98 protein-coding genes and 1 tRNA gene (1 of these 99 running past the window's edge) are annotated in these 113,192 nt (G+C 68.1%); 52 read left to right on the top strand and 47 right to left on the bottom strand.

Going from position 1 to position 113,192, the window contains the following annotated elements; translation table 11 throughout:
- Both E8D38_RS08005 and E8D38_RS08000 read right to left on the bottom strand, forming a co-directional pair.
- Positions 1 to 753 carry the beginning of an alpha-glucosidase gene (locus tag E8D38_RS08005; RefSeq protein WP_140627652.1) on the bottom strand. The gene continues 930 nt to the left of window position 1, outside the view, so the window shows 753 of its 1,683 coding nt (coding positions 1-753); it begins with the start codon at positions 751 to 753; its stop codon lies beyond the left edge, outside the window.
- 207 nt (positions 754 to 960) lie between these two features.
- The gene (locus tag E8D38_RS08000) at positions 961 to 2,226 is read right to left on the bottom strand and encodes a maltoporin (RefSeq protein WP_140627650.1); all 1,266 of its coding nucleotides are present in this window, start codon (positions 2,224 to 2,226) and stop codon (positions 961 to 963) included.
- A gap of 306 nt (positions 2,227 to 2,532) precedes the next feature.
- Between E8D38_RS08000 and E8D38_RS07995 the strand changes: the two genes are divergently transcribed.
- Together E8D38_RS07995 and E8D38_RS28220 are read left to right on the top strand one after the other, a co-directional pair.
- Complete coding sequence (locus E8D38_RS07995) at positions 2,533 to 3,507, top strand: glucokinase (RefSeq protein WP_140627648.1); 975 nt, start codon at positions 2,533 to 2,535, stop codon at positions 3,505 to 3,507.
- A gap of 41 nt (positions 3,508 to 3,548) precedes the next feature.
- Positions 3,549 to 4,403, top strand: coding sequence for an SHOCT domain-containing protein (locus E8D38_RS28220; RefSeq protein WP_219851681.1), 855 nt, complete (start codon positions 3,549 to 3,551; stop codon positions 4,401 to 4,403).
- Positions 4,404 to 4,462: 59 nt separating this feature from the next.
- Here E8D38_RS28220 and fabI read toward each other — a convergent pair whose 3' ends face one another.
- On the bottom strand, positions 4,463 to 5,254 hold the full coding sequence (gene fabI / locus E8D38_RS07985; protein ID WP_140627647.1) for an enoyl-ACP reductase FabI: 792 nt from the start codon (positions 5,252 to 5,254) through the stop codon (positions 4,463 to 4,465).
- A 229-nt stretch (positions 5,255 to 5,483) separates the two neighbouring features.
- Between fabI and rimP the strand changes: the two genes are divergently transcribed.
- From rimP to dusA, 11 genes are all read left to right on the top strand, one after another.
- A complete protein-coding gene (rimP, locus tag E8D38_RS07980) occupies positions 5,484 to 6,032 on the top strand; it encodes a ribosome maturation factor RimP (RefSeq protein WP_140627646.1) in 549 nt (182 codons plus the stop codon).
- Complete coding sequence (nusA, locus tag E8D38_RS07975) at positions 6,029 to 7,507, top strand: transcription termination factor NusA (RefSeq protein ID WP_140627644.1); 1,479 nt, start codon at positions 6,029 to 6,031, stop codon at positions 7,505 to 7,507. Before rimP ends, nusA begins: the two co-directional genes overlap by 4 nt.
- Positions 7,508 to 7,565: 58 nt before the next feature.
- Positions 7,566 to 10,460 (top strand): translation initiation factor IF-2, encoded by a 2,895-nt coding sequence (gene infB, locus E8D38_RS07970; RefSeq protein WP_140627642.1) that lies wholly within the window; start codon positions 7,566 to 7,568, stop codon positions 10,458 to 10,460.
- A 74-nt stretch (positions 10,461 to 10,534) separates the two neighbouring features.
- Positions 10,535 to 10,900 carry a 30S ribosome-binding factor RbfA gene (gene rbfA / locus E8D38_RS07965; RefSeq protein ID WP_140627640.1) on the top strand — a complete coding sequence of 122 codons (366 nt, stop codon included), beginning with the start codon at positions 10,535 to 10,537 and terminating at the stop codon, positions 10,898 to 10,900.
- 6 nt (positions 10,901 to 10,906) lie between these two features.
- Positions 10,907 to 11,863: a tRNA pseudouridine(55) synthase TruB gene (gene truB / locus E8D38_RS07960; protein ID WP_246099398.1), complete on the top strand. Its 957-nt coding sequence runs from the start codon at positions 10,907 to 10,909 to the stop codon at positions 11,861 to 11,863.
- The gene (gene typA, locus E8D38_RS07955; RefSeq protein ID WP_140627639.1) at positions 11,860 to 13,692 is read left to right on the top strand and encodes a translational GTPase TypA; all 1,833 of its coding nucleotides are present in this window, start codon (positions 11,860 to 11,862) and stop codon (positions 13,690 to 13,692) included. Before truB ends, typA begins: the two co-directional genes overlap by 4 nt.
- A 123-nt stretch (positions 13,693 to 13,815) precedes the next feature.
- The gene (locus E8D38_RS07950; RefSeq protein ID WP_181178984.1) at positions 13,816 to 14,724 is read left to right on the top strand and encodes a DMT family transporter; all 909 of its coding nucleotides are present in this window, start codon (positions 13,816 to 13,818) and stop codon (positions 14,722 to 14,724) included.
- Positions 14,725 to 14,763: 39 nt separating this feature from the next.
- A complete protein-coding gene (locus E8D38_RS07945) occupies positions 14,764 to 15,879 on the top strand; it encodes an enoyl-CoA hydratase/isomerase family protein (protein WP_140627638.1) in 1,116 nt (371 codons plus the stop codon).
- A 67-nt stretch (positions 15,880 to 15,946) separates the two neighbouring features.
- Entirely contained in the window at positions 15,947 to 16,186 is a 240-nt protein-coding gene (locus E8D38_RS07940; RefSeq protein ID WP_140627637.1) for a hypothetical protein, read from the top strand.
- Between the two features lie 122 nt (positions 16,187 to 16,308).
- The gene (locus tag E8D38_RS07935) at positions 16,309 to 17,157 is read left to right on the top strand and encodes an esterase/lipase family protein (RefSeq protein WP_181178983.1); all 849 of its coding nucleotides are present in this window, start codon (positions 16,309 to 16,311) and stop codon (positions 17,155 to 17,157) included.
- Positions 17,158 to 17,178: 21 nt separating this feature from the next.
- Complete coding sequence (dusA, locus tag E8D38_RS07930; RefSeq protein ID WP_140627636.1) at positions 17,179 to 18,180, top strand: tRNA dihydrouridine(20/20a) synthase DusA; 1,002 nt, start codon at positions 17,179 to 17,181, stop codon at positions 18,178 to 18,180.
- Between the two features lie 27 nt (positions 18,181 to 18,207).
- Here dusA and E8D38_RS07925 read toward each other — a convergent pair whose 3' ends face one another.
- The gene (locus E8D38_RS07925) at positions 18,208 to 19,104 is read right to left on the bottom strand and encodes a LysR family transcriptional regulator (RefSeq protein WP_181178982.1); all 897 of its coding nucleotides are present in this window, start codon (positions 19,102 to 19,104) and stop codon (positions 18,208 to 18,210) included.
- 134 nt (positions 19,105 to 19,238) lie between these two features.
- Here E8D38_RS07925 and E8D38_RS07920 point away from each other — a divergent pair, with 134 nt between their 5' ends.
- Positions 19,239 to 20,342, top strand: coding sequence for a type II asparaginase (locus E8D38_RS07920; protein WP_140627634.1), 1,104 nt, complete (start codon positions 19,239 to 19,241; stop codon positions 20,340 to 20,342).
- A gap of 207 nt (positions 20,343 to 20,549) precedes the next feature.
- Here E8D38_RS07920 and E8D38_RS07915 read toward each other — a convergent pair whose 3' ends face one another.
- Complete coding sequence (locus tag E8D38_RS07915; protein ID WP_140627633.1) at positions 20,550 to 21,503, bottom strand: DMT family transporter; 954 nt, start codon at positions 21,501 to 21,503, stop codon at positions 20,550 to 20,552.
- Between the two features lie 290 nt (positions 21,504 to 21,793).
- Between E8D38_RS07915 and E8D38_RS07910 the strand changes: the two genes are divergently transcribed.
- Positions 21,794 to 22,468 carry an N-acyl amino acid synthase FeeM domain-containing protein gene (locus tag E8D38_RS07910; RefSeq protein WP_140627632.1) on the top strand — a complete coding sequence of 225 codons (675 nt, stop codon included), beginning with the start codon at positions 21,794 to 21,796 and terminating at the stop codon, positions 22,466 to 22,468.
- A 3-nt stretch (positions 22,469 to 22,471) separates the two neighbouring features.
- Here E8D38_RS07910 and E8D38_RS07905 read toward each other — a convergent pair whose 3' ends face one another.
- The 12 genes from E8D38_RS07905 to aptA all read right to left on the bottom strand — a co-directional run bounded on the left by E8D38_RS07905 (position 22,472) and on the right by aptA (position 38,067).
- Positions 22,472 to 24,322, bottom strand: coding sequence for an ATP-binding protein (locus tag E8D38_RS07905; RefSeq protein WP_140627630.1), 1,851 nt, complete (start codon positions 24,320 to 24,322; stop codon positions 22,472 to 22,474).
- 124 nt (positions 24,323 to 24,446) lie between these two features.
- Entirely contained in the window at positions 24,447 to 25,946 is a 1,500-nt protein-coding gene (locus E8D38_RS07900; RefSeq protein ID WP_140627628.1) for an aldehyde dehydrogenase, read from the bottom strand.
- A 27-nt stretch (positions 25,947 to 25,973) separates the two neighbouring features.
- The gene (locus tag E8D38_RS07895) at positions 25,974 to 27,419 is read right to left on the bottom strand and encodes a DUF3138 family protein (RefSeq protein WP_140627626.1); all 1,446 of its coding nucleotides are present in this window, start codon (positions 27,417 to 27,419) and stop codon (positions 25,974 to 25,976) included.
- A 55-nt stretch (positions 27,420 to 27,474) separates the two neighbouring features.
- Entirely contained in the window at positions 27,475 to 28,326 is an 852-nt protein-coding gene (locus E8D38_RS07890; protein WP_140627624.1) for an ABC transporter permease, read from the bottom strand.
- Positions 28,323 to 29,258: an ABC transporter permease gene (locus E8D38_RS07885; RefSeq protein WP_181178981.1), complete on the bottom strand. Its 936-nt coding sequence runs from the start codon at positions 29,256 to 29,258 to the stop codon at positions 28,323 to 28,325. Before E8D38_RS07885 ends, E8D38_RS07890 begins: the two co-directional genes overlap by 4 nt.
- Positions 29,255 to 30,364: an ABC transporter ATP-binding protein gene (locus E8D38_RS07880; RefSeq protein ID WP_140627622.1), complete on the bottom strand. Its 1,110-nt coding sequence runs from the start codon at positions 30,362 to 30,364 to the stop codon at positions 29,255 to 29,257. Before E8D38_RS07880 ends, E8D38_RS07885 begins: the two co-directional genes overlap by 4 nt.
- 30 nt (positions 30,365 to 30,394) lie before the next feature.
- Entirely contained in the window at positions 30,395 to 31,519 is a 1,125-nt protein-coding gene (locus E8D38_RS07875) for a polyamine ABC transporter substrate-binding protein (RefSeq protein ID WP_140627620.1), read from the bottom strand.
- Positions 31,520 to 31,640: 121 nt separating this feature from the next.
- Entirely contained in the window at positions 31,641 to 33,014 is a 1,374-nt protein-coding gene (locus E8D38_RS07870) for an aspartate aminotransferase family protein (RefSeq protein ID WP_140627618.1), read from the bottom strand.
- A gap of 14 nt (positions 33,015 to 33,028) precedes the next feature.
- Positions 33,029 to 34,396: a glutamine synthetase family protein gene (locus E8D38_RS07865; protein WP_140627616.1), complete on the bottom strand. Its 1,368-nt coding sequence runs from the start codon at positions 34,394 to 34,396 to the stop codon at positions 33,029 to 33,031.
- 72 nt (positions 34,397 to 34,468) lie between these two features.
- Complete coding sequence (locus E8D38_RS07860) at positions 34,469 to 35,248, bottom strand: gamma-glutamyl-gamma-aminobutyrate hydrolase family protein (protein WP_140627614.1); 780 nt, start codon at positions 35,246 to 35,248, stop codon at positions 34,469 to 34,471.
- Between the two features lie 133 nt (positions 35,249 to 35,381).
- On the bottom strand, positions 35,382 to 36,704 hold the full coding sequence (locus E8D38_RS07855; protein WP_140627613.1) for an NAD(P)/FAD-dependent oxidoreductase: 1,323 nt from the start codon (positions 36,702 to 36,704) through the stop codon (positions 35,382 to 35,384).
- 43 nt (positions 36,705 to 36,747) lie between these two features.
- Positions 36,748 to 38,067 (bottom strand): omega-aminotransferase AptA, encoded by a 1,320-nt coding sequence (aptA, locus tag E8D38_RS07850; RefSeq protein WP_140627611.1) that lies wholly within the window; start codon positions 38,065 to 38,067, stop codon positions 36,748 to 36,750.
- A 184-nt stretch (positions 38,068 to 38,251) separates the two neighbouring features.
- Here aptA and E8D38_RS07845 point away from each other — a divergent pair, with 184 nt between their 5' ends.
- Genes E8D38_RS07845 through E8D38_RS07835 form a run of 3 tightly spaced genes read left to right on the top strand, consistent with a single transcriptional unit; the run spans position 38,252 to position 40,180 of the window.
- Positions 38,252 to 38,710, top strand: a complete 459-nt coding sequence (locus E8D38_RS07845; protein WP_342779519.1) for an Lrp/AsnC family transcriptional regulator — start codon at positions 38,252 to 38,254, stop codon at positions 38,708 to 38,710.
- Positions 38,711 to 38,767: 57 nt separating this feature from the next.
- Positions 38,768 to 39,037, top strand: coding sequence for a MoaD/ThiS family protein (locus E8D38_RS07840; RefSeq protein WP_140627608.1), 270 nt, complete (start codon positions 38,768 to 38,770; stop codon positions 39,035 to 39,037).
- A gap of 42 nt (positions 39,038 to 39,079) precedes the next feature.
- Positions 39,080 to 40,180, top strand: a complete 1,101-nt coding sequence (locus E8D38_RS07835) for a WD40/YVTN/BNR-like repeat-containing protein (protein ID WP_140627605.1) — start codon at positions 39,080 to 39,082, stop codon at positions 40,178 to 40,180.
- 9 nt (positions 40,181 to 40,189) lie between these two features.
- Here E8D38_RS07835 and speB read toward each other — a convergent pair whose 3' ends face one another.
- Positions 40,190 to 41,116: an agmatinase gene (speB, locus tag E8D38_RS07830; RefSeq protein WP_140627603.1), complete on the bottom strand. Its 927-nt coding sequence runs from the start codon at positions 41,114 to 41,116 to the stop codon at positions 40,190 to 40,192.
- Between the two features lie 287 nt (positions 41,117 to 41,403).
- Here speB and aceA point away from each other — a divergent pair, with 287 nt between their 5' ends.
- Positions 41,404 to 42,702, top strand: a complete 1,299-nt coding sequence (aceA, locus tag E8D38_RS07825; protein WP_140627601.1) for an isocitrate lyase — start codon at positions 41,404 to 41,406, stop codon at positions 42,700 to 42,702.
- A gap of 75 nt (positions 42,703 to 42,777) precedes the next feature.
- Here aceA and E8D38_RS07820 read toward each other — a convergent pair whose 3' ends face one another.
- Positions 42,778 to 43,974 (bottom strand): LVIVD repeat-containing protein, encoded by a 1,197-nt coding sequence (locus E8D38_RS07820; protein WP_140627599.1) that lies wholly within the window; start codon positions 43,972 to 43,974, stop codon positions 42,778 to 42,780.
- A gap of 222 nt (positions 43,975 to 44,196) precedes the next feature.
- Here E8D38_RS07820 and thrS point away from each other — a divergent pair, with 222 nt between their 5' ends.
- The 10 genes from thrS (at position 44,197) to E8D38_RS07770 (ending at position 52,917) form a co-directional block, all read left to right on the top strand.
- Positions 44,197 to 46,116, top strand: a complete 1,920-nt coding sequence (gene thrS / locus E8D38_RS07815; RefSeq protein WP_140627597.1) for a threonine--tRNA ligase — start codon at positions 44,197 to 44,199, stop codon at positions 46,114 to 46,116.
- 85 nt (positions 46,117 to 46,201) lie between these two features.
- On the top strand, positions 46,202 to 46,759 hold the full coding sequence (gene infC / locus E8D38_RS07810) for a translation initiation factor IF-3 (protein ID WP_140627594.1): 558 nt from the start codon (positions 46,202 to 46,204) through the stop codon (positions 46,757 to 46,759).
- Positions 46,760 to 46,878: 119 nt separating this feature from the next.
- Positions 46,879 to 47,082 carry a 50S ribosomal protein L35 gene (gene rpmI / locus E8D38_RS07805; RefSeq protein WP_140627592.1) on the top strand — a complete coding sequence of 68 codons (204 nt, stop codon included), beginning with the start codon at positions 46,879 to 46,881 and terminating at the stop codon, positions 47,080 to 47,082.
- 35 nt (positions 47,083 to 47,117) lie between these two features.
- Positions 47,118 to 47,474, top strand: a complete 357-nt coding sequence (gene rplT / locus E8D38_RS07800; protein WP_140627590.1) for a 50S ribosomal protein L20 — start codon at positions 47,118 to 47,120, stop codon at positions 47,472 to 47,474.
- 150 nt (positions 47,475 to 47,624) lie between these two features.
- Positions 47,625 to 48,680, top strand: a complete 1,056-nt coding sequence (pheS, locus tag E8D38_RS07795) for a phenylalanine--tRNA ligase subunit alpha (RefSeq protein WP_140627588.1) — start codon at positions 47,625 to 47,627, stop codon at positions 48,678 to 48,680.
- A gap of 24 nt (positions 48,681 to 48,704) precedes the next feature.
- Entirely contained in the window at positions 48,705 to 51,122 is a 2,418-nt protein-coding gene (gene pheT / locus E8D38_RS07790) for a phenylalanine--tRNA ligase subunit beta (RefSeq protein ID WP_140627586.1), read from the top strand.
- 44 nt (positions 51,123 to 51,166) lie between these two features.
- Positions 51,167 to 51,508: an integration host factor subunit alpha gene (locus E8D38_RS07785; protein ID WP_140627584.1), complete on the top strand. Its 342-nt coding sequence runs from the start codon at positions 51,167 to 51,169 to the stop codon at positions 51,506 to 51,508.
- Positions 51,509 to 51,542: 34 nt separating this feature from the next.
- Positions 51,543 to 52,022, top strand: a complete 480-nt coding sequence (locus E8D38_RS07780) for a MerR family transcriptional regulator (protein WP_140627582.1) — start codon at positions 51,543 to 51,545, stop codon at positions 52,020 to 52,022.
- 31 nt (positions 52,023 to 52,053) lie between these two features.
- Positions 52,054 to 52,130 (top strand) — tRNA-Pro (locus tag E8D38_RS07775).
- Positions 52,131 to 52,404: 274 nt separating this feature from the next.
- Positions 52,405 to 52,917 carry a DUF1269 domain-containing protein gene (locus E8D38_RS07770; RefSeq protein ID WP_181178980.1) on the top strand — a complete coding sequence of 171 codons (513 nt, stop codon included), beginning with the start codon at positions 52,405 to 52,407 and terminating at the stop codon, positions 52,915 to 52,917.
- Here E8D38_RS07770 and E8D38_RS07765 read toward each other — a convergent pair whose 3' ends face one another.
- The 7 genes from E8D38_RS07765 to E8D38_RS07735 all read right to left on the bottom strand — a co-directional run bounded on the left by E8D38_RS07765 (position 52,918) and on the right by E8D38_RS07735 (position 63,944).
- On the bottom strand, positions 52,918 to 56,088 hold the full coding sequence (locus E8D38_RS07765; RefSeq protein ID WP_140627578.1) for an error-prone DNA polymerase: 3,171 nt from the start codon (positions 56,086 to 56,088) through the stop codon (positions 52,918 to 52,920).
- Complete coding sequence (locus E8D38_RS07760; RefSeq protein ID WP_140627576.1) at positions 56,085 to 57,584, bottom strand: Y-family DNA polymerase; 1,500 nt, start codon at positions 57,582 to 57,584, stop codon at positions 56,085 to 56,087. Before E8D38_RS07760 ends, E8D38_RS07765 begins: the two co-directional genes overlap by 4 nt.
- Positions 57,544 to 58,290 (bottom strand): translesion DNA synthesis-associated protein ImuA, encoded by a 747-nt coding sequence (gene imuA, locus E8D38_RS07755; RefSeq protein WP_181178979.1) that lies wholly within the window; start codon positions 58,288 to 58,290, stop codon positions 57,544 to 57,546. The genes E8D38_RS07760 and imuA overlap by 41 nt, the downstream gene beginning before the upstream one ends.
- A 246-nt stretch (positions 58,291 to 58,536) precedes the next feature.
- Entirely contained in the window at positions 58,537 to 58,938 is a 402-nt protein-coding gene (locus E8D38_RS07750; protein WP_140627572.1) for a GtrA family protein, read from the bottom strand.
- 2 nt (positions 58,939 to 58,940) lie between these two features.
- A complete protein-coding gene (locus E8D38_RS07745) occupies positions 58,941 to 59,942 on the bottom strand; it encodes a glycosyltransferase family 2 protein (protein WP_140627571.1) in 1,002 nt (333 codons plus the stop codon).
- A 19-nt stretch (positions 59,943 to 59,961) separates the two neighbouring features.
- Entirely contained in the window at positions 59,962 to 61,974 is a 2,013-nt protein-coding gene (locus E8D38_RS07740) for a DUF2298 domain-containing protein (RefSeq protein WP_140627569.1), read from the bottom strand.
- Positions 61,971 to 63,944 carry a DUF2298 domain-containing protein gene (locus tag E8D38_RS07735; protein WP_181178978.1) on the bottom strand — a complete coding sequence of 658 codons (1,974 nt, stop codon included), beginning with the start codon at positions 63,942 to 63,944 and terminating at the stop codon, positions 61,971 to 61,973. Before E8D38_RS07735 ends, E8D38_RS07740 begins: the two co-directional genes overlap by 4 nt.
- Before the next feature lie 172 nt (positions 63,945 to 64,116).
- Between E8D38_RS07735 and ppk2 the strand changes: the two genes are divergently transcribed.
- A complete protein-coding gene (gene ppk2, locus E8D38_RS07730; RefSeq protein WP_140627564.1) occupies positions 64,117 to 64,932 on the top strand; it encodes a polyphosphate kinase 2 in 816 nt (271 codons plus the stop codon).
- 28 nt (positions 64,933 to 64,960) lie between these two features.
- On the opposite strand, the gene E8D38_RS07725 is transcribed toward ppk2, so the two are convergent.
- The 3 genes from E8D38_RS07725 to E8D38_RS07715 all read right to left on the bottom strand — a co-directional run bounded on the left by E8D38_RS07725 (position 64,961) and on the right by E8D38_RS07715 (position 67,751).
- Positions 64,961 to 66,637, bottom strand: a complete 1,677-nt coding sequence (locus E8D38_RS07725) for a PhoH family protein (protein WP_140627562.1) — start codon at positions 66,635 to 66,637, stop codon at positions 64,961 to 64,963.
- A gap of 140 nt (positions 66,638 to 66,777) precedes the next feature.
- Complete coding sequence (locus E8D38_RS07720; RefSeq protein ID WP_140627560.1) at positions 66,778 to 67,254, bottom strand: peroxiredoxin; 477 nt, start codon at positions 67,252 to 67,254, stop codon at positions 66,778 to 66,780.
- Between the two features lie 119 nt (positions 67,255 to 67,373).
- On the bottom strand, positions 67,374 to 67,751 hold the full coding sequence (locus tag E8D38_RS07715; RefSeq protein WP_140627559.1) for an Mth938-like domain-containing protein: 378 nt from the start codon (positions 67,749 to 67,751) through the stop codon (positions 67,374 to 67,376).
- A gap of 120 nt (positions 67,752 to 67,871) precedes the next feature.
- Here E8D38_RS07715 and E8D38_RS07710 point away from each other — a divergent pair, with 120 nt between their 5' ends.
- Genes E8D38_RS07710 through E8D38_RS07685 form a run of 6 tightly spaced genes read left to right on the top strand, consistent with a single transcriptional unit; the run spans position 67,872 to position 73,857 of the window.
- Complete coding sequence (locus E8D38_RS07710; protein ID WP_140627557.1) at positions 67,872 to 69,098, top strand: pyridoxal phosphate-dependent aminotransferase; 1,227 nt, start codon at positions 67,872 to 67,874, stop codon at positions 69,096 to 69,098.
- An 18-nt stretch (positions 69,099 to 69,116) separates the two neighbouring features.
- A complete protein-coding gene (locus tag E8D38_RS07705) occupies positions 69,117 to 70,439 on the top strand; it encodes a homoserine dehydrogenase (RefSeq protein WP_140627555.1) in 1,323 nt (440 codons plus the stop codon).
- Positions 70,439 to 71,845 (top strand): threonine synthase, encoded by a 1,407-nt coding sequence (gene thrC / locus E8D38_RS07700; protein ID WP_140627554.1) that lies wholly within the window; start codon positions 70,439 to 70,441, stop codon positions 71,843 to 71,845. The genes E8D38_RS07705 and thrC overlap by 1 nt, the downstream gene beginning before the upstream one ends.
- A gap of 20 nt (positions 71,846 to 71,865) precedes the next feature.
- On the top strand, positions 71,866 to 72,393 hold the full coding sequence (gene mobB / locus E8D38_RS07695) for a molybdopterin-guanine dinucleotide biosynthesis protein B (RefSeq protein ID WP_140627552.1): 528 nt from the start codon (positions 71,866 to 71,868) through the stop codon (positions 72,391 to 72,393).
- Positions 72,368 to 73,603: a molybdopterin molybdotransferase MoeA gene (locus E8D38_RS07690; protein ID WP_140627550.1), complete on the top strand. Its 1,236-nt coding sequence runs from the start codon at positions 72,368 to 72,370 to the stop codon at positions 73,601 to 73,603. Before mobB ends, E8D38_RS07690 begins: the two co-directional genes overlap by 26 nt.
- On the top strand, positions 73,600 to 73,857 hold the full coding sequence (locus tag E8D38_RS07685) for a MoaD/ThiS family protein (protein ID WP_140627548.1): 258 nt from the start codon (positions 73,600 to 73,602) through the stop codon (positions 73,855 to 73,857). The genes E8D38_RS07690 and E8D38_RS07685 overlap by 4 nt, the downstream gene beginning before the upstream one ends.
- Before the next feature lie 7 nt (positions 73,858 to 73,864).
- Here E8D38_RS07685 and dapA read toward each other — a convergent pair whose 3' ends face one another.
- Positions 73,865 to 74,731, bottom strand: a complete 867-nt coding sequence (gene dapA, locus E8D38_RS07680) for a 4-hydroxy-tetrahydrodipicolinate synthase (protein WP_140627546.1) — start codon at positions 74,729 to 74,731, stop codon at positions 73,865 to 73,867.
- 269 nt (positions 74,732 to 75,000) lie between these two features.
- Between dapA and E8D38_RS07675 the strand changes: the two genes are divergently transcribed.
- Entirely contained in the window at positions 75,001 to 75,483 is a 483-nt protein-coding gene (locus tag E8D38_RS07675) for a molybdenum cofactor biosynthesis protein MoaE (RefSeq protein ID WP_140627544.1), read from the top strand.
- Between the two features lie 93 nt (positions 75,484 to 75,576).
- Positions 75,577 to 78,177, top strand: coding sequence for an ATP-dependent chaperone ClpB (gene clpB, locus E8D38_RS07670; protein ID WP_140627542.1), 2,601 nt, complete (start codon positions 75,577 to 75,579; stop codon positions 78,175 to 78,177).
- A 51-nt stretch (positions 78,178 to 78,228) separates the two neighbouring features.
- Here the strand turns inward: clpB and E8D38_RS07665 are convergent, their stop codons facing one another.
- Positions 78,229 to 79,518 (bottom strand): hypothetical protein, encoded by a 1,290-nt coding sequence (locus E8D38_RS07665; RefSeq protein ID WP_140627540.1) that lies wholly within the window; start codon positions 79,516 to 79,518, stop codon positions 78,229 to 78,231.
- Between the two features lie 281 nt (positions 79,519 to 79,799).
- On the opposite strand from E8D38_RS07665, the gene nadB reads away from it, so the two are divergent.
- Positions 79,800 to 81,470, top strand: a complete 1,671-nt coding sequence (nadB, locus tag E8D38_RS07660) for an L-aspartate oxidase (RefSeq protein WP_140627537.1) — start codon at positions 79,800 to 79,802, stop codon at positions 81,468 to 81,470.
- A 27-nt stretch (positions 81,471 to 81,497) separates the two neighbouring features.
- Here the strand turns inward: nadB and E8D38_RS07655 are convergent, their stop codons facing one another.
- The 5 genes from E8D38_RS07655 to E8D38_RS07635 form a co-directional block, all read right to left on the bottom strand.
- On the bottom strand, positions 81,498 to 81,782 hold the full coding sequence (locus E8D38_RS07655; RefSeq protein WP_140627535.1) for a late competence development ComFB family protein: 285 nt from the start codon (positions 81,780 to 81,782) through the stop codon (positions 81,498 to 81,500).
- 64 nt (positions 81,783 to 81,846) lie between these two features.
- The gene (nadC, locus tag E8D38_RS07650; RefSeq protein WP_140627533.1) at positions 81,847 to 82,713 is read right to left on the bottom strand and encodes a carboxylating nicotinate-nucleotide diphosphorylase; all 867 of its coding nucleotides are present in this window, start codon (positions 82,711 to 82,713) and stop codon (positions 81,847 to 81,849) included.
- 62 nt (positions 82,714 to 82,775) lie between these two features.
- On the bottom strand, positions 82,776 to 83,891 hold the full coding sequence (nadA, locus tag E8D38_RS07645; RefSeq protein WP_140627531.1) for a quinolinate synthase NadA: 1,116 nt from the start codon (positions 83,889 to 83,891) through the stop codon (positions 82,776 to 82,778).
- Positions 83,892 to 83,978: 87 nt separating this feature from the next.
- A complete protein-coding gene (locus E8D38_RS07640; RefSeq protein ID WP_140627529.1) occupies positions 83,979 to 85,256 on the bottom strand; it encodes a hypothetical protein in 1,278 nt (425 codons plus the stop codon).
- A 157-nt stretch (positions 85,257 to 85,413) separates the two neighbouring features.
- Positions 85,414 to 86,325 (bottom strand): AraC family transcriptional regulator, encoded by a 912-nt coding sequence (locus E8D38_RS07635; protein ID WP_140627526.1) that lies wholly within the window; start codon positions 86,323 to 86,325, stop codon positions 85,414 to 85,416.
- Positions 86,326 to 86,390: 65 nt separating this feature from the next.
- On the opposite strand from E8D38_RS07635, the gene E8D38_RS07630 reads away from it, so the two are divergent.
- Positions 86,391 to 87,641, top strand: coding sequence for an MFS transporter (locus tag E8D38_RS07630; protein WP_140627524.1), 1,251 nt, complete (start codon positions 86,391 to 86,393; stop codon positions 87,639 to 87,641).
- Positions 87,642 to 87,651: 10 nt separating this feature from the next.
- Here the strand turns inward: E8D38_RS07630 and E8D38_RS07625 are convergent, their stop codons facing one another.
- From E8D38_RS07625 to E8D38_RS07605, 5 genes are all read right to left on the bottom strand, one after another.
- The gene (locus tag E8D38_RS07625; RefSeq protein WP_140627522.1) at positions 87,652 to 88,512 is read right to left on the bottom strand and encodes a sugar phosphate isomerase/epimerase family protein; all 861 of its coding nucleotides are present in this window, start codon (positions 88,510 to 88,512) and stop codon (positions 87,652 to 87,654) included.
- A gap of 6 nt (positions 88,513 to 88,518) precedes the next feature.
- Positions 88,519 to 89,712 carry a dihydrodipicolinate synthase family protein gene (locus tag E8D38_RS07620; protein ID WP_140627520.1) on the bottom strand — a complete coding sequence of 398 codons (1,194 nt, stop codon included), beginning with the start codon at positions 89,710 to 89,712 and terminating at the stop codon, positions 88,519 to 88,521.
- 11 nt (positions 89,713 to 89,723) lie between these two features.
- A complete protein-coding gene (locus E8D38_RS07615; RefSeq protein WP_140627518.1) occupies positions 89,724 to 90,887 on the bottom strand; it encodes a Gfo/Idh/MocA family protein in 1,164 nt (387 codons plus the stop codon).
- 41 nt (positions 90,888 to 90,928) lie between these two features.
- Complete coding sequence (locus tag E8D38_RS07610; RefSeq protein WP_140627516.1) at positions 90,929 to 91,912, bottom strand: tripartite tricarboxylate transporter substrate binding protein; 984 nt, start codon at positions 91,910 to 91,912, stop codon at positions 90,929 to 90,931.
- Between the two features lie 165 nt (positions 91,913 to 92,077).
- Positions 92,078 to 92,731 (bottom strand): TetR/AcrR family transcriptional regulator, encoded by a 654-nt coding sequence (locus tag E8D38_RS07605; RefSeq protein ID WP_140627514.1) that lies wholly within the window; start codon positions 92,729 to 92,731, stop codon positions 92,078 to 92,080.
- A 117-nt stretch (positions 92,732 to 92,848) separates the two neighbouring features.
- Here E8D38_RS07605 and E8D38_RS07600 point away from each other — a divergent pair, with 117 nt between their 5' ends.
- From E8D38_RS07600 to E8D38_RS07580, 5 genes are read left to right on the top strand one after another with little or no spacing between them, the layout of a single operon-like run.
- Positions 92,849 to 94,546, top strand: coding sequence for a thiamine pyrophosphate-binding protein (locus E8D38_RS07600; protein ID WP_140627512.1), 1,698 nt, complete (start codon positions 92,849 to 92,851; stop codon positions 94,544 to 94,546).
- 41 nt (positions 94,547 to 94,587) lie between these two features.
- A complete protein-coding gene (rlmB, locus tag E8D38_RS07595; protein ID WP_140627510.1) occupies positions 94,588 to 95,325 on the top strand; it encodes a 23S rRNA (guanosine(2251)-2'-O)-methyltransferase RlmB in 738 nt (245 codons plus the stop codon).
- Positions 95,326 to 95,343: 18 nt separating this feature from the next.
- Positions 95,344 to 96,111: an SIR2 family NAD-dependent protein deacylase gene (locus tag E8D38_RS07590; RefSeq protein WP_140627508.1), complete on the top strand. Its 768-nt coding sequence runs from the start codon at positions 95,344 to 95,346 to the stop codon at positions 96,109 to 96,111.
- 38 nt (positions 96,112 to 96,149) lie between these two features.
- Positions 96,150 to 96,776: a uracil phosphoribosyltransferase gene (gene upp, locus E8D38_RS07585; protein ID WP_140627505.1), complete on the top strand. Its 627-nt coding sequence runs from the start codon at positions 96,150 to 96,152 to the stop codon at positions 96,774 to 96,776.
- A 32-nt stretch (positions 96,777 to 96,808) separates the two neighbouring features.
- A complete protein-coding gene (locus tag E8D38_RS07580; RefSeq protein WP_140627503.1) occupies positions 96,809 to 97,141 on the top strand; it encodes a hypothetical protein in 333 nt (110 codons plus the stop codon).
- Positions 97,142 to 97,148: 7 nt separating this feature from the next.
- On the opposite strand, the gene E8D38_RS07575 is transcribed toward E8D38_RS07580, so the two are convergent.
- Positions 97,149 to 98,351, bottom strand: a complete 1,203-nt coding sequence (locus E8D38_RS07575) for an MFS transporter (protein ID WP_140627500.1) — start codon at positions 98,349 to 98,351, stop codon at positions 97,149 to 97,151.
- A 3-nt stretch (positions 98,352 to 98,354) separates the two neighbouring features.
- On the bottom strand, positions 98,355 to 99,365 hold the full coding sequence (locus tag E8D38_RS07570; protein WP_140627498.1) for a D-2-hydroxyacid dehydrogenase family protein: 1,011 nt from the start codon (positions 99,363 to 99,365) through the stop codon (positions 98,355 to 98,357).
- A 93-nt stretch (positions 99,366 to 99,458) separates the two neighbouring features.
- Here E8D38_RS07570 and E8D38_RS07565 point away from each other — a divergent pair, with 93 nt between their 5' ends.
- Positions 99,459 to 99,971, top strand: coding sequence for a DUF1993 domain-containing protein (locus tag E8D38_RS07565; RefSeq protein WP_140627496.1), 513 nt, complete (start codon positions 99,459 to 99,461; stop codon positions 99,969 to 99,971).
- A gap of 41 nt (positions 99,972 to 100,012) precedes the next feature.
- The gene (locus tag E8D38_RS07560; protein WP_181178977.1) at positions 100,013 to 100,669 is read left to right on the top strand and encodes a LysE family translocator; all 657 of its coding nucleotides are present in this window, start codon (positions 100,013 to 100,015) and stop codon (positions 100,667 to 100,669) included.
- Positions 100,670 to 100,679: 10 nt separating this feature from the next.
- Here E8D38_RS07560 and crcB read toward each other — a convergent pair whose 3' ends face one another.
- Together crcB and E8D38_RS07550 are read right to left on the bottom strand one after the other, a co-directional pair.
- Entirely contained in the window at positions 100,680 to 101,069 is a 390-nt protein-coding gene (crcB, locus tag E8D38_RS07555; protein WP_140627494.1) for a fluoride efflux transporter CrcB, read from the bottom strand.
- A 68-nt stretch (positions 101,070 to 101,137) separates the two neighbouring features.
- Positions 101,138 to 101,590, bottom strand: coding sequence for a hypothetical protein (locus E8D38_RS07550; RefSeq protein WP_140627492.1), 453 nt, complete (start codon positions 101,588 to 101,590; stop codon positions 101,138 to 101,140).
- Between the two features lie 149 nt (positions 101,591 to 101,739).
- Between E8D38_RS07550 and E8D38_RS07545 the strand changes: the two genes are divergently transcribed.
- Entirely contained in the window at positions 101,740 to 104,154 is a 2,415-nt protein-coding gene (locus E8D38_RS07545; protein WP_140627490.1) for a penicillin acylase family protein, read from the top strand.
- Positions 104,155 to 104,536: 382 nt separating this feature from the next.
- On the opposite strand, the gene E8D38_RS07540 is transcribed toward E8D38_RS07545, so the two are convergent.
- Both E8D38_RS07540 and E8D38_RS07535 read right to left on the bottom strand, forming a co-directional pair.
- Positions 104,537 to 105,592, bottom strand: a complete 1,056-nt coding sequence (locus E8D38_RS07540; RefSeq protein ID WP_246099397.1) for a DUF72 domain-containing protein — start codon at positions 105,590 to 105,592, stop codon at positions 104,537 to 104,539.
- Positions 105,582 to 106,247, bottom strand: a complete 666-nt coding sequence (locus tag E8D38_RS07535; RefSeq protein WP_140627488.1) for a TetR family transcriptional regulator — start codon at positions 106,245 to 106,247, stop codon at positions 105,582 to 105,584. The genes E8D38_RS07540 and E8D38_RS07535 overlap by 11 nt, the downstream gene beginning before the upstream one ends.
- 306 nt (positions 106,248 to 106,553) lie before the next feature.
- On the opposite strand from E8D38_RS07535, the gene E8D38_RS07530 reads away from it, so the two are divergent.
- The 4 genes from E8D38_RS07530 (at position 106,554) to E8D38_RS07515 (ending at position 113,073) form a co-directional block, all read left to right on the top strand.
- Positions 106,554 to 107,714, top strand: coding sequence for an efflux RND transporter periplasmic adaptor subunit (locus E8D38_RS07530; RefSeq protein ID WP_219851679.1), 1,161 nt, complete (start codon positions 106,554 to 106,556; stop codon positions 107,712 to 107,714).
- A 15-nt stretch (positions 107,715 to 107,729) separates the two neighbouring features.
- Positions 107,730 to 110,921: an efflux RND transporter permease subunit gene (locus E8D38_RS07525; protein ID WP_140627484.1), complete on the top strand. Its 3,192-nt coding sequence runs from the start codon at positions 107,730 to 107,732 to the stop codon at positions 110,919 to 110,921.
- Positions 110,918 to 112,372: an efflux transporter outer membrane subunit gene (locus E8D38_RS07520; RefSeq protein ID WP_140627482.1), complete on the top strand. Its 1,455-nt coding sequence runs from the start codon at positions 110,918 to 110,920 to the stop codon at positions 112,370 to 112,372. Before E8D38_RS07525 ends, E8D38_RS07520 begins: the two co-directional genes overlap by 4 nt.
- Positions 112,373 to 112,509: 137 nt before the next feature.
- Positions 112,510 to 113,073: a transglutaminase-like cysteine peptidase gene (locus E8D38_RS07515; protein WP_181178976.1), complete on the top strand. Its 564-nt coding sequence runs from the start codon at positions 112,510 to 112,512 to the stop codon at positions 113,071 to 113,073.
- Positions 113,074 to 113,192 lie beyond the last annotated feature (119 nt).

Here is a 113,192-nt window from a genome sequence, read left to right as displayed (position 1 = left end):
CTGGGTCTTGTCGTACAGGTGGCGCTGGAACCCGTAGGGGTTGCTGGCCTGCACGCTCTTGGTGTCGCGGGTGGCGGCCGGCGGGTTGTCGCGCAGCTGCCGGTCGTGGAAGTGGAAGTTGCAGGCGTCGAAGCGGAAGCCGTCCACGCCGCGGTCGAGCCAGAACTGCACGTCGTCCAGGATCTGCTGCTGCACCGCCTCGCAGTGGAAATTGAGGTCGGGCTGGCTGGTGAGGAAGTTGTGCAGGTAGTACTGGCGGCGGCGCGAGTCCCATTGCCAGGAGGAGCCGCCGAACACGCTCAGCCAGTTGGTGGGCGGCGTGCCGTCGGGCCTGGCGTCGGCCCACACGTACCAGTCGGCCTTCGGGTTGTCGCGGCTGGAGCGGCTTTCCTTGAACCACTCGTGCTGGTCGGAGGTGTGCGACAGCACCTGGTCGATCATCACCTTCAGGCCGTGCTGGTGCGCCACCGCGACGAGCCGGTCGAAGTCGGCCAGCGTGCCGAACAGCGGGTCGATGTCGCGGTAGTCCGAGATGTCGTAGCCGAAGTCCTTCATCGGCGACTTGAAGAACGGCGAGATCCACACGGCATCGACGCCCAGGCTGGCCACGTAGGGCAGCTTGTCGATGATGCCCGGCAGGTCGCCCACGCCGTCGCCGTTGCTGTCGGCAAAGCTGCGCGGGTAGATCTGGTAGATCACGCCGCCACGCCACCAGTGCGGATCGTGCGGAGTCGTCGAGAGAGCTTGCGTCATGCGAGTCGTCGTGTTGGTTTCAGGCAATGCAGCGAAAGGTAGTGAGACAAGACCCGGAGCGCAATGTCGTTCGTCCTGAGGCAACGCGAGGCAGGCCCCCAGGCCTGCCAACGCACCCCCGATGGACGCCGCGGATCCGGCTCCGCCGGTCCGCAGGCGTCGCCCCCTTGAGGGGGAGCGCCGAAGGCGCTACGGGGGTGGGGCCCATCACCACCAGGCTTCGACCTGCACCCCGTAGTTCATGCCGTTGGTCTTGGTGCCGAACACGCCGTTCGTGCCCACGTCGCCGGCCGCGCTGTTCCACTTGGCATAGGTGGCGAAGGCGCGGAACACCGGGCGTGCCCAGAAGCCGCGTGACAGGGCCACCTGCGGCGCCACCGTCAGCTTGGCCAGCTTGGCGTCCGGTTCGTTCGGACGGCTGACCTGGTCGTAACCGGCTTCGACGGCGAGGCTGAAGTTGTCGTTGAAGTTGTACTGCGGGCGCACGCCGAGGCTGACCCACTCGCGCTTGCCGGGGTTGCTGCCCCACACGCCGCCGAAGGAGCAGCACTCGAGCTTGGCGTAGACGAAGGTGGCCATGCCCGACCAGTTGGTGCCCTTCAGGTCGACGTACAGCTGGTCGACGATGCGGAACTGGTCGCCGGGGGTCTCGTCCGTCTTGGCGCCGCCGTTGTAGGTGGGGGCCCAAGGCACGCCGCCCAGCTTGTCGCCCCAGATGAAGGCCAGCTTGTTGAAGCCGCCCAGCATCGACTGGGTGTGCTCGAGCATGAGCATCGTGCCCTTGCCGGTGGCGTCGGGGCCGGCGGTGTCGCCCTTCAGGAAGACGATTTCGCCTTCCAGCTTGCCGCCCGGGTTGACTTCGATGTCATACAGGCGCGCGGCATATCGCTTGGGGGCGATGGCATTGGCCGCCTGGGAGTTGCCGCCGTTCTGGTGGAACGAGAAGGCGAACTTGCCGAAGCCGCCCAGCTTCACGTCGTCCAGGCCGAAGCCCTGGCCGCTGTTGTTCCAGTAGTAGTAGTCGTTGATGTGAACGTCGTGGCGGTTGTAGTAGCGCTTGCCCACCCAGATGGAGGCGTCTTCGAGCGCGCCGGCCGGGAAGAAGCCGCCGGCCTGGAAGAAGTTCTGGCGGTTGGCAATGTTGAAGGAACCGTCCTTCACGTCGGAGAAGTCGCTTTCGGTGCCTTCCTGCAGCGCGAGCATCAGGTTGTAGTTGGCCCAGGCGCCGTCCGACTTGCCGAACGGCACCTTCAGCGCGGCTTCACCATAGGTGTCGCACTCGTTGCCGAGGCGGTACTTCACGTCGGCCGGGCCGCCGAGCTTGAAGCACTGCTGGTTGCCGCCTTCGCTGGTGGTGCCGGTTCCGGTGCGCAGGTAGCCGTGGAATTCCACGCCCTCGGCATGGACTGCCGGCACGCCGAACGCGCCGGCGACCGCCGCAGCGGCTGCCAGAAGTTTGAACTTCGCTTTCATCGCAACTCACTCCTCGTTGGTTTTTGCTGAGATTGCCGACCCGGGCTGCAGACCAGCCTTGCCGGCGGTTGGGGAACCCTCTTTCCGCGGGACAACCTTCGCGTAGCAACACTACACGCTTACGTGTAGTTTTGAGACATCGCGACTCTAGTAGCCAAACTACGTGGATTGAACGAGGGTTTACCCAGGTAAGCTTCGCGACCTCTGTGGCCCTGTACGGTCAATCGCAAGGGCGGCTATGGACACTCCGTAGGGGCTGTACTACGATCGCGAAGTAGTTTTCCTACATCGAGGTAGACAGGGTTCATGCAGCAACAGGGCACCTATCCCCGGCTGGTCGGGGACATTGGCGGAACGAACGCGCGGTTCGGCTGGATCGAGCGGCAGGGCGGCGAACTGGAGGGGGTGGTGGCCTATCCGGCGGCCGATTTCCCGACCTTGCAGGACGCGATGCAGCGGTATCTCGACGACCACCAACGCAAGCCGCCGCGCTGGTGTGCGATCGGCATTGCGAATCCGGTGGTGGGCGACCAGGTGAAGATGACGAACCACCACTGGTCGTTCTCGATCAGCGGGGTGCAGCGCAATCTCGGCATGGACCGCTTCCTGGTCATCAACGACTTCACCGCCCTGGCGCTGTCGCTGCCGGCCCTTCGGGCGGACGACCTGCGGCAGGTCGGTGGCGGGCGCGCCGTGGCGGGGGCTCCGCTGGGCCTCCTGGGTGCCGGGACCGGGCTGGGTGTTTCGGGTCTGCTGCCTGCGATGGCCGGCCACGGCGCGATTCCCGTCAACGGTGAGGGCGGGCATCAGACGCTGGCCGCCATGGACGATGCGGAGGAGGCCGTGATCCGCGCGCTGCGCGAGCGGTTCGGTCACGTCTCCGCGGAGCGGGCGTTGTCCGGGCCGGGGCTGGTCAATCTCTATGAGGCAGTCTGCAAGGTCCGCGGCGCGCCGGTGCAACCCTTGAAGGCCGCCGACGTCAGCCGCAGAGCGGTCGACGGCAGTGATCCGCAGTGTGTCGAGGCGCTGGAGCTGTTCTGCAGCTTTCTCGGCAACGTGGCGGGCAATATCGCGCTGACGCTCGGTGCGCTCGGCGGCATGTACATTGGCGGCGGCATCGTTCCCCGCCTCGGCCCCTGGTTCGACCGCTCGCGTTTCCGTGAGCGCTTCGAGAGCAAGGGGCGCTTTCGCGGCTACCTGGCGGGCATTCCCACCTATGTCGTGCAGGCGTCGGTGTCGCCGGCCCTGATCGGTGCGGCCCGGGCGCTCGACGACCTGTAGGGCCCAGCCGGGCCCATCTCAGACGAAGGAGACATCCAACAATGCGCAAGACTGGACGCGGCCGGCAAGGCCTGGGGTTGGCCGTGCTGTACATGAGCCTGGTCGCGGGCTTCGCCGCCTCGCCGCTGGCGGCGACCTCCGCCGAGCCGGCTGCCAAGAAGGCGGCAAAGGCCCGCTCGTGGGAGATCGGCGAATTCACCACGGTGCGCCTTGCTCCGAAGGAATCGGGTGCGCCCGACAACGATCACCCGGTGGCGCTCAATGCGGAGGGGTTGCGCGCCCAGCTCGCCGCGGTGCAGGTCGTCGTGAGGGACAAGCCGGAGGCGCTGTTCGGGCCGGATGAGCTGCAGGAGCTCTTGCGCCCGCTCACCGAGGCCCTGGCTGCGGCCGGGCCGGGCGAAGACGTGCTGCTGCTCAGCACCTCGCGACGCGACGCGGGCTTTCTCGGGACTCCCTATGGCATCACCGCGCGCCTGTTCGTGCAGGGCCAGTCGCTGCAATTCATCGTGCATGACGCCCGGCTCGACTTCTTCAATGCCTACCGGGGCACGAAGGTGCTGCCGACCTTCGTCTACGGCTCACGCGCCACCGCGGGGGCGGACACGATTCGCAGCGCCTCGGCGACGTCGCGCCGCCCAGATTGGCTGGCATTCCTGCTGAATGCGCCCGTGCCGACGCTGGTGCCGGTGGCGCCCGCAACGCTGCTGCCGGCGCCAGCGCCCGCGGCTCGTGCCGTTCCGCCGCCCGCCGCCGCGACGCCTGCGCCCGCGCCGAACCCCGGCTTCTACGACGCCCAGGCGGAACGTCTGCGCGGCCTCAAGCGCCTGCGCGACCAGGGGCTGATCACCGAAGAGGAATACCAGCAGAAGCGTCGCGAGATCCTGCAGACGCTCTGAGCACTGGCTGGGGATGGTTGCGCAGGGGCCCCGTGCAGCACGCACGGCCCCTTGTGCATTCAGGCGGCGTCGTCTTCCGACACGCCCATCATGTGGCTGTAGCCGGCGTCCACGTAGGTGATCTCGGCCGTCACGCCGGCGGCGAGGTCCGACAGCAGGAAGGCGGCCACGTTGCCGACGTCGTCGATGGTGACGTTGCGCTTGAGCGGGGAAGTCTGCTCGACCTCGTGCAGCATCTTGCTGAACCCCTTGATGCCCGAGGCGGCGAGCGTCTTGATGGGGCCGGCCGAAATGCCGTTGACCCGCACGCCCTTGGGGCCCAGGCTGGCGGCGAGGTATCGCACGCTGGCTTCCAGGGCCGCCTTGGCCAGTCCCATGGTGTTGTAGCTCGGCACGGCGCGCACTGCGCCGAGGTAGCTCAGGGTAAGCAGGGCGGCATTGGGCGACAGCATCGGCGCCGCGGCCTTGGCCATGGCCGGGAAGCTGTAGGCCGAGATCTCGTGCGCAATGCGGAAGTTTTCCCGCGTGAGGCCCTCGAGAAAGTCTCCGGCAATGGCCTCGCGCGGCGCAAAGCCGATCGAGTGCACGAAGCCGTCGAGCTGCGGCCATGCCTTGCCGAGGTCGGCGAAGAGGCGGGCGATCTGGGCGTCGTCGCCGACGTCGCAGTCGAACACGAGGTTCGAGTCGAACTCGGCGGCGAATTCGGTGATGCGGTCCTTGAAGCGCTCGCCCACGTAGCTGAAGGCGAGTTCGGCTCCTTCGCGCTTGCAGGCCCGAGCAATGCCGTAGGCGATCGAGCGGTTGGACAACAAACCGGTGATCAGCAGCCGCTTGCCGGCAAGAAAGCCCATGGAGGTCTCCACTCTCGAAGTTTTGGAAAGCTTGCGATTCTGGCACGTGGGGCTGCACCTGAGCGGCTTGACAGGCCCATGCCTTGCTTGTAGTCGCAGCTCGGGCTACAATGCGCCTTTCGCTAGGCAACCGAGTGGGCGGGGAAATCCAGCCCATTTTTTTTGGCGAAACGGTTTTGTCAGCGCACCGGCTTTCCGGTGCCTTTTTTGGAAGATTCGGTCACCTTTGATGAATTGGCACGCCGCCGTCGAGCGCACAGTCACCGGGCTGGGTTATGACCTGGTCGATTGCGAGCGGAGCTCGCAGGGGCTGCTGCGTGTCTTCATCGACCGCGTGCCGGGGCAGGTCTACGAAACCGGCGACAGCGAGTCGGTCACGGTGGACGACTGCGAGAAGGTGACGCGCCAGCTGCAATACGCCCTGGAAGTCGAATCCGTCGACTACAGCCGCCTGGAGGTGTCGTCCCCCGGCCTCGACCGCCCGCTCAAGCGGCCGGCCGATTACGAGCGCTTCGCCGGCGCCGAGGTCGACATCACCCTGAAACTGGCGTTCCAGGGTCGCAAGAAATACCGCGGAGTGCTCGGCGCCGCGCCCGAGGGCGGCTGGCAGCTGGTATTCCTGGACGGCAAGGAAGAAAAGGTTTTGGGTTTTTCGCTCGACGAGGTCCGCGAGGCACGACTGGTGCCGGTGGTGGACTTCAAGGGGCGTGCCCGCAAGCAGCGGCCAGAAGCCGCCGAGGCGGGTGAGACGAGGTTATCCGGAGGTCACGAAGAATGAACCGCGAACTGTTGATGCTGGTGGATGCGATCTCGCGCGAGAAGAGCGTGGATCGCGACGTCGTCTTTGGCGCCGTCGAAGCCGCGCTGGCTTCCGCCACCAAGAAGCTTCACGGCGGCGAAGTCGATATCCGCGTGGCGGTCGATCGCGAGAGCGGCGTCTACGAGACCTTTCGCCGCTGGCACGTGGTGCCCAACGAAGCCGGTCTTCAGATTCCGGACGCCGAGATCCTGCTGTTCGAAGCCCAGGAGCAGATCGCCGACATCGAGGTCGACGACTACATCGAGGAGCCGATCGAGTCGGTGCCGATCGGCCGCATCGGCGCACAGGCGGCCAAGCAGGTGATCCTGCAGAAGATCCGCGACGCCGAGCGCGAGCAGCTGCTCAACGACTTCCTGTCGCGCGGCGACAAGATCTTCGTCGGCACTGTCAAGCGGCTGGACAAGGGCGACATCATCGTCGAGAGCGGCCGGGTGGAAGGGCGCCTGAAGCGTAGCGAGATGATCTCCAAGGAGAACCTGCGCTCCGGCGACCGGGTTCGTGCCTACATCGCCGAGGTGGACCCCACCGCGCGCGGCCCGCAGATCATGCTGTCGCGCAGCTCGCCGGCTTTCATGATCGAGCTGTTCCGCCAGGAAGTGCCTGAAATCGAGCAAGGCCTGCTCGAGATCAAGAGTTGTGCCCGTGACGCCGGTTCGCGCGCCAAGATCGCCGTGCTGTCGCACGACAAGCGTGTCGACCCGATCGGCACCTGCGTCGGCGTGCGCGGCTCGCGCGTCAACGCCGTGACCAACGAGCTCGCCGGCGAGCGCGTGGACATCGTGCTGTGGTCCGAAGACCCGGCCCAGTTCGTGATCGGCGCGCTTGCGCCGGCCAACGTGCAGTCCATCGTGGTCGACGAGGAGAAGCACGCGATGGACGTGGTGGTGGACGAAGAGAACCTTGCCATCGCGATCGGTCGCGGCGGCCAGAACGTGCGCCTCGCCTCCGAGCTGACCGGCTGGCGCATCAACATCATGACGGCCGAGGAATCGCAGGCGAAGCAGGCCACCGAATCCGACTCGATCCGCAAGCTGTTCGTCGAGAAGCTCGACGTGGACGAGGAAGTCGCCGACATCCTCATCGAGGAAGGCTTCACCAGCCTCGAGGAAGTGGCCTACGTGCCGCTTCAGGAGATGCTGGAGATCGAGTCCTTCGACGAGGACACCGTCAACGAGCTGCGCACCCGTGCCAAGGACGCGCTGCTGACGATGGAGATCGCCAAGGAAGAGCGGGTGGACGAGGTGTCGCAGGACCTGCGCGACCTCGAAGGGCTCAACGGCGAGCTGATCGCCAAGCTGTCGGGCGCCGGCATCCACACCCGCGACGACCTGGCCGACCTGGCCGTCGACGAACTGACCGAGATTGCCGGCGTTGACGACGCTCAGGCCAAGGCTCTGATCATGAAGGCCCGTGAACACTGGTTCACTGCCTGAGCCTGACTGACGCATACGACGACGCCGACACAGAACGCACACGCAAGGACTACACACAATGGCCGTGACCACCGTCGCACAGTTCGCCGCCGAGCTGAACCGCCCGGCGACGACACTGCTCGAGCAGCTCCAGTCTGCGGGCGTCAAGAAGGCGTCCGCGGAAGACGCGCTCACCGAAGCTGACAAGGAACGTCTGCTCGACTTCCTGCGCTCGTCGCACGGAACGGCCGGTGCCGAGCGCAAGAAGATCACCCTGACGAAGAAGTCCACCACCGAGATCAAGCAGGCCGACGCTTCCGGCAAGGCGCGCACGATCCAGGTGGAAGTGCGCAAGAAGCGCGTCTTCGTCAAGCGCGATGACGCCCCGGCTGAAGAGCCGGTGGTTGCCGCCAAGGCCCCCGTGGTCGACGAAGCCGAACTCGCGCGCCGCGAGGAAGAGGCCAATCGCCAGGCCGAGCTGCTGCGCCGCCAGGAAGAAGAACTGGCCGAAAAGCGCCGCCAGCGCGAAGAGCAGGAGAAGCGCGAACGCGAGGCTGCCGAGGCCCGTGCACGCGAGGCGGCCGAGCGCGCTGCAGCCGAGGCAGAGGCCGCTGCCAAGGCCAAGGCCGAAGCCAAGATCGCAGAAACCGCAACGACCGCCACTCCGGAGCCTGCCTCTGCACCCGCACCCGCACCCGCAACGGCTCCTGCCACCCCGGCTCCCGCGGAGCCGCCGGCCAAGCCCGCCGTGCGCGTGGTGAAGGCGGCCGACATCGAAGCCGAAGAGAAGCAGCGTCTGGCCGACCTCGAGAAGCGCCGCAAGGCTGCCGAAGCCGAGGCGGCGGCCATTCGCGCCATGATGGCGGCGCCCAAGAGGGTGCTCACCGCCAAGAAGCCCGAAGAGCCGAAGCCTGCGGAAGCCGGGAAGGAAGGCATCAAGGGCACGATCCACAAGCCGAAGGCCGGCGCGACCGCCGCTGCCCCGGGCACGGCTGCGGCGCCCGCCGGCGCCAAGCCTGGCGACAAGAAGTCGGTCAAGTCCGAGAAGCTGTCGTCCAGCTGGGCCGACGACGCCAAGAAGCGCGGCCAGCTCAAGACCCGCAACGACACCGCCGGTGGCGGCGCGCGCGGCGGCTGGAAGGCGCCTCGCGGCGGTCGCCGCGGCGACCGCGGCGGTGATTCCACTTCGAGCTTCACGCCGCCGATCGAGGCGCAGGTGTACGAAGTGCACGTGCCCGAGACCATCTCCGTGGCCGACCTGGCCCACAAGATGTCGGTCAAGGCCTCCGAAGTCATCAAGCAGCTGATGAAGCTGGGCCAGATGGTCACCATCAACCAGCAGCTCGACCAGGAGACCGCGATGATCCTGGTCGAGGAAATGGGCCACAAGGCGTTTGCCGCCAAGCTCGACGACCCGGAAGCCTTCCTCGAGGAAGACGAGGCCGGCGAGCAGCAGGTGGAAGTGCTGCCGCGTGCTCCGGTGGTCACCGTCATGGGCCACGTAGACCACGGCAAGACCTCGCTGCTGGACTACATCCGCCGCAGCCGGGTCGCCGCGGGCGAAGCGGGCGGCATCACGCAGCACATCGGCGCCTATCACGTCGACACGCCGCGCGGCACCATCACCTTCCTGGATACGCCGGGTCACGAGGCCTTCACCGCCATGCGTGCCCGTGGCGCCAAGGCGACGGACATCGTCATCCTGGTGGTGGCCGCCGACGACGGCGTGATGCCGCAGACCAAGGAAGCGATTCACCATGCCAAGGCGGCGGGCGTGCCCATCGTCGTGGCCATGAACAAGATCGACAAGCCCGAAGCCAACCCCGAGCGCGTGAAGAGCGAACTGGTGGCCGAAGAGGTGGTGCCCGAGGACTTCGGCGGTGACTCGCCTTTCGTGCCCGTGTCGGCCAAGACCGGACAGGGCGTGGACGAGTTGCTGGAGCAGGTGCTGCTGCAGGCCGAAGTGCTGGAGCTCACCGCACCGAAGGATGCACCGGCCAAGGGCCTGGTCATCGAAGCGCAGCTCGACAAGGGCCGCGGCCCCGTGGCCACTGTGCTGGTGCAGTCCGGCACGCTCAAGCGCGGCGACGTGGTACTGGCCGGTTCGAGCTACGGCCGCGTGCGCGCCATGCTCGACGAAACCGGCAAGCCGGCGCAGGAGGCGGGCCCGTCGATTCCGGTCGAGATCCAGGGCCTGACCGAAGTGCCGCAGGCCGGTGACGAGTTCATGGTGCTGGCCGACGAGCGGCGTGCGCGCGAAATCGCGACCTTCCGCTCGGGCAAGTACCGCGACGTGAAGCTGGCCAAGCAGCAGGCTGCCAAGCTCGAGAACATGTTCGAGCAAATGGGGGCCGGCGCGGTGCAGAACCTGCCGCTCATCATCAAGGCCGATGTGCAGGGTTCGCAGGAGGCGCTGGCCGCTTCGCTGCTCAAGCTCAGCACCGACGAGGTGAAGGTGCAGATCGTGCACGCCGCAGTAGGCGGCATCAGCGAAAGCGACGTCAACCTGGCGCTGGCCTCCAAGGCGGTGCTCATCGGCTTCAACACGCGTGCCGATGCGGGTGCGCGCAAGCTGGCCGAGAACAACAACGTCGATATCCGCTACTACAACATCATTTACGACGCGGTCGACGAGATCAAGAGCGCCATGTCCGGCATGCTGGCGCCCGAGCAGAAGGAAGAGGTCATCGGCACCGCCGAGATCCGTCAGGTGTTCAAGGCTTCCAAGGTCGGCGCGATCGGCGGTTGCATGGTCACCTCGGGCGTCATCCGCCGCAACGCGCGCCTGCGCCTGCTGCGCGAGAACGTGGTCATCTACACCGGCGAGCTCGATTCGCTCAAGCGCTTCAAGGACGACGTCCGCGAGGTGAAGGAAGGCTTCGAGTGCGGCTTGAACATCAGGAACTACAACGACATCCAGGAGGGTGATCAATTGGAGTTCTTCGAGATCAAGGAAATCGCGCGCTCCTTGTAGGCGGTGGTTTCGGCCTGAAGCAAACCCCGCCCTCGCAAGACGGCGGGGTTTGTCGTTAACGGCAGGAGCATTCGATGCGACACAAACAACGTTCCATTCCCAACCGCAGCTTCCGGGTGGCCGACCAGATCCAGCGCGATCTGGCCGACCTGATCCGCGAGCTGAAGGATCCTCGCATCGGCATGGTGACCCTCAATGCCGTGGAGGTGACGCCCGACTACGCGCATGCCAAGGTGTTCTTCTCGCTGCTGGTGGGCGACCCGCAGGAGTGCGAGGAGGCGCTGAACGAGGCCGCCGGCTACCTGCGCAACGGCCTGTTCAAGCGCCTGCAGATCCACACCGTGCCGACGCTGCACTTCAGCTTCGACCGCACCACCGAGCGGGCGGCCGAGATGAGCGCGCTCATCCACCGGGCCAACGCCGACCGCGCCAAGGACTGACCGCCCGTGAAGCCCCTGCAGAAGCCCCGTCTGCCGCGCCGTGCCCTGCACGGCGTGCTGTTGCTGGACAAGCCGCTCGGCTGGACCAGCAACGACGCGCTGCAGAAGGCCAAGGGGCTGCTGCGGGCCGAAAAGGGCGGTCACACCGGCACGCTCGACCCGCTGGCCACCGGGCTGCTGCCGCTGTGCTTCGGCGCGGCTACCAAGTTCTCGCAGGTGAGCCTCGATGCCGACAAGGGCTACCGCGCCACCTTGAAGCTGGGCATCACCACGACCACCGGCGACGGCGAGGGCGAGGTGCTGGAGCGCCGCCCGGTCGAGGTGGACGAGGCGGCGCTGCAGCGCGCCCGCGCGTCGCTCACCGGCGAGATCGACCAGCTGCCGCCCATGCATTCGGCGCTCAAGCACGAAGGCAAGGCGCTGTATGAGTACGCCCGTGCCGGCGTCGAGGTGGAACGCACGCCGCGCCGCGTGACGATTCATCGCCTCGACATCGTGAGCCGCGAAGATGACGTGCTGGTGATCGACGTGCTGTGCAGCAAGGGCACCTACGTGCGCACGCTGGCCGAAGACCTGGGCCGCATGCTTGGCTGCGGCGCCTACCTCATCGGCCTGCGCCGCATGGCCAGCGGGCCGCTGCGGGTGGAGGCCGCCGTCACGATGGAGGCCCTGGCCGCCATGAGCGAAACCGAGCGCGAGGCGCTGCTGCTGCCGCCCGACTGCCTGCTCGCCGACTGGCCGCAGGTGCGCCTGCCGGCCGCCGAGGCGGGGCGCTTCCTGTCGGGGCTGCGCCGCCGGGTGAGCCTGGCCGACACCGACGAGGTGCGCGTCTATGGTCCGGAACATGCTGCCTTCCTGGGCAGCGCACACATCAAGGCTGGGGAACTGATCCCCGGCCGCCTGCTGAGCCCCGTCGAAGTGCAGGGCTTGCTGCTGAATTCAACCGAAACGAGAGTCGCATGAGTAACCGCCAGATCCGCAACATCGCCATCATCGCCCACGTGGACCATGGCAAGACCACCATGGTGGACCAGCTGCTGCGCCAGTCCGGCACCTTCGCCGAACACGAGAAGGTGGTCGACACCGTGATGGACAGCAACGCCATCGAACGCGAGCGCGGCATCACCATCCTGGCGAAGAACTGCGCCGTCAGCTGGCAGGGCACCCACATCAACATCGTCGACACCCCGGGGCACGCCGACTTCGGCGGCGAGGTCGAGCGGGCGCTGTCCATGGTCGACGGCGTGGTGCTGCTCATCGACGCGCAGGAAGGCCCGATGCCGCAGACCCGCTTCGTCACCAAGAAGGCGCTGGCGCTGGGCCTGAAGCCCATCGTGGTGGTCAACAAGGTCGACAAGCCGGGCGCCAACCCGCAGGGCGTGGTCAACGCCGCGTTCGACCTGTTCGACAAGCTGGGCGCGACCGACGAGCAGCTCGACTTCCCGGTGGTGTACGCCTCGGGCATCAACGGCTGGTCGTCGCTCGAGGAAGGCGCGCCGGGCGAGCAGTGGGGCCCCGACATGTCGGCCCTGTTCAACACCATCCTGAAGCATGTGCCGGCGCACCAGGGCGACCCCGATGCGCCGCTGCAGCTGCAGATCTCGGCGCTCGACTATTCCTCCTTCGTGGGCCGCATCGGCGTGGGCCGCATCAATGCAGGCACCATCAAGCCGGGCATGAACGTGGTGGTGATGGAAGGTACCGAGGGCAAGAGCTACAACGGCCGCATCAACCAGGTCCTCACCTTCCAGGGCCTGGACCGCATGCAGACCCCCCAAGCCGGCCCCGGCGACATCGTGCTGATCAACGGCATCGAGGAGATCGGCATCGGCGTCACGGTCACCGACCCGGCCAACCCGCAGCCGCTGCCGATGCTGCAGGTGGACGAGCCGACGCTGACGATGAACTTCTGTGTCAACACGTCGCCGCTGGCCGGCCGCGAGGGCAAGTTCGTCACCAGCCGCCAGATCTGGGACCGCCTGCAGAAGGAACTGCAGAGTAACGTCGCCCTGCGCGTCAAGGAGACCGACGAGGACGGCATCTTCGAGGTGTCCGGCCGCGGTGAACTGCACCTCACCATCCTGCTGGAGAACATGCGCCGCGAAGGCTATGAGCTGGCCGTCTCGAAGCCGCGCGTGGTGTTCCACGAGGTGAACGGCGAGAAGCACGAGCCGATCGAGCTGGTGACGGCCGACGTGGAAGAGCAGCACCAGGGCGGCGTGATGCAGGCGCTGGGCGAGCGCAAGGGCGAACTCGTCAACATGGAACCCGATGGCCGCGGCCGCGTGCGCCTGGAGTACCGCATCCCGGCGCGCGGGCTGATCGGCTTCTCGAACGAGTTCCTGAACCTGACCCGCGGCTCCGGCCTCATCAGCAACATCTTCGACGGGTACGAGCCGCACAAGGGCGAAATCGGCGGCCGCAAGAACGGCGTGCTGATCTCCATGGACGACGGCGAGATCTTCACCTACGCGCTGGGCAAGCTGGACGACCGCGGCCGCATGTTCGTCAAGCCCAACGACCAGGTGTACGAAGGCATGATCGTCGGCGTGCACAGCCGCGACAACGACCTGGTGGTCAATGCCACGCGCACCAAGCAGCTCACCAACTTCCGCGTGTCAGGCAAGGAAGACGCGATCAAGATCACCCCGCCGATCGAGCTGACGCTCGAATACGGCGTCGAGTTCATCGAGGACGACGAACTGGTCGAGATCACGCCGAAGTCCATCCGGCTGCGCAAGCGGTTCCTGAAGGAGCATGAGCGCAAGCGTGCGCAGCGCGAAGCGGCTTGATTGGTGATCGCAGGAACCGCTTTCGCGGGTACTGACCGCACCCCCAGCCCCGCCGGGCGGGGGCTCCAGCTTGAAGGACGCCCGGGCCGCTTTGCGGCCCTCTCAACTTTTGCGAGCCTCGTGGTGACACATCGACGTGCTGTTTTCCTGATGGTGCTGGTGACGCTGATGTGGAGCATCGCGGGGGTGGTCACACGCCACCTCGACTCGGCGCGCAGCTTCGAGGTCACCTTCTGGCGCAGCGCCTTCAATGCGCTGGCGCTGGCCATCGGCCTGGGCTGGATGCGTGGAGCAGGGCTCTGGCGCGGGCTGCTGCGCTCGCCGTGGACGGTGTGGGTCTCCGGCCTGTGCTGGTCGGTCATGTACACCGCCTTCATGGTGGCCATCATGCTCACCACGGTGGCCAACGTGCTGATCACCATGTCGATCGCGCCGCTGGTGACCGCCTTGTTCGCCCGGCTGTTCCTGGGGCACCGCCTGCCGGCGCGCACCTGGCTCGCCATTGCGGTGGCCGGTGCCGGCATCGCCTGGATGTTCGGCGCCGAAGCGAGCGGCTCGCAGCCGGGGGCGGTCGCCGGCACGCTGGTGGCGCTGTGCGTGCCGCTCGCCGGCGCGGTGAACTGGACGGTGCTGCAGCACATCAGCCACTCGGCCCAGGCCAGCGGCGAGGCGCCGCAGGACATGCTGCCCGCCGTGCTGATCGGCGCCGTGCTCTCGGCGCTGGTCACATTGCCGCTGTCGTGGCCGCTGCAGGCCTCGCTGCATGACGTGAGCCTGCTCGCGATGCTGGGCGTCGTGCAGCTGGCCATTCCCTGCCTGCTGGTGGTCACGCTCACCCGCGTGCTGCCGGGCCCCGAGATTGCCTTGCTCGCCTTGCTGGAAGTCGTGTTCGGCGTCGCCTGGGCCTGGCTGGGCGCCGGCGAGCAGCCGGGCCCCACCGCCCTCAGCGGCGGCGCGCTGGTGCTGGGGGCCCTGGTAGCCAACGAACTGGTCGGCCTGCGCCGCAACCGGTCGCTCGGCCTGCAGGGCTGAACCGCACCCCTCGAACGATCCGCAAGACCCGCCAACGCCATGTCGAAACCTCTGCCTTCGCTGTACTCGGGAGGCCACGTGCTGGCCGAAGTGCGCGGCGCCCTCGGGCTGCTGACGCTGAACCGCACGAACGCGCTCAATGCACTGTCGCTGGAGATGATCCGCGATCTCACCGCCGTGCTGCTGCACTGGGCCGACGACGCCGCCGTGCAGGCCGTGCTGGTGCGCGGGGCGCCGCGTGAAGGCAAGCCGCCGGCCTTCTGCGCGGGCGGCGACATCCGCTTCTTTCACCGGGCCGCGCTGGCCGGCGACCCGCGTGTCGAGGACTTCTTCACCGAGGAATACCGCCTCAACCACCTGATCCACCACTACCCCAAGCCCTACATCGCGCTGATGGACGGCGTGGTGATGGGCGGCGGCATGGGCATCAGCCAGGGCGCATCGCTGCGTGTGGTCACCGAGCTCAGCAAGCTGGCCATGCCCGAGACCAACATCGGCCTGTTCCCGGACGTCGGCGGCGGCTTCTTCCTGTCGCGCTGCCCCGGATACGTGGGCGAGTACCTTGCGCTCACCGGCCACGTGCTCGGCGCGGCCGATGCCGTGGCGCTGAAGCTGGCCGACGGCGTGGTGCCCAGCAGCAGCCTGCCGGGCCTGGTGGAGGCGCTGGCCGACCAGCCGCACGAGTCGGTGCCGCAGTGGCTGGCCGCAGTGCGCGCCCGGTTCGTCGATGCCGGGGCGCCGCAGCTGGCCGAACATCGCGATGCGATCGACCGCCACTTCGCTGCACCCTCCGTGGCGGCCATGGCCGAGTCGCTGGCGTCCGACGCCAGCCCCTGGGCAGCGCAGACGCTGGCAGCGCTGCGCCAGCGCTCGCCGCTCATGCTCGGGGTGACGCTGGAGCAGCTGAGGCGCGCCCGCCACATGACGCTGGCCGAGGACCTGCGCATGGAGCGCGATCTGGTGCGGCACTGCTTTGCGCTGCGGCTGGGCGCGGCCAGCGAGACGGTCGAAGGCATTCGCGCGCTGGCCATCGACAAGGACCACAGCCCGCGCTGGAACCCGGCGCGCATCGAAGACGTCACCGCCGATCAGGTGGCGGCATTCTTTGCCAGCCCCTGGCCGGCGTTTGCGCACCCGCTGCGCGACCTGGCCTGACCGGCCCGGTACACGGCGCCGGCAGCGCGTGCTACGCTGGCCCCCACCCCGAAGGATGGTGTCGTCCATGCAAAAGCCCGCGAGATTCCTGCTGCTCATCGAACAGGGCGGCTCCATGGTGGCCCGGCTGTTCGATGCCGACCGCAAGCACGTGATGGACTTCGATGCCACGTCCGAAGAGGTGGTCGTGATGACGGCGGGTCTCGGTCCGGCGAAGGGTGCCGACGCGCGAGAGTGGGGCCTGGCCTTGCAGGGCCACAGCGAAGCGGAACGGGCCGCCGCGCTGGTCTATACCCTCGACGTCTGAGCGGTGCATGGGAGGCTAGGGCGGGCGCTCCAGAGCCCAATGCCCGGCCGCCGATAACATGCCCCGCCAGCCGGGCTGCGGGCCGTCTCGCCGTGCAGCCGCACGCCCCAACCATGAAGTCCATGCCTCCACGTTCCAAGCGGTCTACGCCCGCACCGCCAACCGCCGCCGACGCCAACGCCGCTCGCGAGACCGCGCATGAGGCGCCGCACCCGCTGCTCCTGCTTCTGGAGGCCGGCCGCGCTCCCTGGGAATATGCGGCGCTGCTGGCCGCTTCGCCCTGGCTGCGGCGCCTGCCGGCCGGCGACGGCCACCCGGTACTGGTGTTTCCCGGCCTGGGTGCCTCCGACATCACCACGCTGCCGATGCGCAACTTCCTGCGCGACCGCGGCTACACGCCCTACCCATGGAAGCAGGGCTTCAACCTGGGGCCGCGGGCGGGCGTGCTGGAGTCGTGCGTGGATCAGGTGCGCGCGCTCGCCGAGCGCCACCAGGGCCGCAAGGTGAGCCTGATCGGCTGGAGCCTGGGCGGGGTGTATGCGCGCGAAACTGCCAAGGAAGTGCCCGACCTCGTGCGTTGCGTCATCACGCTGGCGTCGCCGTTCACCGGCCACCCGCGGGCCACGCATGCGTGGCGCGTGTTCGAGCTGCTGAGCGGCCAGTCGGCGCACGACCCGGTACAGCTCGAGCGCGTGCGCCGGTCGCCGCCGGTGCCCACCACGTCCATCTATTCGCGCACCGACGGCATCGTGGCCTGGCGCTGCAGCGTCAACGACGACGAGGCCCACACCGAAAACATCGAGGTGCATGCCAGCCACATCGGCATGGGGCTGAATCCGCTGGCGCTGTACGCCGTCGCCGACCGCCTGGCGCAGGACCCGCAACATTGGCGCCGCTTCGACGCGCACGGGGCGCGACGCTGGTTCTTCCGCACCACCGGACACGCCCCGCTGCGGTCGACCGAGCGCTGACTTCGCGCGTTTGCCACTGACATGACTGCCTCCGCCGCTGCCCCGCACAACCCCTGGCGCCTCTCGGTCGCGCCGATGATGGACTGGACCGATCGCCATTGCCGCTTCTTCCATCGCCTGCTCACGCGCCATACCCGCCTGTACACCGAGATGGTGACCACCGGCGCGCTGCTGCATGGCGACCAGCCCCGGCACCTCGACTTTCATGAGGAAGAGCATCCGGTCGCGCTGCAGCTGGGCGGCAGCGAGCCGGCCGACCTGGCAGCCTGCGCAAGGCTGGCCGAGCGCTGGGGCTATGACGAGATCAACCTCAACTGCGGCTGTCCGAGCGAACGCGTGCAGCGCGGCGCCTTCGGGGCCTGCCTCATGAACGAAGCGCCGCTCGTGGCCGACTGCGTGAAGGCCATGCGCGATGCGGTGGGAGCGGACCTGCCGGTGACGGTGAAGCACCGCATCGGCATCGACAAGCAGGAAAGCTACGACTTCGTGCGCGACTTCGTCGGCACCGTGGCGGGTGCGGGCTGCGACGTGTTCATCGTGCATGCCCGCAATGCCTGGCTCAAGGGCCTGAGCCCGAAGGAAAACCGCGAGATCCCGCCGCTGCGCTACGAGTTCGTGCATCGCCTGAAGCGCGACTTCCCGCACCTGACCATCGTGCTCAACGGCGGGGTCAAGACCGACGAAGAGATCGAGCAGCAGCTGCAGCATGTGGACGGCGTGATGGTCGGGCGCCATGCGTACCACGAACCCTGGGCCATGGCGGCGTGGGACGAGCGGTTTTTCGGAGTGCCCGGTCCGGCCGGCTCGCGGCAGGAGGTCGAGGCGCAATGGCTGCACTACCTCGACCGCCTGCATGCCTCGGGAGCGGGGTGGCACCAGGCGATGCGCCATGCCATCGGGTTGTGGAACGGCGTGCCGGGGGCGCGTCACTGGCGCCAGGTCTGGAGCGACCATCGCTACAAGGCCGAAGCACCGGCGGCGGTGGCTGCTCTGGCGCAAGGCCCTGTGGCCCTGCGCGCCTGAATCACACCTCTCAGGGACGAAGCTGCGCTACCACGGCTCGCGTGTCTTCAAGGTGGCCGCCAGGGTCTCGAAGAACGAGCGGGCGGCCAGCCCGGTGGGCTGGTTGCGCAGCAGGAACACATTGAGCGGGCAGGCCACGGCGGGCTGCAGCGGCAAGACCGACAGGCGGCTGCGGTCGGCCTGGCGCGCCGTCAGGAAGTCGATGAGCGCCCAGCCCAGCCCGCGCGCCACCAGTTCTTCGGCCAGCTGCGAGGTCTGCACCCGCACGGCCGCCTCGGGGAAGTGCGCCTGCGCCAGGAGCTGGTCGGCATTGATCGCGATCGGGTCGTCGCCCACCAGGGACACGTAGGGGATCTGCTTGAGCACCTCGATCAGCGGCGCCTTGCTGCGCGCCAGCAGCTCGGTGAGGTGGGCCGGGCCCATCACGTAGAGCGGCCCCTCGCCGTACAGCACCGACTCGATGCCGGGATGCTGGATCGCATAGAAGTCCAGCCCCACGTCGATGTCGCGGGCCAGCAGGGCGTCGGTCATCTGGCGCTTGTGGATGGTGCGCACCTCGCAGCGCACTTCGGGGTAGGCCCGGCAATAGCTGGCCAGCACGTCGGGCAGCAGCTTGTGGCTGATGGCCGGGATGGCGCCGATGCGCAGCGACCCCGAGGCGCCGGTCTTCAGGTTGCGCGCGGTGCGCCGCAAGGCTTCGAGCCGCTCGAAGAGACCGGCGCTTTCTTCGAAGAGGGCCAGGCCTTCGGCCGTGGGCACCAGCTTGCCGCCGGTGCGCTTGAACAGCGGATAGCCCAGCTGCGACTCGGCATTGGCGATGACACGGCTCACCGCCGACTGTGTGAGGTTGATGAGCCGTGCCGCACCGCTCATGCTGCCGGTCTCCATGACAGCCTGGAACACCTCGATATGTCGCAAACGCATGGCTTGATGTGTGTTGTGGAGCCTATGAGTTGAAGTCATGGTGCTGCTGCAAAGCTGCATTGTTCGCATCGGGCACCGACCACTAGATTGTCGTGCGCCTGTCACAAGGCAGGACTGACAACCGAGGAGACAACATGAGTTTTGGATTCGCCCGCCTGGCGGCGGCGCCGTTGCTGCGCCTGGCCCTGGGCCTGGCTGCTTCGATGGCCGTGGCTTCCGCCAGCTTTGCGCAGGGCACCCCGGCCAAGGCCAAGCCGAACGTGGTGATCCTGGCCACCGGCGGCACCATCGCCGGTGCCGGGGCCACGGCGGCCAACAGTGCCACCTATCAGGCGGCCAAGGTGCCGGTCGAGAAGCTGATCGCCGGCGTGCCCGAGCTGGCCGACGTGGCGAACGTGCGCGGCGAACAGGTGTTCCAGATCGCCTCGGAGAGCTTCACCAACGAGAAGCTCGTGCAACTGGGCAAGCGCGTGTCGCAGCTCAGCAAGGAGCCAGGAGTCGACGGCATCGTCATCACCCACGGCACCGACACGCTCGAGGAGACGGCCTTCTTCCTGAACCTGGTGATCCGCAGCGACAAGCCGGTGGTGCTGGTGGGCTCCATGCGCCCGGGCACGGCGATGTCGGCCGACGGCATGCTCAATCTCTACAACGCGGTGGTGGTGGCCGGCAGCGCCGACGCCAAGGGCAAGGGCGTGCTGGTGGCCATGAACGACACCATCGATTCCGGCCGCGACGTGGCCAAGCGGGTGAACGTGAAGACCAATGCCTTCTCCAGCCAGTGGGGCCCGCTGGGCATGGTGGTGGAAGGCAGGACCTACTGGTTCCGCACCCTGGCCAAGCGCCACACCACGGCCAGCGAGTTCGACATCGACCAGATCGACAAGCTGCCCGAGGTGCAGATCGTCTACGGCGCCGGCAACATGGCCCCGTCGCTCTACGAAGCGGCCGCCAAGGCGGGGGCCAAGGCGATCATCCATGCCGGCACCGGCAACGGCTCGGTGGCCAATTACGCGGTCGACACGCTCAAGGCGCTGCGGGCGCAAGGGGTGCACATCATCCGCTCGTCGCGGGTGGGCGAGGGCTTCGTGATCCGCAACTCCGAGCAGCCCGACGACAAGTACGACTGGGTGGTGGCCCACGACCTCAACCCCCAGAAGGCCAAGATCCTGGCTGCGTTGGCCCTGACCAGGACCAACGACACGAAGGAGCTGCAGCGCATCTTCTGGACGTATTGAGCCGTTCAGCAGAGAGTGGGCGGCCGTTCCAGTGGTGCCGGCCGCCCTTTGAAGGGTCGCGAGTGGTCTGTCTGCCCGACCGGCATCCGTGCCGGCTCTGTTCGTCCAGCAGAAAACTCGACGCAGCGGTCATGTCTCAACACCAGGACCTCGCAGGCTTTCAGCGGAGGGGCCTGGTCGGCCGGCAACTGCTCGCGACCTCTTTTTTCATGCGTCAGCCTGACGCACCGGCGTTTCCCTGACCGGCCAGGTGGCCAGCACCACGCCCACCAGCGCCAAGGCAAAGGCGACCGTGTGGCCGGCGCTGAAGCGCTCGCCCAGGAAGGCCACGCCAACCGCTGCCGCGCTCACCGGCAGCATCACGGTGAACACCCCGGCCGACGCGGCCGGCACGTGCTTCAAGCCGGTCATCCACAGCCACACCGTCACCATGCTGGCGGCCAGTGAATAGAACAGCAGCAGCCCCCAGTGCGCGGGCGCCACGGCGCCGAAGTCGAAGCTCCACGCCGCCCACAGCCCTAGCGGCGTGACCAGCACCAGTCCCCACAGGTTCACCAGCGCGCTGATGCGCTTGGCCGACACGTTGCCGGTGAGCCGCTTGCCGATCACCACATAGCTCGCCTCGCACAGCACTGCACCGAAGAGCAGCAGGTTGCCCACCCAGGCACCGGCGGTCTCCGCTGCAGCCGACGGCTGCGGCGCCGCCTTGACCAGCGACAGCAGAGCGATGCCGCCCACTGCGCAGGCGATGCCGGCCACCACCCGGCGCGTCAGGCGCTCGCCGAGGAACACCCGCGACATGATGGCCACCGCCGCCGGAATGGCCGCCATGATCACCCCCGCGGCCACGGCCGAGGTGCGGGCCACACCGAACAGCATGCAGATCGAGAACATGAAGTTGCCGAGAAAGCTCTCCCAGAAGAGCAGCACGCGGTCGTGACGCGACAGCGGCGCTTCGGCCGGTTCGCGCCGCAACCAGCCGGCCATGGCGAAGGCCGCGATGCCGAAGCGCAGCCAGGCCAGCAGGAACACCGGAAACACCACCACCAGCAGCTTCGACAGGCCGACATAGCTGCCCACCAGCGCCATGCTGGCGGCGAGGCTGGCATAGGCCAGCACGTGAGGTGTGCCGGGCGCGCGCGGGACGGGGAAGGAACTCATGCGGGGCAGCGGGCGGCAGCGCAGGCGCGGCAGCGTTCGAAAAAAGAGCTCGCGATCATGCCAGCGCCGGCGCAGGTGTGCGCAAGGGTGAACGCAGCGGCGCGAATGTCACCAGTGGTATCGCGTACGGGCTGCGAGTGCAGAAATTGCATACCCATTTACCGGGAGCGCCCGGCCGAGTTTTGTCAGGTCACGAGCGTGTGAGGTGAAAAGAAGAGACCGACCGGGTGAGTTGGGAGGTGGACCTTCGAGGTGGAGGCCACTGCTATCAATCATCGAGAGAGGTCTTCATGTCGCGTCAGTCCTTGAGCTTCACCGTGTTTCCGGCCCGTACCGAAACGCAACTGCGCGCCGCCTGCCGGGTGCGCGCCTTGTCATATGGCCGGCATCTGCCCGGCATCGCCAGCGTATGGGACGAGCCGGATCAGCTCGACCGGGATCCGCAGGCCGTCGTCTTCGTGGCCACCAGCAAGGCCGGCGAAGCCCTGGGCACCGTGCGCCTGGCCACCAATGCCACCCAGCCGACGCAGATCGAGCGCAGCGCCTGCGTGCCGGCCTCGATCGCCGGCGGGCTGATGGCCGAAGTGACGCGTCTGGCCGTCCTGGCGGGGAACACCGACCCGGCCGTCAAGCTGGGTCTCATGAAGGCGGCCTACCTGCACTGCCTGGCGCACCAGGTGCGCTGGATGGTCATCGGCGCGCGCAGCGATGCGCTGGTCCGCCAGTACCGCCGTCTCGGCTTCACCGACCTCAACGACGAGGCCGTCGAAGTGCCGCTCGCGCACGCCGGCGGACTGCCTCACCGGGTGCTGGTGTTCGACGTGGTGTCGGCCGAACGCAACTGGCTGGCGGCGGTGCATCCCTTCTACCAGTTCATGGTGGGCTGCTATCACCCCGACATCCAGATCTTCGCGGCACCCCCGGAAGCAGCGCGGCCTCTGCCGGTCGAAGCCCTGGCTGCCTGAGTTTCAGACCAGCAGCCTGGGCCCGGCGGGCTGCGGCGGCTCGGCAGGGTGGTGCAGGCAGACCGCCAGCGCCACCATGAGTTCCTGCTCGGTGAAAGGCTTGCCGAGGAAGTAGTCCATGCCGGCGCGGCGGCATTGCACCCGGTCGTCGGTGGCGGTGTTGGCGGTCAGCGCGATCACCGGCACGCGCGGCCAGCCGTGTTCGACTTCGGCGGCGCGGATGCGGCGTGTCGCCTCGAGTCCGTCCACCTCGGGCATCTGGCAGTCCATGAGCACGATGCTCGGACGGCCGCGTTCGTCGGTGGCGAGCCGCACGGCTTCGGCGCCGTCGGCCGCGCGCAGCACCTGGCAGCCGTTGCGGCTCAGCATGGCCTCGACCACCAGTGCGTTCACCTCGTTGTCTTCGGCCAGCAGCACGCGCCCGCCCGCCTCGGTGAGCCGGTCCACGATGGCGGCGCCGCCATCGCCGAGGGCCGCCGCCGGCGCCGGCACCGTGCCCAGCGGCAGCACCAGCTCGAACAGCGATCCCTTGCCCAGCTCGCTGGTGGCCTGGATCGAGCCGCCCATCGCATGTGCCATTTCCTGCGCGATGTTGAGGCCCAGGCCGGCGCCGGCGGCGCGTTTGGTCTGCGACGCACTGGCCTGCCAGAAAGCGTTGAACACCTTGGGCAGGTCCTCCGGAGCAATGCCATGGCCGGTGTCCTGGACCGAAAAGACGAACTCGCCCGACGCAGCCTGCCGGGCGCTCAGCGCCACGCTGCCGGCGTCGGTGAACTTGAGGGCGTTGCCCAGCAGGTTGTGCAGCACCTGGCGCAGCCGGGTCGGGTCGGTGCGAACCCAGCAGGGGCGCGGCAGGTCGATGCTGGCGCTGAAGGCCAGTCCCTTTTCCTGGGCGCGCACGAAGTAGATGTCGACGAGCTCGTCGAGCTCGGCCTGCAGGTCGACGTCGGCGGTCTGCAGCTCGATGCGGCCGGCCTCGATGCGCGACATGTCGAGCAGGTCGTTGATGAGCTGCAGCAGGTGTTCGCCCGAGCGCTCGATCAGCCCGAGCCGGTGGCGCAGCGCCGGCTCGGGGTGTTCGGTGCGCAGCACCCGGGTGAGCCCCAGGATGCCGTGCAGCGGCGTGCGCAACTCGTGGCTCATGGTGGCGAGGAACTGGGTCTTCACCGCGCTCTGGCGGTGGGCATGCGCCAGGGCCTGCGCCCGTTCTTCCGAGATGCGGTCGGTGAGGAAGCGCAGCGCGAACACTTCGGCCAGGCGCTTCTCGCCGCGCCTGGCGGTGATGAGCATGAGACCCAGCAGCAGCACCAGCCCCACGCCGGCGAAGGCGCCGAAGCGGTCGCCGCGGGCCAGCAGCGCCACGGCGGTGGGCGCGATCATGGGCACCACGTAGGCGGCGGTGGCGGCCAGGCGCACCTGCAGGCCGAAGGTGGCCACCGATGCCACGCAGCACAGGCTGGCCGCCACCTCGGCCACCAGGTCGGTGGCGCCGCCCGCGAGCCAGGCGCCGCCCAGGCCCCACACGGCTCCGTCGACCGCCAGCAAGGCATGCGTCCAGCGGTGCCAGCCCGCGGTGCCGGGCCGGCCGCGCAGCCGGTAGAGCTGGCCCTGCACGATGCGCGGCAGGGCGATGCCGAGCTTCAGCGCCACCCAGACCAGCAGCTCGTTCGCGGGCACCCGGTCCTGCAGGTGCGCGGCCAGCACGAGCGCGAACACGGTGGCGATCACGGTGCCGGCCGTCATGTGGGCGAACACCATGCGCAGCTGCTCGGCCGCGACCAGCGTGGTCACGTCCGGAACGGGTGCGGTGCCGGCCGGCTCGCGGCCGGCGGGTTCTGGTGTGGGCTGCACCATGCGTGGGGAGGCGAGGCCTGAGTCCTCGGTCCGGGCACGATAGCGCTTCGACGCGGCGCTGGATATCCCTCACGGGTGCGGCCGGCGGCGGCTGTGGCGCCGCGGGCACGCCCTTGCAGCCCGTTCAAGCCGGGTTGATGCGCAGCCAGGTCGTCTTCAGCTCGGTGTACTTGTCGAAGGCATGCAGCGACTTGTCGCGCCCGTTGCCCGACTGCTTGTAGCCGCCGAAGGGCACGGTGATGTCGTCCTCGTCGTACTGGTTCACGTGCACGGTGCCGGCCCGCAGCGCGCGCGCCACCCGGTGGGCGCGGTCGACGTGGTGGGTCCACACACTGGCCTGCAGGCCGTAGCTGGAGTCGTTGGCCATGGCCACGGCCTCGGCTTCGGTCTTGAACGGGATGACCGACAGCACCGGGCCGAAGATTTCTTCACGGGCGATGCGCATGTCGTTGCGCACGCCGGTGAAGACGGTGGGCTCGACGTAGTAGCCACCCGTTTCGGCACGGGCCTGGCGGCCGCCGACCAGCGCCTGAGCACCTTCGCTGCGGCCGGCGTCGATGTAGCCCAGCACCGTGCGCAGCTGGGTCTCGTCGACCAGCGCGCCCATCGGGCTGGTGGCATCGAGCGGGTCGCCGGGCTGGTAGTGGGCGGCTTCGGCCGACACCCGTTTCGCAAAGTCGTCGGCGATGCTCTCGTGCACGAACAGGCGCGACGGCGCGTTGCAGCTCTCGCCCTGGTTGTAGAAGATGGACCCGGCCACCGCCTTGGCGCAGCGGTCGAGGTCGTCGAAGTCGGGGAACACGATGAAGGCCGACTTGCCGCCCAGCTCGTTGTAGACCCGCTTCAGATTGCTGCGCCCGGCGTATTCGAGCATCTTGCGGCCCACCCGCGTGGAGCCGGTGAAGCCGACAGCGTCGACGTCCATGTGCAGCGCGAGCGCCTCTCCGGCTTCATGGCCATAGCCCGGCACCACGTTGAAGACGCCGGGCGGCAGGCCGGCGGCCAGGGCCAGCTCGGCCAGGCGCAATGCCGTGAGCGGCGACTTCTCGCTGGGCTTGAGCACCACGCTGTTGCCCGCGGCAAGCGCCGGCCCCAGCTTCCACGAGGCCATGAGCATCGGGTAGTTCCACGGCACGATCGCGCCGATCACGCCCATCGGCTCGCGCGTGATGAGCGCGAGCCCGGTGTGCGGCGTGGGCGCGACCTCGTCATAGATCTTGTCCACTGCCTCGGCATACCAGGCGATGCAGCGGGCCGCGCCGGCCACGTCGGCACCCAGGCTGGCGCCGATGGGCTTGCCCATGTCGAGCGTCTCGAGCAGGGCCAGCTCTTCTTTCGCGGCGAGGATCTTCTCGGCGAAGGCGAGCAGGGTGCGCTTGCGGGCTGCGGGCGACTTGCGGGCCCAGCGGCCGTCCTCGAAGGCGGCGCGGGCAGCCGCCACCGCCGCGTCGACGTCGGCCGCCTGGCCTCGCGCCACCTGCGTGAGGGTGCGCCCGTCGATGGGCGACTGGCAGGCGAAGGTGTCGCCGCTGGCCGAGGCGCAGCGCTCGCCGTTGATGAAGGCTCGGCCATCGAAAGTGGCGGCAGCGGCACGGGCGTGCCAGTCGATGCTGGATCTGTTCATGGTGGCTTCCTGAGGGAGGCGCGGGGGTCAGAAACTGACGAGGACCGAGGCGCCGAGCAGATGATTCGTCTTCTTGTAGCTGCCGTCCTTCACATGGAGGAAGACCGGGTCGTTGGCACGGTCTAGGCGGTACTCGGCCTTCAGCACGGTGTTGAGGTTGAACAGGTACGACAGGCCGAACGAGAAGGCCATGCGGTTCACCCCGTGTTCGGTATCGGGCTGCACCCATGTGCCGGAGGCGTCGTCGAAGGCCCAGCCGGGGCCGATGCCGTTGCGGTCGTCCGCGAAGTTGTAGCCGAGCAGGGCGCCGCCGTTCTTCTTGTTGCTGATGTAGTCCACGCGGGCGATGCCTTCGAAGCGCGGCGTGAACTTGTGGGCGGCAAGCGCCGACAGACCCCACCAGCGCGCGTCGCGCAGCTCGCCGGTCACCGGGTCGGCGGTGATGGCGGCGTTCTTCTGCTGGCCGAGGCTGAGCTGGCCTTGCACCGTCCAGTCGCCGCGAATGAAGTAGGCGTCGAACTCGAACAGGTTGAGCGACGTGTCGCGCAGCTCGTAGGGGTCGCCGCTCACCGGGTTGCCCACGCCGTCGTCGGCACGCAGGTTGGCCGCCTTGCCGTGCACCCCCGCGAAGCCGAAGCCCTGGAACTCGCCGCGCGCGTAGTCCACGCGGTAGGCGAACACCGGTGCCTTGTTGCCCGGCTGCTTCTTGCTGGCGTTCATGTTGGCCAGCATGCCCTTGTAGATCCACTTGCCGCGCGTGATCTCCAGGCCGGCGCCGGTGTAGGCGGTGGGCAGGGTGAAGTCGAACAGCAGGTTGTGGGTGATGAGCTTGTTGAGCGTGGGCTGCAGGTATTCGTAGCCGGACCAGTCGGGCAGCTGGCCGGCGATGAAGCGGGTCTGCAGGTCGGTGAGCGGCACCGAGACGCTGGCCTCGTGGATCATCGACGTGCCGTCGAACACGGCGCCGACGCCGCGGTTGGGCGCGAGCGTCAGGCGCCAGCGCGAGCCGCTGTCGGTTTCCTTCTGGAAGTCGATGACGGCGGCGCCGAAGTAGGAGTTGTCGTAGTTGTAGCCGTCGTCGTCGACCCGGTTGACGAACTGGAAACCGGCGCGGTCCTGGTTCTTGTTGTAGATGAAGGTCGGATCCATGTAGCCGCTGATCTTGAGGTTCTTGAGCCCCATGGCGTCGCGGCTGTCCTCGAGCGCCTCGGTCTTGACGGCGATGCGGTTGAACTCCTGCACCTGCTCGGGCGTCATGCCCCATTGCTTGCCGGCGGGCAGCTCGTTGCCCGGCTTGGCCGCCGGGGCCGCCTCCTTTTCCTTGAGCTGCCTCTCGAGCTGCTCGACCCGGTCCTTCAGGGCCTTGAGCTCCTTCAGCAGGTCGGCGTTCGATTGCGCCATCGCCGACGGCGTGCCTGCAAAGGCGGACATCAGGGCCAGGGTCAGGGTCGTGAGCTTGCGGGTCGTCGTCATCGGGCTCTCCTCTGAAATGCGGTTGATGTTCGGGTTCGGATCGGGATCGGAGGACTCAGGGGGTCGCACGCTGCGCCGCTGCCATCTCCTGGCTGCGCTTTCGCTCTGCGCGTGCGATGAGGTAGCTGGCGAGCACCACGCCGACGGCGACCAGCAAGATGATCACGGTGGCCACGGCGTTGACGCTGGGGTGGAGGCCCAGGCGCGCACGCGAGAAGATGACCAGCGGCATGGTGGTGGCGCCCGGCCCCGACAGGAAGGCCGACAGCACCACGTCGTCGAGCGACAGCGTGAAGGTGAGCAGCCAGGCCGACACCAGCGACTGCGAGATCATGGGCAGCGTGACGAGCGCAAACACCTGGTGCGGGCGCGCGCCGAGGTCCATGGCGGCTTCCTCGAGCTGCGGGTTGAGGTCCTGCAGGCGGGCCTGCACCACCACGGTGGCGTAGGCGAGGCCCAGCAGCAGGTGGCCCAGCCAGATGGTCAGCATGCCGCGCTCGGGAAAGCCCAGCCAGCGCTGCATCGACACCAGCATCAGCAGCAGCGACAGGCCGACGATCACCTCGGGCATGACCAGCGGTGCGTTGACCATGCCGCTGAAGAGCGTGCGGCCGGCGAAGCGCCGGTACTTCACCAGTGCAAACGCCGCCAGCGTGCCCAGCACGACCGATGCGCAGGCGGTGAAGAAGGCGATGCGCAGCGACAGCCACAGGCCGGACAGCATCTCGCGGTCGTCGGCCAGCGCGGCATACCACTTCAGTGTGAAGCCGGCCCAGACGTTGGCGATCGGCGAGTCGTTGAACGAATAGAGCACCAGCGCCGCGATGGGCAGGTAGAGGAAGAGGTAGCCGGCGGCCAGCCAGGCCTTGCCGAAATGCTTCGCCAGGCTCATCGCCGCACCCGTCATCGCCGCACCTCCTGTGCCTCTGCCTGGTACTTGCTGAACACCGCCAGCGGCACGAGGATGAGCAGGATCATCAGCACTGCCACCGCCGAGGCGAGCGGCCAGTCGTTGTTGCTGAAGAACTCGTCCCACAGCACCCGGCCGATCATCAAGGTGCGCGGGCCGCCCAGCAGCTCCGGAATGACGAACTCGCCGACGCAGGGGATGAACACCAGCATCGATCCGGCGATGATGCCGGCCTTCGACAGCGGCACCGTCACCTTCCAGAAGGCGACCCAGGGCGTGGCGCCCAGGTCGTTGGCGGCTTCGAGCAGCCGCAGGTCCATCTTGGCGAGGTTGGCGTACAGCGGCAGCACCATGAAGGGCAGGTAGGTGTAGACCATGCCCACCACCAGCGAGAACGGCGTGTTCATCAGCTTGCCGGGCGCCTCTATCAGCCCGCCGGCCAGCAGCAGATGGTCGATTCGCAGGCCGATCAGCAGTTCGGCGATCCAGCCGTGTTCGCCCAGCAGGCCCTTCCATGCGTACACCCGCAGCAGGAAGGATGTCCAGAACGGCAGCATCACGAGCATCAGCAGGGCCGGCTGCACGGTGGCGCGTGCGCGTGCCATGAAGTAGGCGAACGGGTAGCCGATGGCCAGGCACAGCACCGTGGTGGCCGCCGCGTACTTCAGGCTCGACAGGTAGGTCTTGAAGTAGAGGTCGTCTTGCGTGATGAAGACGTAGTTGCCGAGTTTCAGCGTCAGCTGCAGCGCGCCGTCGGCGTAGGTGACGAGGTTCCTGAAGTTCACGTTCTCCATCTCGGAGACGCTGATCTTCACGACGATGAGGAAGGGCAGCAGGAAGAACAGCAGCAGCCAGGCATACGGCAGGCCGATCACGGCGGTGCGGCCGCGCAGCGTCTTCCGGAGGCGGTAGGGCAGCCGCTGCTTCACTGGGTTAGCACCACTTGGGCCGAAGGCGACCAGTGCGCCCAGGCCTGGTCGTCCCAGGTGAGCACGTCGTCGGGGTGACGCTCCACGTTGCTCTGGCTGACCTTGAGCACCGCGCCGCTGGCCGTCTGCAGGTGGTAGACGGTGAAGCTGCCGAAGTACGACAGGTCCTTCACCCGCCCGGCAAGCTTGTTGAACTCGCTGTCCGCCGGTTCGGCTCGCGTGAGGCAGATCTTTTCCGGCCGCAGGGCGACCGTCACGTCCATGCCTTCGGTGCCGGTGATGCCGTGGCCCACGTAGTGCCGGCAGTCGGCGCAGTCGATGATGACGTGGTCGGGGTTGTCGCTGGTCAGGCGCCCCGGCATCAGGTTGACGTTGCCGATGAAGTCGGCCACGAAGCGGGTGGCCGGCGTTTCGTAGATGTCGCCCGGCGCGCCGACCTGCAGGATGCGGCCTTCGCTCATGACAGCGATGCGCGAGGCCATGGTCATGGCTTCTTCCTGGTCGTGCGTGACCATCACGCAGGTCACGCCCACCTCTTCGATGATGTTGACCAGCTCGATCTGCGTCTGCTCGCGCAGCTTCTTGTCGAGCGCTCCCAGCGGCTCGTCGAGCAGCAGCAGCTGCGGCCGCTTGGCCAGGCTGCGGGCGAGTGCCACCCGCTGCTGCTGGCCGCCCGAAAGCTGGTGGGGCTTGCGCCTGGCGAACTTCTCCAGCTGCACGAGCTTCAGCATGGCTTCGACCCGCGCGGCGATCTCGGCGCGGGGCATGCCGTCGCGCTTCAAACCGAAGGCGATGTTGTCCCACACCGAAAGATGCGGGAACAGCGCGTACGACTGGAACATCATGTTGATGGGCCGCTCGTACGGCGGCAGCCCGGCGAGGTCGCGCCCGTCGAGCACGATGCGCCCGGAGGTCGGCGTCTCGAAGCCGGCCAGCATGCGCAGCAGCGTGGTCTTGCCGCAGCCGGACGACCCCAGCAGCGCGAAGATCTCGCCCTTGGCGATGTCGATCGAGACGTGGTTGACCGCGAGCGAACCGCCGCCGAAGTCCTTCACGACGTCTTGAATCTGCAGGAATGCCGGCGCGGCTGCTGCCACGTTTCCCATGCGCCTCCCTCCAGTGAGTGAGCTATGTGCTCAAAGGCCCGTCTTGAACGAGGTGTACAGGCGGGTCATCGTTCGCCGGATGTCGTTGCTGATCGCATCGGGCGCGGCCATCTTCTTCATGTCGGCATCGCCCGGAAAGACCGTCGGGTTGCTGGCCACCTCGGGCTTCACGAACTTCTTCGACTCCCTGTTGGGGTTGGCGTAGAAGACCTTGTTGGTGAGCCCGGCGTGAACTTCGGGGCGCAGGATGTAGTTGATGAACTTGTGCGCATTGCCGGGGTGGGGCGCGTCGGCGGGGATCACCATCACGTCGAAGAACAGCACGCCGCCGGTCTTGGGGATCAGCGCCTCGATCTTCTGGCCGGTCTTGCCGTCGATGGCGCGCTGGCGGGCGATGTTGATGTCGCCCGACCATCCCAGCGCGAGGCAGATGGAGCCGTTGGCCATGTCGTTGATGTAGCCCGACGAGCTGAACAGGGTGACGTAGGGCCGGATCGACTTGAGCAGCGGACCCACGGCGCCGTAGTCGGCCTGGTTGCGGCTGTAGGCCGGCTTGCCGAGGTAGTGCAGGGCGGCCGGGACCACCTCGGTGGCCGAGTCCAGGAAGCTCACGCCGCAGCTCTTGAGCTTGGAGATGTACTCCGGCTTGAAGACGAGATCCCACGCGTTGTCGGGCATGGGCGTGCTGCCCAGGGCGGCCTTCACCTTGTCGACGTTGATGCCCACCGTGGTGTAGCCCCACAACCAGTTCACCTGGAACTGGTTGCCCGGGTCCAGCTTGGCGAGCTGCTCCTGCAGCGCGGGGTCGAGGAACTTGTAGTTCGGGATCTGCGACTTGTCGATCTTCTGCAGCAGGCCGCCGTCGGCCTGCAGCTTGGCCCAGTAGGACGAGGGCACCACCACGTCGTAGCCGGTGCGGCCGGCCACCAGCTTGGCGTGGACGATCTCGTTGTTGTCGAAGTTGTCGTAGCGCACCTTGATGCCGGTCTCCTTCTCGAAGTTGGCCAGCGTGTCGGGCGCGATGTAGTCGGACCAGTTGTAGACGTTGAGAACCTTCTCTTCTTCTTGCGCAAGGGCCGGCATGGCAGCCAGCAGAGTCGCGCACAGGCCCAGCACGGTGCCGGCGGCTGCGCGGCGCAAGCGTGTCGATTTCATCGTTGAATCCTCCGGTCGTTGCTCTGCGATGGTTCGTTCGTTCGTTCGTTCGTTCGTTCGTTCGTTCGTTCGTTCGTTCGTTCGTTCGTTCGTTCGTTCGTTCGTTCGCGGGGCGGCCCGGTCAGTCGAGCCAGCCCTTGTCCTTCACGTCGGCCCATGTCTTGTCGAGGCACAGGCGGATCAGCCGGCCGAGCTCGTCGATCTGCTCGGGCGTGATGACCAGCGGCGGGGCCACGATCATGCGGTCGCCCACCGCGCGCATGATCAGGCCGTTGCCGAAGCAGTGGCCGCGGCACACCATACCCACGGCCAGCTCGGGTGGGAACAGGGTTCCCCGGGCCTTGTCCTTCACGAGCAACAGTGCGCCCATGAGCCCGCAGGTTTCGGCATCGCCCACCAGCGGATGGTCCTTCAGGCCCTGATAGAGCTTCGCAAGAAGCGGGCCGGTTTCGTTGCGCACCTTCTCCACCAGGCCCAGTTCACGGATCAGCCGGATGTTGGCCAATCCGACCGCGCAGGCCACCGGGTGACCCGAGTAGGTGTAGCCATGCTCGAACTCGCCGCCCTGTTCGATGAGCACCCTGGCCACGCGGTCGCCCACCATCACACCGCCCAGCGGCACGTAGCCGGAGGTCACGCCCTTGGCGAAGGTCATCAGGTCGGGCTCGGTGCCGAAGCGCTCGCAGCCGAACCAGTGGCCGGTGCGGCCGAAGCCGCAGATGACTTCGTCGGACACCAGCAGGATGCCGTACTTGTTGCAGATGGCCTGCACCGCCGGCCAATAGGTGTCGGGCGGGATGATCACGCCGCCCGCGCCCTGCACCGGCTCGCCGATGAAAGCCGCCACCTTCTCGGGGCCGACCTCCAGGATCTTGTCTTCGAGCCAGCTCGCGGCCACGCGGCCGAATTCCTCCTTGCCCATCTCGCGGCCCAGCTGGTACCAGTAGGGCTGCTCGATGTGCGTGATGCCGGGAATGGGCAGGCCGCCCTGGGCATGCATGCCGCTCATGCCGCCCAGCGAGGCGCCGGCCATGGTGGAGCCGTGGTAGCCGTTCCTGCGGCTGATGATCACCTGCCGCTCGGGCTGGCCGAGCACGTCCCAGTAGCGGCGCACCATGCGCACGATGGTGTCGTTGCCCTCCGAGCCGGAGCCTGAGAAGAACACGTGGTTGAACTGCGGCGGCGTCACTTCGGCCAGCAGTTCGGCCAGCTCGATGGCCGGCGGCGTGGCGGTCTGGAAGAAGGCGTTGTAGAAGGCCAGGTCTTTCATCTGCCGCGTGGCCGCCTCGATGAGCGGGGGCTGCCCGTAACCCACGTTGACGCACCACAGGCCGCTCATGGCGTCGAAGATCTTCTGGCCTTCGCTGTCCCAGAGGTAGATGTTCTCGGCGCGCGTGATGATGCGCGAACCCTTCTTCGCCAGCGCCTGGAAGTCGGTGAAAGGGTGGAGAAAGTGGGCCGCGTCCGCGGCTTGCCATTGCTGGGTGGTTCTCATGGTGGTGCTTCCCGTCAGACGTGGAGGAGCAGGTGCTCGCGCTCCCAGGGCGAGATCACCTTCATGAACTCTTCGTGCTCGATCTCCTTCACTTCGGTGTAGACGGTGATGAACTCCTGGCCGAGGGCCGCATGCAGGTCCGGCTCGTCCTTCAGCTTGGCCAGTGCCTCGCCCAGGCTGCGCGGCAGCTGGTATTCGCCCAGGTAGGCGTCGCCCTTGCACTCCGGCGACGGGTCGATGCGGTTCTTGATGCCGAGGTAGCCGCAGGCCAGCGTGGCGGCCAGCGCGACGTAGGGGTTGGCGTCGGCGCCGATCACGCGGTTCTCGATGCGCCGGGCCGCCGGCACGGCCACCGGCGAGCGGATGCCCACCGTCCGGTTGTCGGTGCCCCACTGGATGTTGATGGGGGCCGACATCGACCTCGCGAGCCGCCGGTATGAATTGACGTACGGCGCGAACAGCGCCATGGCGGCCGGGATATAGCGCTGCAGTCCGCCGATGTACCAGTAGAACTCGGGGCTCGGCGAGCCGTCCTCGTTGCTGAAGATGTTGCGTCCGCTGGCCTTTTCGACCACGCTCTGGTGCACGTGCATCGCGCTGCCCGGCTCGTTGGCCATCGGCTTGGCCATGAATGTGGCGTACATCTCGTGGCGCAGCGCCGTCTCACGGATGGTGCGCTTGAAGAAGAACACCTCGTCTGCCAGGCCCAGCGGGTGGTCGTGGAAGAAGTTGATCTCCATCTGCCCGGCGCCCACCTCGTGGATCAGCGTGTCCACGTTGAGCTCCATCTTTTCGCAGTAGTCGTAGATGTCCTCGAACAGCGGGTCGAACTCGTTCACCGCGTCGATCGAGTAGGCCTGGCGGGAGGTTTCGGAGCGGCCGCTGCGGCCCTTGGGCGGGCGCAGCGGCATGTTCGGGTCGGTGCTGCGCTCGATCAGATAGAACTCGAGCTCGGGCGCCACCACGGGCGACCAGCCTTCGGCGTCGAACAGCTCGCACACCCGGCGCAGCACCGAGCGCGGCGCATACGGGATGAGCTTGCCGTCGCGGTCGAAGCAGTCGTGGATCACTTGGGCGGTCGGGTCCACTGCCCACGGCACGATGCGCACCGTGGCCGGGTCGGGCTTCAGGTGCATGTCGCGGTCGGTGGGCGTGATGACGTCGTAGTACGGGCCCTCTTCGGGGAATTCACCGGTCACGCCGATCGCGACGATCGCCTCGGGCAGCCGCATGCCGCGGTCTTCGGTGAACTTCTCGCGCGGCAGGATCTTGCCGCGCGCCACGCCGGTGAGGTCCGGCACCAGGCATTCGATTTCGGTGACGCGACGCTCATTCAGCCATTGCTCGAGCTCGCTGAAAGTGAAACTGTCCTTGACGACCATGTGAGACCCCTGAACGTTGTGAAGGGCCGGGCGCATGCCGCGCGCACCGGCGGACGTGCCGTGAGGCGCGGTTCAACGGGATGGGGGACGGTGGCGGTCTCGGTAGTCCTGGCAGGCCTCGCCGAAGGCCTTGAACAGCTTCAGCGACACCGGGTTGTTGGCCGCCTGCCATTCGGGGTGCCATTGCAGGCACAGGTTGAAGCCGGCGGCGCCGGGCTTGGAGAAGGCCTCGACGAGGCCGTCGGGAGCGAGCGCCTCGACGCGCAGGCCGCTGGCCAGGCGGTTGACGCCCTGGCCGTGCAGGCTGTTCACCTGGAATTCGCGCAGGCCCAGGATCTTCTCGAGCAGGCCGCCGGGCTCGACGTGCACCGGGTGGGACACGCCGTACTGCTTCTCGACCGGTTCGTCGTCGTTGCTGCGGTGATCGCGCTTGCCGCTCACTTCCTGCACGGCCTGGTGCAGCGAACCACCGAGCGCGACGTTGGTTTCCTGCGCGCCGCGGCAGATGGCGAACAGCGGGATGCCACGCTCCAGCGCCCGCGGGATGAGCGGCAGCACCCAGCCGTCGCGCGCCATGTCGAGCGGCAGTGAATCGTCGTGGATGTCTTCGCCGAAGTGGCTGGGGTGGACGTTCGACGGCGAGCCGGTGAGCAGCACGCCATCGGCCACGTCGAGCAGTTCATCGACCTCGTGAGACTCGGCGAGCGGCACCACCAGCGGCAGGCAGCCGGCGAGCCTCACGGCGTCGATGTACTTCTTGCCTGCGACGTGAAACGGATGGTGCCCGATCATCCTGTTGCAGGCGGGAATCAGCACGATCGGCCGGTTCCGGGGCGTTGTCGAGGTACTCATTGGGCTTGCTGCGACTGGGTTATTGACCGCTGCGCGTTGGGCTTACTGATGGTTGAAGAGGTACTTCCAACTCGTGCAAGCAGTGTGCCAAAGCACACGCCGAAGTCAACGCAGGGACGCCCGAAGCATCGGCTCACAGTGCATCCCTCAAACGGTAATAGGCCATGCCCAGCACCAGGGCCGGCATGCGCAGCAGGCGCCCGCCGGGAAAGGCCCGGTGCCTGAGGCGGGCAAAGGTGTCGAAGCGCGAGGCGTCTCCCGCCATGGCCTCGGCCACCAGCCGGCCCGCGAGGCCGGTGAGCGCGAGGCCGTGGCCGGAAAAGCCCTGAAGGTAGTACACGTCCGCGGCGTTCGAAGCTGCGCTTGCACCAACACGCGGCAGCCTGCCGAAATCCGGTGCGCGGTTCATGGAGATGTCGACGAAACCGCCCCACGAGTACTCCACCTTCACGCCCTGCAGTTGCGGGAAGGTGGCCGACATGCGCCGCTGCATGCTGGCCGCGAGGTTGGGCGGCGTCATGGTGCTGTAGCTCACGCGCCCGCCGTAGAGCATGCGATGGTCGGCGGTGGGGCGGAAGTAGTCGAGCACGAAGTTGTTGTCGCACACCGCCGAGCGGCTGGGGACGAGTGATGCAGCCAGCGAAGGCTCGAGGGGCTCGGAGCACACGATATAGGTGCCTACCGGCATGATGCGCGCCTCCAGCTGCGGCGCGATGCCCTGGAGGTACACGTTGCCGGCCAGCAGCACCTGGCGCGCTCGCACCTGGCCGCGCGGCGTGTGCACCGTGGCTTGCGTACTGCGCTCCAGGCGGGTGGCGGGCGTCTGTTCGTGGACGCGCACGCCCAGCGATGCCGCGGCCCTGGCCAGCCCCAGGCTGTACTTCAGCGGGTGAAGGTGGCCCGAGCGGGCGTCGTGCAGGGCGCTGTGATAGCGCGGACTGGCGATCCACCGCGGCATGTCGGCCGGCTCGATCCAGGCGAGGGGGTAGCCGTAGACCTGGGTGGTGTGGTCGTACCAGCGCCGCAGGTCGCCGGCCTTTTTCGCGTTGACGGCCACGCCGAGGTAGCCGTCCTGCCATTCGCAGTCGATGCCGAAGCGCCGACGCCGTGCATGGATGAGGTCGAGCGCTTCGAGCGACATGGCCCAGACCCGCCGGGCTTCGTCGAGGCCGAGCTGGGTTTCGATCTCTTCCTGGTCGCAGGCCAGCCCGTGGATGGCCTGGCCGCCGTTGCGGCCCGAGGCGCCCCAGCCGACCTGCCTGGCTTCCAGCAGCACGACCGAAAAGCCGCGATCGGCCAGCTCGATGGCGGCCGACAGGCCTGCCAGTCCGCCGCCGACGATGGCCACGTCGGCCTGCACCTCGCCTTCGAGCGCCGCAAAGCTCACGTCACGCGGCGCGGTGGCCGCGTAGTACGAATGGCGCGTGAGGTCGCGATCGGCGCTCAGCAGGCTCATGAGGTAGGCGCTAGGCAGTCCCTCGGTGGGCGGTCGTGAGGACTCAGGCCGCGCGCTTGAGGGCGTCCGCGATCGTGTCCACGATGTGATCGATGTGCGACTTCTCGATGATGAGCGGCGGCGAGAGCGCGATGGTGTCGCCGGTGGTGCGGATGAGCACACCCTTTTCGTAGCAGTCGAGGAACACGTTGAAGGCGCGCTTGGCCGGCTCGCCCGGCAGCGGTGCCAGTTCGATGCCGCCCACCAGGCCGATGTTGCGGATGTCGATCACGTGCGGCAGGCCCTTGAGGCCGTGCAGCGCGTCGGCGAAGTAGCGCTCCATCTCGGCCGCCCGGGTGAGCAGGCCTTCTTCGGCATAGGTGTCCAGGGTGCCCAGCGCCGCGGCGCAGGCGAGCGGGTGGGCCGAGTAGGTATAGCCGTGGAAGAACTCGATCAGGTGCTCGGGGCCCGTCATGAAGGTGTCGTGGATCTCCTGCTTGCAGAACACCGCGCCCATCGGCACGCAGCCGTTGGTGATGCCCTTGGCCACGGTCATCATGTCGGGCGTCACGCCGAAGCGCTGCGAGGCGAAGTTGGCGCCGGTGCGGCCGAAGCCGGTGATGACCTCGTCGAAGATCAGCAGGATGCCGTGCTTGTCGCAGATCTCGCGCAGGCGCTGCAGGTAGCCCTGGGGCGGCAGCAGCACGCCGGTGGAGCCGGCCACCGGCTCGACGATGACCGCGGCGATGGTCGATGCGTCATGCAGGGCGACGAGGCGCTCGAGGTCGTCGGCGAATTCGGCGCCATGCGCCGGCTGGCCCACGCTGAAGGCATTGCGCACCGGGTCGTGGGTGTGCCGGATGTGGTCGACGCCGGCCAGCAGCGTGCCGAACATCTTGCGGTTGCCGACCATCCCGCCCACCGAGATGCCGCCGAAGTTCACCCCGTGGTAGCCGCGCTCGCGGCCGATGAGCCGGGTGCGCGCGCCTTCGCCGCGCACGCGGTGGTAGGCGATGGCCATCTTGAGCGCGGTTTCCACCGCCTCGGAGCCGGAGTTCGTATAGAAGACTCGGTTGATGCCCTCGGGCGTGAGTTCCACCAGCCGCTCGGCCAGCTCGAAGGCCTTGGGATGGCCCATCTGGAAGGGCGGTGCGTAGTCCATCTCGCCGGCCTGCTGCTGGATGGCCTGCACGATCTTCGGCCGCGCATGGCCGGCGTTCACGCACCACAAGCCGGCGATGCCGTCGAGCACCTTGCGGCCGTGCTGGTCCCAGAAGTACATGCCTTCGGCGCGGGTCAGCAGGCGCGGCGCCTTCTTGAACTGGCGGTTGGCGGTGAAGGGCATCCAGTAGGCGTCGAGTCGGCTGTCTTGGTCTTGGTACATCGCGTCGCTCCTCGGGGCCGGTGGGCTCCAAAGCATGAAAGAAGTCTCAGGGAAATCAAGGCGAGTCTAGGCGGGGGCGCGGGCAATAGGGTTGCTCAATGAGGCTGGGCCTACCCTGGTTCTTCGCATAAAGTTGCGCGGAACGCGACACTTGAGGCACAAAATGCGAAGCAAGCCAGCAACCGTGCAATTGGATGCAACCGACCGGGCCCTGCTGCGGGTGCTCCAGACGGACGCCCGGCTGTCGAACGTGGAGCTGGCGCAGCGGGTGCACCTGTCGCCCTCGGCCTGCCTGCGGCGGGTGAAGCAGCTCGAGGAGGCCGGCGTCATCGACCAGTACGTCGCGCTGCTCAACCCCCGGGCGGTGGGGCAGGCGGGCACCTCGTTCACCATCGTGAACGTCGAGCGCACGTCGATGGACACCCTGAGCCGCTTCGAGGAGGCGGTGAAGCAGGAGCCGGCCATCCTCGACTGCTTCTACGTGGCCGGCAACAACGACTACCTCATCCGCTTCACTTATGGCGATGCGGAGGACCTGGAGCGCTTCCATGCCGAGGTGCTGACGCGGCTGCCGGGGGTGGTGCGGTCGAACTCGATGCTGGTGCTGCGCACGGTGAAGCGGACCACGGCGCTCGAGGTGTAGCCACGGCTGGCATTGGGGCCTGGCTTGTGGCAGATTGGCCGCTCTTCGCCTTCGACGATGCCCACCGTCATCCTCGCCCCCAATCTGCGCCGGCATGTCGACGTGCCGCCGACGAGGCTCGAGGCCGCCTCCGTGAAAGAGGCGCTCGACAGGATGTTCGAGGCTCATCCACGGCTGCGGACCTATGTGGTCGACGAGCAGGGCGCCCTGCGCAAGCACCTCATGGTGTTCGTGGACGGCCGGCGCGTGGGCGACCGCGACCGGCTCAGCGATCCGGTCGGCGAAGCCAGCGAAGTGCATGTGTTCCAGGCGTTGACCGGCGGTTGACGACGGCCGGCGCTCGGCGATTCGGATTCAAGGAGACAGCCGATGACCGCAAAGCAAGCCAGCCGCCTGTGGGTGGCCAGCCGCAAGGGCCTGATCCCGTTCGCTCGCGAAGCCGAAGGCTGGCGCCCGGGCGCCCCAAGCTTCCTGGGCGAGCCGGTCACCATGGTGCTGCACGACGAACGCGATGGGACGCTCTACGCGGCCTTGCGGCTGGGGCACTTCGGCACCAAGCTGCACCGCAGCAGCGACGGCGGGGCCAGCTGGGAGGAGGTGGCCGCGCCCGCCTTTCCGCCCAAGCCGCAGACGAGCGAAGACAAGACTCCGTGGTCGGTCGACGTGATCTGGTCCCTGGCGGCCGGCGGGTCGTCGCAGCCCGGGCGCCTGTGGGCGGGCACCATTCCCGGCGGTCTCTTCAGGAGCGACGACCGGGGCAGCAGCTGGCAGCTCGTGGAGTCGCTGTGGAATCGGCCCGAGCGCATGCAGTGGTTCGGCGGCGGTTACGACCACCCCGGCATCCATTCGATCTGCGTGGACCCGCGCGACCCGAAACGGCTGTCGCTCGCGGTGTCTTGCGGCGGCGTGTGGCACAGCAGCGACGATGGCGCCAGCTGGACGCTCGGCGGCAACAACCTCAGAGCCGACTACATGCCGCCCGAGCGTGCGGGCGACCTGGACATCCAGGACCCGCACTGCATGGTGCAGTGCACCGCGGACCCGCAGACCTTCTGGATCCAGCACCACAACGGCATCTTCGTCACCCGCAACGGCGGTGACGAGTGGCAGGCGGTGGACCCCAAGGTGACCAGCGATTTCGGCTTTGCGGTGGCGGTGCACCCGCAGGACCCGAACACCGCGTGGTTCGTGCCGGCGGCCAAGGATGCGCTGCGCATCCCGGTGGACGGCAAGCTGGTGGTGAGCCGCACCCGCGACGGCGGCAAGACCTTCGAGGTCATCGACCGCGGCCTGCCGGCGCCACCGGCCTGGGACCTGATCTACCGCCACAGCCTGGTGGTCGACGACAGTGGCCGGACGCTGGCGATGGGCTCGACCACCGGCGGCCTGTGGATCTCGGACGATGGCGGCGATTCGTGGACCTGCGCGTCGGCCCACCTGCCACCGGTCTACGCCCTGCGTTTCGGCTGAGCCGGCAGTTCAGGCGGTGCCCTGCGCGAGGCGGCCGCACAGGTAGGTCCACACGAAGTTCGCCGCGGCATAGCTGGTCAGCTCCGCATGGTCGTAGGGCGGGGCGACCTCGACGCAGTCCATGCCGATGAAGGGCAGGGGCGCCAGCTCCTCCAGCAGCGTGAGCACCTGGTTGGTGGTGAGCCCGCCAGGCTCCGGCGTGCCGGTGCCCGGTGCGAAGGCCGGATCCAGGCAGTCGATGTCGAGGCTGAGATACAGCGGCGGGTGCCCGTGGGCAGCCAGCCGCTCGGTGATCGCTGCGAGCACCGGTGCGAGCTGGCCGGGGCTTTCGAGGCCGCGCAGGTCGCGGGCGGTGAAGACCAGCCCGCCCTGGTCTCGCACGTATTCACGCGCTTCGCGCAGTCCGGCAGAACGGATGCCCAGCTGCACGAAACACTCCTTGACGACCAGCCCCTCCTGCATGGCCTCGAATACCCAGGTGCCGTGGCCGCTGGGTTCGCCGAAGTGGTCTTGCCAGGTGTCGCAGTGGGCGTCGAAGTGGACCACCGCCAGCGGCTGGCCCAGCCAGGCGCGATACGCCCGCAGCAGCGGCAGGGTGATCGAGTGGTCGCCGCCGATCCATGCCATGTGGTGCTGGCGGATCAGCGGCGCCACCAGCGGCAGCATCGCCTCGCGCATGGCGCCGAGGCTGGTGTTGGGCAAGGGCAGGTCGCCCAAGTCGGTAAGCGCCGCTTCGGGCGACACATTGAAGTGGGAGTGCGTGCCGTCGCACAGCATGTGGCTGGCCTCCCGAATGGCGCGGGGGCCGAAGCGGGCGCCGGGGCGGTTGGTCACGCAGCCGTCCCAGGCGATGCCTGCAACGGCGTACGGCCGCTGCGCATCCTGCGTTGGCACCTTGAGGAAGCTGGAGTTCGACAGGAAGGCAAAGCCGGTCATGAGCTCGGGGTGTCAGGGGAGGGCGAATGATGATACGCAGCGCTTCGGCGACGTTTTCACATGCGAAAAAGAGCGTTCCGCGATGTGAAATATCGGCATGATGCGGCGCCGCAAAATTTCTCATTGCGAGAAAGCTGATTTCGCATTCAGAAATGCAATGACTAAGTTATTGATTTTAAAAGCGAAGATTTTTGGTCTTCTATAAGACATAAGTCTTTGCAAGCGGAAGGGGCAGGCCTATTCTTGAACCCAGTTTCATCGCCGTTTCATCTGACTGGAGAAAAGCCATGACCAACCTCACTCGCGAACAACAAGCCGCCGCCCTCGAGAAGGACTGGGCCGAGAACCCCCGCTGGAAAGGCATCAAGCGCGGCTACACCGCTGCCGACGCCGTGCGCCTGCGCGGCTCGGTGCAGATCGAGCACACGCTGGCCAAGCGTGGCGCCGAGAAGCTGTGGAGCCTGGTGAACACCGAGCCCTTCGTCAACGCGCTGGGCGCACTGACCGGCAACCAGGCCATGCAACAGGTCAAGGCCGGCCTGAAGGCGATCTACCTGTCCGGCTGGCAGGTTGCCGGCGACGCCAATGTGGCCGGCGAGATGTACCCCGACCAGTCGCTGTACCCGGCGAATTCGGTCCCGATGGTCGTCAAGCGCATCAACAACACCTTCCAGCGCGCCGACCAGATCCAGTGGTCCGAAGGCAAGAACGACGTCGACTTCTTCGCGCCCATCGTGGCTGATGCCGAAGCCGGTTTCGGCGGCGTGCTGAACGCCTTCGAACTGATGAAGGCCATGATCGAAGCCGGTGCCTCGGGCGTCCACTTCGAAGACCAGCTCGCTTCGGTGAAGAAGTGCGGTCACATGGGCGGCAAGGTGCTCGTCCCCACCCGTGAAGCCGTCGCCAAGCTGGTGGCCGCCCGCCTGGCGGCCGACGTGATGGGCACGCCCACCGTGCTGATCGCCCGCACCGATGCGGAAGCCGCTGACCTCGTCACCAGCGACGTGGACGACAACGACAAGCCGTATTGCACTGGCGAGCGCACCGTCGAAGGCTTCTTCCGCACGAAGCCCGGCCTGGAGCAGGCGGTCTCGCGCGGCCTGGCCTATGCGCCGTATGCCGACATGATCTGGTGCGAGACGGGCAAGCCCGACCTGGCCTATGCCAAGAAGTTCGCCGAAGCCATCCACAAGCAGTTCCCCGGCAAGCTGCTGAGCTACAACTGCTCGCCGTCGTTCAACTGGAAGAAGAACCTCGACGACGCCACCATCGCCAAGTTCCAGCGTGAACTGGGTGCCATGGGCTACAAGTTCCAGTTCATCACGCTGGCCGGCTTCCACAGCCTCAACTACTCGATGTTCAACCTGGCCCACGGCTATGCCCGCAACCAGATGAGCGCCTTCGTCGAACTGCAGGAGGCCGAGTTCGCCGCCGCCGAGAAGGGCTTCACCGCAGTGAAGCACCAGCGTGAGGTCGGTACCGGCTACTTCGATGCCGTGACCACCACGATCGAGAAGGAAGCTTCGACCGCCGCGCTGAAGGGCTCGACCGAAGACGAACAGTTCTTCGACAAGAAGCACGGCTGATCTCCGCCCACAGCTGCAAGCCTCCGAGACCCCGGGGGCCTGGCCCGGACGCCACAAGCGTCCGGGCCTTTTTGTTCAGAAGGTGAGCTGGATCAGGTGGAAGCCGCGGCTGATGTCGCTGCAGGTCATCCACGGCAACCCCGGGAATTTGTAGACACCCCAGCAGCCGGACAGGCTGGGGCCGATGGCCGGCGTGGTGTCCACGCGCGCGACCACGCGCGGCGAGGCCGGGTCGGACAGGTCGACCGCCACGCCGCCTTCGGTGTAGTGGCTGAGATAGGCCATGCGACCTTCCATGACCACGTTGTGCGGAGTGCCCTGGCCGACGCGGAACTGTGACAACAGCGTGGGAGCGGCGGAGCCGTTCAGTCGCCACACGCGCGCCGGCAGGCCGTTCGGGTATTCCTCGGTGGTGACGACAAAGCTGCCGTCGCCGCTGGGCCAGATGTTGTGGGCAAAGTTGCCCGAGGCAGACCAGCGCGTCACGAGCGCCGGTGCCGTGGCGTCTCGCACGTCCCAGATCGAATAGCTGCTCGCGTTGCCTTCGGCCACGTAGACACGGTCGCCGATGGCCGTCATGTCGTGCACGCTCCTGTGCTGGTTGAACGTGGTGACGTATGTCGGGTTTTCGGGGTCGGCCGAGAGATCCCAGATTTCGATGGAGCCGTCGTTGGGTCCGCCGACCGGATGCAGGGGCTGCTTGTCCGGCGCGTTGAGGCGCCCCTTGGTCGAGCCGTGAGGCGCCGGGTGGTTGGTTGCGCGCTGCAGGTAGAGCAGGCCCCGGGCGGTGTCGATGTCCAGCGTGTGTGCGGCCAGTTCCCCGTCCTGCGGGGTGAACGTCTTCACGAAGCGCACGCTGGCCGGCAGCCCGGAAAGGTCGAGGATCATCACGCCGCCGCGAGGCGCCGTGTGCTCGGACACGACATAGGCATAACTGCCGTGGACACGCATTTCGCGCCAGTAGATGCCCGGTACGGTGGTGTTGGTCGGGCCGTCGACCTCGTCGACGACCCGCGGCACGGTGCCATCGCGCAGGTCGAGCACCAGGACGCCCTTGGCCGTGCCCACGAGCGCATAGCGAGACCCGTCGGGTGCGGTGTAGCCCCAGGTGCCGGCAACGCCGCTGCGGGCCACGCGGCTGAGCACGGTGCCGCCGAAGTCCTGCAGGTCGGGCGCGGTCGCTCCGCCGTCGTCGCCTCCACCACCCCCGCAGGAGGCGAGGGCCAGTGTGATGAAGGCGGCAGCCAGCCGCCGCAACGAACGATTTCGCATGGATACCCCTGCTGTGCCGCGAGACTCTAGCGCGTACAATCGCCGCCACTCAACAAGAGCGAGAAAGGCACGACGGGTTATGACACCGCGAACTACGACCACCTTCTTTACTGAGGTCTAGTCGGTCGGCCGCGGCTTTCGTTTGTCTTCGTTCCAAAGAAAGCGCGGCGCCCACCGCGCTTTTTTGTTTCTGCAGCACCGTGCTGCACGACGAGGACAACGATGATTTCTGTTCAGCTTCCCGACGGGTCCAAACGCGAATACCCAGGCCCGGTGACCGTGGCCGAAGTGGCGGCCTCCATTGGCGCCGGCCTTGCCAAGGCGGCGATCGCCGGCCGCGTCGGCGTGGGCAATGACGCCCGTGTGGTCGACACGAGCTTTCGCATCGAAAAGGACACGCCGCTGGCCATCGTGACCGAAAAGGACGCAGACGGCCTGGAGGTCATTCGCCATTCGACCGCCCACCTGCTGGCTTATGCGGTGAAGGAGCTCTTTCCCGAGGCGCAAGTCACGATCGGCCCGGTGATCGAAAACGGCTTCTACTACGACTTTTCATACAAGCGCCCCTTCACGCCCGAAGACCTGCAGGCCATCGAGCAGAAGATGGCCGAGCTGGCCCGGAAGGACGAGAAGGTCGAGCGGCGTGTGCTGCCGCGCGACGAGGCCGTGGCGTATTTCAAGGGGATCGGCGAGCACTACAAGGCCGAGATCATTGCCAGCATTCCCGCCAATGAAGACGTGTCGCTGTACCGGGAGGGCGCCTTCGAAGACCTGTGCCGGGGCCCGCACGTGCCGAGCACGGGCAAGCTCAAGCACTTCAAGCTGATGAAGGTCGCCGGCGCCTACTGGCGCGGCGACCACCGCAACGAGCAGCTGCAGCGCATCTACGGCACCGCCTGGGCCACGAAAGACGAGCTCCAGCAGTACCTGCACATGCTCGAAGAGGCCGAGAAGCGCGACCACCGCAAGCTGGGGCGCGAACTCGACCTGTTCCACATCGACGACCATGCGCCGGGCGTCGTGTTCTGGCACCCGAAGGGCTGGACGGTCTGGCAGCAGGTGGAGCAGTACATGCGGGCCGTCTACCGTGACAACGGCTACCAGGAGGTCAAGGGGCCGCAGCTGCTCGACAAGACGCTGTGGGAAAAGACCGGCCACTGGGACAAGTACCGCGACAACATGTTCACGACGGAGAGCGAGAAGCGGGACTACGCGCTCAAGCCGATGAACTGCCCGGGGCACATCCTGATCTTCAAGCAGGGCATCAAGAGCTATCGCGACCTGCCGCTGCGCTATGGCGAATTCGGCCAGTGCCACCGCAACGAGCCGACGGGGGGGCTGCACGGCATCATGCGGGTGCGCGGCTTCACCCAGGACGACGGCCACATCTTCTGCACTGAAGACCACATCCTCGGCGAGTGCGTGGCCTACACGGAGCTGCTGCAGCACGTCTACAAGGACTTCGGCTTCACCGAGATCATCTACAAGATCGCCACGCGGCCCGAGCAGCGCATCGGCTCCGACGCGAGCTGGGACAAGGCCGAAGCCGCGCTGATGGAAAGCCTGCGGCGCTCCAACTGCGATTTCGTGGTCGCCCCGGGCGATGGAGCGTTCTACGGGCCGAAGATCGAATACACCCTGAAGGACGCGCTCGGCCGCCAGTGGCAGTGCGGGACGATGCAGGTCGATTTTTCGATGCCCGAGCGCCTGGACGCCGAATACGTGGCGGAAGACGGCACCCGCCAGCGCCCGGTCATGCTGCATCGGGCGATCGTTGGCAGCCTGGAGCGCTTCATCGGCATCCTGATCGAGCAGCACGCCGGCGCCATGCCGGTTTGGCTGGCGCCGGTGCAGGTGGCGGTCCTCAACATCACTGATTCCCAGGCTGATTACGCTGCCGAGGTAGCCAAAACGCTTCAAAAACAAGGACTTAGAACGCACCTCGATTTGCGCAACGAGAAAATTACCTATAAAATCCGCGAGCATTCGTTGCAAAAGGTCCCGTACCTGCTCGTTGTCGGCGACAAGGAGAAAGCGTCCGGGGCCGTTGCGGTGCGCGCCCGAGGCAACCAGGACCTCGGTGTGATGCCCCTAGATGCCTTCTCCCAGAGGATTGCTAGTGACATCGCCCAGAAGGTGTGATGCAGCCGGCCGTTTGCCGGCTCTTCGTACCGGTTGAACCGGGAGCGCGTGTGTTGAAGCTTGGGGTGCGAGCCCCGGAAGGAACCTGACCATCGCTACTTTTGCCGACCGCCGACAGCCCAACGTTGAACGTAAGCACCGGCTGAATCGGGAGATCACCGCTCCCGAAGTTCGCTTGAACGGTGTGGACAACGAGCCGCTCGGCATCGTGAGCATCCAGGAAGCCCTGCGACTGTCTGCGGAGCACGACGTCGATCTCGTGGAGATCGCTGCCACGGCGGACCCGCCGGTGTGCCGCCTGATGGACTACGGCAAGTTCAAGTACGCCGAGCAGAAGAAGGCCGCGGAGCAGAAGGCAAAGCAGCACGTCATCGACATCAAGGAAGTCAAGTTCCGTCCGGGTACCGACGAAGGCGACTACCAGATCAAGCTGCGCAACCTGAAGCGCTTCCTGGGTGAAGACGGCGACAAGGCCAAGATCACGCTGCGCTTCCGGGGCCGCGAGATCACGCACCAGGACATCGGCATGCGGTTGCTGGAGCGGATCCGGGATGACCTCGCAGAGATCTCCCAGGTCGAGAACATGCCCAAGCTCGAAGGGCGCCAGATGATCATGGTGCTGGCCCCGAAGAAGAAGAAATAGGTTTCTTGCAGTTTCACCGGTGCGGGGGTTTGGTCGCCGCCGCATCGGCAAGTCCCGAAGGGCACCCAAGTCCGCGAGAGGTTCGCGGCGCCTCATGGGACCAATCAGAAGGAGCAGTCATGCCCAAGATGAAGACCAAGAAGAGCGCGGCCAAGCGTTTCCGCGTTCGCCCGGGTGGCACCGTCAAGCGCGGTCAGGCGTTCAAGCGCCACATCCTCACCAAGAAGTCCACCAAGAACAAGCGCCACCTGCGTGGCGCGGTGTCGGTGCACGAGACCAACATGGGGCACATGGCTCAGATGCTGCCCTTCGCTGGCCTCTGAAGCCGGGTTCCATCTTCTAGGTAAAGGAATAAGACATGCCTCGCGTCAAACGTGGTGTAACCGCCCGCGCCCGTCACAAGAAGGTTCTGGCCCTGGCCAAGGGCTTCCGCGGCCGCCGCAAGAACGTCTATCGCATCGCCAAGCAGGCGGTGATGAAGGCTGGCCAATATGCCTACCGTGACCGCCGTGCCAAGAAGCGCGTGTTCCGCCAGCTCTGGATCGCCCGTATCAACGCGGCGAGCCGTGAACTGGGTCTGACCTACAGCAAGTTCATGGCCGGCCTGAAAAAGGCTGCCATCGACATCGACCGCAAGGTGCTGGCTGACCTGGCCGTGAACGACCCTGCTGCTTTTGGCAGCATCGTCAACAAGGTGAAGGCCCAGCTCGCTTGAGAAACCGCTAGAGCCGGGGTTCTTGAAGGAGCCACGGCAATGTGAGCCTCGCGAACAGCGAGGCGAGCTTCGCGAAGGCCTGCACCTGTGTGCGGGCCTTTTTTTCGCCGCAAGGAAACGAGCCGTCGTGTCGCGACGGCAAAAGAGCACATGAACGATCTCGACGCCCTGGTTGCTGCAGCGCAGGCGGATTTCACCGCCGCGAGCACACCCGCCGACCTCGAAAACGCCAAGGCTCAGTACCTCGGGAAGGCCGGGCGCCTGACCGAACTGCTCAAGGGCATGGCCGCTTTGACGCCGGACGAGAAGAAGTCACGCGGCGCCGCAATCAACGAGGCCAAGCAGCGTGTCGAGGCGGCGCTCAACGCGCGCCGCCAGGCGCTGGCCGAAGCCGAGCTGCAGGTGCAGCTCAAGGCTGAGGCGCTGGATGTCACCTTGCCGGGCCGCCATCGCGGCACGGGCGGGATGCACCCGATCACGCGTGCCATGGAACGCATCGAGGCCATCTTCAGCTCGATGGGCTTCGACGTGGCCGACGGGCCGGAGATCGAGAGCGACTGGTACAACTTCACCGCGCTGAACAACCCGCTCAACCATCCGGCGCGGTCCATGCAGGACACCTTCTACGTCGACACCAAGGGCACCGACGGCATCTCGCTGAACCTGCGCACCCACACCAGCCCGATGCAGGTGCGCTACGCCCTGCAGCACGCGCGGCGCTACAAGGCCGACATGGATGCGGGCCACCCCATGCCCGACATCCGAGTCATCGCGCCCGGTCGCACCTACCGGGTGGACAGCGATGCGACCCACTCGCCGATGTTCCACCAGGTCGAAGGGCTGTGGGTCGGCGAAGGCATCAGCTTCAAGGACCTCAAGGCGGTCTACATCAGCTTCCTGCAGCAGTTCTTCGAGACCGAGGACATGCAGATCCGCTTCCGGCCGAGCTACTTTCCGTTCACCGAACCCAGCGCCGAGATCGACATGATGTTCGGCAGCGGGCCGCTGAAGGGTCGCTGGCTCGAGGTGTCGGGGTCCGGCCAGGTGCACCCGCAGGTGGTTCGCAACATGGGCCTCGACCCAGAGCGCTACATCGGTTTCGCGTTCGGCTCCGGCATCGACCGGCTGGCGATGCTGCGCTATGGCGTGAGCGACCTGCGCGCGTTCTTCGATGGCGATCTGCGCTTCCTGTCGCAGTTCAAGTAAACACAAGAGGGAAGAGGAAAGAACATGCAATTCCCCGAGTCGTGGTTGCGAGAGTTCTGCAACCCGCCCGTTTCGACGCAGCAACTGGCCGACCTTCTGACGATGGCCGGCCTGGAAGTGGAAGAGCTGCGCCCGGTGGCGCCGCCGTTCAGCAACGTCGTGGTGGCGCTGGTTCAAAGCGTCGCCAAGCATCCCGATGCCGACAAGCTGAATGTGTGCCAGGTCGATGCAGGCACCGGCACGCTGTTGAACATCGTGTGCGGTGCTCCGAACGTGCGTGCCGGCATGAAGGTGCCGTGCGCCATGGTGGGTGCGGAGCTGCCGCCCGGTGAAGACGGCAAGCCGTTCAAGATCAAGCTCGGCAAGCTGCGCGGCGTCGAGAGCCAGGGCATGTTGTGCTCTGCACGCGAGCTGAAGCTGTCCGACGATCACGGCGGCCTGCTCGAACTGGCCGCCGATGCGCCGGTGGGGCAGAGCATTCGCGAGCACCTGAAGCTCGACGACATGCTGTTCACCCTCAAGCTCACGCCCAACCTCGCGCATGCGTTGAGCGTCCATGGCATCGCGCGGGAGGTCTCTGCGCTCACCGGTTCGCCTTTGCTGGTGCCGGCGTTCGCGCCTGTGCAGCCCAGGCACGACGCGAAGCTGCCGGTGCGCATCGAGGCCAACGACCTTTGCGGCCGCTTCTCCGGCCGCGTGGTGCGAGACGTGAACCCCAAGGCGGCCACACCGCAGTGGATGGTCGACCGCCTGGCACGCTGTGGTCAGCGTTCGGTCAGCGCGCTGGTCGACATCTCGAACTACGTGATGTTCGAGTTCGGCCGGCCTTCGCACATCTTCGATTTCGACAAGATCCACGGCGGCCTGCACGTGCGCTGGGGCCGGGCGGGTGAGTCGCTCGAGCTGCTCAACGGCAACACGATCACGGTGGACGAGACCGTCGGCGTGATCGCCGACGACAAGCAGGTCGAGTCGCTGGCAGGGATCATGGGCGGCGAAGCCACTGCGGTGTCGGACGATACGCGCAATGTGTATGTCGAAGCCGCGTTCTGGTGGCCCGAGTCGGTGGCCGGGCGCTCGCGCCGCTACAACTTCTCGACGGATGCCGGCCACCGTTTCGAGCGCGGTGTCGACCCGGAGCTGACGGCCGAGCACGTCGAGCGCATCACGCAACTGATCATCGACGTCTGCGGCGGCGAGGCCGGACCGCTGGACGATCAGCGCGTCAACGTGCCGGTGCGACAGCCTGTGGCGCTGCGGGTGGACCGCGCCGCCAAGGTGATCGGCATGCCGGTCACGCAAGAGCAATGCGCGGACGTGTTCCGTCGCCTGGGTCTTGCCTTCCGCGAACAGCCGGGGCGCATCGAGGTCACCCCGCCTGCTTACCGCTTCGACCTGCAGATCGAGGAAGACCTGATCGAAGAGGTGGTGCGCATCATCGGCTACGACCGCCTTCCGGCGACGCCGCCGATCGCGCCCGTGCGTCCGCGGGTGCGTTCGGAGGCACGCCGTGGTCCCCACGCCTTGCGTCGTGCCCTGGCAGCGCAGGACTACTTCGAAACCATCAACTTCAGCTTCGTCGAGGAACGCTGGGAGCAGGAACTGGCCGCCAACCCGCAGCCGATTCGCCTGCTCAATCCGATTGCCAGCCAGCTGAGCGTGATGCGCTCCAGCCTGATCGGCAGCCTCGTCAACGTGTTGCGCTTCAACCTCGCAAGGCGCGCTTCACGGGTGCGTGTGTTCGAAATCGGACGCGTGTTCTGGCGCGACGTGGGCGTGGTCGATGGAGATCGTTCGGTGGCCGGCATCCGCCAGCCGATCAAGCTCGCGGGCCTGGCCTATGGCGATGCCGGCGAACTCCAATGGGGTACCGCAGAGCGGCCCGTCGATTTCTACGATGTGAAGGGCGACCTGGAGGCGTTGCTGGCTCCGCGGTCGGCGCGCTTTATCGCGGCCACGCACCCCGCGATGCACCCCGGCCGCTGTGCGGCGATCGAACTGGACGGCAAGGTGGTCGGCCATGTCGGCGAGTTGCACCCGCGCTGGCGGCAAGCCTACGAACTGCCGCTGGCCCCGGTGGTGTTCGAGCTGGACGCCGACTCGGCGATGGACCTGCCGCTGCCGAACTACAAGCCGCTGCCGCGCCAGCAGGCCGTGGCGCGCGACATCGCGGTGGTCGTGTCCGACCAGGTAAGCCACGAGCGGCTGATGCAGGTTGTACTGGCGGCGCCCACAGGCGGCTTGCTGCGCTCTGCGCGGCTGTTCGACATCTACAAGCCCAAGCAGCCCACGCCGGAGATCGGTGCGCAGGAGCGCAGTCTGGCGGTGCGCCTGGAGTTGCTCGATGAGGAGGCCACGCTGACCGACGAGCGCATCGAAGCGGCAAAGCAGGCGGTGGTGCAGGCGCTGGCGCAGGAAACCGGTGCGAGGCTGCGCGGTTGAGCGCCGGCCCCGATCGAAGACTCATGAGCACACAGGACAAACCCATGGATCGAGTCATCCTGCCGACGCTGGAGACGCCCACGCTTACCAAGGCCGAGTTGGCAGACCTGCTGTTCGAACGCCTCGGGCTGAACAAGCGCGAGTCCAAGGACATGGTCGAAGCGTTTTTCGACATCGTCCACACGACCCTGGTCAAAGGTGAAGACGTCAAGCTGTCTGGCTTCGGCAACTTCCAGATCCGTCGCAAAGCCCCTCGGCCGGGACGCAATCCCCGCACCGGGGAGGCCATTCCCATCAAGGCGCGCAACGTCGTGACGTTTCACGCCAGCCACAAGCTCAAGGGAGTTGTGCAAGGTGACATACCTCCGGGGGAGGAGTTCGAGTAAAGTCTAGCTTTCCCTACCAATCTCGTTGATTTCAATGGAGAAAGCGCTTCCAGCGATTCCGGCAAAGCGCTACTTCACCATCGGTGAGGTCAGCGAGTTGTGCGGCGTGAAGCCCTATGTGCTTCGGTACTGGGAGCAGGAGTTCACGCAACTCAAGCCGATGAAGCGCCGGGGCAACCGGCGCTACTACCAGCACCACGAAGTGCTGCTGATCCGGCGTATCCGCGAGTTGCTCTACGAACAGGGCTTCACGATCAGCGGGGCGCGAAACCGCCTCTCGGAACTTGCTCACGGGCATCATGCGGCGGCCGACGTGGCCACCGCGTCGACTCCGCCCGATGAGTTGCTCCCCAACGGACACGACGTCGAAGAGGGGGAGGCCGCCGAGCCGGTCGAACCGCCGGCGCGGGCAGTGGCAGCAGTGGCAGAAGAGGTGCAGAAGCAGTCGGCGAGAGCTGCTCTGGCCCACATGCGTCAGGAACTGCTGTCGATTCGTCAGATGCTGACTGTTTGAAGCAGAAATCAGGTTATACTTTTGGGCTCGTCGGGGTGTAGCGCAGCCTGGTAGCGCACTTGCATGGGGTGCAAGGGGTCGCGAGTTCGAATCCCGCCACCCCGACCAATTCTTCGAAGTAAAAGAAGACACAAAGGGTCAGCCGGTTTGCCGGCTGACCCTTTGTGCTTTTGAACCTGCCGCTGATGTTGCGACCGCGCATTGAAGGGGTTGCCCAGGGTTGAGGCTGCACGACCTTGCGGCGTAGACTGCGCCGACGAGGCAAGCGCAGCCGGTACGGCGGCCGCCTTGCGGCACTCGCATCGGTCATCTTCCATGTGCGCGCCGCGCCGACGGTTCTGCCGACTTCTGCGCCTGTTTGGCGTCATGAAGGAGGCTGTGTATGAAACGTAGGCTCTACTGGATGCTCCCGGACCTCAGCAGCGCCCGGGGCACCGCAAACGACTTGCTGCTGGCGCGTGTCGAGGACCGCAACATGCACTTCATGTCGAAGCGCGGTACCGACTTCGGCGAACTGCATGAAGCGTCGATCCTTCAGAAGACCGACATCCGGCACGCGGCGACTCAAGGCCTGTTGACCGGTGCAGCGCTGGGTGCACTCACCGCCGCCATCCTGGCATTGGTGCCTGAAACCAAGGACCTGGTCGGGCCGTTCACGATGCTGATGATGATCGTTTGCGGCGGCTTCTTCGGGTTCTGGGCTTCGAGTCTGGTGGGTGTGTCGGTCTTCAACTCCAAGCTCAAGAAGTTCGAGACCGACCTCGATGAGGGGCGGGTGCTGCTGATCCTCGACGTGCCGGTGCAGCGTGTGGAAGAAATCCGCGGTCTGCTGCAGGCGCGCCACCCGGAGGCGCAGTGGGGTGGGCAGGATCCGGCCATCCCGGCGTTCCCCTGATCACCGGAAGTCTCTCGAAGCCGTGGCGAGACGCCCGAGCCAGGGCGTCACGTCGACCAGGCGGCGGGCGATCAGGTGCGACACGCCTTCGCGGCTCTGCCATTCGCCGGCCACTGCCAGCAGGCGCGAGCGCAGCAGTGCATCGCGCTCTCGCTGCCGCACGTGTTTCCACACGATCACGTTGACCGAGCCGGTTTCGTCCTCGAGCGTGACGAAGATCGTGCCCTTGGCCGTTTCGGGCTGCTGGCGCATTGTGACGATGCCGCAGGCCCAGGCGGATTGGCCGTCCTTCACCTGCTTCAACTCGCTGGAGCTGCGCCAGCCGTGGCGGGCGAGCCGCGGGCGCAGCAATGCCAGCGGATGGCGGCGCAGCGTCAGCCCGGTCGATTCGTAGTCGAGCAGGATCTCTTCCCCTTCGGGCGCACGTGCCAGAGGCAATGCGGCTTCATTGATGGGCGCCTCGATGAGCAGGGTGGCGGGCAGTTCCTGGCCCGCTGCCGTCCAGGTTTGCTCGCGGCGGTGGCCATGCAGGCTCTCGAAGGCGTTGGCGCGAGCAAGCGCCTGCAGTTCGCGGGTGTCGATGCGGGCACGCAGCGCCAGGTCTTCGATGCTGACGAAGGGGCGCTCGTTGCGGGCCTGCATGAGGCGTCCGGCGCTTTCCTTCGACAAGGCCGAGACCATGCACAAGCCCAGGCGCACCGCGGGTTGGTCGCCGGATGAGCTGGGCTCCAGAGTGCAGTCGTAGTCGCTGTGCATCACATCGACGGGGCGCACTTCCACGTCATGGCGCTTGGCGTCCTGCACCAGTTGCGACGGGCTGTAGAAGCCCATCGGCTGGGAGTTCAGCATCGCAGCGAGGTAGATCGCCGGCTCGTGGCATTTGATCCAGCTGCTGATGTAGGCCAGGATCGCGAAGCTGTAGGCATGGCTTTCGGGAAAGCCGTAGTCACCGAAGCCGAGGATCTGATTGAAGATGGATGCGGCAAAGGCTTCGTCGTAGCCCTTGGCCTTCATGCCCTCGATGATGCGTTTCTCATACTTGTGCACGCCGCCCTTGCGCTTCCAGGCGGCCATGGCGCGCCGCAATTCATCCGCTTCGCCGGCCGAGAAGCCCGCCGCGATCATGCAGATCTGCATGACCTGTTCCTGGAAGATCGGCACGCCCAGCGTGCGCTTGAGTGCCGGGTTGAGTTCTTCCTTGGGTGATGCCGACGGCTCCAGGCCCTGGCGCCTGCGCAGGTAGGGGTGCACCATGCCGCCCTGGATGGGGCCGGGCCGCACGATCGCCACCTCGACCACCAGGTCGTAGAACACGCGGGGCTTGAGGCGCGGCAGCATGCTCATCTGCGCGCGGCTTTCGATCTGGAACACGCCCACGGTGTCGGCCCTGCAGATCATGTCGTAGGTGGCCTCGTCCCCCTGCGGCACCTGGTAGAGCTCCCAGTCGCGGCCGCGCCACTGGCGGAAGAAGTCGAGCGAGCGCCGCAGGACGGTCAGCATGCCCAGCGCGAGCACGTCCACCTTCAGCAGCCCCAGCGACTCGAGGTCGTCCTTGTCCCACTGGATGACGCGGCGGTCTTCCATGGCCGCGGTTTCGATGGGCACCATGCGAGACAGCTTCTCGCGTGCGATGACGAACCCGCCGACGTGCTGGGACAGGTGGCGTGGAAAGCCGTGCAGCGTGCCGATGAGCTCCATCCAGTGCTGCGTGACCGGCGAACGCGGGTCGACTCCCATCTCGGCAAAACGCTGGGCCATTTCGCTGCGGTCGTCGAACCACTGGAACGACTTGGCCATCGCGTCGATGACCTGCGGGTCCAGGCCGAGCGCCTTGCCGACGTCGCGCACCGCGCCGCGCGTGCGGTAGGTGGCCAGCGCGGCCGCCAGCGCGGTGCGATGAGGGCCGTACTTCCGGTAGACGTGCTGGATGACGTCTTCGCGGCGTTCGTGCTCGAAGTCGACGTCGATGTCCGGCGGCTCGTCGCGTTCGCGCGAGAGAAAACGCTCGAACAGCAGCGTGGTGGCGGTGGGGTCCACGGCGGTGATACCCAGGCAGTAGCACACCGCCGAGTTGGCTGCGGAGCCGCGGCCCTGGCACAGGATGTTTTCCGAGCGGGCGAAATGGACGATGTCGTAGACGGTGAGAAAGAAGGCTTCGTAGTGAAGCTCGGCGATGAGCGCGAGCTCCTTTTCTACCTGGGCTTCGACCTGCGGCGGCGGGCCTTGAGGGTAGCGTTCGTGCAGGCCCTGCCAGGTGAGTCGGCGCAGGTAGCTGGTGGCGGTTTCGCCGGCCGGCACGACCTCGTCGGGGTATTCGTAGCGCAGCTGTGCGAGCGAGAACTTGCACTGCTCGGCGATGCGCACGCTTTCTTCCATCCATTCGGCGCGATAGAGCTGGGTCAGCTTGAACAGCGGCCTCAGGTGCTGCTCGGCGTTGCGTGCCAGCGCCAGCCCGCATTCGGCGACGGGCCGTTTCAGCCGCGTGGCGGTCAGCACGTCCTGCAGCGGCTTGCGCGAGCGCACGTGCATCAGCACGTCGCCGGCGGCCACCAGCGGAATCCCCGAATCGGCCGACAGCGTCTTCAGGCGTTCGGCATGCTGGCCGTCGTCGGCCCACATCAGCAGCTCGATCGCGATGCGGGCCCGGTCGCCGAAGGTGCCGGCCAGCCATCGCGCCTGGGCCTGCAGCTGCTCGAGGGAGTCTTCCCGGCGAGGAACCAGCATCGCAAAGCACTCGGGTACGCCGCGCAGGTGCCCGAAGTCGTCTTCTGGCGCGTCGAAGTCGCGCACCCCGATGCGATAGCTGCCCTTGTCGGCCCGCAGCCGGGCCATCGTGATCAGCTCGCAGAGGTTGCCGTAGCCATCGCGCGTTTGCGCCAGCAGCACCAGCCGGCAGCCGGGCGTCGAGCCTTCGCCCTGCACGTCGAATTCGCTGCCCACGATGAAGCGGAAACGCTCGCGCACCTCCTTGGGCCAGGCTTTCATCTCGGTATGCGCCCGCACCACGCCGGCCACCGAGCATTCGTCGGTGATGGCCAGCCCCGCATAGCGCAGCTCGAGCGCACGTTGCACCAGTTCTTCGGGGTGAGAGGCGCCGGTGAGAAAGCTGAAGTTGGAGCGGCAATGCAGCTCGGCATACGCCGGAAGGCCGGCCAAGGAAACGCCTTTCATGCGAACAGTCCGTGCAGGAACCAGGCGTTTTCTTCTTCGGCGTCCTGGTGGCGCCGCTCGCAGTACACCCAGCGCAGCCGATGGTCGCTGCCTTCGGCCACGTAGTAGTCGCGGCAGACCAGGTCGCCGTCGAACCAGCCGGCTTCGATGCGCTCGGCACGGGTGAGCAGGTTCAGCACCATGCTGCCGTGCACCGGACGCTCCCCGTGCTGGCCCAGTCGCAGCGGTGTGGGCAGCAGCCACAGCGGCCGCGCCAGCTGCTGCGCTGCCAGCGCAAGAGAAGGGTCGACCTTGGCGGCGGCCGGGCTGGCCGGCCGGTGCGCCGTGGCGGCATAGGCCTGTTCCGGCCGGTGATCGGCGCGCAGGCTCAGGTGCTGCACCTGCTCCGTGCCCAGGCGGGCGCGCAGCCGGTCGAGCAGGGCCGCGAAGTCCTGGGCGGCCTGGCCTGGGTCCGGCAGCAACTGGCCGTCGGCGCCGGCGCAGGGGTGTGCCTCTTCGAGCACCAGCCGCAGCCGGTACACCGGAGCGGCCAGCACGGTGCGGTGCAGGCGTTCGCGCAGCAGGGTGAGCAGCTGCGACTCGTCTCGCGAGGCCACGCCGAGCTCCAGCCGCAGCATCGTGTCCGGCACGGCCTGGCGGCCGCGCTCGTGGCGCAGTTCCAGCCGCAGCCGCGAAGCCGCCAGCCATTGGCGCGAGAGCCAGCCGCACAGCGGCTGCAGCAGCCGTTGTGCAGCGAACACCAGCATGTCGGCCTGGTCGGCCCGGTGCATCAGCTCCAGCTCGGCGGCAAATTCGGGCGGCGGCTCGAACCATTGGCGTGGATCGGGCGCCTGGCCATAGGCCTTGTCGAGCATGAGCTGCAAGCCGCCGCCGCCACGGCGCTGCAAGCCGGCGCGGGGCAGGGCGCGCACCTCGCCCAACCGGCGGCAGCCGATGGCCTGCAGCAGCTCGGCCAGGCGGGGCGCCTGGCCCAGCACCGCCAGCACCTCGGGCAGCGGCAGCCGGTCGAGCAGGCGCTGGGCGCGTTCGGCCCGCAGGGCCCGCGCGGGAAAGGTCGTCGCGCGGGCCAGCAGGGAAGCCGCTGCGGCCGTGGGGGCCATCACCAGATGCGCCTGGGCACCCCATGCACGGGCGGTGTGGCGCACCTGGCGCACCAGCGATCGCAGGCCGCCGAAAAGGCGCAGTGACGCATGCACTTCCAGCAGCACGCCATCGGGCTCGATCGCCACCTGCGGGGTGTAGCGCGACAGCGCCAGCGCGAGCTGCTGCACGAAGGTCGCTTCGCGTTCGGCCTCGCGCATGAACTGGCGCACCTGCGGTGCCATGGAAGACGCCGTGGCCGAGCTCATGCCGGGCACCACGCCTTGGGCTTGCGCCTGGGCGTCGGCCACCAGCACGCGGCGCTGTTCGATCACGCAGCGGCCCATGGTGGCCTCGGGCGCCGCAGGCAGGGCCTCAAGCGGCAGCCACGGCAGATGCAAGGCCAGCCACAACATCGGCAGGCTCCTTGAAGGGAAACGGGTCGGCGGCGGCTGGCAGCAGCTGCGGGCCTTCTGCCGGCAGCGGCTTGAGCAGGCCGGGCGCGGGCAAAGCCAGCCGCAGCGGCTCGGCCATCGTGGGGCCGCGCCGCTTGAAGACATGGACGCAAAGTTCGCTGCGCTGCTCGAGCCAGCAGGCCAGGCGCAGCGGCGACGGCGAAGACTGCTGCTGCCGGGCCCAGGGGCGCAGCGCAAACAGCGGCGTGCTGCCTTCCTGCGCGGCCAGGTGCAGGCGGCGCAGCATGTCGGTGCCAGCCTCGCGGCTCCACCACAGCACGGCGCCACAACTGCCCGAGCGCAGCACCTGCTCGGCCGCCCAGGCGGCGTCGGCCTCGGTGCGGGGGCGCAGCCAGGTGAAATGGGCCAGGGGCAAGCCGAGCGCCTGCAGGGCCGGGGCGTAGGGCAGGTAGGGCGGGGAGATCCACACCAGCTCGCGCGGCGGCCCGGCCTTTTGCCGGGTGCGCTCGCGCAGGCCCGGTGCCAGCAGCTGGATCTCGCCGCAGCCGGGCTCGCGCAGCATCAGCTCGGTCATGCCGGCGACCGGCCAGCCGCCTCCCGGCAGCTCGGCGTCGAGCGATTCAAAGCCCGTGGGCGAGGCAGGCAGTGCCGGCCGGGCGAGCTGGGTGCCCAGCCACAACGAGGTGCCCCAGCTTTCGCTGAGCACGCCGCTGCTTTGCAGCCGCGCGAGCACAGGCTCGGCACTGCCGCCGCTCCGGCGAGGCGCAGAGGCAGCAGCAGAGGCGGCAGCGGCAGAGACGGGCAAGCCTCCGGGCAACCCGGGTGAGGCATCGGCGTGCATGGAGGAACGGGCGAAAGGGGCGAAAGGGCGTGGGCCAGGGTCAATGAATCACTGTATGTTTATACAGCAATCGGTGGGCCCAGGGAAACCCAATCCGAGTGTGCGGCGCGGTCAATCGGGCCCGGCGTGACTTTCGCCCCGCGGCGGGCGGCCGAACACCACCGCCCGGCTCAGCCCGAAGCCGATGCCGATGACCAGCACGATGGCCACCGCCGCACCCGCGAGGTAGTGCAGCCCCAGCGCCTGCGCCAGCTGCATGGTGAGGTAGTTGATCGCCAGGCCCAGCAGCGACACCGCCAGGAACTTCAGGTAGCGCCCCCAGCCCAGCCGGCTGGCGAAAGTGAAGCGCGAGTTCATCACGAACGAAAGCGCATTGGCCGCCGCGAAGGCCAGCACGTTGGCCACAGCCGGCGCCATGCGGGCCGCCTCCACCAGCGCCACCAGCACAGCAAAGTGCGCCAGCGTGTTGCCCACGCCGACGAGGCAGTAGCGCAGCAGCTGGCCGCGCAGCATCGTCAGGCCAGGCCCGCGCGGTCCGCCGCGGCCCGGACGGTCGGCACGCGACCGCCGCCGCCGACGCGCGACGGCCGCACGTCCTGGGTGAAATACAGCGGCCGGTTCTTGGTCTCGTTGAAGATGCGCCCGAGGTATTCGCCCAGCACGCCGGTGAAGAACAGCTGCACGCCGCCGAGGAAGAGGATGGTGACCATGAGCGTCGGGAAGCCTTGCACCACCTCGCCGAACACCAGCGTCTTCACGATGATCCAGGTGCCGAAGGCGAAGGCGAGGCCGGCGGTGGCCAGCCCCAGGTAGGTGGCCAGCTTGAGCGGCGCGATGGTGAACGAGGTGATGCCCTCGAGCGCGAAGTTCCACAGCTTCCAGTAGTTGAACTTCGTCTCGCCGGCCGCCCGCGGGTCGCGCCGGTATTCGATGGCCTTGGTGCGATAGCCCACCCAGGCGAACAGGCCCTTCATGAAGCGGTGCTGTTCGCGCAGCTGCAGCAGGGCATCCATGGCGCGCCGGCTCATCAGGCGGAAGTCGCCGGTGTCCTGCGGAATGGCCACGCGGCTCACCCGCTTCATCAGGCGGTAGAAGGCCGAAGCGGTGGCCTTCTTCAGCCAGGTTTCGCCTTCGCGCGCGGTGCGCTTCGCATACACCACGTCGTAGCCGGCCTCCCATTCGCGCACCATGTCGACGATGAGCTCCGGCGGGTCCTGCAGGTCGGCATCGATGATCACCACCGCGTCGCCGCGGGCATGGTCCAGTCCCGCGGTCATGGCGATCTCCTTGCCGAAGTTGCGCGACAGGTTGACGCCTGCCACGCGCGGGTCGGCATCGCACAGGCGATCGATGATGGCCTGCGTGCCGTCCCGGCTGCCGTCGTTCACGAAGATCATTTCGCAGCGGTAGGCCGCCAGCGTGTCGAACAGCGCGCTCATGCGCTGGTGGAAGGCATCGAGCACGGCCTCTTCGTTGTAGGCCGGCACCACGACGGAAATCAGCTTCTGGCTGTTCATCACGACTCCTCCGCCCGCTTCACCGCCGCACCCACAACCCGACCGGCATGCCGGCGACGTTGCCGAAGCCGTGCCATGCATAGCTGGCGTCGATGTCGCTCTGCAGCCGGCTCCAGGCCTCGCGGTTGTGCGCGTCCCGTACGCTCCACACGATATAGCGCACGTCGCGCGCCAGCAGCCATTTGCGTGCATCGGGCAGGTTGCCGGCATACAGCGCCACGATGGCGTCGCGGGTGAGCCAGACGTCGGGCACGTCGCCATGCCAGGTGACCAGGTGCATCGGCCATCCCAGCAGCACCGGCTTGGCGGCAAAGGCGGCATGGATGCCGCTGTCGCTGTAGGCGCCGTCGTAGATGTTCTCGAGCACGACGCCCTGCGGGGCGTCGGCCAGGTAGCGGAACATGTCGCGCACCACCGGCTCCCGGGTGTAGACGCCGGCGCCGTGCAGCTGGCCGCGGTCGGCCTGGCCGGTGTGCCTGAAATAGCTCACCACGTCTGCCGCGTAGAAGCAGGTGACCGCCAGCGACGCCCCGGTGATCCAGCGCGCCCAGCGCGACGGTGACCCCAGCAGCAGGCTGCCCAGCGCAATGACGCAGGCGGTCCACAACCAGCCCCACCACTTCATGACGGAGTTGGTGCGCTCGTACTTGCCGCCCGACGGGTCGTCGACATGGATCATCTCGCTGGCGAACAGCAGCAGGCCGAGGAAGACCGCGAAGTACAGCGTGATGCCGCGCCATTCGCGCTTCGCCAGGCTCACCGCCAGCCCGAGCACGATCATCACCAGCATCGGCCAGTGCAGCGCAAGGAACTGCGCCACCGGTGTGTGGTCGATGGCCTGCACCAGCTTCATCGCGGTGGGCTGCGACTTGGCGGCAAAGGCAGTGAGGAAGGGGTAGATCAGCACCGCGGCGCCCAGGCCGCCGCCGATGACGGCAGGCCAGTCGGCCGGCGGTGGGTGCACGGGTACGGCGGCATCCGGCAGGGGCCTGCGGCTGCGCCAGGCCATCCAGCCTGCCACCAGCAGGGCCTGCAGCGGGAACACCCAGGTGTTGGTGGCGATGGTGAGCGGCACGGTGGCGCCAAGCAGCACCGTGTTGAGCCGGACCGAACCCAGCCCGCGCTCGAGCAGCGCGATCAGCGCCAGGGCGAGCGCCAGCAGGAAGAAGCCGCCGAGCGGCGGGTGATAGTCGCCCACGTAGTACTGGTAGCCGAAGCCCTCCATCGGCAGCTCGCGGCGCTCGAAGCCCGGCGGAACGGGCGGCAGGAAGACGTCACGCCAGAACGGGTCGCTGGTGAACTGGTGGTCGTACAGGCCGACGAAACGGGCGCTGCCCATCATGTGCGCGTTGGCATCGACGTGCCGGTCGCCTTCGACCAGATGCACGAAGGGCGTGGCACCGGTGCCGCCGATCACGAAGCTGGCCACCAGCAGCCATTGCCATGCGCGCCTGGTGATGAAGCGGCCGGCGAAGTCCCACACCAGCGCGGCAGTGAGGCCGGTCAGCAGCGGCATCGCAAGGTTGTAGGTCAGGCCGGGCGAGAGGTCGAACAGGCGCCCCAGCAGGCCGGCCGCGTAGTGCTGGAAGGCGTAGTAGAAGTCGAAGCTGCGCGGCGGGTACCAGTTGTCCAGCGGCGGCAGCGTGCTGCCCGGCAGGTAGTTGCCGATGAAGTAGAGGTCGGTGACCCGTTCCGAGCTGGGGTAGATGGACGGGAAGCACCACTTCCACAGCAGGCCGTAGCCCATCAGCAGCCAGAACACCGACTCCGCCTTCAGGAAGCCGGCCTCCCGCAGGCGCTTGCGGTCGGCCGCCAGCAGCACCGCCGAGGCAAGGGCGGTCAGCGGCCACAGCAGGGTGAGCCGGCCGAAGCCCTGGAAGTGCTCGACGAAGTAGCCGGCCAGCGCGATGCCGAGCACGCCGACCGCGCGTGCGATGTGGAAGGAGGGGATCCAGCGCGACAGCAGCGCGCTCACGGCCGCGAAGTGCACCAGCACCAGGGCCAGGGTCAGCAGGTAGTAGATGGCAGTCATGAGGGCAGGCGCTTGAACACGCCGAATTCTTCAGCGCCGTTGGACCACAGCGGGATCCAGGCGTAGTCGTTGGCCAGTTGCTGCTTCAGTTGCGCCAGGGCTTGCGGCCCGGCGCCGGAGTCGAAGCGGCTCCAGACGATGTACTCCACCCCCAGGCCCTTGAGCCAGGCCGCGGCATCGGGCCGCTGGCCCTGGTAGAGCTCACGGATGAGCTGGGTGCGTTCGGCGATGAAGGCCGGGTTGCCGCGCCACTGGGCCACGTGCTCGGGCCAGCCGGCCACCGACGGATGCCCCGCATGCAGCGCAAAGGCCGAAGACGGGCCGTAGGCGCCGCGCTCCACGCTTTCGAGCACGAGGCCCTGCGGCGCGGCGCGCAGCCAGTTGAGGATGGCCCGGTGCGCGCTGTCGCTGCGCAGCCAGCCGTCGCCTTGCAGACGACCGGCATGCGGCCGCGGCGTGTGCTTCCAGTAGTTCGCCTGGGGCACGAGGTAGAGCGACACCGCCAGCAGCGGCACGGCTGCCAGCCAGCGCCGCCAGCGCTGCGGTGCCGCGAGCTGCAGGGTGCCCAGCCACACCAAGGCTGCCGGGTAGAGCCAGGACCACCACTTCAGCACCGTGTTGAAGCGCTGGAAGCGGCCGCCGTTCGGGTCGTCCACCGTGACGAACTCGCTCAGAAGCCACAGCGCCACCACGCCGCAGGCCGACCACCATGCGAGGCGCTGCCTGTGACCTTGCAGCAGGGCCAGCAGCACCAGCCACAGCACCGGCCACCAGATCGCGAGGCCCTGGCGCCAGGGGGTGTGGTCAAGCGGTGCGGTGAGCAGCAGCGGCGTGCCCAGCGCATTGGGGGCGAAGCGCGACAGGAAGGGGTACAGCAGCATGCCGGCCAGCACCGCGCCGGCCGCGAGCCAGCGGGGATGCAGCGGCTGGCGCCCCCGCCACCGGTAGGCGGCCCAGCCGGCGACCAGCAGCACCTGCATCGGCAGGATCCATGTGTTGACGGCCAGCGGCAGCAGCAGCGTGGCGCCCAGCCAGGCCAGCAGCGGCCGGGCGTCTTCGCCTTCCTGCTGCGGCCTTTCGATGCGCGCCAGCAGCGCCAGCGTGAAGAACAGCAGCACGAAGCCGCCGATCGGTGGGTGCACGTCGCCCAGGTACAGGAGGTAGGAGGGCGTTTCCAGCGGCAGGTCAGGCGGCTCGAAGCCGGGAGGGACGGCTTTCGGAAAGAGCGCCTGCCCGAGCGGTGTGGTCAGTTGCTGGTCGTACAGGCCCGCCAGTCGCGTGTTGGCCCACATCTGTGCCGTCGGGTCGCCCGGGTAGAGCAGCGCGAGCAGCGGCGCGATCCCGGTGCCGCCGGCCACCAGCGCGGTCACCAGCAGCAGCCTCGGGGCCGTCTTGTGCAGCCAGCGGCTGGCCACGCTCCAGCCCAGGCTGCCCAGCAGGCCGAAGACGACCGCCTCGCCGAGGTTCATCGCCAGCCCGGCGCCCACGCCCAGCCAGCGGCCCAGCAGCGCCACTGCGTAGTGCAGGAAGCCGTAGTAGACGTCGAAGCGGTAGCCGGGCAGCCAGCGGTCGGGCGGCGGCAGGGTGTCGCCGGCCAGGTAGTTGCTGATGAAGTACAGGTCGGTCAGGTGCTCCGAATTCGCATCGATGTTCGGGTAGCCCCAGCGCCAGCCGAAGGCGAAGAGCAGCGGCAGCACGAAGGGCCATTCGTCCTTGAGGTACTCCGGGTCCCACAGGCGGCGGCCCAGCACGGCCAGGGCGGCCAGTGTGGTGAGCGGCCACAGGGCCTTGAGCGATCCGAGCCCGGCGAAGTGCTCGATGAAGAACAGCGGCAGGCACACGGCCAGCACGCCCACGGCGCGGGCGATCTGGCGGTCGGCCGACGGCAGGCAGCGCTCGACCAGCCAGGCCAGGCCGGCGAAGTTGACGAGCAGGATCGCCAGCGCAAGGGCGAGGTGGATGGCGTTCAAGAGGGGTCCCTTTTTTGCGGGCTCTTGGCGGCCCGGCAACAGGCGCGATTCTGTCGTGTCGCGGGGGGCGCGGCGATTCGGCCTGGCCGATGCGGCCCCTCGATACTCCCGCTAGCCCTCTGCGACGTTCTGCTGTAAACGTGCGTGCGCCTCACACTCTGGAGCTCAGTTCGTGGCGAAAAAGAAGCGGGAAGAAAAGGGGAGCGGCAAGCTCGACAAACTCGACAAGCAGAGCTATCTGGAGCGGCTCGAAGCGCTGCAACTCGAGCTCGACGGCGTGGCTCGGTGGCTGCAGCACACGGGCAAGCGCCTGCTGGTGGTCATCGAAGGGCGCGACACCGCCGGCAAGGGCGGAGCGATCGGTGCCATCAGCGAACGGCTCAACCCGCGCCAGTGCCGCGTGGTGGCCTTGCCCAAGCCGGGCGACCGCGAGCGCGGCCAGTGGTACTTCCAGCGCTACGTGGCCCACCTGCCGGCCGCCGGCGAGATCGCGCTGTTCGACCGCAGCTGGTACAACCGCGCCGGCGTCGAGAAGGTGATGGGCTTTTGCACCGATGCCGAGTACCGGCTCTTCCTGAAGCAGGCGCCGCAATTCGAGAAGCTGCTGGTCGAAGACGGCGTGCTGCTGTTCAAGTACTGGCTCACGGTGGACCAGGAGCAGCAGGAGGAGCGCTTCGCCGAGCGGCAGGCCGACCCGTTCAAGCGCTGGAAGCTGAGTCCCATCGACTTGAAGGCCCGCGAGTTGTACGCCGAATACGGTCGTGCGCGCGACGTCATGCTCGAAGCCACCCACACCAGGCACGCGCCCTGGACGCTGGTGGACTTCAACGACCAGCGCCGGGGGCGGCTGACGCTGATTCGGCACATGCTCGACCACACGCCCGAGCGGAACGTCCCGCAGGATGTGATCGAGTTTCCGCCGCTGTCGGGCAAGCCTCAGAAGGAGCGGTTCAAGGGGCCGCTCAAGCCGGTCAAGAGCACGCGTTGAGCACGCGCTCTCGACCGGGGGCCGACGGCTACAGCACGTCGGAGGCGAAGTCCGCCAGGCGTGAACGTTCGCCGCGTGCCAGCGTCACATGGCCGCTGTGCGGCCAGCCCTTGAAGCGGTCCACTGCGTAGGTGAGGCCGGAGCTGCCTTCGGTGAGGTAGGGTGTGTCGATCTGCGCCAGGTTGCCCAGGCAGACGATCTTGGTGCCCGGGCCCGCACGCGTGATCAGCGTCTTCATCTGCTTGGGCGTGAGGTTCTGCGCCTCGTCGATGATCACGTACTTGTTCAGGAAGGTGCGCCCGCGCATGAAGTTCAGGCTCTTGATCTTGATCTTGCTGCGCACGAGTTCGTTGGTGGCCGCACGGCCCCATTCACCGGCGCTGGTGTCGCTCTTGGCCAGCACCTCGAGGTTGTCGTCGAGCGCACCCATCCAGGGGCCCATCTTCTCTTCCTCGGTGCCCGGGAGGTAGCCGATGTCCTCGCCCACCGGCACCGTCACGCGGGTGACGATGATCTCGGTGTAGCGGCGGTCGTCGAGCACCTGCGCCAGGCCGGCGGCCAGCGTCATCAGCGTCTTGCCGGTGCCTGCCGTGCCGGTGAGGGTGACGAAGTCGCACTCCGGGTCCATCAGCAGGTTGAGTGCGAAGTTCTGTTCGCGGTTGCGGGTGGTCACGCCCCACACGGCGTTCTTGCCGTGGCTGTAGTCCTTCAGCGTCTTGAGCACCGCCGTCTTGCCGGTGATTTCGGTCACCTTGGCATACAGCGGGGCCGCGCCCGGCGTCTCGAGGTAGACGAACTGGTTGATCATCAGCGCCGGCACCAGCGGGCCGCTGATGCGATAGAAGGTCGAGCCGCCCTGGCTCCAGCTCTCCATCGTCTTGCCGTGGCGCTCCCAGAAGTCGGCCGGCAGCGGCAGCACGCCGGTATAGAGCAGGTCGCCGTCCTCGAGCGTCTTGTCGTTGTAGTAGTCCTCGGCGGGCAGGCCCAGGGCGCGGGCCTTGATGCGCATGTTGATGTCCTTGGACACCAGCACGACGTCGCGCCCGGGATAGTGCTCGCGCAAGGCGTGCACCACGCCGAGGATCTGGTTGTCCGCCTTGCCCTGCGGCAGGCCGGGCGGCAGCTGCACGTTGAGCAGCTGGGTCTGGAAGTAGAGCTTGCCGCCGGCTTCGCGGTGGCCGGTCTTGGCCAGCTCGATGCCCGTGGCGGGGTCGGCGAGGTGCTTGCTGTCTGCGGCCAGCTGGTCCAGTTCGCGGCTCACCTGGCGCACGTTGCGGGCCACTTCGCTCATGCCCTTCTTGTGGCCGTCCAGCTCCTCCAGCGTGATCATGGGGAGGTAGACGTCATGTTCCTCGAAGCGGAACAGCGACATCGGGTCGTGCATCAGCACGTTGGTGTCGAGCACGAACAGCTTGGCCGGGCCGTCGCCGCGCGGCTTGCGCGGCCGGGTTTCGGGGGCGACGGTCGGGGCGCCGCGCGAGACCGCCTTGACGGGCAGCGAGCCTTGCGGCGCCGGGGCGGGCGCCTTGGCGACCGGGGGTTTCACAGGTGGGGTCTTGGCCTCGGCGTCGTAGAAGTCGAGCAAGGCAGGGGCCGCGGGCTCGTTCTTCGAAGAACGTTTGCCCGGTTTGGGCGCGGCCTGGGATTCGTAGTCGGCGGGGCTGAGGAGGGTGGCTTTCTTGGCAGGCGGCTTCGGCAGTGGCATGAAATGCTGGCTTTTCAGAGCGGGCTAAAAAAGCAAAAAGCCGCACAGTCGCCTGTGCGGCTTGCCGGGGGATGCTGCGTTTGGGACGTCACGAGCATGCGGCCATTATGCACATGCCATCCGGTGCAGCAATGACAGCGTCAGGCCGGCTTCTTGAGCCCCTTCACCGCCTTCAGGACCTCGTCGACGTGGCCCGCGACCTTGATGCCGCGCCACTCGGCAACCAGCACGCCCTTGGGGTCGATCAGGAAGGTGCTGCGCTCGATGCCCTTGACCTTCTTGCCGTACATGATCTTGTTCTTGACCACGCCGAACATGTGGCAGAGCTTCTCTTCGGTGTCGGCCACGAGCTCGAACGGCAGCTCGAGGTTCTGCTTGAACTTGTCGTGCGACGCCATGTTGTCGCGTGACACGCCGAACACCACCGCACCGGCCTTGAGAAAGTCCTTGTGCTTGTCGCGGAACTGCATCGCTTCGGTGGTGCAGCCGGGGGTGTTGTCCTTGGGGTAGAAGTACAGAACGACCGTTTGACCGAGAAAGGCCTGCGGCGTGAACTTCACGCCGCCGGTGGCCAGCGCTTCAAATTCCGGGAGGGGTTTGTTGAGGGCGGGCGTCATGAAGAAGTCGGATAGTTGCGCCCTGTCAGGGCGTAGCCCGTGATTATAAAGCCGCGGGCTTGATGAACCCGGCCCCCCCTGTGGGTGGTTTCCCGGGCGAGCGCTTCATATGAGGTCCGTCACACCGACTGCAAGAGCAGCGCGGCGACCACGTCGCGGCCTTCGGCCACGAGGATGTTGTAGGTGCGGCAGGCCGCGGCGGTGTCCATCGTCTCGATGCCCACGTGCAGCTCGATCAGCGGCCGCAGCAGCTCCGGTTTCGCGAAGCGCAGGCGGGCGCCGCTGCCGAAGATCACGAGCTCGGGCTTGAGCGCGGCGACAGCCTGGAAGTGCTCGGCCGTGAGGTCCTCGAAACGCTCGCACGACCAGCCGGCGACCGCACCCCGTGCGGGCAGCAGGAGGCTTTCGCGCCAGGGCTGCCCGTTCACGGTGATGGTGGATTCGGTGTAGCCGGCGATCACGTTGACGCCGTCGATGCGGTCGGGATGGAGTTTCAAGGGCAGGGGCTCGCTTCGATGCTGCCTTTTGCAGCGCGGTGACGCATGCACCGTGTGGTTAAATTCTATCTTTCGCACTGCAGCAACGCTGCCTGCGAAACCCCCGGAGGAGAGAGCGTTTTGAAGCCGATCGCGAAGTCCAGCAAGCTCGCCAACGTGTGCTACGACATCCGTGGCCCGGTGCTGGAAAAGGCCCGCCAGATGGAGGAAGAGGGCCACAAGATCATCAAGCTGAACATCGGCAACCTCGCGGTGTTCGGGCTCGAACCGCCCGACGAGATCGTGCAGGACATGATCCGCAACATGCCGCATTCGGCGGGCTACACCGACTCCAAGGGCCTGTTCGCGCCGCGCAAGGCGGTGGTGCACTACACGCAGGAAAAGCACATCTCCGGCGTCACGGTCGATGACGTCTATCTCGGCAACGGCGCCTCCGAGCTCATCGCGATGAGCATGAACGCGCTGCTCGACGACGGCGACGAGGTGCTGATCCCGTCGCCCGACTACCCGCTGTACACCGGCGTGGTGGCGCTCTCGGGCGGCCGGCCGGTGCACTACATGTGCGACGAGCAGAGCGACTGGATGCCCGACATCGCAGACATCAAGTCGAAGATCACGCCGAACACCAAGGCGATCGTCGTCATCAACCCGAACAACCCGACCGGCGCGCTGTATCCGGAGTCGGTGCTGAAGGAACTCGTCGAGATCGCGCGGGCGCACCAGCTCATCGTCTTTGCAGACGAGATCTACGACAAGACGCTGTACGACGGCCACACGCACACCAGCATCGCCTCGCTGGCCGACGACGTGCTCTGCCTCACCTTCAACGGCCTGTCGAAGAACTACCGTTCCTGCGGCTACCGGGCCGGCTGGATGGTGGTGTCGGGCGAGAAGCGCCATGCGAAGGACTACATCGAGGGCCTGAACATGCTGGCCTCGATGCGCCTGTGCCCCAACACGCCGGGGCAGCTGGCCATCCAGACGGCGCTGGGCGGCTACCAGAGCATCAAGGACCTGGTGGCGCCGGGCGGGCGGCTGTGCCGCCAGCGCGATCTCGCCTACGAGCTGCTCACCCAGATCCCGGGCGTGAGCGTGGTGAAGCCGAAGGCGGCGCTCTACATGTTCCCGAGGCTCGACGCGAAGCTGTACCCGATCGAGGACGATCAGCAGTTCGCCTACGAGCTGCTGGCCGAAGAGAAGGTGCTGATCGTGCAGGGCACCGGCTTCAACTGGCCCACGCCCGATCACTTCCGCCTCGTGTTCCTGCCCAATTCCGACGACCTGACCGATGCCGTCGGCCGCATCGCCCGATTCCTCGACCACTATCGCAAGCGTCATTCGCGCTGAGCTGAGAAAAGAACCTTCATGAAACCGATCCGTTTGGGCCTGCTGGGAGCAGGCGTCGTCGCCAGTGGCGTGGTCAAGGTCCTGCAGCGCAACCAGGCGGAAATCCTGCGCCGCGCCGGCCGCGGCATCGAAGTGGCCGCGGTGGCGGCACGCAACGTCGACAAGGCGCGTGCCGCGCTCGGCCCCGAGATCGAGATCTCGAGCGACTTCGATGCGCTGGTGACCCGGCCAGACATCGACATCGTGGTCGAGCTGATCGGCGGCACCGAGCGTGCACGCGAGCTGGTGCTCAGGGCGCTGGCCAGCGGCAAGCATGTGGTGACGGCCAACAAGGCGCTGCTGGCCGTGCACGGCACCGAAATCTTCGCCCAGGCCCGCGAGCGCGACGTCATGGTGGCGTTCGAGGCGGCCGTGGCCGGCGGCATCCCGATCATCAAGGCCCTGCGCGAAGGGCTCACCGCCAACCGCATCGAGTGGATCGCGGGGATCATCAACGGCACGACCAACTTCATCCTGTCGGAGATGCGGGCCAAGGGCCTGGACTTCGACGTGGTGCTGAAGGAAGCCCAGCGGCTGGGCTATGCGGAGGCCGACCCGACCTTCGACATCGAGGGCATCGATGCGGCGCACAAGCTGGCCATCATGAGCGCCATCGCCTTCGGCGTGCCGGTGCAGTTCGACAAGGCTTACGTCGAAGGCATCACCAGGCTGCAGGCCGCCGACATCAACTACGCCGAGCAGCTGGGCTATCGCATCAAGCTGCTGGGCATCACCCGCCAGCAGGCCGGCGGCATCGAGCTGCGGGTGCATCCCACGCTGGTGCCGGCCAAGCGGCTGATCGCCAACGTCGAAGGCGCGATGAACGCTGTGGTGGTGCAGGGCGATGCAGTCGGCTCCACCCTCTACTACGGCAAGGGCGCCGGCTCCGAACCCACCGCCTCGGCCGTGGTGGCCGACCTGGTGGACGTGACGCGCCTGCACACGGCCGACCCGTATCACCGCGTGCCGCACCTGGCCTTCCAGCCCGATTCGCTGGCCAACACGCCCATCCTGTCGATGGACCAGGTGGTCACCTCGTTCTACCTGCGCCTGCGCGTGGCCGACCAGGCCGGCGTTCTGGCCAACATCACCCGCATCCTGGCCGACAACGACATCTCCATCGATGCCGTGCTCCAGCGCGAAAGCGATGAAGTCGGCGGCGACGGCGAGAACCAGACCGACCTCATCATCCTGACGCACGACACGCTCGAGGGCCGCATGAACGCCGCCCTCGCGCAGATGCAGGCCCTGCCCACCGTGCTCGCGCCCATCGTGCGCATCCGCAAGGAAGAGCTGAGCTAATGAAGTACATCAGCACCCGCGGCGACCAGACCCAGCGGCGCTTCTGCGAGATCCTGCTCGAAGGCCTCGCGCCCGACGGCGGCCTGTACCTGCCGGTGAGCTACCCGGCGGTCGATTCAGCCACGCTGGCGCGCTGGCGCACGCTGCCGTATGCCGACCTGGCCTTCGAGATCCTCTCGCTCTACATCGACGACATTCCGGCCGAGGACCTGCGCGCGCTCGTGCGCAAGACCTACACCCGCGAAGCCTTCGGCACCGAGGCCATCGTGCCGCTCAAGTCGCTGGAGCCCGGCGTGCAGCTCGAAGCCCTGTCCAACGGCCCGACGCTGGCCTTCAAGGACATGGCGATGCAGCTGCTGGGCAACCTGTTCGAATACGAACTCCGGCGGCGCGGCGAGACGCTCAACATCCTGGGCGCCACGTCCGGCGACACCGGCAGCGCCGCCGAATACGCCATGCGCGGCAAGCAGGGCATCAACGTGTTCATGCTGAGCCCCCACGGCCGCATGAGCCCGTTCCAGCAGGCGCAGATGTTCAGCCTGCAGGACGCCAACATCCACAACCTGGCCGTCGAAGGCGTGTTCGACGACTGCCAGGACATCGTGAAGGCGGTCTCCAACGACCTGGCCTTCAAGCGCCAGCACAAGATCGGCACCGTCAACTCGATCAACTGGGCGCGCCTCGTGGCCCAGGTCGTGTACTACTTCGCCGGCTACTTCCAGGCCACGAAGAGCAACGACGAGAAGGTCGACTTCACCGTGCCGTCGGGCAACTTCGGCAACGTCTGCGCCGGCCACGTGGCCCGCATGATGGGCCTGCCCATCGGCAAGCTGGTGGTGGCCACCAACGAGAACGACGTGCTCGACGAGTTCTTCCGCACCGGCAGCTACCGGGTGCGCGGTGCGGCCGAGACGCACGAGACCTCCAGCCCGTCGATGGACATCTCGAAGGCGTCGAACTTCGAGCGTTTCGTCTTCGACCTGCTGGGCCGCGACGGCGCACGCACGCTGCAGCTGTTCAAGAGCGAAGTCGAGCAGCGCGGCAGCTTCACCCTCACGTCGCTGGAGTTCGCGCGGGTGCGCCACTACGGCTTCGTGTCGGGCAGGAGCACGCATGCAGACCGGCTGGCCACCATCCGCGACACCTGGCAGCGCTTCGGCACCATGGTCGACACCCATACCGCCGACGGCCTGAAGGTCGCGCGCGAGCACCTCACGCCCGGGGTGCCGATGCTGGTGCTCGAAACCGCGCTGCCGGCCAAGTTTGCCGAGACCATCCGTGAAGCGCTGGGCCGCGAGCCCGAGCGGCCGGCGGCGCTCCAGGGCCTGGAGCAGCTGCCCAAGCGCTTCAAGGTGATGCCGGCCGACGCCCAGGCCGTCAAGGCCTACATCACGCAGCACGTCTGAGCGCCGCTACCGAGGTGCCCATGAAAGTCGTCGGCTTCTGCGGCTACTCCGGCTCGGGCAAGACCACGCTGATCGAGCAGCTCATTCCGCGGCTGCGCGCTGCCGGCCAGCGGGTGTCGGTGCTCAAGCATGCCCACCACGCCTTCGACGTCGACAAGCCCGGCAAGGACTCCTACCGCCATCGCGAGGCGGGGGCCTTCGAGGTGCTGGTCGCATCGAGCCGGCGCCTGGCCCTGATGCGCGAATACGAGGTCGAAGGCGACCCGGACGTGCACCAGCTGCTGGCCGAGCTCGCTGCCTGCGACTGGGTGCTGGTCGAAGGCTTCAAGCACGCCGACCTGCCCAAGGTCGAGGTCTGGCGCGCCGCCAACGAAAAGCCCGTCATCTACCCGGACGATCCCTTCGTCTCGGCCATTGCCACCGACAGCCCGGCGCTGCTGCCCATCGCCACGCAGCTGCCGCTGCTCGACCTGGCCGACGCCGATGCCGTTGCACAGTTCCTGCTCGCGCAGGCCTTGCGTTATGAATACACCCGCCCCGCGCCGTGACCTCCTCCCGCTGAACGAAGCGATCGAGCGCCTGCTGGCCTCCACGCGGCCGATCGCAGAGACGGAAGAGGTCTCCACCTTCGAAGCGCTGGGTCGTGTACTGGCCCGCGACCTGAAATCCACCCTCGACGTACCGCCGCTCGACAACAGCGCGATGGATGGGTACGCGCTGCGCGTGGCCGACGTGCCGGCCGCCGGCACGCTGCTGCCGGTGAGCCAGCGTGTCGCCGCCGGGCAGGTGGGCGCGCCGCTGCAGCCCGGCACGGCAGCACGCATCTTCACCGGCGCGCCGGTGCCGGAGGGTGCCGATGCGGTGGTGATGCAGGAGCTGTGCACGGCGCAGGGCGATGGGGTGCGCATCGACACCCTGCCGCAGCCCGGCCAGGCGATCCGCCGCCGCGGCGAAGACGTGCGTGAAGGCTCGGTGGTGCTCACGCGCGGCATGCGCCTGTCGCCACAGGCGCTCGGCCTGGCCGCCACGGTAGGCGCCGCAAGCGTGACCGTGACTCGCCGCCCGCGGGTGGCGCTGTTTTCCACCGGCGACGAACTGGCGATGCCGGGTGAGCCGCTCAAGCCGGGCGCGATCTACAACTCCAACCGCTACACGCTGCGCGGCCTGCTGCAGGCCCTCGGCTGCGTGGTGACCGACCTCGGCATCGTGCCCGACCGGCTCGATGCCACCCGCGAAGCGCTGCGGCGGGCCGCCGAAGGCAGCGACCTCATCGTCACCTCGGGCGGCGTGTCCGTCGGCGAAGAAGACCATCTCAAGCCGGCGGTGCAGGCCGAAGGCCGGCTCGATCTCTGGCAGGTGGCCATCAAGCCCGGCAAGCCGCTGGCCTTCGGCGAGGTGCGCTCGAGCCACGGCCACCCGGCGCTTTTCATCGGGCTGCCGGGCAACCCGGTGTCCAGCTTCGTGACCTTCCTGGTGAGCGTGCGGCCGGTGCTGATGGCGCTGCAGGGCATGGCCTGGCGTGAGCCGCAAGGCATGGCGGTGCGGGCCGATTTCGATTGGCCCCGCCCCGACAAGCGCCGCGAGTTCCTGAGGGCGCGGCGCAACGCCGGTGGCGGTCTGGAGCTCTTCCCGAACCAGGGCTCAGGGGTGCTCACCTCGGTGGTCTGGGCCGACGGCCTGGTCGATCTGGCACCCGGGCAGACGGTGCGCGCCGGGGAGACGGTGCGCTTCCTGCCGATGTCGGAGCTGCTGGCATGAAGTTCAACGTGCGCTATTTCGCTTCCGTCCGTGAAGCCCTGGGCGCCGGCGAGCCGGTCGAACTCAACGTGCAGGCCTGCACGCTGGCCGAGTTGCGCGACCGCCTGATCGCACGCGGCGGCCGCCATGCCGAGGTGCTGGCGCGCGGCCGGGCCTTGCGCGCGGCGGTGAACCAGGTCATGGCCACTGACGAATCCGTGGCCCTGGCAGACGGCGCCGAGGTGGCGTTCTTCCCGCCCGTGACGGGCGGTTGAGCCGCGTTCAGCCCAGCGCGACAAGCCGGTCCACCAGCCCGGGCGTTGCCGGCGTGAGCGGCGGCCGCAATTCTTCGCTGATCAGGCCTTGCCGCGCCAGCACGGCCTTCAGCGGCGCCGGGTTCGGCTCGGCGAACAGCAGCCGGATCACCGGCGCCAGCGCATGGTGCAGCGCCCGGGCCTCGGCGAGCTGGCCGCGGCCGACGGCCCGGCACATCGCCACGAACCGCTCGGTGTGCAGATGGGCGGCAGCGGCAATCGCACCATGGCCGCCCTGGCACAGCGTTCCGAAGATCTGGGCGTCTTCGCCCGCCAGCACCTGCAGCCGGCCTTCGGCGATGAGTGTCTGCGTCTTTTCCGGCGAGCCGCCGCAGTCCTTGACTGCGACGATGCGCGGGTGGCTGGCCAGCATGCGAAAGCTGTCCAGCTCGATGGCCGCGCCGGTGCGGTAGGGAATGTCGTAGAGCACCAGTGGCACCGGCGATGCATCGGCCACCGCCACGAAGTGCTCGACGAGGCCGCGCTGCGACGGCCGCACGCAGCAGGGCGCCGGCGTCAGCAGGCCGGCGATGGGTCGCTGCACGCAGCGGCGCAGCTGCGCCAGCAGCGAGGGCCGGTGGTTGCCGGCCAGGCCCATCAGCACCGGCAGCCCGCTGTCGCAGCCCAGCACGGTGTCCAGCACGTCCAGTTGCTCGTCGTCGTCGAGCGCTGCAGCCTCTCCAGTGCTGCCGCACACCACGAAGCCGGCGATGCCGGCGGGGGCCAGGTGTGCCACCAGGCGGCGCAGGGCGGCATGGTCGATCGCCCCCCGGTCGAACGGGGTGACCAGGGGAATCCAGAGTCCGGAAAAGTCGTGAGAGGCCGGGGACGGCATGGGACGCTCCTTGCAAGGGCTGGCAATGACCGATGGGTCCGTTCCAGAGGAGCGCAACGAAAAGGGCGCAGGGGGTTGCCGTGCCGAACCGTTCCGTCGCTCATCTGACGACGGAACAGCCGCTCCGGTCAGACGAGCTGCTGTTTTTTCGCTTTGTCCGCTGCCACGACGACTGCACTCACGGGCTGCTGCATCGGCAGCCCCTGGACGTGGGTGAAGGTCAGGAGGGACATGCGGCGCATTCTAGGGGCGCAGGCACAATCCCCGCCATGAGCAGCAGCCCGCGCGTTCGCATCCAGACCGATGATTTCGACCTCGCCGCCGAAGTGGCTGCGCTGCGGGCCGGCGACCTGGGTGTGGGGGCGGTGGCCAGCTTCGTGGGCACCGTGCGCGAGCGCAGCGACGGCGAGACGGTTCACCGCATGGAGCTGGAGCACTACCCGGGCATGACCGAGGCGGCCATCGAGGCCATGATCGACGAAGCCCGGCGCCGCTTCGACATCCGGGCCGTGTCGGTGATCCACCGGGTCGGGCCGCTCGAGCTGGGCGACCAGATCGTGCTGGTGGCGGTGAGCTCGGCCCACCGCGGCGAAGCCTTCCAGGCGTGCGAGTTCCTGATGGACTACCTCAAGACCCAGGCCCCGTTCTGGAAGAAGGAGCACACGGCCGGCGGCGCCCGCTGGGTCGATGCACGCGTGGCCGACGACGAGGCGCTGGAGCGCTGGGGCATCCAGGCGTCGAACGCGGCCTGAGCGCTCGATTGACCCGGGTCAACCCGGGTGTGGCGCTTGCCTTGAAAACTCGAGGCCTGCCCCGAAGTCGCCTGCAATCGGAGGACACCCCCCATGCGTATCGACAAGCTCACCACCAAGTTCCAGGAGGCCCTGGGCGAGGCCCAGTCGCTGGCCATCGCCCGAGACAACCCGTACATCGAGCCGGCCCACCTGCTGCTGGCCATGCTGCAGCAGACCGACGGCCCGAAGGCGCTGCTGGCGCGCGCCGGCGTCAACACCTCGGGCCTGCAGACCTCGCTCGAAGGCGAGATCAACAAGCTGCCCAGCGTGCAGGGCGGCGAGGGCGTGCAGGCCGGGCGCGAGACCGTTGCGCTGCTGCAGGCGGCCGAGAAGGAGGCGCTGAAGGCCGGCGACCAGTTCATCGCCAGCGAGATGTTCCTGCTGGCCCTGACCGACCACAAGGGCGAGACCGCAAAGCTGGCGCGCGAGCATGGCCTCACCCGCAAGTCGCTGACCACCGCCATCGAGGCGGTGCGTGGCGGCCAGAAGGTGGAAAGCGCCGAGGCAGAAGGCCAGCGCCAGGCGCTGAAGAAGTACACGCTCGACCTCACCGAGCGGGCCCGCCAGGGCAAGCTCGACCCGGTGATCGGCCGCGACGACGAGATCCGCCGCGCCATCCAGGTGCTGCAGCGTCGCAGCAAGAACAACCCGGTGCTGATCGGCGAGCCGGGCGTCGGCAAGACCGCCATCGTCGAAGGTCTCGCGCAGCGCATCGTGAACGGCGAAGTGCCTGACTCCCTGAAGGACAAGCGCGTGCTGGTGCTCGACATGGCCGGCCTGCTCGCCGGTGCCAAGTACCGTGGCGAGTTCGAGGAACGCCTGAAGGCGGTGCTCAAGGAAGTGGCCCAGGACGAGGGCCGCATCATCCTGTTCATAGACGAGCTGCACACCATGGTGGGCGCCGGCAAGGCCGAAGGCGCCATCGATGCCGGCAACATGCTCAAGCCGGCGCTGGCGCGCGGCGAGCTGCATTGCATCGGCGCCACCACGCTGGACGAATACCGCAAGTACGTCGAGAAGGATGCCGCGCTGGAGCGCCGCTTCCAGAAGGTGCTGGTCGACGAACCCAGCGTCGAAGCCACCATCGCCATCCTGCGCGGCCTGCAGGAAAAGTACGAGGTGCACCATGGCGTGGAGATCACCGACCCGGCCATCGTGGCCGCGGCCGAGCTGAGCCACCGCTACATCACCGACCGCTTCCTGCCCGACAAGGCCATCGACCTGATCGACGAGGCTGCCGCCAAGATCAAGATCGAGATCGACTCCAAGCCCGAGGCGATGGACCGGCTCGACCGCCGGCTCATCCAGCTCAAGATCGAGCGCGAGGCAGTGCGCAAGGAAAAGGACGAGGCGTCGCAGAAGCGCCTGGGCCTGATCACCGACGAGATCGCCAAGCTCGAGCGCGAATATGCCGATCTCGAAGAGATCTGGAAGGCCGAGAAGGCCACCGCGCAGGGCTCGGCCCACCTGAAGGAAGAGATCGACAAGATCCGCTTCCAGATCGAGGAGCTGAAGCGCAGGGGCGACTTCAACAAGGTGGCAGAGCTGCAATACGGCCGCCTGCCCGAGCTGGAAAAGAAGCTCAAGGAAGCCCAGGCCAAGGAAGCCGGCAAGGCCGAAGGCGGCAAGCCGCAGCTGCTGCGCACGCTGGTGGGGGCCGAAGAGATCGCCGAAGTGGTGGCGCGCGCCACCGGCATCCCTGTCAGCAAGCTCATGCAGGGCGAACGCCAGAAGCTGCTCGAGATGGAAAACAAGCTGCACCAGCGCGTGGTGGGCCAGGACGAGGCCATCCGCGCGGTGAGCGATTCGATCCGTCGTTCACGCGCGGGCCTGTCCGACCCGAACCGGCCGTATGGCTCGTTCCTGTTCCTCGGCCCCACAGGCGTGGGCAAGACCGAGCTCTGCAAGGCACTGGCCTCGTTCCTGTTCGACAGCGAGGACCACCTCATCCGCGTCGACATGAGCGAGTTCATGGAGAAGCATTCGGTGAGCCGGCTGATCGGTGCGCCTCCGGGCTACGTGGGCTACGACGAGGGCGGCTACCTGACCGAAGCGGTGCGCCGCAAGCCGTACAGCGTGGTGCTGCTCGACGAGGTCGAGAAGGCCCATCCGGACGTCTTCAACGTGCTGCTGCAGGTGCTCGACGATGGACGGCTGACCGACGGCCAGGGCCGCACCGTGGACTTCAAGAACACCGTGATCGTGATGACCAGCAACCTGGGCTCGCACCTCATCATGCAGATGGCGGGTCAGGACCCGGAGCTCATCAAGGACTCGGTGTGGGCCGAGGTGAAGCAGCATTTCCGCCCGGAGTTCCTGAACCGGATCGACGAGACGGTGGTGTTCCATGCCCTCGATGCCAAGCACATCGAGTCCATCGCGAAGATCCAGCTGCGCCAGCTGGAGCAGCGGCTCGAGAAGCTCGAGATGAAGCTCGATGTGTCGCCCGCCGCGCTGGTCGAGCTGGCCAAGGTCGGCTTCGATCCGGTGTTCGGCGCGCGGCCGCTCAAGCGGGCCATCCAGCACCGCATCGAGAACCCGCTGTCGAAGCTGCTGCTGGAAGGCCGGTTCGGGCCGAAGGACGTGATCCCGGTGGACGTGGATCCGATCCAGGCGCCCGGCGAATTCCGCTTCGAGCGGGTGGTGCACTGAAAGAAGAAGCGCCGCTTGTGCGGCGCTTTCTTTCGTCAGCCGTCGGTGCGGTCAGGGCGCCGGCTTCCTCGCATTCATCTGCGCCGACAGCTCCGCATCGAGCTTGTGCATCTGGGCGCGCACCAGCGTCACGTTGACATGCGGCTTGTCGAGCACAGCATGCAGCACCAAGCCCGGGTGCTCGGGCACCGGCCGCAGCACGAGGTGGTGCTGGCCGAGCGTGATCATCGCGTCGGGCACGGCATGGCCGAGGCCGAGGTTGCGGCTGCCGGCCATCATCGCGTTCAGCATGCCGCCGCCCTGGCGGGCGAGCTCGTCGCCCCCGGGCCGGGAGCCGGCATGCGCCAGCGCGCGGCCGCTCGACAGCTCGAACACGCAGCAGCTCACCATGCCGGCGACTTCGCCCAGGTGGTGAACGTATTGCTCGAGCGGCGAGGTGGGCGCAGCGGCAGCGCCCACCACCGGCATGGGAGTGACCGTCGGCGCGGCCGGTACCGCGGGCGTGCGGGCTGCCGCCCCCACCGGCGGTGCGGGGCTCAGGCGCGCCAGCGTGGCGCCGCCCCCGCCCGGGTGCAAGCGGTCCTGCAGCCGGTTCCAGGTGGCGCCGAGAAAGGCCCAGGCCTCGGCCGGGCGGGTGACCTGCGGCGTGGTGCGCACCTCCACGCCGGTACCGATGCCGAGTTCGGCCGCATGGGTGGAGATCATGCTGCTCGCATGCAGCGGCAGCACGAGCATGTTGCGGTTGGGCCAATGGCCGGCCAGCATGGCATCGCGCAGCGGCTTCAGGCTCGCATCGAGCGCATGTGCCGGCAGGTCGCCCACCATCAGCACCGCGAGCAGGCTGTGGCCGAGCAGCATGCGGGCCATGGCCTGGCGTGCCTGGGTGTCGGCATCCACCTCTGTGGAGTACAGCCGCACGCTGCGGCCGTTGCCCGCCGGGCAGTCGACGAATTCGAGGGTGGCGAGGGTGGTGCCGTAGCCCTGGCGGCGGATCACCAGCTTCTGCGGCTTGCGGCCGGCTGCGGCGGCAATGCCGGCCAGCAGCTTGCGCGACGTGGAAGTGCCGACGTCGTGCACCGCGATGTATTGCGGCACCAGGTGGTCGAACTGCTGCTCCAGCGCCTCGGCCGGGTCGCACGAGACGAACAGCTCTCGCGTGTCGTTGCCGATGGCGCGGCCGATGTCGCGCTCGCGTTCGGTTTGGAGGTAGTCCTGCTCGTCCTGCAGGATCTGCGTCGCCACCGCGGTCTCGGCGCGAGTCGCCTGCCACTCTTCACGGGCCTGCGGCTGCGATGGATTGGAGCTCGGCCATGCCGAACGCTCGAAGGGCAGTGCTGCCATGGTCGATTCCTTAGGACTGCTGGTGAATCGGGCTGCCGTGAGGCCAAGGGGAGAGGGGAAGCTGGCCGACAAAGTGTAAGTTGATGTTTCTATTTGTGCCCGGGGGTGACGTGCATGATTTCACGTGGGCCTGCGTTGTCACCATCCCCCGTTAGTACGAAGGCAACACCTGTGCCCCGTGAACCGGGGGGCTTGTCGGCCCGGCTTGTGAAATAAGTCCGATCGATAGAATCGCCCCGGCCTTTTTGCCCCGCGAGCCCCACCGAGCCCGAGCGACCACCATGTCCGATGCGATTTCTCCAACCACCGCTCCTCCCGTGGTCATCGTCGGGGCGGGGCTCGCCGGGCTGACCGTCGCCTTGCACCTGGCAGACCGGCATCCTGTGGTGGTGCTTGCCAAGCGCAACCTCGAAGAGGCCGCCACCGCCTGGGCCCAGGGCGGCATCGTCGGTGTGCTGGGCAGCGACGACAGCATCGAGTCCCATGTGCGCGACACGCAGGACGCCGGCGCGGGCCTGGTCGACCAGAACACCGCCCGCTTCATTGCAGAGAACAGTGCCGCGGCCGTGGAATGGCTGGTGGCGCGCGGCGTGCCGTTTTCGAGCGACCCCGAGGGCCCGCTCGGCCTGCACCTCACCCGTGAGGGCGGCCATGCCGTGCGGCGCATCGCCCATGCGGCCGACGCCACCGGCAAGGCCATCCACGAGGTGCTCCTCCAGGAGGTGAAGCGCCACCCGAACATCACGCTGCGCGAGCGCTGGATGGCGGTGGACCTGATCACCTCACGCCACCTGAAACGCGAGGAGTCGTCGCGCTGCTACGGCGTCTATGCGCTCGACATCGACCGGCAGCGCGTCGAGACGCTGCCGGCGGCTGCCGTGGTGCTGGCCACCGGCGGGGCCGGCAAGGTGTACCGCTACACCACCAACCCCGAAACCGCGACCGGCGACGGCATTGCGATGGCGTGGCGGGCAGGCTGCCGGGTCGGCAACATGGAGTTCATCCAGTTCCATCCGACCTGTCTCTACCACCCGCAGGAGCGCAGCTTCCTCATCACCGAGGCCTTGCGGGGCGAGGGCGGGCAGCTGAAGCTGCCGATCGGAGACAACGGCGGCGTGCGCTTCATGCACAGCCACGACGAGCGAGGCGAACTGGCTCCGCGCGACATCGTGGCTCGCGCCATCGACTTCGAGATGAAGAAGCACGGCGTCGACCATGTCTGGCTCGACGCCACGCACCTGGGCGAAACCTTCCTGAAGGAACACTTCCCCACCATCTACGCGCGCTGCCTGTCGCTGGGCATCGACATCTCGAAGCAGCCGATTCCCGTGGTGCCGGCCGCGCACTACACCTGCGGCGGCGTGGTTACCGACCTCGACGGCCGCACCGACCTTCCGGGCCTCTATGCGGTGGGCGAAACCACCTACACCGGCCTGCACGGCGCCAACCGCCTGGCCAGCAACTCGCTGCTCGAATGCGTGGTGCTCGGCCGCACCTGCGCCCACCATGTGCTGGCGAACCGCAACGGGCCGGGGCCGGCGCTGCCGGCGTGGGACGAAAGCCAGGTCGAGAACGCCGACGAGCAGGTGGTGATCTCCCACAACTGGGACGAACTGCGCCTGCTGATGTGGAACTACGTGGGCATCGTGCGCACCACCAAGCGCCTCGAGCGGGCGCGTCACCGCATCAAGCTGCTGCGCAACGAGATCGACGACTACTACGCGAACTTCCGAGTCAACCGCGACCTGCTGGAGCTGCGCAACCTGGTCGACTGCGCCGAGCTGATCGTCCGCTCGGCCCTCATGCGCCAGGAAAGCCGCGGGCTGCACTTCAGCCGCGACTTCCCCTACACGCTGCCGGTGAGCTTCCCGACCGTGCTGGTGCGCTCGGCCCGCAGTGACGTCAACGGCAGGAAGGACAAGAAGGCCAAGGCCCTGGGCCTGAGCGGCTGAGGGCTGCGCGGCCCGGGGTCACCGGGCTTATCGCCGCGCGCGCATGGCGCTGCGCGCCTGCACGAACTCGAACGCGTGCTGCACCGCGTCGTAGATGGCGCGCTCGTTCTCCAGGCGTTCCTTGTCGGTCATGTAGAAGGCCAGGTCCACCGGGTGGCGGATGTAGCGTACCGGCAGGCGATTGAGCGCCACGCAGGCCACGTCGGCCAGCAGTTCCTGGCTCAGATGCCGGTAGTTCGGCATGGCCGCCATGACGGCATCGAGCACGGGCTGCTCGAAGAAGTTGTGAATGGATTCGAAGCTGTCGCTCATGGCGTTCGGTCCGGACCTGAGGTAAACCCTCTATCGGCGCGCCCGCCGGCGGCTTGAGGCGCTTCTACAGGCGTTCGAGCACTCGCATGGAATAGTCCACAGCCTTCACGTCCTTGGTGAGGCGGCCGATGGAGATGCGGTCCACGCCGGTGGCGGCAATGTCGCGCAGCTGCTCGATCGCCACGCCGCCCGACACCTCGAGCAAGGCACGCCCGGCGGTGAGCGCCACCGCCTCGCGCATCAGCGGGTAGGTGAAGTTGTCGAGCAGCACGCTGGTGGCTCCCGCGGCCAGGGCTTCGCGCAACTGGTCGAGCGTCTCGACCTCGATCTGGATGTCCACGCCGGCATTGAGCGCCTGGGCGGCCTGCAGCACCTGCGTCACGCCGCCGGCGGCGGCGATGTGGTTTTCCTTGATGAGGATGCCGTGGTAGAGCGCCAGGCGCTGGTTCTGGCCGCCGCCCACGCGCACCGCGTACTTCTGTGCGAGGCGCAGGCCCGGGATGGTCTTGCGGGTGTCGAGGATGGCGCAGCCTCGCGGGTTGGTCGAGGCGCCGGCCACGGCCTCGACATGGCGGCGCGTCACCGTGGCGGTGCCCGACAGCAGCTGCAGGAAGTTGAGCGCCGGCCGCTCGGCTGCCAGCAGCGCACGCGCCGCGCCTTCGACGTGGCAGACCAGCGTGTCGGCCTTCATCCAGTCGCCTTCGCCGTAGTGCCATTCGATGCGGGCCTGGCGGTCGAGCATCTGCACGCAGTCCTCGAACCATTCGCGCCCGCAGAGCACGGCCTCTTCGCGGACCAGCACCCGCGCACGGACCCGCTCGCCCTCGGGCACCAGCAGGCCGGTCCAATCGCGCCGGCCAAGGTCTTCGAACAGCGCCTCGTTCACATTGCGGGCGCGGGCCTCATCGAGTGTTTCGTCGTGATCAAACATTTCTTGGGTCGTGACTTTCACTGCTCACCAGTCACTGGTCACTGGTCACTGGTCACTATTGGTCACGCGGCGCCGACGTTGGGGACGAAGCCTTGCGCGGGTTTGGCGATGCTGGTGGGGTTCTTTGCCACGAAGTCGAGCATGCGGTCGATGCAGCCGAGTGCCTGGCTGCGCGTGGGCTCGGGAACGTGGATCTCGCCGGTGCCGCGTTCCAGGCAGTCGACCACGCCCTGCAGCGCGTTCATCGCCATCCACGGGCAGTGCGCGCAGCTCTTGCAGGTGGCGCTGTTGCCCGCGGTGGGCGCTTCGATCAGCGTCTTGTTCGGCGCGAGCTGGCGCATGCGGTGCAGGATGCCGTTGTCGGTGGCCACGATGAAGCTTTCGGCATCCATCTTGAGCACGGCATTGAGCAGCTGGGAGGTCGAGCCCACCACGTCGGCCTGGTCGACCACGCTCTTGGGAGACTCGGGGTGCACCAGCACCTTGGCACCCGGGTGCTGCTTCTTCAGCAGGTCGAGCTCGATGCCCTTGAACTCGTCGTGCACGATGCAGGCGCCGTTCCACATGAGCATGTCGGCGCCGGTCTGCTCCTGGATGTAGCGACCCAGGTGCCGGTCGGGCGCCCAGAGGATCTTCTCGCCCTGGTCTTTCAGGTGCTTCACGATGGCCAGCGCGCAGGAGCTGGTGACCATCCAGTCGGCACGCGCCTTCACGGCGGCGCTGGTGTTGGCGTACACCACGACCTTGCGGTCGGGGTGGGCGTCGCAGAAGGCGGCGAATTCGTCGGGCGGGCAGCCGAGGTCGAGCGAACAGGTGGCGTCGAGGTCGGGCATCAGCACCCGCTTGTGAGGCGACAGGATCTTGGCGCTTTCGCCCATGAAGCGGACCCCGGCCACCACCAGGGTCCGGCTTTCGTGGTCGCGGCCGAAGCGCGCCATCTCCAGCGAGTCGGCCACGCAGCCGCCGGTTTCCAGCGCCAGGTCCTGCAGGTCGCCATCCACGTAGTAGTGGGCCACCAGCACCGCGTTGTGCTGCTTCAGCAGCGCGGCGGCCCGCGCCTTCCATTCGCGGCGGCCTTCAGGGGTGAGGGGCTCGGGCACCTTGGCCCAGGCGTGTGCGGTGCAGGAGGCGCCTTGCGCGTCCTGCCGGGTGTAGTCGAACAGTACTGCTTCGCTCATGACAGACGTCCATCGTGGGGCTCTTCGGCCCGCGGAAAACGGATGGTAGCCGAGCGATGCCGCCCTCACGGCGGTGCAGGGTTGCGTTCAGGCCAGCGACTGCTGCGCCTCCATGATGCGAAAGCGCGCCATGGCCAGGTTGCTGCGCAGCTTGTCGAGCAGGGCCAGCACGAAGTACTCGTTGTGTGCCGTGACCGAGCGCATCACGTGGTAGCGATTGCCGGCCGTGACCAGCACCTCGTCGACGTGTTCGCCGGCATGGTGGTGGCCGAAGTGGCGCAGCGAGCGGCGGTGCGCCCGCATCACCTCGCTGGCGGCAGCCGCCGCGAGCTCGAGGTCGGGCTGCGAGCCTTCGCAGGCGATCAGGTGGCCGGTGGTACCGTTGACCACCGCGCAGCCCAGCATGCCTTCCATCTGCATGAGCGCTGGCAGCACCACCGCGGCGCGGGCCGGATCGAGGGCGCGCGGCGCGGCCTGCACTTCGATGACCTGCGGCTGGGGCAGCGGCGTGCCGGCCGCCGTGTCGGCGGTTTCGTCATCGCGGGCAAGGTCGGCCACCTTGATCGGGAAGTCGCCGCCGGCCATCGGCGAGGCGTGCGCCATCGAGGCGTTCCAGGCGGGTGCAGTCTTCACCCGGTCCCAGTGGGCGAGCAAAGCGTTCCACACGGCCGAAGAGCTGGTGAGGGGCTCGCTGACGACCTGCACCTGCAGCCGCCGCGGCCAGTTCACCGCATTGATCTTGTTGGCGATCCAGACCGCGCCCACCGGCAGCATGAACAGCAGGGTGGGGCAGCGCCACGAAGGCGACTGGGCGGCCACCTGGAGCATCGACAGCATCGTGTCGATGGAGGCGGGGTGCAGCGGGCCGACGATCACCGCCGTGAGGTGGCTGCGTTCCATCAGCGCGAACGGCACCGCCGCGCTGTCGCGGCCTTCGGCCCGCACGTCGGCGTAGTAGATCTTCAGCGTGTCCTCGAGGCGCCGGGGCAGGGTGGTGCGCTCGATCATCGCCAGCGTGGCGAGGGTGGCCTGGTCGCGCAGGTGCAGCCGCTCGATGGGCCGGCCGCTCGCGTCCGACAGGGCCTTCACCACGCTGCCGGCCCACATGCGGGCCGGGTCGTAGAGGGTGATCATGCGCGCCGCGGTGTCGAGCTCGGGGCGCTGCGACGCGAAGTGGTCGCGCATGGCCTGGGCCGGCGAGCCGGTGACGAACAGGTCCTGCAGGTGCCGATCGACGATCTGCCCGCGGTCGTTGACCTCCGCGGCGGTGCTTTCGAGGATGGCTGTGGCGGCGAAGTCGCCGCTGCGTTGCGGGTCGTGATCCTGGCTGACGGCGCCGAGCTCACCGAACAAGGACTTCAGCATGCTTGTCTCCCGTTGGCGGCCGCAGCCTCCCCGACCACGCCCGCCCGATGCCCGGCCAGTGTAGGCAGCGCGGTTGGCGCCCGCATCCCTATTCGTGGGGGGCTGAGCGACCGGTAGGGACAAGTGGACAGGCGGCAGCGAAGCGGCCAGAAGCTCGCTATTCGCGCGTCGTGCTTTGCACCGACGCGAAGAAGCGGCTGGGCGGCATGCCGACCGAGCGGCGCACCATGGCGGTGAAGGCGCTGGCACTGGCGTAGCCGAGCTCGGAGGCGATCAGGCTCATCGGCCGCTTGCGGGCTGCGAGCGCCACCGCCTTGGCCAGCACGACCTGCTGGCGCCATTGGGCGAAGCTGGTGTTGAGCTGATGGCGGAACAGCCTCGCCACGGTGCGGGGGCTGGCGCCGCTGTCGCGCGCCCACGCCTCGAGGGTGGCATGGCGCGCCGGGTTCTCCAGCACCGCTTCGCACAGCGTGCGCAGGCGCTTGTCGGCGGGCAGGTCCACGCCCAGGCGCACCGGCTTGGCGCGGCGCAGTTCGTCGAGCACGAGGTCCGCCAGCCTGCGTTCGCGCCGCCGCTGTTCAGCCGACAACCTGAGCCCCGGGCCGTCGGGTCTTGTGTCCATCTGCAACGCAAGTGCGCGCAGCAGGTCCGACACCTCCAGCACCCGGCATTGGCGCCACGCGGCTTCGTCCGTGCGCGCGACCTGCGGGCCGCAGCGGCCGCGCGGCTGGTGGATGTAGAGCGTGTGCAGCTCGGTGGCCTCGACCACCGTTACCGCGTGTTCCACGCCGGGCGGCACCCACAACGCGCGCGACGGCGGCACGATGAAGGTGCCGTGCTCGACGGTGAGCCGGGCCACACCGGTGCTGGAGAACGCGATCTGTCCCCACGGGTGGCTGTGCGGCACCACGTGCACGTCGGTGCGCAGCGGCACGAGCTTGGCGCGCACCGGCCGGGCCGCCGTGGGGACGTACAGGTGCGGCGTGACGGGGCCCACACCGGACCGGGCGCGACGCGCAGGCTTGGCCGCGGAGGAGCTGGAAGCGGAGGCGTTGGCGCGGCTTGGCATGTTCTCGACAGAAATTGGCTTCCTATCGTAATCGTGCCGAGGGGCCTCCACCTAACATCCTCCCCATGACGACTGCAACCGTATCCGCTGCCCCCACGGTGCCCCTGCGCCAGGATGCCGGCACCATCGCGCTGGTGGGCCTGGCCCACAGCATCAGCCACTTCAGCCAGCTGTTGCTGGCGCCGCTGTTCCCCTGGCTCAAGGACGCCTTCGCGGTGAGCTATGCCGAACTCGGGCTGCTGATGTCGGTGTTCTTCGTCGTGTCGTGCGCGGTGCAGGCGCTGTCGGGCTTCGTCGTCGACCAGCGCGGCCCTCTGCCGGTGCTGGTGGGCGGCCTCGGGCTCATCGCGCTGGCCGCCTTCGGCTTCTCGATCAGCCAGCAGTACTGGCACCTCGTGGTCTTCTCGATGGTGGCCGGCGTGGGCAACGGCGTGTTCCATCCGGTGGACTACACGCTCATCAACCACAAGATCAGCAAGCCGCGCCTGGGGCATGCCTACAGCGTGCACGGCGTGACCGGCAGCCTCGGGTGGGCGGTGGCACCGGTGCTGCTGGTGCCGGTGACGATCGCCTATTCATGGCGCGTGGCGATGCTGTGCGCCGCCGGTCTCGCATTGCTCGTGCTGGCCGTCGTGTGGCTGAACCGGCGGCACCTGCAGCTGCCTTCGTCTTCGCCGGCCGCCGGGGCTGCCAGCCCTGCCGCCCACGCACAGGGCGGCAGCTTCGACTTCCTCTCCATCCCCGCGGTCTGGATGTGCTTCGCTTTCTTCCTGTTCTTCGCGATGTCGCTGTCGGGCGTGCAGAGCTTCGCGCCGGAGGCGGCGCGGCTGCTGCACGGCGTGAGCAAGGACCTGGCGGCGATGTGCCTGACCATCTACATGGTGTGCAGCGCCGGCGGGATGCTGGCGGGGGGCTTCCTGGCCAGCGACCCGGCGCGCTGCGAGCGCATCGTGGGCATCGGCTTCGGCGTGGCCGCCAGCGTGGCGCTCACCATGGGCCTGGCGGACGTGCCGGGCGCGATGGTGCCGGTGCTCTTCGGTGCGATGGGCTTCTTCGCCGGCCTGGCCGGCCCGTCGCGCGACCTGCTGGTCAAGCGCTCCACGCCCGACAACGCGACCGGCCGGGTCTACGGCGTCGTGTACTCGGGGCTCGACATCGGCCAGGCCGTCGCGCCGCTGGCCTACGGGCTGCTCATGGACCACGGCCTGCCGGGCGCGGTGTGGGTGGGCATCGCCATGGTGCAGGCGGTGCTGATCGTGAGCGCGTTCAACGTGCGGCGGGTGCGCCGCACCGCGCTGGTGTCGGCGCCGGCCTGAACCTTCCCGGTCACACCGCGCTGCGGTGCCGCTCGATGCAGGTCTTGAGCACCTCGTCGCCGCCGCGCTGCCACCAGTTCGCGGCCGAGAAGATCTCCACCTCGCTGTAGCCGGCGTAGCCCTGGGCCTCGACCCAGCCGCGGATGCGCGGGATGTCGATCACGCCGTCGCCCATCATCCCGCGGTCGAGCAGCAGGTCGCGGGTGGGCGCGAGCCAGTCGCACACATGGAAGGCCAGCAGCCGCTCGCGCCCGGCGCGTTCGATCTGCGCCTGGAGCTTCGGGTCCCACCACAGGTGGTACACGTCCACCGCCACCCCCAGCGCCCCTGAACGGCCCGGGTCGAGCGCGTCGCACACGTCGAGGGCCTGCTCCAGCGTGTTGATGCAGGCGCGGTCGGCCGCATACATGGGATGCAGCGGCTCGAGGGCCAGCGGCATGCGGCGCTCGCGCGCCTGCTCGAGCAGCTGCGCGATGCCGTCTTGCACCTGCCGGCGGGCACCGGCGATGTCCTTGTGCAGGGCCTGCCCGTTCAGCGCGCCGGGCAGGCCGCCCACCACCAGCACCAGGCAGGGGGCGCCCAGTTCGCAGGCCTCGTCCAGCGCCCGGAGGTTGCCGTCGCGCGCGTCATCGGAGGTGAACATGCCGCCGCGGCAATAGCCCGAGAGTTCGAGCCCATGGCTGCGCAGCGCGCGCGAGGTGGCTTGCAGCCCGGCCGCCGCCACCTGGTCGCGCCATGGCGAAACCGCGCGGATGCCTTGCCGTGCGCAGGCGTCCAGGATCTGGAGCAGCGGCCACTCCTGGCCGTGCTGCTGCCGCACGGTGGCGGTGTTGATCGACAGCCAGCGATGGTCCTTCGAGAAGTCGCGCATGCCGCCTCAAGCCTCCACGCCATGCACAGCGAGCAGCGTCCTCATGCGCGCGACGGCCAGCTCGGGCGCCTCGAGCAGGTTGGCCGCATCGGCCAGGCGGAACAGCTCGCACAGGTGCTGCAGCGAGCGGGTGCTCTGCTGGCCACCCACCATGGTGAAGTGCCGCTGGTGCCCGTTGAGCCAGGCCATGAAGACCACGCCGGTCTTGTAGAAGCGGGTGGGCGCCTGGAAGATGTGGCGCGACAGCGGCACGGTGGGCCCCAGAATGGCGTGGAATCTCTCGGTGCGGCCCTGCGCCAGCTCGCCCAGCGCGGCGCTCGCCGCCGGCGCGATCGCATCGAAGATGCCCAGCAGCGCGTCGCTGCGGCCGTGCGTCGGCTCGCTGCCGTGGCCGTCGCCGGCAATCAGCTCCGCATAGTTGAAGTCGTCGCCGGTGTACATGCGCACGCCCGGCGGCAGGCGCCTGCGCATGGCGATCTCCTTGTCCTTGTCGAGCAGCGAGATCTTGATGCCGTCGACCTTGCCCTGATGCGCGGCGATGATGCCCAGCGCCGTGTCCATGGCGGCTTCGACGTCCGTGCTGCCCCAGTAGCCCGCCAGCGCCGGGTCGAACATGTCGCCCAGCCAGTGCAGGATGACCGGCCGCTGCGCCTGGCTCAGGAGGCGGTCGTACACCCGCTCGTAGTCGGCGGGACCTCGCGCCACGCGCGCCAGTGCGCGGCTGGCCATCAGGATGAGCCGGCCGCCGAGCTTCTCGATGGCCGCCATCTGCTCCTCGTAGGCGCGCACCACGTCGTCGACGCTTTTGGCGGCCTCGGGTGCCAGGTGGTCGGTGCCGCAGCCGCTGGCGATCAAGGCGCCCGGCACGTCCTTCGCGGCGTCGAGCGAGCGTCGGATGAGCTCCAGCGACGTCGGCCAGTCCAGCCCCATGCCGCGCTGCGCGGTGTCCATCGCCTCGGCCACGCCCAGGCCGAGCGACCAGAGCCGGCGCCGGCAGGCGATGGTGGCGTCCCAGTCGACGGCGCATTGCAGCCACGGGTCGACGGAGGCCAGCGGGTCGGCCACCACGTGCGCGGCCGAGTAGGCGATGCGGTTGAATGCGAGGCCCGGCGCCGGCCGGGCGGGCGGCTGGCCGCGCAGCGTGTAGTGCTCCAGCGTGCGGGCCGCCGTGGGAAGGGTGATCGCGAGTGCCTGTGCCATCGTCGGCCGCCTCAGACCTCGAGCGCCGGCACGTCGACCCAGCGGCGCTGCTTCCAGGAGTCGAGCGCGGCCTCCACCAGCTGCACGCCCTTGGCGCCTTCGGGCAGCGTCCACTTGTACGGCGCGTCCTCCACCACATGGCGGATGAAGTGCTCCCATTGGATCTTGAAGCCGTTGTCGTAGACCATCGTGTCGGGGATCTCCTGCCACTGGTCGAAGAAGTTCATCGCCTGCTTTTCGTCCGGGTTCCACACCGGCCGCGGCGTGGCCACGCGCGACTGCGCCCGGCAGCTGGACAGGCCGGCCACCGCCGAGCCGTCGGTGCCGTCCACATGGAAGGTGACGAGGTCGTCGCGCCGCACGCGGGTGGCCCAGCTCATGTTGAGCTGCGCGATCACCGGCTCGCCGCCGTGGCCCTTGAGTTCGCAGGTGGCATAGGCCGCATCGTCGGCGGTGGCCGCATAGGCCTGGCCGTTTTCGTCCCAGCGCCGGGGGATGTGGGTGGCGCCGATGCACGACACCGACTGCACCTCGCCGAACAGGTTGTCGAGCACGTAGCGCCAGTGGCACATCATGTCGAGGATCATCCCGCCGCCGTCTTCCTTGCGGTAGTTCCACGACGGGCGCTGGATCGGCTGCAGGTCGCCTTCGAACACCCAGTAGCCGAACTCGATGCGCACCGCCAGCATGCGACCGAAGAAGCCGGCGCGCCGCAGCATGTCGAGCTTGCGCAGCCCGGGCAGGAACAGCTTGTCCTGCACCGCGCCGTGGCGGATGCCGGCGCCTTGCGCCAGACGCGCGATCTCGACCGCCTCGTTCAGGTTGGTGGCGATCGGCTTCTCGCAGTAGACGTGCTTGCCGGCACGGATGGCCTTCGCCAGCAGCTGCGGCCGCATCTGGGTGGTGCCGGCGTCGAAGAACAGCGTGTCGGCCGGGTTGGCCAATGCGGCGTCGAGGTCGGTGCCCCAGCGTTCGATGCCGTGGGCGCGGGCCAACGTCTGGATCTTCTCGGCATTGCGGCCGACGAGGATGGGGTCGGGCATCACGCGGTCGCCGTTGGCAAGCGTCACGCCGCCTTGCCTGCGGATGGCGACGATGGAGCGGATGAGGTGCTGGTTCATGCCCATGCGTCCGGTGACGCCGTGCATGATGAGTCCGAGTCGTTGGGTGGCCATGGTGGCAATGGTGTGGGCTTCGGGTGTGATGGGGTGGCGCGTCACTGGGCCGGTGAGAGGCCGGCTGCCTTCACCAGCCTGGCGTTGGATTCGATCTCGGCCCGGATGTAGGCATCGAACTGCTCCGGCCGCAGGGTCCACGCATCGGCGCCGAGCTTGGCGAAACGTTCCTTGACCTCGGGCGAGGCCAGCGCCTTCACCACTTCGTCGTGCAGGCGGTTCACGATCTCGCGTGGCGTCTTGGCCGGGGCCATCATGCCGATCCAGAAGTTGAACTCGGAGCCGGGCACGCCGGCTTCGGCGGTGGTGGGCACGTCGGGCAGGGCGCTGGCGCGCTTGGGCGAGCCCACCGCGAGGGCGAGCAGCTGGCCTTCCCTGATCTGGCCGATCACCGGCGCAATGGGCGAGAAGTAGTAGTCGACCCGGCCGGAGAGAACCTCGGTCACCGCCTCGGCAGACCCCTTGAACGGGATGTTGGTGGCGGTGATGCCGGCGGCCATCTTGAACTTCTCGGCATTGAGGTGCGTGGCGCTGCCCTGGCCGGCGGAAGCGAAGTTGAGGCCGCTCGGCTGGCTCTTGGCCAGGGCCAGCAGGTCCTTCACCGACTTCACGTTCTTCGCCGGCGAGATGACCAGCACGTTGGGCGTGGTCGAGATGGGCGTCACGCCGGCGAAGTCGGCCACGGTGTCGAAGGGCAGCTTCGCGAAGGTGGACGGGCTCACCGTGTGCGACGACGAGTGGATCATGATCGTGTAGCCGTCGGGCGCTGCGGCGGCCACTGCCGCCTGGCCGATGGTGCCGCTGGCGCCGGCGCGGTTGTCCACCACCAGCTGCTGGCCCATGCTGGCCGAGAGCTTGTCGGTGATGGCGCGGGCAATGATGTCCGTCGTGCTGCCGGCCGCAAACGGCACGATCACGCGGATGTGCTTGCTGGGGTAGCCGTTGGCTTGCGCGAAAGCGCTCGTGGCGGTGAGCGCTGAAAGGCAGGCGAGAGAAGCCAGGGCAAGGGCGCGATGCAGGGCCATGGTGGGTGTCTCCTCGGTTGCGTGTCGTGGCACTGTTTAATTCACCGATTGGTGAATTGATTCTAGGCAGCAGCGCAAACGAGCGTCAACCCGCGCGAGCCCGTCGTGGGCTGCGCGTTATCCCTAGGAAACGAAAGAGGATGTGACTCGAACGGGCGCGTGCGCTCAGTCGCGCAGCAGGTAGCCCAGGATCACGTCGGTGATGTGCGACAGGCGCTCGTTGCGCGCCTTGGGCGTCATGAGGTTGCGGCCGAACACGGCCGACAGCGTGTGCTTGTTCGAGAGGTAGAAGTACGCCAGCCCGGCGATCGAGATGTACAGCTGCACCGGGTCGACGCCGCCGCGGAACGTGCCTTCCAGGCGGCCGCGCTCGAGGATCTCGCCCAGCGTCTGGATCAGCGGCGAGTTCATCTCGCGCACCCGTTGCGAGCGCTCCAGGTGCGTGGCGCGGTGGAGGTTCTCGCTGTTGAGCAGCGTCAGGAACTCAGGATGCTCGAGGTAGTAGTTCCAGGTGAACTCGGTGAGCTTGCGCACCGCGTCGGCCGGCGGCAGGTCGGTGAGGTGCAGCTGTCGCTCCGCCTCGCGGATGTGCAGGTAGGCGTCTTCCAGCACTGCGAGGAAGAGGTCTTCCTTGTTGCCGAAGTAGTAGTAGATGAGCCGCTTGTTCACGCCCGCGCGCTCGGCGATGCGATCGACCCGAGCGCCGCCCAGGCCGTATGCCGCGAACTCCTCGCCCGCGGCCGCCAGGATGGCCTGCTGCGAGCGGTCTGCGTCGCGCAGGCGGGGCGCGTCAGCGGCAACGGAGGGGTTCTTGCTCATGGTCGAATGTTAACTGGATGGTGAATTGCGGGGGCCGAGCCGGGCACCGGGGCCCGCATCATCGCAAGGATCGCCGCTTGATAATGGCCGCCACCTTCCAGCACGGGACCCAAAACGATGACTGCACGCCTGGCCGGCCATGCACTGGTGGAATGCCTGATCGAACAAGGAGTCGACACCGCCTTCGGCGTGCCGGGCGAGAGTTTCCTCGCCGTGCTCGACGGCTTTCACGAACACCGCGACCGCATCCGCTTCATTGCCTGCCGGCAGGAAGGCGGTGCGGCCTTCATGGCCGAGGCCCAGGGCAAGCTCACCGGCCGGCCCGGCATCTGTTTCGTCACCCGCGGGCCGGGGGCCACCAACGCCAGCATCGGCCTGCACACCGCCTTCCAGGACAGCACGCCGATGGTGCTGTTCATCGGCCAGGTGGCCAGCGACCAGCGCGACCGCGAAGCCTTCCAGGAAGTGGACTACCGGCAGATGTTCGGCCCCGGCACGCTGGGCTTCGCCAAGTGGGTGGCCGAGGTGCACGACCCGCACCGCCTGCCCGAATACGTGTCGCGGGCCTTCCACACGGCGATGCAGGGCCGCCCCGGCCCGGTGGTGCTGGTGCTGCCCGAGGACATGCTGACGCAGTCCACCGGTGCGGCGGTACTGCCCCGCGCGGAGCCGGCGCAGGCCTGGCCCGCACCGGGCGCCTTGCGCGACCTGCGCGCCATGCTCATGGCGGCGCAGCGCCCGTTCGTGATCGCCGGCGGCAGCGGCTGGACGGCCGAAAGCGCGCTGGCGCTGCAGCGCTTCGCCGAGAACTGGCAGCTGCCGGTGGGCAATGCCTTCCGCTTCCAGGACACCTTCGACAACCGGCACCCGCTGTATGCCGGCGATGTGGGCATCGGCATCAACCCCAAGCTCGCCGCCCGCATCAAGGAGGCCGACCTGGTGATCGCGGTCGGACCGCGCCTGGGCGAGATGACCACCAGCGGCTACACGCTGCTGGAGCCGCCGCGGCCGCGGCAGAAGCTGGTGCACGTGCATGCCGGCCCCGAGGAGCTGGGCCGGGTGTACGCCGCCGACCTGATGCTGCAGTCGAGCATGGCCAACGCCGGCAAGGCGCTGGAGACCCTGACGGCGCCGCCGCAGGTGCCGTGGGTGCAGTGGTCGGCCGCGGCCCATGCCGACTACGAGGCCAACCTCGTGCCGGCGCCGGTGGCACCGCTCGACATGGCCGAGGTGGTGAAGGTGATGAGCCGTCTGGCCCCTGATGCCATCTACACCAACGGCGCCGGCAACTACAGCGGCTGGCTGCATCGCTTCCACCGGTACCCGGGCCTGCAGCACCACGGGCGCACCCAGCTGGCGCCCACCAGCGGCGCCATGGGCTACGGCGTGCCGGCCGCGGTGGCGGCCAGCCTGCTGTACCCGCAGCGCACGGCGATCAACATTGCCGGCGACGGCGACTTCCTCATGACCGGGCAGGAACTCGCCACCGCCACCGGCTATGGCGCGGGCCGCCTGATCAGCCTGGTGGTCGACAACGGCACCTACGGCACCATCCGTATGCACCAGGAGCGCGAATACCCCGGCCGGGTGAGCGGCAGCGACCTGTTCAACCCCGACTTCGCCGCACTGGCCCGCGCCTATGGCTGGCGCGCCGACACGCTGGCCCGCACCGAGCAGTTCGAGCCGGCCTTCCTGGCAGCGCTCGACAGCGGCAGGCCCACGCTGCTGCACCTGAAGCTCGATGCCGACGTGAGCACGAGCCGCACCACGCTGGCGGCCATCCGGGAGGCTGCGGCCAAGCGCCTGGGCCGATGAAGCCGATGCCTCCCGCAGCACCGCGCGGATAATCCGCGCCCATGTCCGCCAAGATCCTGTTCGGCTTCCACGCCGTCACCGTGCGCCTGAAAACGGCGCCTCAATCCATCGTCGAGCTGCACCTCGACGCCGAGCGCCGCGACCAGCGCATGCGCCAGTTCGTCGAGCGCGCCAAGGAGGCCGGCGTGCGCCTCATCGAGAGCGACAACGAGCGCCTGCACAAGCTCTGCGGCACCCACCGCCACCAGGGCGTGGTGGCCAAGGTGCTGCCGGTGCCGCAGGCCAGGTCGCTCGACGACCTGCTCGACGCGGTGGAAGGCCCGCCGCTGCTGCTGGTGCTCGACGGCGTGACCGACCCGCACAACCTGGGCGCCTGCCTGCGCGTGGCCGACGGTGCCGGGGCCCATGCGGTGATCGCGCCGAAGGACCATGCGGTGGGCATCAACGCCACCGTCGCCAAGGTGGCCAGCGGCGCGGCCGAGACGGTGCCGTACTTCATGGTCACCAACCTGGCCCGCACCCTCAACGAGCTGAAGGAACGCAACATCTGGATCGTGGGCACCTCGGACGACGCGCCCGGCACGCTCTACCAGGCCGACCTGAAGGGCCCCGCTGCGCTGGTGCTGGGGGCTGAAGGCGCCGGCATGCGCCAGCTCACCCGCAAGACCTGCGATGCGCTGGTAAGCCTGCCGATGCTGGGGGCGGTGGAAAGCCTCAACGTGTCGGTCGCCAGCGGCATCTGCCTGTACGAAGCCGTGCGGCAGCGGCAGGCCGCCTGATGCGATGAGCAGGGCGCGATGAGCCAGACCGAGCAGCAGGCGCGCGACTGGCTCGCGCAGGCCCGGTCGATCTGCGTGCTCACCGGCGCCGGCATGTCGGCCGAAAGCGGCATCCCGACCTTCCGCGACGCACTCACCGGCCTGTGGTCGCGCTTCGATCCGATGCAGCTGGCCTGCGAAGACGGTTTCCGCGCCGACCCGCAGCTCGTGTGGGACTGGTACGCGAGCCGCCGCGAGGGCGTGCGCGCCGCCCAGCCCAATGCGGGGCACCTGGCGCTGGCCGAGTTCCAGCGGCGCCATCCGGGCCGGCTTGCCATCGTCACCCAGAACGTCGACGACCTGCACCAGCGCGCCGGCAGCGAAGGCGTGATCCGCCTGCACGGCGACATCCTCGAGGACCGCTGGTTCGGGCCGTGCCGCCGCCACGTCGCGCGAGCCGGAAACGTCTGCGACCCGGCCTGGGCCGAGCCGGGCAGCCCGCCGCGCTGCGGCGAGTGCGGCAACCTCGTGCGCCCGGGTGTCGTGTGGTTCGGCGAGATGCTGCCGGTCGCGGCGCTCGAGGCCGCCGAGCGGGCCGCGCGCGGCTGCGATCTCATGCTGGTGGTGGGCACGTCCGGTGCGGTCTACCCCGCGGCCGGCCTCGCACACACCGCCCGGCGCGCGGGGGCCCGCGTGGTGGTGCTCAACCCGCAGGCCAGTGAACTCGACGACGTGGCGCACGCCTGCCTGCGAGGCACGGCCGCGGTGCAGCTGCCGAAGTTGCTCCAGGCGCCGCCGCTACACTGACCCCGCTTCAAAACGCACGCTTCCCGAGAGGCAACACCATGCCCGTCATCGACGTCCGGCACCCACTCGTCAAACACAAGGTCGGCCTGCTGCGCGAGGCCGACATCTCCACCAAGAAGTTCCGCGAGCTCACCTCCGAAGTGGCGCGGCTGCTGGCCTACGAGGCCACCGCCGACTTCCCGCTCGAGCGGGTGGAGGTCGAGTGCTGGAGCGGCCCGACGCCGGTGGACCGTATCAAGGGCAAGAAGGTCACCGTGGTGCCCATCCTGCGCGCCGGGCTGGGCATGCTCGACGGCGTGCTCGACATGATTCCGAGCGCCAAGGTCAGCGTGGTGGGCCTCTCGCGCGACCATGAAACCCTGCAGCCGGTGCATTACTTCGAGAACTTCGTCGGCCACCTCGACGAACGCACCGCGCTCATCGTCGACCCGATGCTGGCCACCGCCGGCTCGATGATCGCGACCGTGGACCTGCTCAAGCGCAAGGGCTGCACCGACATCCGCGCGCTGGTGCTGGTGGCCGCGCCCGAGGGCGTGAAGGCGCTGAACGACGCCCACCCCGACGTGCGCTGCTGGACGGCCGCCATCGACAGCCACCTCAACGAGCAGGGCTACATCATCCCGGGGCTGGGCGATGCCGGCGACAAGATCTTCGGCACCAAGTGAGCCGACCGCAAGAATACGGAGGGAGATTGCAGATGAAAAGACTGATCGTGCCGGCCGCGGCCTTGCTGCTGCTGGCGGCCTGCACCCAGGAACGCCAGAACCAGATCAGGCGCGACATCCAGAACTGGACCGGCACCAACGGCGTGCTCGAGGTGTACGCCGGCGACAAGGTGGTCAAGCGCTTCCTGAAGGTCGACAAGCTCAGCACCGCGCTGGGCACCGACGACAGCCTGCCGCGGGCCTACCGCTTCGGCTACGGCGTGCTCGACGAGAACCTGAACGGGCAGGTGGACTCAGGCGAGAAGCGGGTGTACTTCGAGATCGGCGACTACAGCCACTACGTGTTCTTCGAGAACCCGCACTGAACTCGATTCACGGCAACGATCGTCTGCTCACCGATCGTCTGCTGACCCACAGGCTGGTCGCCAGCGCGGCCGCCAGCCATGCCAGCCCGACCCAGGGCAGCGGCGCATAGCCGGCGTGCGCCACCAGCCAGCCGCCGCCGGCCGCGCCCGCGGCCTGGCCGAAGTAGATGGCCGAGGTGTTGAGCGCCATCAGTGCCGGCGCCAGCGCCGGGGCCGCCATGCCCAGGCGCGCCTGCTGGGCCGAGTTGCTGGCGAAGCAGCCCAGGCCCCAGGGCACCAGCACCGCCGCCATGGCCCAAACGGTGGTGCCCAGCGGCCACAGCACCAGCGTCGCGGCGATGCACAGGATGGTCGCGGCCACCGCGCGTCCCGCGCCCACCCGGTCGATCGTGTGCGACAGCAGCAGGTTGCCCAGCAGCCCGAAGACGCCGAAGAACGCGAACAGGCCGCTCACCTCGTTCGGGCTGGCATTCAGCGCCTGCCGGAAATAGGGCGCCACGTAGGAAAAGAGGGTGAACTGCCCCGCGCCGGCGAGCGCGGTGACCGCCACCATGGCCATCAGCACCGGGTGGGTGAGCGCCTCGCGCCAGGCCTTCCAGGACAGCGCGGCCGGCTTCACGCCCGAGGGCATGGCGGCCCACACCCATGCCGCACCCAGCAGCGCCAGCACCGCCACTGCGTGGAAGCTCCAGCGCCAGCCGAAGGATTCGCCGATCCAGGCGGCCAGCGGCAGGCCGGCCACCGAGGCGATGGACCAGCCGAGGAAGATGAAGGTGATGCCGCGGCCCCGATGCTCCGGCGGCGACATGAACCCCACCGCGGCAGCGGCCTGCGGGGTGAACACCGCCGCCGCCAGCACGGTGACGGCCCGCACCGGCCACAGCGCCGCATAGCTGGGCATCAGGGCGCTCAGCACATGGCCCGCGGCATACCAGAGCAGGGCGGCCGCAAGCAGCCTGCGACGGTCCCAGCCGGCCACCAGGCTGGCCAGCAGCGGCGCGCAGAAGCACATCACCGCCGCCGCAATGCTGATGAGCTGGCCGGCCAGCGCCACCGACACCTGCAGCGATTGCGCCATGTCGTTGAGCGTGCCTGCCACCGACATGACGCCGCTGCCGATGACGAAGTTGCCGAACAGCAGCGACCACAGCGCAGCCCGCGGCGCGGGACGTGTCGGTACTGCCGCTGCGTCAGGCAGGACGCCGGCCATGGGTCAGACGCGGTGCACGCGCAGCGCGTCCGGGTTCACGATGCCGGTCGGTTCGCCCTTGATGAAGTTGACGACGTTGTCGAAGGCGGCGCTGAAGTAGAGCTCGTAGCTGTCCTGCTCCACATAGCCCAGGTGCGGCGTGCACACCGCGTTTTCGAGCCGCAGCAGCGGCTGGCCCTGCAAGATGGGCTCGGCTTCGTAGACATCGACCGCCGCCATGCCGGGGCGGCCGCGGTTGAGCGCGGTGACCAGGGCGTTGTCTTCCACCAGCTCGGCGCGCGAGGTGTTGACGAACAGCGCGGTGGGCTTCATGCGGTGCAGGTCGTCGAGCTTCACGATGCCGCGTGTGTTGTCGTTGAGCCGCAAGTGCAGCGACACCACGTCGCTTTCCTCGAAGAACGCCTCGAGCGAGGTGGCCGCCACGTTGCCTTCGGCCTCGGCCTTTGCGCGCGAGGCCTCGCTGCCCCACACCAGCACCTTCATGCCGAAGGCGCGGCCGTAGCCGGCCACCAGCTGGCCGATCTTGCCGTAGCCCCAGATGCCGAGCGTCTTGCCCTTGAGCACCATGCCCAGCCCGAAGTTGGGCGGCATCGAGGCCGACTTGAGGCCGGACTGCTGCCACGCGCCATGCTTGAGGTTGCCGATGTACTGCGGCAGCCGGCGCATGGCCGCCATGATCAGCGCCCAGGTCAGTTCGGCGGGAGCCACCGGCGAGCCCACGCCTTCGGCCACCGCGATGCCCAGGCGCGTGCAGGTCTCGATGTCGATGTGAGAGCCGGCCCGCCCGGTCTGCGAAATGAGCCGCAGCTTCGGCAGCTTCTCGAGCAGCTGGCGGGGGAACTGGGTGCGCTCGCGGATCAGTACCAGCACCTCGGCGTCGCGCAAACGCACCGACAGCTGGCCGATGCCCTTGACGGTGTTGGTGAAGACCTTGGCGTTGTAGCCGTCGAGCCTGGCGGCGCACTTGAGCTTGCGCACCGCGTCCTGATAGTCGTCCAGGATGATGATGTTCATGTCGTCGGCGGAGTGGGTCGCCCTGATTGTGCACGGGCAATTTCTTGTCAGTAGCATGCCCGCTTTCCCGGACCGTATCAAAAGGAGACCACCGTGGCGATCAGCATGCATTCGGCCAGCGTGCCCATCTTCGTGAAGATGCTGGGCAACCTCTCTCACTTCCTCGACAAGGCGGCCGCGTTCGCCGAGGCGAAGAAGGTCGACCCCGCGGTGCTGCTGGGCTCGCGCCTGTACCCTGACATGCTGCCGATGGGCCGGCAGATCCACATCGCCTGCGACACCGCGAAGTTCGCGGTGGCCCGCCTCACCGGCCTGGAGGCGCCGAAGTTCGAGGACACCGAAACCACGATCGCGCAGTTCAAGGAGCGCATTGCAAGGACCGTCGACTACCTGAAGAGCGCACCGGCCGACGCGTTTGCCGGCAGCGAGACGCGCGAGGTCACCGTGCCGCGTCGAGACCGCGAGCCGCTCAAGTTCGAAGGCGAGGCCTACCTGAAGCACTACGCGCTGCCGAACTTCTTCTTCCACGTGACCACCGCCTACGCGATCCTGCGGCACAACGGCGTGGAGCTGGGCAAGACGGACTACCTTCGAGGTGGTGAGTAGTGACTGGTGACTGGGAACAGCCCTGACGCTGCCTTGATGCCATGACGGATCTGCCTGTCCATCACCTGCCGTTGTTCGTCACGGCCGGACTGCTGCTCAACCTCACGCCGGGGCCCGACATGCTCTACGTGGCCGGCACCTCGGCTGCGCGGGGTACGCGGGCCGGCATGGCTGCGGCGCTGGGCATCGGTGCCGGCTGCGTCGTGCACATCGTGCTGGCCACTGTCGGGTTGTCGGCCGTGCTGGCGACATCGGCGCTGGCCTTCACCGTGGTGAAGTGGCTGGGGGCGGCCTACCTGCTGTGGGCGGGCTTCGGCCTGCTGTTCAAGCGCCGCGGGCCGGCTGTCGGCACCGAGCCGGCGAGGGCAGTGGAGGCGGGGCCGTTGCGCCGCGTGTTCGTGCAAGGGGCCTTGATCAACATGCTCAACCCCAAGGTCGCGCTGTTCTTCCTGGCCTTCCTGCCGCAGTTCATCGACGCCGGCCAGCCCGGGCAGGCCTGGGCCTTCGTGGTGCTGGGGCTGGTGTTCGACATCGGCGGCACGCTGGTCAACGTGGCGGTGGCCTTGTTCGCCGGGGCCATGCGGGCCCGCTTTGCCGGCCGCCCGGGTGCGGGGCGGCTGGGCCGCTGGCTCGAGCGGGCGGTGGGCGGGCTGTTCATCGGCCTGGGCGTGAAGCTGGCCTTGTCGGCACAACGCTGAGCAGGGCCGTTCAGCCCCGCGCCATCAGGGCGTGGGCCAGCGCGATGCCCAGGCCGGTGAGCAGCAGCGAGCCCAGCAGGTGCACGCCTGCGGCGCAGGCGGCCCAGCCGTATTGCTGACGGCCGATGAGGTTCACCACCTCGGCAGAAAAGGTCGAGAAGGTGGTGAGCCCGCCGAGGAAGCCGGTGATCACCAGGAGCCGCCACTCGAGTGCGAGCGCCGTGTGCTGGGTGAAGAAGGCGCTGGCCATGCCCACCAGCAGGCCGCCCACGAGATTGGCGGCCACGGTGCCCAGCGGTATGAGCGTGAACACCGGGTTGAGCCAGCTGCCCAGCACCCAGCGCAGCAAGGCGCCGAAGCCGGCTCCGACAAAAACTGAAACGATGGCAAGGCCGCTCATGTGTTCCTCTTTCGCGAGGGGCCGATTCTCGCCGGGCTACACAGGCACGGACGCCGGCGGCAAGCCTTCTACCAGCGAGCGACCTTGCCGCTGTCGAGCGCGCCGAAGCCGGAGCCGGCGGCGCGGATCGGGAAGTGCCGGTTCAGCGCTTTCAGTCGCGCCTGCGCATCGGCCTGGCCGCGGTGCAGCGACACCAGGCTGAAGAGCTCCGAACGCAGGTGCCACAGCTCCCGCAGCGAACGGGCCTTGCGGATGCGCTCGTGCAGGTCTTCGGCCTGCGGCGTGTACAGGTCGGCCAGCATGTCGGCGAAGTCGAGCCGGGCTTCGTCGAGCAGCGCCTGCGAGCGCGTGCCGAGGACCGGCTGCCCGCGCCAGACGCCCCAGCGGGCCTTCAGCCACAGGCACCAGGCCGGCAGCGCACGGTGCCAGCCGCCGGGCGGGCACACTTCGACCCGCGCCGGCGCCGGCGGCGTGGCCAGCTGCAGCACTTTGCTGTCGCGGTGCGACGAGGGGGCGGGCATGATGCGAAGGTCCGGAGAGCGGGGCAGGTTTTCATTGTGGGCAGGCCTGCCGCCGGCCGAAGCCGTGAATTGCGCCACCATGCGGGCGTTTCTTCGAGGCTTGCCACGGCCACCTTGCCGGGAAGCGACGAAAGCAGGAGACAAGAACGATGAAGTGGCTCAAACGAAGCCTGTGGCTGCTGCTGGCGCTGGCCGTGCTGGCCGGGTCGGCGGCCTGGATCTACCGCATCCGGGCGCTGCCCGTCACCGACGGCAGCCTCACCGTGACCGGCCCCAAGGGGGAGGTGCGCATCGACCGCGATGTGCACGGCATCCCGACCATCCGCGCCGGCTCCATCGAGGATGCGGCCTTCGGCCTGGGCTTCGCGCATGCACAAGACCGGCTCTGGCAGCTCGAAACCCACCGCCGCATCGGCGCCGGGCGGCTGGCGGAAGCCTTCGGCCCGCCGGCCGTGCCGACCGACCGGTTCCTGCGGGCGCTGGGCGTGCAACGCGCCGCGGCCGCCCAGTGGGCGAATGTGAAGGGCGAAGAGCGCAGCGGCATGGAGGCCTATGCCGCCGGCATCAACGCCTACCTGCGCGAGCACCTGCGCGCCCGCCCGCCGGAGTTCCTGCTGCTGGGGCTCGAGCCAGAGCAATGGACGCCGCAGGACAGCATGGCCTGGGCCGTGATGATGGCCTGGGACCTGGGCGGCAACTGGTCGACCGAGCTGCTGCGGCTGCGCCTGTCGCTCAAGCTGCCGCTCGAGCGGGTCAACGAGGCGATACCGCCGTACCCTGGCGAAAAGCCGCTGGCCACCGCCGACTATGCGGCGCTGTTCCGCAGCCTGGGGCTCAACGGCGAACTGGGCCGGCAGGCCCTGCTGGCTGCGCCGCCTTCCGGCATCGAAGGGCTGGGCTCCAACAACTGGGTGGTGGCCGGCTCTCACACCGAGACCGGCAAGCCGCTGCTGGCCAACGACCCGCACCTGAAGCTCACCTCGCCGGCGCTGTGGTACTTCGCCCGGCTCGAGGCGCCCGGACTCAAGGTGGCCGGCGCCACCATGCCGGGCTTGCCGATCGTGGTGCTCGGCCAGAACGAACACGTCGCATGGGGCTTCACCAACACCGCGCCCGACGTGCAGGACCTCTATCTCGAGCGCCTGAAGCCCGATGACCCGTCGCAGTACCAGACGCCCACCGGCTGGGCCGCGTTCGAGACCTGGCAGGAGGTGATCAAGGTCAAGGGGGCGGCCGACGTGCCGGTCACGGTGCGGGCCACGCGGCATGGGCCGGTGATCTCGGACGCGGGTGAGGTGGGCGAGGGGGTCACAGGCCCCAAGGGCAAGCCCGCCTATGCCCTGGCCATGCGATGGACTGCCCTCGATGCCGACCCCGGCACCGTCGAGGCCGGGCTGGCGTTCAACCGCGCGGCGTCGGTGGACGAATTCGTCGCGGCCTCGGCCCGGTACACGGCCCCCATGCAGAACATGGTGGTGGCCGACAAGGCCGGCCGCATCGCCTTCGTGGCGGCCGGCAAGGTGCCACAGCGTTCACCGGCCAACGACCTCAAGGGCCTGGTGCCGGCTCCGGGCTGGGATGCCCGCTACGACTGGACGGGCTTCCTGGAGCCGGGCCGGACGCCGCGCGAGATCGACCCGCCGCGCGGCTGGGTGGCCACCGCCAACCAGCGCATCCATCCGGCCGATTACCCGCACTACATCACCAGCGACTGGGCGGTGCCGTACCGCCAGCAGCGCATCGAGCAGCTGCTGGCGGCGCGGCCGAAGCACACGCTCGAGAGCCTGGCCGCCATCCAGCGCGACGAGCTGTCGCTGGCCACCGTGAGGCTGCTGCCGCACCTGCTGGCGACCCGGGCCGAGCATCCGCTCGCTGCCGCGGCGCAAAAGGAGCTGGCCGGCTTCGACGGCGTGATGGCCGCCGACCGTGCCGCGCCGGCGATCTTCTATGCCTGGGCGCGCCACCTCACCGAGCTGGTGCTGGCCGACGAGCTGGGCGCCGACCTGTACCAGCAGCAGCTGGGCAGCCGCGCCTTCCGCGACGCGCTGGAGCTGGTGCTCGAGCGCAACGACGCCTGGTGGTGCGACGACAAGGCGACGCCTGCGGCGGAAACCTGCGCGCAGCGCAGCGGCGAGGCGTTGAGGCGCGCACTCGACGAGCTGCAGGCAAAGCTCGGCGGCAACGTGTCGGCCTGGCGCTGGGGGGCGCTGCACATCGCACGTTCGGAGCACCGCCCCTTCAGCAAGGTCAAGGCCCTGGCGGGCTGGTTCGAGCTGCGCTCGCCGGTGGGCGGCGACACCTACACCGTCAACGTGTCGCGCGTGAGCCTGCGGCCCGACGGCACGACCGGCGAGTACTACCTCGATGAACACGGACCCTCGTTGCGAGCCCTCTACGACCTGGGCGATCCGAAGCAGTCGCGCTTCATGCATTCGAGCGGGCAGTCGGGGCTGGTGTTTTCGCCGTGGTACCGCAGCTTCGTGCAGCCTTGGACGGCGGTGCAGTACGTGCCGGTGTGGAACGACCAGGCGGCGGCGCATTCGCTGGTGCTGACGCCGCGGTGAGGGGCGAAGCAAAGCTGGACGGGAGAGAGGCGAGCCCCGAGACGTTGTTCTGCGTCTTCTGCAGCCCGCCGGGAGTTCGCCCCGGCAGGCGACCTACTTTCTTTGCTTCGCCAAAGAAAGTAGGCAAAGAAAGGCGACCCCGACTGTGCTCGGTCGGCCCTGAACGGGCCGACTGCCCTGCGCAGCTTGCGTCCCGAGGGCGAGCAAAGAACTCGCCCTCGCCTGCGGCTCGGAGCTCAGACAGCTTTGCTCGACCGCTTCGCGGCAACCCTCGGGCCGCGACGCAGCGCAGGCGGCACAGACGGGGCCCCGTTTTACGAAGTGATTGACGAGCCGGCCTAGGGCCGGCGACATCGCCGCGTACGCGGCGGAGCGGCACGAACTACGCCGCCAGCTGCCGCGCCAGCTCGAAGATCGACAGCGGCGCGCTGCCTTCGGCCTTGTTGTTGACGGTCACGAACACCGGGTGGCCGGCCGCTGCGGTGGCGGCGATCACCCGTGCCAGCTCGGCGCGGTTGGCCGGGTCAGGGGCAGCCAGCTTGTCGAACGGTTCGAACAGGTCCTTGGCCTGCTGGTAGCGGAACCCGCGCTGAAGGTTCCAGCGGCACACCAGGGCGCCCGGCCACATGGCCCGCAGCATGGGCAGTTGCTCGGCCACCGTGGGCATGCGGTCGTGCAGGCCCAGGCAGTAGCGCACGCCGTGGCGCTTGAGCAGGTGGGCGAGTTCGGGCGTCAGCAGCTGCGCATCACGCACCTCCAGCGCCAGCAGCGCCTGTTCGGGCAGCTCGGGGAGCAGGGCGCTCCACAGCGCATCGAGCCGTTCGAGCAGTTCGGCTGGTCGGTTCAGCCAGCGCGGCGGCAGCGGCGACAGCTGGAAGACCAGCACGCCGAGCGTCGCGCCCAGCCCTTGCACGGCCGGGCGCAGGCAGCTGTCGAGTGTCGAGGGCGGGTCGAGGAACAGCGGGTTCGGCTCCATTGCCTTGCCGCTGCCGGCCTCGCGGACCGTGGCATCGGTGACCATCGCAGGCGCCTTGACGACGAACCGGAACCCGGGCCCCACTTGTGCCGCAAGTGCTGCGTACTCGGCGGCGGCCATCGGCCGGTAGAAGCTGCGGTCCAGGCTGACCGTGCGCAGCAGCGGGTGGCGGCTGTAGGCGGTGAGCCCGCGCCGGGACAGGGTCGATTCGGCGTACTCGCGTCCCCACACCAGGCCATGCCAGCCGGGGAAGTTCCACGACGAAGTGCCCATGCGCAGCAGGTCGCCGTAGCGTGCGGCCAGGCCTTGTGCCACGCCGGTCAGCTCGTCGCCGACGTCTGCGGGCTGCAGGGAGCCGTCGCCGCTGGCCGGTGGCTCAGTCTTGCCGGGACGGGGCGGCGGCTTGTCTTCAGGCTCGGGGAGTCCGAAGAGGTCGTCCTGCGCCGCCATCTCAGGCGGCAACGAGGCGCAGCTTGCGCCTGGGTGTGGCGGCCGGCTCGGCAGGCGCCTTCAGGCCGCCCAGATAGGCGTCGATGACGTGCCGGCCCACCCGCACGAGGTCGAACGCCTCCGGATCGAGCATCCAGTTCTGGATCAGCCCGTCGACCAGCGCATGCAGGCCGAGCGCCACCGAACGGGCGGGGGCCTTGCTGCTGATGAGGCCGCGCTGCTGGGCCGCCTTGAGCGCCATCTCCACATGGGCCAGGCACTCGTTGCGGCCGGCGAGGTGCCGGTCGCGCACCGCCAGCAGCTCGGCGACGTATTCGACCTTGTGGGTCGCGATCTCGAACACACGGCGCGCCTGCGGGCTGGTGGTGGTGAGCTTGAGGGCGCTGAGCAGGTTGCCGCGGATGTGCTCGAGCGGGTCTTCCGCAGCGGCGGAATCGAGGCTGCACACCGACTCCTCGAGCGGCAGCGTGGCCCGTTCCATCATGGCGTTGAAGAGATCGGCCTTGTCCTTGAAGTGCCAGTAGATGGCACCACGGGTGAGTCCGGCTGCCTGGGCGATCTCGTGCAGCGAGGTGCGTGACACGCCGTGTTGCTGGAACAGCAGCTCGGCGGTGTCGAGGATGAGATTGCGCGTGGCGAGCGCTTCTTCTTTCGTGCGGCGGACCATGGGGGTGACTTCTGAAGAACGGGGGTGATTGTCCCTCGTGGGAGGGTTCGTGAACCGTTTGGTTCACCCCGCCGGTCAACATACATTCAAAAATGTATGTAAACTGCCGCGCACTGTCGCACGGATTGCGCTATCACGTTGTCACAAACAGAACCGCTGCGACGTCTACGCTTGTCTCCTCTGCCGCCCGTGCCCTTCTGGCGGAAATCTCACCGAAAGGTCCATCGCATGCCCGCGCCCAGGCTCGCTCTGCGCTTTCTGTCATCGGCCCAGCCCCTCGTCCGGCGGGCACCCCTTGTTTCATTGGTGGCCGTGGCCGCCGTGCTGGCCGCTTGCGGAAGGGGCGGCGCCCAGGACGGCCACGGCGGCGGCATGCCGCCGGCGGCCGTGTCGGTCGAGAAGGTGGCCGTGGCCAACATCCCGGCCAGTTTCGAATACGTCGGCCAGGCCGCCGGTTCGCGCGACGTCGAGGTGCGTGCCCGGGTGGCCGGCATCCTGGTGAAGCGCAACTTCAAGGAAGGCGGGCAGGTGAAGAAGGGCCAGTCGCTCTACACCATCGACCCGGCGCAGTTCCAGGCCGCCTTCAGCCGTGCCGACGCCGACGTGGCGGCCGCCGAGGCCCGCCTGGCCCAGGCCACCCGTTCGCTGGCCCGCCTGAAGCCGCTGTGGGAGGCCAAGGCGGTGAGCCAGCGCGAGTACGACGACGCGGTGTCGGCCGAGCAGGTGGCGCGTGCCGACCTGAAGGGCGCACAGGCGCGCCGTGCCGAGTCGGCCCTGAGCGTGGGCTACACCCGCGTCGAGTCGCCCATCAGCGGCGTGGCGGGCCGGTCGGTGCCTTCGGAAGGCACGCTGGTGTCGGGCCCGGACATGCTGCTCACCACGGTGACGCAGACCGACCCGGCGAAGGTGCGCTTCGGCATCGCCGACACCGACCAGATGCGCTGGCGCAACGAGGTCGCGGCCGGCCAGCTGAAGCTGCCCGGCAACGAGGCCTTCCAGGTCGAGGTGAAGCTGGCCGACGGCAGCATCTACAGCCACAAGGGCAAGCTGCTCTTCTCGGACACGCGCGTTTCCGGCAACACCGGCACGGTGGAAGCCGAGGCCGAGATCCCCAACCCCGACGGCGTGCTCAAGCCCGGCCAGTTCGTGCGGGTACGCCTGCTGGGCGCGGTGCGCCCGAACGCGGTGCGGGTGCCGTCCCGCGCGGTGCTCGAAGGCCCGCAGGGCAAGTTCGTCTATGTGGTGGCCGACAACAAGGCGCAGCCCAAGCCGGTGACGGTGGGTGACCAGCTGGCTGACGGCTGGATCATCACCAAGGGCCTGGCCGCAGGCGACAACCTCATTGTCGACGGCATGGCACGCATCTTCTTCCCGGGCGCCCCGGTGCAGGTGGTGCCCGCCGGCGGCGCCTCGGCGCCTGCCGGGCAGGGCGGCGCGTCCGCTCCGGCCCAGGCAGCGTCGAAGTAAGCCGGGAGCCCCGACATGTTCTCGCGCTTCTTCATCGACCGGCCGATCTTCGCGGCCGTGCTGTCCATCTTCATCGTGATTGCGGGCCTGGCGGCGATGCGTTCGCTGCCGATCGCGCAATACCCCGAGATCGCGCCGCCGGTGGTGAGCGTGGTCGCCGTCTACCCCGGCGCGAGCGCCGAGGTGATCGAGCAGACCGTCGCCGCGCCGCTGGAGAACGCGATCAACGGCGTCGAGAAGATGATCTACATGAACTCCACGTCGACCTCCAACGGCGTGGTGACCATCCAGGTCACGTTCGACATCGGCACCAATGCCGACCAGGCCGCGCAGCTGGTGAACAACCGGGTGAAGCAGGCCGAGGCCAAGCTGCCGCAGGAAGTGCGGCGCCAGGGCGTCACCGTGGAGAAGGGCTCCTCGGCCTTCCTGCAGGTGCTGGCGTTCTTCTCGCCCGACGGCAGCAAGGACGACCTGACGATCAGCAACTATGTGACGCTGAACGTGCTCGATTCGCTCAAGCGCGTGCCCGGCACCACCAACGTGCAGATCTTCGGCGCCAAGGACTACGCGATGCGGGTGTGGGTGCGCCCCGACCGCCTCGCGCAGCTGCGGCTCACCACCAGCGACCTGGCCCATGCCATCAGCGAGCAGAACGCGCAGTTCGCCGCCGGCAAGGTGGGCCAGGCGCCCACGGGCGGTGACCAGGAGATGGTCTACACCATCACCACGCAGGGCCGCCTGTCCGACCCGAAGCAGTTCGAGGAGATCATCGTCCGCGCCAACCCCGACGGCAGCACGCTGCGCCTGAAGGACGTGGCGCGCCTCGAGCTGGGCTCCAAGGACTACGACTTCATCGGCCGCATCAACGGCAAGTCGGCCACGCTCGTGGGCATCTTCCTGCAGCCGGGCGCCAACGCGCTCGACGTGGCCCAGGAGGTCAACAAGACCGTCGCCACGCTGAAGGAAGCCTTCCCGCCGGGCATCGACTACTCGGTGCCCTACGACACCACGCGCTTCGTCGAGGTGTCGATCAAGGAGGTGGTGAAGACGCTGCTCGAAGCCATGGCGCTGGTGATCCTGGTGGTGTACCTGTTCCTGCAGAACTGGCGCGCCACGCTGATCCCGGTGGTGGCGGTGCCGGTGTCGCTGATCGGCACCTTCGCCGGCCTGCTGATGCTGGGCTACTCGATCAACACGCTCACGCTGTTCGGCATGGTGCTGGCCATCGGCATCGTGGTGGACGACGCCATCGTCGTGCTCGAGAACGTCGAGCGGATCATGCACGAGGAGCACCTGTCGGCCCGCGAATCGGCCATCAAGGCGATGCGCGAGGTGTCCGGCCCGGTGATCGCCATCGTGCTGGTGCTGTGCGCGGTGTTCGTGCCGATCGCCTTCCTGGGCGGCCTGACCGGCGAGCTGTACCGCCAGTTCGCGGTGACCATCTCGATCGCCGTGGTGATCTCGGGCATCGTGGCGCTCACGCTCACGCCGTCGCTGTGCGTGCTCATCCTGAAGAGCGAGCACCGCAAGCCCGGCCGGTTCTTCACCTGGTTCAACAACTGGTTCCACCGCGTCACCGGTCACTACGTGGGCGGCGTGAGCTTCCTGGTGCGCCGCGCCGGCATCGGCCTGCTGCTGTTCGCCGGCATGGTGGCCGTGACGGTGGGCCTGCTGCGCATCACCCCGGGGTCGCTGGTGCCCGACGAGGACCAGGGCTTCTACATCTCGGCGGTGATCCTGCCCGACGGCGCCTCGCTCGAGCGGACCGACAAGGTGGTGGGCGAGGTGATCGAGATCATCAAGTCCAACCCGTTCAACCAGGACGTCATCGCCTTCACCGGCTTCGACTTCCTGGGCGGCGGCTACCGCAACAACGCGGCCACCATCTTCGTCACGCAGAAGCACTGGGACGAGCGCCCGATGCCGGTGCAGGCGCTCGTGGGCGAGCTGTTCATGAAGACCGGCCACATCAAGGAAGCGCTGGTGCTCGCCTTCAACCCGCCGCCGATCTTCGGCCTGGGCACCGCGGGCGGCTTCGAGTTCTACATCCAGAACCGCGGCGAAGGCGGCGCCAAGCGCCTGGCCGAGGTGATGCAGCAGTTCCAGGGCGCGGTGTCGCAGAGCAAGATGCTCGGCGGCGTGCAGAGCCTGTGGCGCGCCAGCACGCCGCAGCTGTACGTGGACGTGGACCGCGAGCGCGCCAAGGCGCTGGGCGTGCCGGTCGATGAAGTGTTCAACACGCTGTCGGCCACGCTGGGCAGCTACTACGTGAACGACTTCAACAAGTACGGCCGCGCCTGGCAGGTGCTCATGTCCGCCGAGCCGGGCTTTCGCAAGCGGCCGGACGACATCGGCCGCATGTGGGTGCGTTCCAGCACCGGGCAGATGGTGCCGGTGTCCGCGCTGGCCACGGTGAAGTTCTCGTCGGGCCCGGAGACGCTGGATCGCTTCAACAACCTGCCGGCGGTCAAGCTGTTCGGCCAGGGGGCGCCGGGCGTGAGTTCGGGGCAGGCCATCGCCGAGGTCGAGCGCATCGCCAGGCAGGTGCTGCCGTCCGACTTCAGCTTCGACTGGGGCGGGGCGTCCTACCAGGAGAAGCGCTCGTCGGGCACCTCGTACCTCGCGCTGGTGCTGGGCGCGGTGATGGTGTTCCTCATTCTCTCGGCCCAGTACGAGAAATGGTCGCTGCCGTTCTCGGTGCTGCTGGCGCTGCCTTTCGGCACGTTCGGCGCGCTGGCCGCGGTGTGGCTGCGCGGGCTCACCAACGACGTGTACTTCCAGATCGGCCTGGTCACGCTGCTCGGCCTCGCGGCCAAGAACGCGATCCTGATCGTGGAGTACGCCTCGATCAAGCACCACGAGGGCCTGTCGGCATCGGCATCCGCGCTCGAGGCGGCACGCCTGCGTTTCCGCCCGATCATCATGACCTCGCTGGCCTTCATCCTCGGCGTGCTGCCGCTGGCCATTTCCTCCGGGGCGGGTGCCGGGGCGCGCGTCTCGGTGGGCACCGGCGTCATGGGCGGCATGCTGGCCGCCACCGCGCTGGCCATCTTCTTCATTCCCATGTTCTACAAGATCATCACCGCTCGAAAGCTCAAGGAATCGCGCTCCACCGCGGAGATGCAGGCCGAAGCGGCGCATCTGCACTCGCACGCGCACCGTCCGGGCCTGCACGGCACGCACCAGGCCGAAGGAGGCCACGCATGAACCGTCAACCCGCAATCCCGAAGCGGCTCGGCCTGCTGACGGCGGTGGCGCTGGCCGCGCTGCTGGCCGGCTGCGCCGCCCCCGGCGGCGCGTCCAATGCCACCCCGCAGCTCGAACTGCCGGCCACCAATGCCGCAGTGCCCGCGGTGGCCGCCGACTGGTGGAAAGCCTATGGCGACCCTCAGCTCGACGCGCTGGTCGACGAGGCGCTCAGGAACAACCGCGACCTCGCTCGGGCGATGGCCCGCATCGACGAGTCGCGCGCCAGCCTGCGGCTCACCCAGGCCGACCGCTACCCGAGCATCAATGCCGGCCTGTCCGGTGCGCGTGCCCGTGCCAGCGAAACCGGGCCGGCGATCGCAGGCGGCATCGGCAACGACTTCCGGGCCACCCTCAACGTCGCCTACGAGGTCGACCTGTGGGGCCGTGTGGCCAATGCCGGCAAGGCCGCCCGCGAGGAGCTGCTGGCCACCGAGTACGCACGCGAGACGCTGCGCACCGCGCTGGCTGCCCAGGTGGTGCAGTCGTATGCCGCGCTGCAGTCGCTGGACGCGCAGGTGGATCTCTTCACCCGCGCGGTGGTGGCGCAGCGCGACAGCGTGAAGCTGCAGAAGGTGCGGTTCGACGCCGGCGACCTGTCCGAGCTCGACCTGCGCCAGCTCGAAGCCGAGCTGGCAGCCAACGAAGGCCAGCTGCCGAAGCTGGAGCGCGCCCGCGGCGAGGCCGAGCGCGCGCTCGGCTTCGTGCTCGGCCGTTCGCCGCGCGCGCTGCTGGAGCAGAACCTGCCGCGCAGCGCCACCGCGGCCGCGGTCAACACGAGCATCCCCGAAGGCCTGCCGTCCGACCTGCTGCAGCGGCGCCCTGACGTGCAGGCCGCCGAAGCGCGCCTGCGCGCTGCCGGCGCCCGCGTCGACGCCGCCCGCGCGGCCTACTTCCCGAGCATTTCGCTCACCGGATCCTGGGGCCGCGAGAGCAGCGACTTCTCCAAGCTGATGGACGCGCCGTCGCTGATCTGGAGCGTGATGGCCTCGCTCACCCAGCCGATCTGGAACGGTGGCCGCATCGATGCGCAGAACGACCTCGCGAAGGCGCGACGGGTGCAGGCCGAGCTCGACTACCGCGACAGCGTGGCGGCTGCCTTCCGCGAAGCCCGCGACGCGCTGGGCGCCTATGCCGAAGCCCAGGCTTCGCTGCAGATCCTGCAGCAGCGCGTCCAGGCGCTGCAGCGGGCCGAGCAGCTCACCCGGGTGCGGTTCGACGGCGGCGTGGCCAGCCGGCTCGACCTGATCGAAGCCGAACGCTTTGCGCTCACCGCCCAGGCCAGCCAGGCCGACGCGCGGCGAGCGCTGGCGGCCGCACAGGCCGACGTCTTCCGCGTGCTCGGCGGCGGCTGGCAGCCGCAAGCCACGAACCAGCAGCAGGCGGCGCACCAGCCCGGCACAACATCCTGAAACGGGCGCCGCACAGCCTGCGAAGCCCTGTCCAGGCCATGGACGAAAGCCCCAAGCTCGTTGCAAAGGTGCAAGCTGGACGCAGCGCGTAGCGGGCCCGTCCGGCAGCCGGGCCGCTTCCGCAAAGGGAGGGGCTCATGGCATGGTCTGCAAGGGTTTGGGGGCTTGTGGCGTGGCTGCCGCTGGCATGGGCATGCGCTGGCGCATCGGCCCAGCAGCCGGACGGCGGCTTGCTGCACGTGCTGCGGCAGGTCAACGAAACCACCAACCGCCGCTATGTGCAGGTGGAGGAGCTGGCCAACCGCTGGTCGGCGCCCGACGAGCTGCGCGCAAGCGGGCAGGGCGACTGCGAAGACTTCGCCATCGCCAAGTACTTCGCGCTGCTGGAGGCCGGCATTCCGGTGCGGCGCCTGCGCATCGGCTATGCGCTGGTGCAGCTGGGCGGTGGTGAGCTCTGGCGGCCGCACATGGTGCTCGCCTACCTGGGCAGCGATGAAGACGCCGCCTCGCAGCCGCTCATCCTCGACAGCCTGATCAGCGAGATCCGCCCGGCTTCACGACGGCCCGACCTGCGGCTCGTGTTCACCTTCGGACTCGACGGCCTGTGGGCGGGCGTGGACGGCCAGCGCCTGGGCGCCGCCGAAGACCGGCTCGATGCCTGGCGCGGCGTGCTCGAGCGCATGGCGCCGGCGCCGCACTAGGGCCTGTTAACGCTATTTGGAGCCTCACGTGACCCAGGAAACGGGCGCCATCAAGGCGCAAAGCGGAAGCGGGGTCGTTCCCCCGCTGAGCATTTGCAACGCGGAGGGCGCCCGTTTCC

Source organism: Methylibium rhizosphaerae (assembly GCF_006386545.1).
Lineage (GTDB): Bacteria > Pseudomonadota > Gammaproteobacteria > Burkholderiales > Burkholderiaceae_C > Pseudorivibacter > Pseudorivibacter rhizosphaerae.
The sequence above is the reverse complement of the archived record's forward strand: the minus strand, read 5'-3'. Positions and strand labels throughout refer to the sequence as shown.

What these genes read in the sequence shown, in the direction of transcription:
- E8D38_RS07575 (WP_140627500.1), bottom strand. Translation starts at nt 98,351, where the DNA reads ATGGCCGGCGTCCTGCCTGACGCAGCGGCAGTACCGACACGTCCCGCG.
- E8D38_RS07870 (WP_140627618.1), bottom strand. Translation starts at nt 33,014, where the DNA reads ATGAGAACCACCCAGCAATGGCAAGCCGCGGACGCGGCCCACTTTCTC.
- E8D38_RS07890 (WP_140627624.1), bottom strand. Translation starts at nt 28,326, where the DNA reads ATGACGGGTGCGGCGATGAGCCTGGCGAAGCATTTCGGCAAGGCCTGG.
- E8D38_RS08000 (WP_140627650.1), bottom strand. Translation starts at nt 2,226, where the DNA reads ATGAAAGCGAAGTTCAAACTTCTGGCAGCCGCTGCGGCGGTCGCCGGC.
- E8D38_RS07750 (WP_140627572.1), bottom strand. Translation starts at nt 58,938, where the DNA reads ATGCTGCGCGGCCAGCTGCTGCGCTACTGCCTCGTCGGCGTGGGCAAC.
- E8D38_RS07560 (WP_181178977.1), top strand. Translation starts at nt 100,013, where the DNA reads ATGACGGATCTGCCTGTCCATCACCTGCCGTTGTTCGTCACGGCCGGA.
- E8D38_RS07940 (WP_140627637.1), top strand. Translation starts at nt 15,947, where the DNA reads ATGCAAAAGCCCGCGAGATTCCTGCTGCTCATCGAACAGGGCGGCTCC.
- rlmB (WP_140627510.1), top strand. Translation starts at nt 94,588, where the DNA reads ATGTCCGCCAAGATCCTGTTCGGCTTCCACGCCGTCACCGTGCGCCTG.
- dusA (WP_140627636.1), top strand. Translation starts at nt 17,179, where the DNA reads ATGACTGCCTCCGCCGCTGCCCCGCACAACCCCTGGCGCCTCTCGGTC.
- E8D38_RS07820 (WP_140627599.1), bottom strand. Translation starts at nt 43,974, where the DNA reads ATGCGAAATCGTTCGTTGCGGCGGCTGGCTGCCGCCTTCATCACACTG.
- E8D38_RS07900 (WP_140627628.1), bottom strand. Translation starts at nt 25,946, where the DNA reads ATGAACAGATCCAGCATCGACTGGCACGCCCGTGCCGCTGCCGCCACT.
- E8D38_RS07925 (WP_181178982.1), bottom strand. Translation starts at nt 19,104, where the DNA reads ATGCGTTTGCGACATATCGAGGTGTTCCAGGCTGTCATGGAGACCGGC.
- E8D38_RS07945 (WP_140627638.1), top strand. Translation starts at nt 14,764, where the DNA reads ATGTCGAAACCTCTGCCTTCGCTGTACTCGGGAGGCCACGTGCTGGCC.
- E8D38_RS07705 (WP_140627555.1), top strand. Translation starts at nt 69,117, where the DNA reads ATGAAACCGATCCGTTTGGGCCTGCTGGGAGCAGGCGTCGTCGCCAGT.
- E8D38_RS07665 (WP_140627540.1), bottom strand. Translation starts at nt 79,518, where the DNA reads ATGGCAGCACTGCCCTTCGAGCGTTCGGCATGGCCGAGCTCCAATCCA.
- E8D38_RS07685 (WP_140627548.1), top strand. Translation starts at nt 73,600, where the DNA reads ATGAAGTTCAACGTGCGCTATTTCGCTTCCGTCCGTGAAGCCCTGGGC.
- E8D38_RS07910 (WP_140627632.1), top strand. Translation starts at nt 21,794, where the DNA reads ATGTCGCGTCAGTCCTTGAGCTTCACCGTGTTTCCGGCCCGTACCGAA.
- E8D38_RS07915 (WP_140627633.1), bottom strand. Translation starts at nt 21,503, where the DNA reads ATGAGTTCCTTCCCCGTCCCGCGCGCGCCCGGCACACCTCACGTGCTG.
- E8D38_RS07545 (WP_140627490.1), top strand. Translation starts at nt 101,740, where the DNA reads ATGAAGTGGCTCAAACGAAGCCTGTGGCTGCTGCTGGCGCTGGCCGTG.
- E8D38_RS07570 (WP_140627498.1), bottom strand. Translation starts at nt 99,365, where the DNA reads ATGAACATCATCATCCTGGACGACTATCAGGACGCGGTGCGCAAGCTC.
- E8D38_RS07580 (WP_140627503.1), top strand. Translation starts at nt 96,809, where the DNA reads ATGAAAAGACTGATCGTGCCGGCCGCGGCCTTGCTGCTGCTGGCGGCC.
- E8D38_RS07745 (WP_140627571.1), bottom strand. Translation starts at nt 59,942, where the DNA reads ATGAACAGCCAGAAGCTGATTTCCGTCGTGGTGCCGGCCTACAACGAA.
- E8D38_RS07525 (WP_140627484.1), top strand. Translation starts at nt 107,730, where the DNA reads ATGTTCTCGCGCTTCTTCATCGACCGGCCGATCTTCGCGGCCGTGCTG.
- E8D38_RS07620 (WP_140627520.1), bottom strand. Translation starts at nt 89,712, where the DNA reads ATGGCACAGGCACTCGCGATCACCCTTCCCACGGCGGCCCGCACGCTG.
- E8D38_RS07720 (WP_140627560.1), bottom strand. Translation starts at nt 67,254, where the DNA reads ATGACGCCCGCCCTCAACAAACCCCTCCCGGAATTTGAAGCGCTGGCC.
- nusA (WP_140627644.1), top strand. Translation starts at nt 6,029, where the DNA reads ATGAACCGCGAACTGTTGATGCTGGTGGATGCGATCTCGCGCGAGAAG.
- E8D38_RS07760 (WP_140627576.1), bottom strand. Translation starts at nt 57,584, where the DNA reads ATGTTGTGGCTGGCCTTGCATCTGCCGTGGCTGCCGCTTGAGGCCCTG.
- E8D38_RS07860 (WP_140627614.1), bottom strand. Translation starts at nt 35,248, where the DNA reads ATGAGTACCTCGACAACGCCCCGGAACCGGCCGATCGTGCTGATTCCC.
- typA (WP_140627639.1), top strand. Translation starts at nt 11,860, where the DNA reads ATGAGTAACCGCCAGATCCGCAACATCGCCATCATCGCCCACGTGGAC.
- E8D38_RS07785 (WP_140627584.1), top strand. Translation starts at nt 51,167, where the DNA reads ATGGATCGAGTCATCCTGCCGACGCTGGAGACGCCCACGCTTACCAAG.
- E8D38_RS07725 (WP_140627562.1), bottom strand. Translation starts at nt 66,637, where the DNA reads ATGCCACTGCCGAAGCCGCCTGCCAAGAAAGCCACCCTCCTCAGCCCC.
- E8D38_RS07905 (WP_140627630.1), bottom strand. Translation starts at nt 24,322, where the DNA reads ATGGTGCAGCCCACACCAGAACCCGCCGGCCGCGAGCCGGCCGGCACC.
- speB (WP_140627603.1), bottom strand. Translation starts at nt 41,116, where the DNA reads ATGACCGGCTTTGCCTTCCTGTCGAACTCCAGCTTCCTCAAGGTGCCA.
- E8D38_RS07895 (WP_140627626.1), bottom strand. Translation starts at nt 27,419, where the DNA reads ATGACGACGACCCGCAAGCTCACGACCCTGACCCTGGCCCTGATGTCC.
- crcB (WP_140627494.1), bottom strand. Translation starts at nt 101,069, where the DNA reads ATGAGCGGCCTTGCCATCGTTTCAGTTTTTGTCGGAGCCGGCTTCGGC.
- nadC (WP_140627533.1), bottom strand. Translation starts at nt 82,713, where the DNA reads ATGTTTGATCACGACGAAACACTCGATGAGGCCCGCGCCCGCAATGTG.
- E8D38_RS28220 (WP_219851681.1), top strand. Translation starts at nt 3,549, where the DNA reads ATGCGCAAGACTGGACGCGGCCGGCAAGGCCTGGGGTTGGCCGTGCTG.
- E8D38_RS07780 (WP_140627582.1), top strand. Translation starts at nt 51,543, where the DNA reads ATGGAGAAAGCGCTTCCAGCGATTCCGGCAAAGCGCTACTTCACCATC.
- E8D38_RS07675 (WP_140627544.1), top strand. Translation starts at nt 75,001, where the DNA reads ATGAGCAGCAGCCCGCGCGTTCGCATCCAGACCGATGATTTCGACCTC.
- E8D38_RS07590 (WP_140627508.1), top strand. Translation starts at nt 95,344, where the DNA reads ATGAGCCAGACCGAGCAGCAGGCGCGCGACTGGCTCGCGCAGGCCCGG.
- E8D38_RS07840 (WP_140627608.1), top strand. Translation starts at nt 38,768, where the DNA reads ATGCCCACCGTCATCCTCGCCCCCAATCTGCGCCGGCATGTCGACGTG.
- E8D38_RS07765 (WP_140627578.1), bottom strand. Translation starts at nt 56,088, where the DNA reads ATGAAAGGCGTTTCCTTGGCCGGCCTTCCGGCGTATGCCGAGCTGCAT.
- thrC (WP_140627554.1), top strand. Translation starts at nt 70,439, where the DNA reads ATGAAGTACATCAGCACCCGCGGCGACCAGACCCAGCGGCGCTTCTGC.
- fabI (WP_140627647.1), bottom strand. Translation starts at nt 5,254, where the DNA reads ATGGGCTTTCTTGCCGGCAAGCGGCTGCTGATCACCGGTTTGTTGTCC.
- E8D38_RS07880 (WP_140627622.1), bottom strand. Translation starts at nt 30,364, where the DNA reads ATGGGAAACGTGGCAGCAGCCGCGCCGGCATTCCTGCAGATTCAAGAC.
- E8D38_RS07515 (WP_181178976.1), top strand. Translation starts at nt 112,510, where the DNA reads ATGGCATGGTCTGCAAGGGTTTGGGGGCTTGTGGCGTGGCTGCCGCTG.
- aptA (WP_140627611.1), bottom strand. Translation starts at nt 38,067, where the DNA reads ATGTACCAAGACCAAGACAGCCGACTCGACGCCTACTGGATGCCCTTC.
- E8D38_RS07640 (WP_140627529.1), bottom strand. Translation starts at nt 85,256, where the DNA reads ATGCTGAAGTCCTTGTTCGGTGAGCTCGGCGCCGTCAGCCAGGATCAC.
- E8D38_RS07550 (WP_140627492.1), bottom strand. Translation starts at nt 101,590, where the DNA reads ATGCCCGCCCCCTCGTCGCACCGCGACAGCAAAGTGCTGCAGCTGGCC.
- E8D38_RS07625 (WP_140627522.1), bottom strand. Translation starts at nt 88,512, where the DNA reads ATGCGCGACTTCTCGAAGGACCATCGCTGGCTGTCGATCAACACCGCC.
- mobB (WP_140627552.1), top strand. Translation starts at nt 71,866, where the DNA reads ATGAAAGTCGTCGGCTTCTGCGGCTACTCCGGCTCGGGCAAGACCACG.
- E8D38_RS07630 (WP_140627524.1), top strand. Translation starts at nt 86,391, where the DNA reads ATGACGACTGCAACCGTATCCGCTGCCCCCACGGTGCCCCTGCGCCAG.
- dapA (WP_140627546.1), bottom strand. Translation starts at nt 74,731, where the DNA reads ATGCCGTCCCCGGCCTCTCACGACTTTTCCGGACTCTGGATTCCCCTG.
- E8D38_RS07605 (WP_140627514.1), bottom strand. Translation starts at nt 92,731, where the DNA reads ATGAGCAAGAACCCCTCCGTTGCCGCTGACGCGCCCCGCCTGCGCGAC.
- pheS (WP_140627588.1), top strand. Translation starts at nt 47,625, where the DNA reads ATGAACGATCTCGACGCCCTGGTTGCTGCAGCGCAGGCGGATTTCACC.
- rpmI (WP_140627592.1), top strand. Translation starts at nt 46,879, where the DNA reads ATGCCCAAGATGAAGACCAAGAAGAGCGCGGCCAAGCGTTTCCGCGTT.
- thrS (WP_140627597.1), top strand. Translation starts at nt 44,197, where the DNA reads ATGATTTCTGTTCAGCTTCCCGACGGGTCCAAACGCGAATACCCAGGC.
- E8D38_RS07875 (WP_140627620.1), bottom strand. Translation starts at nt 31,519, where the DNA reads ATGAAATCGACACGCTTGCGCCGCGCAGCCGCCGGCACCGTGCTGGGC.
- E8D38_RS07610 (WP_140627516.1), bottom strand. Translation starts at nt 91,912, where the DNA reads ATGGCCCTGCATCGCGCCCTTGCCCTGGCTTCTCTCGCCTGCCTTTCA.
- nadB (WP_140627537.1), top strand. Translation starts at nt 79,800, where the DNA reads ATGTCCGATGCGATTTCTCCAACCACCGCTCCTCCCGTGGTCATCGTC.
- E8D38_RS07615 (WP_140627518.1), bottom strand. Translation starts at nt 90,887, where the DNA reads ATGGCCACCCAACGACTCGGACTCATCATGCACGGCGTCACCGGACGC.
- E8D38_RS07995 (WP_140627648.1), top strand. Translation starts at nt 2,533, where the DNA reads ATGCAGCAACAGGGCACCTATCCCCGGCTGGTCGGGGACATTGGCGGA.
- infB (WP_140627642.1), top strand. Translation starts at nt 7,566, where the DNA reads ATGGCCGTGACCACCGTCGCACAGTTCGCCGCCGAGCTGAACCGCCCG.
- E8D38_RS07635 (WP_140627526.1), bottom strand. Translation starts at nt 86,325, where the DNA reads ATGCCAAGCCGCGCCAACGCCTCCGCTTCCAGCTCCTCCGCGGCCAAG.
- rplT (WP_140627590.1), top strand. Translation starts at nt 47,118, where the DNA reads ATGCCTCGCGTCAAACGTGGTGTAACCGCCCGCGCCCGTCACAAGAAG.
- E8D38_RS07835 (WP_140627605.1), top strand. Translation starts at nt 39,080, where the DNA reads ATGACCGCAAAGCAAGCCAGCCGCCTGTGGGTGGCCAGCCGCAAGGGC.
- rimP (WP_140627646.1), top strand. Translation starts at nt 5,484, where the DNA reads ATGAATTGGCACGCCGCCGTCGAGCGCACAGTCACCGGGCTGGGTTAT.
- E8D38_RS07535 (WP_140627488.1), bottom strand. Translation starts at nt 106,247, where the DNA reads ATGGTCCGCCGCACGAAAGAAGAAGCGCTCGCCACGCGCAATCTCATC.
- E8D38_RS07865 (WP_140627616.1), bottom strand. Translation starts at nt 34,396, where the DNA reads ATGGTCGTCAAGGACAGTTTCACTTTCAGCGAGCTCGAGCAATGGCTG.
- E8D38_RS07740 (WP_140627569.1), bottom strand. Translation starts at nt 61,974, where the DNA reads ATGACTGCCATCTACTACCTGCTGACCCTGGCCCTGGTGCTGGTGCAC.
- E8D38_RS07935 (WP_181178983.1), top strand. Translation starts at nt 16,309, where the DNA reads ATGCCTCCACGTTCCAAGCGGTCTACGCCCGCACCGCCAACCGCCGCC.
- rbfA (WP_140627640.1), top strand. Translation starts at nt 10,535, where the DNA reads ATGCGACACAAACAACGTTCCATTCCCAACCGCAGCTTCCGGGTGGCC.
- nadA (WP_140627531.1), bottom strand. Translation starts at nt 83,891, where the DNA reads ATGAGCGAAGCAGTACTGTTCGACTACACCCGGCAGGACGCGCAAGGC.
- E8D38_RS07920 (WP_140627634.1), top strand. Translation starts at nt 19,239, where the DNA reads ATGAGTTTTGGATTCGCCCGCCTGGCGGCGGCGCCGTTGCTGCGCCTG.
- clpB (WP_140627542.1), top strand. Translation starts at nt 75,577, where the DNA reads ATGCGTATCGACAAGCTCACCACCAAGTTCCAGGAGGCCCTGGGCGAG.
- E8D38_RS07855 (WP_140627613.1), bottom strand. Translation starts at nt 36,704, where the DNA reads ATGAGCCTGCTGAGCGCCGATCGCGACCTCACGCGCCATTCGTACTAC.
- E8D38_RS07520 (WP_140627482.1), top strand. Translation starts at nt 110,918, where the DNA reads ATGAACCGTCAACCCGCAATCCCGAAGCGGCTCGGCCTGCTGACGGCG.
- pheT (WP_140627586.1), top strand. Translation starts at nt 48,705, where the DNA reads ATGCAATTCCCCGAGTCGTGGTTGCGAGAGTTCTGCAACCCGCCCGTT.
- E8D38_RS07690 (WP_140627550.1), top strand. Translation starts at nt 72,368, where the DNA reads ATGAATACACCCGCCCCGCGCCGTGACCTCCTCCCGCTGAACGAAGCG.
- aceA (WP_140627601.1), top strand. Translation starts at nt 41,404, where the DNA reads ATGACCAACCTCACTCGCGAACAACAAGCCGCCGCCCTCGAGAAGGAC.
- E8D38_RS07600 (WP_140627512.1), top strand. Translation starts at nt 92,849, where the DNA reads ATGACTGCACGCCTGGCCGGCCATGCACTGGTGGAATGCCTGATCGAA.
- upp (WP_140627505.1), top strand. Translation starts at nt 96,150, where the DNA reads ATGCCCGTCATCGACGTCCGGCACCCACTCGTCAAACACAAGGTCGGC.
- E8D38_RS07655 (WP_140627535.1), bottom strand. Translation starts at nt 81,782, where the DNA reads ATGAGCGACAGCTTCGAATCCATTCACAACTTCTTCGAGCAGCCCGTG.
- E8D38_RS07770 (WP_181178980.1), top strand. Translation starts at nt 52,405, where the DNA reads ATGAAACGTAGGCTCTACTGGATGCTCCCGGACCTCAGCAGCGCCCGG.